Origin of the sequence: Rhodococcus sp. MS13 (genome assembly GCF_013277835.1) — a bacterium.
GTDB classification, from domain to species: domain Bacteria; phylum Actinomycetota; class Actinomycetes; order Mycobacteriales; family Mycobacteriaceae; genus Rhodococcus_F; species Rhodococcus_F erythropolis.
Window position 1 is genome coordinate 1 of the sequence record NZ_VBTL01000008.1, and the last position, 115,343, is coordinate 115,343.

Consider the following 115,343-nt stretch of genomic DNA (forward strand, 5'->3'; position numbering starts at 1 on the left):
GGCGAGGGTCGGCCAGCGCGACCTCGGACACCGTGGGGCCGTCGCCGAGAACAAGATTGATCACCCCGGGTGGGAGGCCGGCGGCTTCGAGTAGTTGCATCGTCAGGTACGCCGCGACGGCCTGCGTCGGTGACGGCTTCCAGATCACGGTGTTGCCCATCAGGGCAGGTGCGGTGGGGAGATTTCCGGCGATGGCGGTGAAATTGAAGGGGGTGATCGCGTAGACAAAACCTTCGAGTGGTCGATATTCGACGCGATTCCACACTCCCGGAGCGGAAACAGGTTGGTCGGCGAGTATCTGACGAGCGAACGCGACGTTGAAACGCCAGAAATCGATCAGTTCGCACGGGGCATCGATCTCGGCCTGATATGCGGTCTTCGACTGACCGAGCATTGTTGCGGCGGCGATGGTTTCGCGCCACGGGCCGGACAGTAGATCGGCGGCGCGGAGGAAGACCGCCGCGCGGTCGTCGAACGAGAGGTCGCGCCAGGCCGGGGCGGCGAGTGTAGCGGCGTCGATGGCATCACGAACATCCGAGTGCGTTGCGCCCGCAAACGATCCGATGACCGAGCTGTGACGGTGTGGTTGAACTACGTTCTCCCGCTTGCCCTCCGCAGTTCGGTGGACGCCCCCGATGACCTGTCGGATGTCGGTGGGTGTCTCGGCCAGTTCGGAAAGTTTGGTGCGTAGGCGTGATCGTTCCGGGCTTCCCGGCCCGTAATTGTTGACCGGTTCGTTGGCTGGGTGGGGGACATTGGTGACGGCGTCCATGACGATCCTTCGGCAGACTGATGGGTGGGGCAGTTGGGGTGGTGAATAGTCGATTAGGGAATGGGGAGGTGGTGATTCGATACCCTTGTTCTGCGTTACTGGCTGTAGGAACTGAGGAAGTTGCCGAGCCGCTCGAGGGCGGTCGCGAGGTCGTCGGTGTTCGGCAGGGTCACCAACCGAAAGTGATCGGGTTCGATCCAATTGAACGCGCGGCCGTGACTGACCAGAATCTTCTCCGATTCCAGTAGATCGAGAACGAACCTCTCGTCGTCGACGATGCCGAACTTGTCGACGTCGAGCTTCGGGAACAGATACAGTCCTCCCTCCGCTTGCCGGCAACTGATCCCGTCGATGCTGTTGAGCGTGCTGTGCGCGAGATCGCGCTGTGCTGTCAGTCGACCTTGCGGGAGCAGGAGGTCCTCGATGGACTGGCGTCCGCCGAGTGCGGTCTGGATCGCGTGCTGCGCCGGCACATTGGCACACATTCGCATGTTGGCCAGCAGTTTGATGCCTTCGATGAAACTCGACGCCCGCTCGAGTGGTCCGGTGATGGCCAGCCATCCGGCTCGGAACCCGCAGACGCGGTAGGCCTTGGACAGCCCCGAGTACGTCAGACACAAAACGTCTCGCCCGGTCATCGACGCAAGGTTGGTCATGGATCGGCCGTCGTAGACGATCTTCTCGTAAATTTCGTCGGCGAACAGAATCAGATCGTGTTTGCGCGCTAGATCCACGAAGCGTTGCAGCACCTCCGTTGAGTAGACGGCGCCCGTCGGATTGTTCGGATTGATGACGACAATCCCTCGGGTATTCGGCGTGATCCAGGATTCGAGATCGTCGAAGTCCGGTGCCCAGCCCTGGCTTTCGTCGGTGAGGTAGTGAAGGGGAGTGCCGCCGGCCAGCGACACCGAGGCCGTCCACACCGGAAAGTCCGGAGCAGGAATCAGGATCTCGTCCTCGGGATTACAGAGTGCTTGCATCGTCAGCGTGATCAGTTCGGAGACGCCGTTTCCGAGATAGATCTCGTCGACGGTGACGTCGGCGATGCCCCGAGTCTGGTAGTGCTGAACTATCGCAGTGCGCGCCGAATGCAAGCCACGGGAATCGGAATAGCCCTGTGAGGTAGGGAGATTACGCACCATCGCTGCAAGGATATCGTCCGGTGCATCGAACCCGAACGCCGCCGGATTGCCGACATTGAGCCGTAGGATCGTCTGGCCTTGACCCTCGAGTTCTTCGGTCCTGTCCAGGATCTTTCCGCGAAGGTCGTACTGAACCCCTTCTAGTTTCTGGGCCTGAACGATTGGTTTAGTCATATGAAACTTGTCTCGAGTCTCTTTCGAATCGACGTTTCCGCCATTATGTAATCAGTTTTACTTGAGAATGCTTGATGTGAGATCTCAATTTTCTATCCGCGCTGTAAAACGAATTGTTATTTTTCCTTCTCGTGGCACGTGCTGTGCTCAAATTATGTAGTCACGGCGAAACTGCATGCGGGCTTGAAAACGCTGCCCGTTGTGCAGCTCTCCGTTTTCGCGCCGCTTCGTATCTTTCCCGGTCTAGCTGTGAGCTAGGCCGCAGCGGTGACACGGCGACCGGCTGCCCTTCGCCATCAACGGCAATCATCGTGAAATAAGAGCTGTTGGTATGTCGATTGGCCCCAGTCTGAATTGTCTCTGTGTCTACGCGAATTCCAATTTCCATTGATGTCTTACCAGTGAAATTCACAGACGCCGAGAAGGTTACCAGCTCACCGACTTGAATCGCATCTCTAAAAAGCACTCGATCGACAGAAAGTGTTACAACGTAACTTCCAGCATACCGACTGGCGCAACTGTAAGCGACTTGATCCAACAACTTGAGTAAGCTTCCCCCGTGAACCTTTCCCGTAAAATTCGCCATATCGGGTGTCATGAGGACTGTCATCGAGAGAGTCGTTGGACGTTGTACGGGGGTTTCGGATGATTGAATGATCATTGTTCCTTGGCAATCTATATCTGCAGTCAGAGTTTCACATCGCGAAATCGTTAGTCTTCTGAAACTGTTCGATCGATTAATTCTCGGCGCAGTGTACTCGGAGCCAATATCGTCCACGTTGAGGGCTCGTAGTGTCGCTCTACCGTGTTGTCATCACGGATAACATCTAGAGAACCATCAGAATTTACGACTGCCTTACGGTTAGCTTCATACGCTAGGACTTGTAGCTTGGTTTGGACTGCAAATTTGGCCAAACGTTCTCTCCTTCTTATTTGTTAATAGTAAATAATCAGCTTACGGCAGTTCAGGCTAGTGAATGTTTCGATTTTACTGGGGAAATTTGAGTATCTTCCGTGTCGTCGAAATGCGAGGTCTATTCACTGCTTGAACTGCCGTAGACCAGTAGATGACGGTCGACGCTAGCGAGTGGTCGAGTCCAGGTCATGGTCGACAAGCACTGTCGGTGCACTTTCATCAACGAGCGCGTTCGGATTAAGGGACAGGTCCGGAACCGGCTTCCTGAATCCCTTCGTCAAGAAGGTCAACCAGATCACTCCTAGGATCAGCCAGCCGATTCCAATCAAGGTGGCGTCTTCACTGAGCTGTGTCAGCAAGTAAATGTCGATTGCTGCACCGAAGATGCCAATCAGAATGTAACTGATCGACATGAGCTTTTTCGCGTCTCTATTTTTGACGAAGTACGTGATCAAGCAGATGTTTACGGCAGTGAAAGCGAGGAAGGCGCCGAAGTTGATGAATGAAGACGCGATTTCAATTGACAGCGGAAGTGCGATTAACGATGTCGCCCCAGTCAAAAGAAGGTTGTACGTCGGCGTTTTGGTCTTCTTCCCGATATGTCCAAAGATTCGCTTCGGTAGCACGCCGTCGCGTCCCATGACGTACAACAGGCGCGCGGTAGCGGCCTGAATCGACACGCAGCCGGCGAAGGCTCCGACGACGAGCGCTACGTTCAGCAGGTCAGCGAAGTGCTTACCGCCGACCAATACAGACATGGTGTATCTCATGGACTCGGGATCTTCGAGCCCACTTCCAGCTTGCACCAACTCCATCACATACGAAACCGCGACGAAGAAAGCGCCGGCGATGAGGATCGAATAGATGATTGCGCGGGGTATGTTCTTCTGTGGATCCTTGGTCTCCTCGCTCAGTGTGCTGATTGCATCGAATCCTAGGAAGGCATATGCACCAACTGCAGCGGCCGCTGAAATTCCACCGATTGTAGAAGCTGAATTCCAAATCGGGTCGGTAAAGGACGCGGGTGAGTTATCCGATAGATAGATAACACAGTATGCGACCAAGACGAGTACAGCGAGGACCGAAACAACGAGCAATATTCGATTGACGCGGTCGGTCACGACGATTCCGACCATATTTACTGCAGTTGTTGCGGCTGCATTGATCAGAATCCAACCCCACAGTGGGATTCCGGGGAACTGTGCATGTAGGAATACTGATTGAATCAGCCATACGAGCATTGGTAAGAATAGATAGTCCAGTAGGATGACCCAACCGACCAGGAATCCTATTTTTGAGCTAAGCAGTTTTCGAGAATAGATGTACGCGGATCCGGCACTCGGGAACAAATGCGCCATCTTTGCGTAGCTGATGCCGGTGGCCAACATAGCGAGAGTTGACAGGAGAAGTGCTGTCGGTGCAGTTCCGTGACTGATCTCTGAAATGATGCCGAACATTGTCAACACGACAGCTGGAGCCATGTAAGAGAGCCCGAACGCTACGGCGGCTACGAGTGTGAGCTTACGAGCAAGCGCCGGTGATGAGTTAGACATCAAATTGTCCCTCTGGAGTAGTTGCCCGTGGTTTGGTTTTTGGAATCTTTTGCACGTGTCGTTTCCTGCCATCGCGTTGGTGTTATTTCTCCACCGTAAAATGGAAGTTTGATAGGAACGTCAGACTCGTTGAATTGATCCCACGGCCTCGTGACACCTGCGGTCCCATGCTTGCGGACATTCCCGACTTGGTCAAGATCAATAACATCGGTCAGAGTGATCTCCTCCGAGCTGATCGCTTGTATCCGGGTCCTTCCTTCAGGATCAACGAGCAAGCTTCTGCCCATTCCGGTTGGTGCAGCAGCGTTTACACTTGCGACAAAATTCTGATTGACGATAGCGTTTGCCTGAGCAATAACAACTTCTTGTGTACGATCATTTGTTCCAGTTTGAACAACATTTAGAACAAGCTCAGCGCCCATCCACGCCAAATGCCTGGAGACTTCAGGAAACCATGCGTCGTAGCAGACTGATAAACCTATGCGCCCGAACCCTTTCATTTCAAAAGTGACGAACTCCGATCCCGGTACGCATGTCTCAGTCGGACGAAACGGGAATACTTTTCGATACGATGCCGCTAATTTTCCCTCAGGAGAATAGACAACAGCTGTGTTGAAGAACGAACCAGTCGGCCCTTGCTCTACAACTGTTCCCGGCAGTAACCAAATTCCAAGATCCCCAGCAAGTTCGGCAAGCACTTTTCCGCGTTTCCCGTCTATGGGTTCAGCCATCGAAGATAGATATTCTTCGAGCGGCTCATCACCCATCTCGGATCGACCCTCGGGGCGAAGGTGATACTCGGGGTAAACGTGCAGCGCCGCATCATTATTCTTCACTTGACGTTCTAGCCTGTGAGTGAATTCGGATAGGCTTTGCGCATGAATCTGCTCTAATGCGATAGGCAGTAATCGTGTCATGTTTTTCCGTTCCTTGCTTTCCTTGCCGAGATGGACCAGCCATCCGAAAATGTGCGACTAGCGAGCTGTCGAATCGATCCGTGCTTCCTGATCTGTCCTTTCGCGTATTTTCTGCGCTTTGCAGTGCTGGCCGACCTCGTGGCACGTGAGCCTCAACCCTCACGCATGAGTCCCAACAGGTAGCTGTGTCCTCGGGGGTCCGGATGGTGATGATCGCATCGCTGGATTCGTCTGGGCTCGGCAGGAAACACTGTGGTGAAAGCCACTCTAGGATTCGATCGGCCCCGGCGGAATGCCTGTGCGCCAAGGAAATTCTGGATTCTGGTTTGCGGCTATTCTGGTCTGCACAAGCAGACCAGAACTCCATACGATGGGGCCATGATCAGAAACGCAAATCGAATTAACCGCATCCGCGAACGCTCGCAACACGAGCGCGAGTCGCTCTACGCGATACTCGATGCTGGCCACAAGGTAGGCACGCTGAGCACCATCGCGGACGGCAAGCCTTGGGTAGTTCCGATGCTGTACGCAAGAGACGGCGATCGCTTGCTACTTCACGGCTCTGTCGGATCCGGAGCACTACGCCTGGTCGAAGCCGGCGCGCCTGCCGCGCTCTCGGTAACTCATATGGACGGCTGGATCTTCGCTCACACGATGTTCAACATGAGCGCGAACTATCGGTCTGCCGTTGTTCACGGAACACTGGAGAACCTGAAGGGCGAAGCCGCCGCGGATGCATTGACGAAGATGGTGGAGGGCATGACGCCAGGACGTCCAGCCGAGATGCCTCCGCATACAAAGAAGCACCTGGTCGGGACACAAGCAATGGCACTACAGATCCACGACGGTCAATGGACTGCAAAAGTTCGGACAGGAGAACCTACTCAACCGGAGGATGGCGAGGACTACGACCCGAATATTTGGACTGGCGTTGTCCCGATCAAGGCAGTTTTCGGCGAACCCGTACCAGCTGCGCGACATTCAAGTGATGTGCAACTATCGCCGTCCATTAGGGCGCTAATCGAAGGTTATGATGTAAATGCATAGAATGGTTCAAAGAATGTTCTAAGATTCTTAGATTTGCGCGTTACCGCTCAACCTTTCACTTCGAACATGGAAACCCTCCGAGGCGGTGATAAAGTGGCACGATCGATGCGGCCCAACCTGCTGCAACTATATATAGCCCCGGGCGATGGAAGTATGTCGAGCCGGCTGTCGGCCGCACTTGTTGGCGCGTTAGTGGACGGCCAGCTCGACGATGGCGATGACCTACCCTCGTCGAGGGTATTTGCGCACGATTTGGGAATATCGCGGTCGGTAGTGGTTGCCGCATACCAAGAGCTCATCGCATCTGGGTTTTTTGTCTCTAAGTCGGGTGGATCAACAAGGGTGGAGCTTGGGGCCCGCAATGCAGCTCTGGCGGGAGCGCTATCATCGTCGCTCCACCCCACAGATCAGCGAACATCCTTGCCCGACGAACCCAGCGGGCCAGTTCTGAGGTTTGATCTTCTCCCCGGATATCCAGATACTTCGCTGATAAACCGGACGGACTGGAGCCGGGCTATCAGAACATCAGCTGGGGGAATAGAAGACTTCAGGCCATATTTTGGAACATCTGATCCCGAATTAGGATCCAGACACAATTGTTTTCCAGAATTGCAATCGATTTTGGCGGATCATATACGTCGACGACGCGGATTTTTAGCGGATCCCGAAGATATATATATATTCACCAGCGTAAATGCTAGTTTGAAAGTTCTACTCCCGGTTCTAGTTGAGTCGAACAATTCAATCGCTATTGAAGATCCTGGCTATGTGACCGCTCGAAACGCGATAACCGGCGCCGGATTTAACGTGCGTTCCATCGGGGTGGACGAGGGTGGGATGATGGTTTCTCACTTGCGCGGCAGTGACGCTGCCGTCTACGTGACCCCGGCCCACCAGTTCCCTATGGGATCGCGCATGTCAGTAGACCGCCGAGCGCAATTGTTGGAATGGGCAGAAAGGGAAGGTAGCTTAGTTTTTGAGGATGATTATGATGGAGAATTCAGGTATGGAGTACCTCCAATGCCTGCCTTGCGCGGAATGGGATCCGGGAGTCAGAGCGTCGTATATTTGGGAACCGCTTCCAAGGTTCTTGCAAGAGACTTGAGAATAGCATGGGCGGTAGTTCCGAAAAAATATCGTTCAAAGGTGCGGCAGAGGGTCGCAGAAGAGGGGGATTCTGTAAGCCCGATAGCAGCAAAAGTCTTATCTTCTTTCATTAGATCAGAAGCCTTAACCAGGCATATTGTATCAGCGCATCACACATATGCGGCACGGCGTCAGCGCTTCGCGGAAGCATGTCGCGAGTTATTGCCGGAAATGAAATTAGAAGGAATTGACGCGGGTTTGCATGTCGTTCTGTCGTCAGAGAAACTATTTGATGACGTGACGGTGGTCAAGCAACTGCAACAGCGTGGTTTAGCATGCATGCCACTCAGTGGCTACTATCTTGACAAGAGTGTGCGTATAAGAAATGGACTGGTTTGCGGTTATTCCAGGTTGCCAGAAACCCAGGCGTTGCATGCGGTGAAAACACTGAGGGATGTTCTGGATAGAAACGGTGTATAAGTAATCGATTTTAACTGGAATGGAATTGCGTCGATTCGACCAGTTAACTCACAAAGACGAGATTTGCGATCTTGAGATGCGCGCCCGATGGAGGTCAAGGCGCCCGGGAGTGAGTTCAAAGACAACGTCGTCACGCGAGATGGAATTGCACGAGGGAGCCCACGAGGGAGCCCACGAGGGAGCCATTGCAGCGGCTAGCGGAGAGTTTCGCGGACTGCAAAGGGGAAAAACGCAATTCCTAACGTGCTGCCTACAATGTCCGGACCAGTTCAATGCACTGAGTGTTCCTGATGTCGACCCTACCGGTGCCGGTCGGTGGCCGAAGATTGACGGCACGGATCCTGGCAATCCTCACCCGACAACCTCGTCGATTCTTTGCATCGCGCCTACCGTATGTTGCTGATCGCATCGTTGAAATCGTGTTCGTTCAGCGGGAAACGCAGTGGCGGAGTGCCTCGCGGATTCGATCGCCGCCGTCGGACAGTTTGTGTGCCAAGGAAATGCTGGATTCTGGTTTGTGGCTATTCTGGACTGCACGTGCAGACCAGAATTCCATACGATGGGAACATGACCAGACGGCAAATCCCGAACGAGCGGCCGGTTCAGGGATGGGTCTCACAGTTTCCGTCGACCGTATACAGCGGTTCCGACACGCTTGCACCACAGAGCCTTTCACCTGTGCGCAATCGCCCGCGAAATGTTCGAACAAGCGAGCGTGAACAGCAAGATTCATAGCCCGACAAGACCCCATGCCTCACAGTTTCCAACCCAACCGTGAACACCGGCGAGGCGAACAAAGAAAGCACCCCAACGTCAACGCTCCGACACGACGACAGCGTTCATCACCGCGCGGAGCGCCGAGTCGAGACGCTCGAAAAGGCAATGCAGGCAAAATAGCTGCCACCCGACCACATGAAAATACAGAAATCTGCTCCTCCGATTCGTACTTCAGCCCCGATGTCCAATCGCTGGTGCAACAGACCGCGTAGTCGCGGCAGTCTGAGGCAACGATATGACAACGGTAGACGCACAACCTGACCAACCCCGACCAATTAACCTGCAAGAGTTCGGCATAGCGCGCGTCGTGCCCGCAGCCTCCCACCTCGCACAACTGGACGTCCCGCGGGCGTCGACTTGCTGTGGTGACACACAGCACTTACACGGAGACCAGCACGATCGACACCAGCCGCCCGCGCACGACGTTCGTAGGAGTGACAACCCAAACCACCCATACGAAGACCGAACGGGATCAAGACGTGCAGTCTCGCCTAACCGCACCCCTATCTCATCGATGCATGCAGGTATGGCAACCCCGCGCATCGAGACCATCGGCGTACGAATGCCGCCAGAGTTGACGAATTTCATCGGACGCCGACGTGAGATTGAAGAGACGCGCCGACGTATGGGCACGTCGCGGCTGGTGACGGTAACAGGACCTGGAGGGGTAGGAAAGACTCGCCTCGCCTATCGTGTGGCTGAAAATGCTCGTCGCACTTTTCGCGATGGCATTCGTCTGATCGAGTTGGACGGTGTGTGCGGGTCCGGTACATCCGAGGATGGACTACAAAACACCAACGACGGCAGATCGATCGATCCCCACTTTGTTGCATGGCTGTCCGACTCAATTGGCGACCGAGAAATCCTCCTCATCCTTGACAATTGCGAGCAGTGCATCGACCCAATTTCGCAGGCGGCAATCGACTTGCTCAGAGCATGTCCGCGCCTTCGAATTCTCGCCACCAGTCGAGAACCCCTTGGACTCTCCGGTGAGGCGGTCATTCGCATCGCACCGATGACGGTCTCGTACTCAGATCAACTTTTGAATACATCCCGCGTGCGTAGCGACGATGCGATTACGCTATTCCTTGATCGTGCGAGGGTCAACGAATCCGAATTCCCAATCTCAGATGCCGACCAGAGCACTGTCGCACAAATCTGCCAGCGACTCGACGGGATTCCACTCCTGATCGAGCTTGCGGCAGCAAGGCTACGGGCAATGTCAATCGATCAGATCCTAGAACGATTAGACGACCGATTTCTCCTGCTGACCTTGGGTGCGCGGGGCTCACCCGGGCGCCAACAGACCCTGACACGCTGTATCAAGTGGAGTTATGACCTGTGCAATGACTTAGAGAAGGACTTGTGGGCTCGGCTTGCTGTATTCACAGAGTCGTTCACGCTCGAAGCGGCCGAAGCCGTGTGCTCCGAGAACACCCCAGCGCCCGCGTTTGTGGACATTCTGACTGGGCTGGTAGACAAGTCCATCGTCATGCGAGAGGTATCGGCTCACGGTGTCCGATACCGGATGCTCGGAACCATTCGTGAATACGGTCGTACTCGATCTCAAAATTTCGGCAACTTGAAAATCCTACAGAATCGGCACTTTGATTGGCTCTGCGCTCTGGCCGCGCAAGCAGAATCGAAATGGGTTGGCGCACAGCAGGAATTGTGGGTCGCAAGACTGTCTGCCGAAGAGTCGAACCTGCGGTTTGCACTGACGTTCGCGTTCACTGCCCAACATCGTCATCTGGAAGGCCTTCGCCTCGTAAATGCACTATCTCCATACTGGTTTGCCCGCGGCATGTTTGAGGAGGGCTTGCATTGGATTCCATTGGCAATGGCGACGAAAGACTCGACCGCATTGCAAGAGAGAGCAAGAGCCTTGTGCAACGCTTCCATGTTTCTCTCGTCGTCGGGAGTGCCACCCACAGAACCAGTTCTGCGGGAATTGCGGGAACTATCAGACCAAACCGACGATCCAACCACCCGTGGGTTCCTAAATCTCTCCAAGTGCTTTATTGCCCTCCACATGGGAGATCTGTCGGAATTGAGTGCTGAGTACTCCGTAGCATCTGAGCTGTCACTGAACGGATGTAGTCAGATACCGCAGGTCATCGCCGGTCATATGCTCGGCCTACTCGCAGGCCGCCTCGGTGATCTCGACACGGCGATTGCCCTTGCCGAATCTACTCGGACGATCGCTGAAGAGCTTGGTGACACGTACCTTCGCAGCTGCGCTTTGTGGGCGGAGGCGTTGCTTGCGATGAAGAACAACGACTTCGACAAGGCTACAAGGCTATTTCGGCACAGTCTTCAGCTCAGCCAGTGCATCGCGGATCCGCACGGCTACGCGTGGTCCATGGAAGGACTTGGATGGGTCGCTGCCCAAGAGCGTCGATACACTGCCGCCGCCTCTCTCCTGGGCGCTGCAAACGCTATGTGGGGTCGCGTAAAAGCTTGTCCTGCAACCATATTCGTGATCTCGCAGTATCACACCAGTTGCGAAACCGAGGTTCGTCGGTCTATGAGCTCCTGTGCCTTTGAGTCAGCATTTAGGAATGGACGCGATCTTAGTATGCGAGCATCTTTGGCAAAGGCACTCGGTGAAACGATGCCCAGCAGGGCGCCATCAGAGCCGAACAGTCTCACCAAGAGAGAACGCGAAGTAGCTGCGCTGGTCGCAGAAGGACTAACAAATAAGGCGATTGCTCGAAAGCTGGTAATTTCTCAACGCACAGCGCAGGGACATGTCGAACGAATTCTGGTCAAACTAGGATTCACCTCGCGCACTCAGATCGCGACGTGGACCGTAGAACAATCTCGGCACTCGGCGCAGTGACATGTCGAGTCCGGGACCTACCGGATGAGACTCAAGGGTGGAGCCCGCCCCCAACGAGGGCCGCCAAGCCGGCACGGTAATGACGAAGGACGGTCAGTGGGCCTACCGGTACAAGGACGGCGTAGAGCTGATCCTGATGAAGATGCCGGAGCGCCCTGCCCTCTACCTAGGAGTGCCGCAGAAAGGCCCGCACCGAACCCGGTGCCTTCTTAGTGTGTTATCCCCACTTGCTGTTCATGTTGTTCGCGAGCCATTCCGCGTCCGACTGGACCATCGATCCCCGCAGGCAGTAGCGGCCCGTGTTGTCCTCAACGAAGTGGGTGAAGCACTCGTTCTCGTATCCGCCGTGTTCTTCGGTGCGGGATATCACGACAAAGCGTGTGGGAGCGGCTGTTTCGGGCATGGTGATGCCTTTCTGAGAGTGGGTAGAGTCGCTCCCCTGTCACCATGTCGAGGTTGGGCGGTCAACCCCGTGGAGCGGAGCGTGGGTTGACGGGTCGGGTCCCCGACATGGTGTTCGGGGGCGACTTGTACGACGACTTTCTTGACCGCTCGGGGCTGCGTAGCGGCAACGGCGCCGGAGGCGGCGTTCAACTCTTGGGCGTGACCGACGTTGTACGTATTTGGTCGCTGTACCTTGAAACCTGTTTGATGCCCGACCTCAGTGCGTGGTTTCTACGGCGTGGTCCACCGCGAAAGAGGCCACTGCGGTTGGTAAGGGGCTCCAGTCCATCTAGTGGGTAGCGACACTAACCGCGCGAGTTCAGCAAAGTTACGCACCGAGGCCGGAAACTCCTGTGCGGCCGACGGGTAGGGAGGCACCCTGATCTGTACCGCAGCAGTCGAGCCTGGCTCGTCGAAAACTAGCTCGTTGCAATTGAACGCCAATTCCCGATTCACGAACTTCGTCTCAGCCGGTGTCAGGCTGGTTGGACCCCTGAGCTGTGCCTTCTGTCCGGCAAGCACAAGCAACCGCCGGGGACCTATGGGGAAAAGGATCAATGGCGCGCTGTGGAACGAAACAGGTAATTCCCGGGAGTGCCTTTTTGTGCCGATCAGCACAACAGGCTCGTCACTGGTAATCAATGGAGTCTTGGTGCTGGCAAGCCACCAGGATCTATCATTCTCCAAATGAGGAACGATCCGGTTCCTCCACACACCTATTGCGCTTTCGATCGCTTTCGGTTGAGCGCTGGTGCTTATCACACCCTGGTTGATCACGCTTTGCGCAATTTCGCGATGCCGGACGAGTGAATACGGGATGTTGTACAAAGTGCACACGGAGGGAAGAACATCGGGAATGTCCAGCACGTACTTTGCACCGTAGTGCTCGATCGCACGCCCGATATCAAGTTCGCTCTGCCGTGAGCGGATTGTTCGTTGGCTTTGCAGCCCCACATAGACGGCGAGATTCGAGAGGATGTTCGGATCCCTCACTCGACCGTCCTGCAGCCCGTCCAAGGCGCGCAGCCAGTGAGCTGCCTTGTCCTCGATTCTTCCCATATGCGTCTCGAACCACATGTTCGGGTTGAGGTCGGAATCGATGTCAGGGGCTTCTATTTCGTAGAAATTCTCCTCGAACGCGATGGCATCCGGATCAACGCATCCGCCAACATTCGTCTTGACATTTAAGTATTGAATCTCTGAGCTGCCTGCGATCGACCAACGTTTCAGATACATCTTGGGGACGTAATGGTGGCGAATCGTCGTCTGCGAATTTCGACGTGTTGCGTCCTTCGAGTGCTCGATCTCGGTGTCACTTGTCCAGCGATTTGCGGATGTCACAGTCCGAGAATACAAGCCGTTGCATTCTTGGAGTCGTTGTCGGCCGTAAACGTCCAGAGGTCGATAAGCCTCGCCGTGAGGGGTTTTATGCGGAAGCTATGCAAGCCGGTCACGGGTGGCGTCGCTGAGCTTTAATTTGTAGTGCTGGAATGAGGATCAGGTCGCCACGCCCTGACCGCGCTGCAGTGTCGCGCACGTACGTCTGGCCGTTCCCTGTAGACCCCTCGAGAGCAGTGGCAAGCATGTCTTTGAAGGCGGAACTTTCGTCGGGCGCAGACCCTTTGTACACCTCAGTCATGTTGTGCTCATTGTCGAACGTCGCTATCCAGGAAAACATGTGCTCCACATTTCCGAAGGGGTGAGCGCGACTGAACCAACCGGTTTCGCGCTCGTGCCTTCTTATTTAGAAGACGGGAATTGAACACAGAGTCACTTAGACAGAATCATGCGTGTTCCCGCCGCGCGAGATTCCAACCCGCCCCTGAAACGAGTGCTCCGCCTGCGGCCCCGAAAATGGGTCCACCAATGATCAGCCCCACTATGAATCGGTAAACCGAGACCTTGTCGATCCGTATCGATCGGAAGTCATTTGGCTGGTAACTGGCCGTATAGATCGTGAACGGTTGGGAGTAGTACCACCACAACACCGCAGCACCTATGAGTCCACACGTTAGGCCGAAACCGGCAAAGACCAGCACTGTCACGGCCACCGGCCGGGGTGGCGCTTTCACAACTTCTCTTCCAGAGTCACATACGCACGCTACCCAACGAGAATCTCAACCATCACCTCCTCATCCAAATCCGCTGAGCGCCCTCCTGCGGGTTTGGGTGTGCGTTTTGACCATCGTCATACCGGACGATCACAAACGCGCTTCTGTGTGAAATTGACGTGGGGAAATTCTCGCGATTTCGTCCGTTATATGTGTCCGTTGGATTTGTCCGTTATGGCATAGTTTCTAGCGGACAGTTTGTGTCCGGGACGTCTGAACGGCGAAAATCGGGAGTGCAATGAAGATCGGCTACGCGCGTGTGAGTACGACGGCTCAGGATTCGTCGATTCAGGTCGGGCTTCTTGCCAAGGAGGGTGTCGATCGCGACCGGGTGTATGTCGATCACGGAATCAGTGGCCGGCAGACTCGGCGACCCGGACTCGACAATGCGATCAACGCGGCCCGCGAAGGCGAGGTGTTCTGTGTGACGAAACTCGACCGGCTCTCTCGGTCAGCGGGGGATCTTCACGAGACGGTGAAGCGACTCGCTGCCAAAGGTGTGGCGTTGTCGATCGACGGGAAGATTTACGATCCGACCGATCCGATGGGCAAGATGTTCATCGGTGTCCTCGGGTTGATGGCCGAATTCGAGTCCGATCTGATCCGGAGTCGGACCAGGGATGCTGTTGCGGCGGCTGCGGCGGCCGGCAAGATGAAGGGCCGTCAGCACAAGCTCACCCCGGAAGAGCGCGCGTACCTGCTGCAAACGTACGAAACTGGGCAGTTCAAGATTGAAACACTGTGCAGGAAAACAGGTTTGAAGCGCTCAGCGCTGTACACGAACATCGAGTTGGCCCGCACCGAACGGGAAGCTGGAGCGCTCCCGGCACCCTGAAACTAGCCGGAAGTCAGTCCGTCACGTCAACGCTCGCAGATGTCGTCGCGTTCTCCGTGCCAAATAATTCGGAGAAAACGTGCCAAATAATTCCGAAAGTCACAGCGAAGCTTTCCCGAAATAGTGGAATAGACCGCCTCCCTGAACAAGACATGTTCGCGGCTACTCCGTGAGATCACCGCGCCTACGATGCTCCCGCTTGAACTGGTCGGTCGTGAGCTTGATTCGGTCGGGTCGCGTCACTCGTATCGGCTCGCCGGTCTCAGGATCAACCGGAATGTAGTCGCCGTACACCCCTGAGTCGTGCCCGGACGAGAACGCGCGATTCTCCCGTTCCGCTTTCTGGTGGGCAAGCAGTCTTTCGTTCCTGGCACGGCGCTCACGAATCATCTTGGACGTAGCCCACTTTTCGTAGCCGAAGGAAAAAATCAAGAAACCAACAACGAGACCGCCGAATACGAGGGCAACTATCCAGAAAAGGTGCACGGCAGAAAGTTCACAGGTAGCGGTAGCGCGTTGTCAAGCTGCTTGGACTGCAGTAGTTTTCGGATGTAAGAGGGCGCGTCTCGACGTGTCGCACTGAGGATCTCAATGCGGGAAACAAGGTCCGCTGTGTAGCGACGGATGTGCCAGCATTCGACAACCTGCGATCGCTTCCATGCGTGGCGAATTTGGATTCGCGCCGTTGCGAAGCACATGCCGCTTCAGCGCTTAGTCGCGAGGATCGGTAGTTAGAAGGGTAAAGATTACCGTGTGCGCGACAACTGAACTCCGCTGTGCCAGACAACGAACCCGGTGAGCGCTCCGACCGCAGCGCTGGCCAGTGGCCCGACAATGAGATACAGCGTCGGGCTCTCATCACTGCCAGGGCAGAGGGAGATCGTAGGCAAATTGACCGGATCCGTGATCTGCGATGTCAGAGGTGCGTACGAAGTACATTGAGTCGGTTGCCCGAGCCACCACAGCACGAAGCCAACGCAGATAAGACCACCAATCAAGAAGGTTGCAGCCCCCGCTGCGATCAACGTACGCATCTCAGCATCCTTCCATGGTCGCGCCCACGTTCAGTTCGGTGGATAGCGTCGTCACCATAGAATTGAAACGCCGGATTGAATTGAAACGCCGGATTTGACAGAGACCAGGAGAAGTTCAGTGACCATCGTTTCATCGGAGTGGCCTGACGGCGACGCCGTCGGCGAATTCACCTGGCGCATCAGCGTCTTCACGGCAGACAATCGTCCGGTGCCTCTGGCTGGGCGCTCGCAGACCCACGAGGCCGCCCTGCATGACATGGTCGTCAAAGCCCGGGCCTACTTGGCCCAAGAGCCGGGCCCGTTCATCGACCGCACCGCACTCCACGTGAACCGAAACTATGTCCAGGTCCAGGGCATCGTTGACCCGGAGCTCAGCGTCGACGATATCGTCGCTCGAATCACCGCCGCCTACGATGCCGAAGCCGCTGCCGATGCGGAACGTGAGCGCCGTCGACGCGAGATCGACGCCATTCCGAGACTGAGCCCGACGCCCGCAGGCTCGGTACGCGAGGCGTGGAACGACATCGAAGCTTGGCTGACAGTCAATACGGACTATTCGGCTGACAATCGTGTGCCGACACAGGAGTTGACGGGCACCGACGGTTGGCCGGACGAGCTCGTCGAGTTTCTGACGCTGTATTCCGGTGCGCCCTATCGACTGCTGCCGCTGAACGCATTGCTGACCGTCGAACAGATCCACGGTGCACGCCGATCGATGGTCAAGGTCTGGGCGGGCTTGGCAGCCGAAGATCCCGAGATGGTCGATGCGAATGCGTCAGCGCAACCCGCGGGAACACCTGCCTACTCCTTCATCGAGGAGTACATTCCGTTCGCTGGATTGGATGGATACTTCTGGTTCGTCGACACCCGCCCGGGTCCGATGTACGGGTGCGTTACCGAATACCGCCGGGACTCGAGCGACGAGGACGGACCGAAGTGGGTTTCTATCAGTGCCATGCTGACGGACCTCGCCGACACCCTGGCGGGTGAGACCGTCTTCGATCGCATGTGGCTGTCGTCTGTCACCGATGGCGAACTCGACTGGCGGATACGACGTTAGCTGCGGCCGCCGAAGACTGTTCGAGTGGTTTCCTGGAGTGGCAGGTGTCGTCGACGAGGAAGGCCCTCTTCCTATTTGCTGACGGTTTCGGTCACTCGTAGCGCGGTTGCAGAAGCCAGTGCCCGCGAGAACGGTGACCAGCTGACCGAATGCCCGACCTGCACCCGCTCATGCGGCTACCGGCGGTGGTGTGGACAGGCTGCGGATGTGCCGGTCGCGGTAACGATCGTTTTCGGCGAGCTAGCCCGTCATCTTAGGATCACCGCGTGAACTTGATGCTGTAGCCGGCCAGGCCATCGATCTTCACTCGGTACTCGACGCCTTCAAGCGTTGTCATGGTCCAGCCGTCCTTGACGCTTATCGACTCGCCCACAGGCATCCCCGCGACACCTGCGACCGCGAGCCCTTCGATGTCGCCGTCACTCACAAACTTGATGTCGGTTTCGCCCTGTTCAGCGTTGGTGGCCTGGCCGAAGATCGTACCCACTGCTAACTCCGGCGATGTGTTCTTGACGGTGACCGGGAAGTAGACGCTCACGGGCTCCAGAGGCCGGTCATACAGTGTGCTCGCGTCCTCACTCGGCGTGAACTCGACCGGTGCGCCCACGGTGATCGCCAGCTTCACCTCGCCCGACCGCACCGTGTCGCTGTAGATCGCGGTCTGGCCGAACTTGCATGGAATTCCGCCCAGTTTCCCGTCGCAGATCATCGGGTCGGCCGACGAGGAGGGTTCCGCTTCCCTTTCCGGAGCAGACTGCGGGGAGGACTGCTCGGCACTCGAGGCTGCCACGGTGTCTGTCGTGGACGCGTTGCTGTCGTCTTCCAATAGCACTCCGGCGGTGAGGATACCCGCCAGGATGACACTGGCGGCGCCAACTGCGGCCCATAATCGCCAAGGGGGCTTAGGCTTTGGCCGACGGAAGGTCATGGTGGTTCGCAGGCGGCCCTCCTGTTGGGTGACCAACTCCCAGCCTTGCTGCTGCTTGCTTGTGATCGTTTTCGACTCAGTGCCGCGGATCGCCTTTATCTCAGTGAACTCGTACCGTGTTTCCTCGCCGGTCATGTCTCTTTCCGTCCTTCGATAGCGGTAATTGCGGGTGAACCCGTAACCAAGGACGGGGAAATAAGGTGCACGATGCAGTGTGCACTATCCGGTGGCATCCATGGACGTCATCCAAAGGAAACTCGTTCGCGAACTGCCTCATCCGACCTTCTGGAATGAGGTAGGTCATTCGTCAGGACGGCCGATACGTGCCAGTGAAGCATCATCCCCGGTGTTGTCGAACTAGAAACAGGTCGCCACACAGTTGCCGATCCGAGGGGTTCCCTACAGATCGGGACCGTCGAGTGATCGTCGGTCTGGCAGGTGTGGCGACCTGCTTCTCGTCGTATCGTGATCCTGTCGGAATATCTCGGTGAGGTCTGGTAGATGCTCGATCTCCGCGAAGGTCAAGTAGATGGGTAGCCCAGGTAGGGGCTCTGTGAGGTGTACTCGCGTGTCGGTCAAGCGCAGATCCTCCAATGATGTCCTGGCAGTCAGTCTTTCAAGTAGAGACGGCTGGCTTCGTCAAGGACGCGCCTGTAGGCGGCGTCGGTTGCCTTGAGCGCGGTGTCAACGAGGTCGAGTTCGCGGAGTACGGCTTCGCAAGTCTCGGACCCTGTGGTGGCGTCGCCGAGGGTGTCTGCTTCGAGGGTTTCAGGGTCGCACAGCTTGTAATCGGCGGCGCTGGCGGCGACTCGGTGAAGCAGATCGTTGATTACTCCGAGCTGGCCGTGCAGTTGCAGATAGAGGTCGCTGGGTGCAATGCGGTCAGGCATGAAGTCTCCCTAAGTGTTTCGCTGTTTCCGGTGCTCAGGGGAAGAGTCTCTGGCTGCTAAGAACGACGAAGCACTTCGTGCCGAACCACCCCACTATGGGGTGAATGTCCGTTATCTTCCTCGATAGTGGTTGCAATCTCCTGGCTGCTTGGCGTCCCGTGCAGGGATGCTGTCACCACGAAAGGGTGCACATCTGTGAATGGACTCGACACACCTACTCGTTTGTCCCGGACCACCGCGGCCCTCGGTGTCGGAGCGCTCGCTGCCGCGATCACCTTCGGCAGTGCAGTTGGTACTGCATCAGCCGACACTCCGGTCGTCGACTTCGGCAGTATCTCTTTCGCGGTGACCAACGGTCCCGACAACACCATCTACGACATCAACGCAATCATCAATCTCCCACCCGGCACACTGCCGCCAGGGATGATGACCCCTCAGATCACGGCGCCCGCCGCGCCCCCTCAACCAGTCGGCAACCCGTTTGCGGGCACCGCATTGGACTTCGTTCTGAGCTTCATTCAGGCCTTGGCCAGATAGCCGACAACAAAAACGAGGCCACGAACTCTTATGAGTTCGTGGCCTCGTCTTGTGGTGGGCGAAGGGGGACTTGAACCCCCACGTCCCGAAGGACACTGGCACCTGAAGCCAGCGCGTCTGCCATTCCGCCACTCGCCCGAGCAACGCCGAAACATTATCACGACAAACTTTGAAAGTTCTATTCGTGCAGCTCAGGGCACGAATCGGTGAACACCGAGCACCCGAAAGCCCAGAACCGATACCATGCTGAAACAGCGGCCAGGTACTGCCGAAGCGACATTTGACAGTACCGTGGAACCTGTACAGCAGTTTGGACGACACGCGACAAGGCGGTGCCGGCGCTACTTGCCGAGCATTTTGCCGTCGTAGATGCGAGGCGAGAGGAGGGCCCGATGGGCATCGTGCAGCGTTTCGAACGAAAGCTCCAAGGAGCAGTCGGCGACGCATTCGCGCGGGTCTTCGGTGGTGGTGTTGTGCCGCAGGAAGTAGAGGCGGCGCTCCAGCAGGAGGCACGTGACCGCGTCGAGCACCTCGGCGGCGGAATCCTTCTCGCCCCCAACAACTACGTGATCACCATCAACAACTCCGATCACGAAGAGTTGGCAGCTGATCGCGAACTGACTACCAAAGCTTTCAGCCGACACCTGCAGGATTTCATCCGCGATCAGGGTTGGCAGACGTACGGCGACATCTCGGTCACCTTCGAGCCTTCGCCTACGCTCCACACCGGTCAGTTCCGCACCCGCGGAACCGTCGACCCGGATGGTGACGCCGAGCAGGCATCGCCGCCGTCGCATGTTCCGCAGGTTTCGTCGCGGCCTCCACAACGGCCGCCTCAGCGACCCGCACCGATTGTTCCCCCTGTTTCCAATCCAGTCCCGTCACAACCAGGAGCCGGCCCCATGACGCAGAACTCAGGCTACGAACCAAGCCGCGAACCGGCGGGTCGCCAGCCCGAACCGCAGCAGCCGGCACGGAACGGGTACTCCCACGACGACGGCGGTTACGCCGCTCCGCAGGGCCAGGAAGCGCCGTACCAGAACGGTTACGACCGCGGCGACGGTTACCGAACAGGCGACGACCAGCAGGGCTACAACCAGCAGCAGGGTGGCTACGACCAGCAGGCGTACCCGAATCAGCAGCAGCCGTACGAGCAGGCCGGTTACGACCAGCAGGGCTATGACCAGCAGGGCGCCAGCTACGACCAGCAGGGTTACCAGCAGCAGCCGTACGACCAGCAGGGCTACGGCCAGCAGGCGTACCAGGGTGGGTACGACCAGCAGGGCTACCAGCAGGGCGGCTACGACCAGCAGGGCTACCAGCAGCCGTACAACGGCCAGTCCTACGATCAGCCGGGCTACGACCAGCAGAGCTACCAGCAGGGCGGCTACGACCAGCAGGCGTACACACAGCAGCCGTACGAGCAGGCCGGCTACGAGCAGGGCGGCAACTTCGAGCAGACGCAGGCCTACCCGCAGCAGGGCTATGCCCAGCCGCAGGGCGGTTACGCACCGACGGCCCAGAGCCTGACGGCAACTCTGCAGCTCGAGGACGGCAGCGGACGGCATTTCCAGCTTCGCGACGGCAGCAATGTCATCGGCCGTGGCCAGGAAGCTCAGTTCCGCCTCCCGGACACCGGCGTCTCACGTCGCCACATCGACATCCGTTGGGACGGCCGCACCGCGATGCTGTCCGATTTGGGATCCACGAACGGCACCACCGTCAACGGCGCACCGGTCCAGGACTGGCAGCTGGCAGACGGCGACATCATTCGCGCAGGTCACTCGGAGATTCTGGTTCGCATTCTCTGAGCTGAGAAACGGACGCCAGGATTTTTCCGATAACAATCGAACACTCGGCGGTCCGTCGGCGCGCCGCCGTCACGCGGCTGTCAGTATCGTGATCTTCGGGGCCCAGAGCCCCCTATGATGCTGCCAGTCGACAATGCTCGAACCCCGCTGCGGCGGGGCTCGAGCCATAGAAGGAGGTGGACAGCCGTGCAGGGCCTGATTCTGCAACTCACACGGGCGGGCTTCCTGCTCCTACTGTGGCTGTTCGTCTGGGCAGTCCTCCGCACTCTCCGCTCCGACATCTATGCCGGCTCCGGGGTCAGGGTTCCGCCGCGGTACACCCGTGCCGGAAAGGTCCTGCCCTCGCTGGGCAAGGCGAAGGTGCCTCGGTACCTGGTGGTCACGCAGGGCGCCCTCGCCGGCACCCGCATCACCCTGGGTTCTCAACCAGTCATGATCGGCCGCGCCGACGATTCGACGCTCGTTCTCACCGACGATTACGCGTCGACGCGCCATGCGAGGCTCTCGCAGCGCGGCGCTGATTGGTACGTCGAGGATCTCGGTTCGACCAACGGCACCTATCTGGACCGCGCCAAGGTCACCACTGCGGTGCGCGTGCCGCTGGGCACTCCGGTTCGCGTCGGCAAGACGGTAATCGAGCTACGCCCGTGACCCTTGTTCTCCGCTACGCGGCGCGCAGCGACCGCGGTCTCGTGCGCTCCAACAACGAAGATTCCGTGTACGCCGGTGCCCGTCTGCTGGCCTTGGCCGACGGTATGGGCGGACACGCGGCCGGTGAGGTCGCGTCGCAACTGATGATTGCCGCTCTGGCGCATCTCGACGACGACGAGCCCGGCGAAGATCTGCTCGGCAAGCTCGAGGCAGCCACCCGCGAGGGCAACGATTCCATCGCCGATCACGTCGAGGAAGAACCCGAACTCGACGGCATGGGCACCACGCTCACCGCGATCCTCTTCTCCGGCAGCAAGCTCGGCCTCGTGCACATCGGCGACTCGCGCGCCTACCTGCTGCGTGACGACCACCTGACACAGATCACCCGCGACGACACGTTCGTTCAGTCGCTGGTCGACGAAGGCAGGATCACCGCCGAGCAAGCACACACTCACCCGCAGCGATCCCTGATCATGCGGGCGTTGACCGGCAACGAGATCGAGCCGACGCTCACCGTGCGCGAAGCCCGCGCCGGCGATCGCTACCTGCTCTGCTCCGACGGCCTCTCCGATGTGGTCAGCGACGAGACCATCGAGAACACGATGCGCGAAGGCTCGCAGGAGCAGTGCGCCGACCGTCTGATCGAATTGGCGCTGCGCAGCGGCGGTCCCGACAACGTCACCGTCGTCGTCGCCGATGTCATCGACCTCGATTACGGCCAGTCTCATCCCATCGTCGCGGGCGCCGCGTCGACGGAAGAGGAAGAGGACGCCCCTCCCCCCAACACCGCAGCCGGCCGCGCCGCTGCCATGCGTCCGCCGCGCGCGACGCCCAAGCGAGTTGTCTCCCAACCCGAACCGGAACCGAAGAAGAAGCGGAACCGGTTGTGGTGGGTGGTCCTCGCCGTGGTGCTGATCGCGCTGGTCGGCGTCGGCGCCGTGATCGGCCGCGCCGTCATCCGCAACAACTACTACGTCGGCGAAGACAACGGCCGCGTGACTGTGCTGCGCGGAATCCCCGGTTCGGTGCTCGGTTACTCGCTGCAAGACGCGGATCTGGTGGGTTGCGTCGGCGACGACGACGTCCTCACCCTCGTCTCCCCCGACGCGATTCCCAGCAACTGCGACATCCTCGAAGTGACGGATCTGCAGCCGTCGGCGCAGGAGCAGGTGCGCGCCGGGCTGCCGTCCGGCAAGCGTGAGGATGCGCAGAGCCAGATGATCCGTCTCATCGGCGGCGATCTGCTGCCTCGTTGTGAGCCGGTTCCGACAACGACGGCCACGCCCACTCCCCCGCCGGCACCGGAGACCACGCCGCCCCCCGCACCGCCCGGGGAGCCTGCTGCGCCGACGACGGCGGCACCCACGACTACGCCTACGCCGACCGACATTCCCGGTCAGACTTGCAGGACGGTCAACTGATGTCGTCCAACGCAGCTGCGGGGACGGCTTTTCCGAGTCCGCCCGGAGGTTTTGCCCCGGCGCCGGTCCAGTCGACCCGTCGAAACATGGAGCTACTGCTCCTGGGCTTTGCAGTCATCATCACGACGGTCTCGCTTCTGCTCGTCGAGGCGAGCCAGGAACAGAAGATCACTCTCGATCTGGCCAAGTACGCGCTTGCGTACACGGGCTTGTTCCTGATCGCGCACTTGGCAATTCGGCGGTATGCGCCGTACGCCGATCCGCTGCTGCTGCCGATCGTCGCCCTGCTCAACGGCCTCGGGTTGGTGCTCATCCACCGACTCGACCTCGCCGACGAGCAGACTGCGCTCTACAACGGCGTCGAGGCACCGTCACCGGATGCGAACCAGCAGGTCATGTGGACTGCACTGGCGATCACCGGTTTCGTGTTGCTGCTCGTGTTCTTGAAGGACTACCGCCTGATGGCGCGGTTCAGCTACACGCTCGGCCTCGCGGGCCTGGTGTTCCTGGCGATTCCTGCGATCCTGCCGGCGAAGTTCTCGAGCGTGAACGGCGCAAAAATCTGGATTCGCCTGCCCGGATTCAGCATTCAGCCAGGTGAGTTCGCGAAGATCCTGCTCATCATCTTCTTCGCGTCCGTGCTCGTCGCGAAGCGCGACCTGTTCACCTCGGCCGGTAAACACTTCCTGGGCATGGACTTTCCGCGTGCCCGCGACCTCGGCCCGATTCTGCTCGCCTGGATCGTCTCGGTGGGCGTGCTCGTCTTCGAAACCGACCTCGGTACGTCGCTGCTGCTCTTCAGCACCGTGCTGGTGATGCTCTACATCGCGACCGAACGTGTGGGCTGGCTGGTGATCGGCGGCGGACTGCTCGCCATCGGATTCTTCTTCGCCTACAAGATGTTCGGTCACGTGCGCGTGCGCGTCGACACCTGGCTCGATCCGCTCGGCGACTACGCCAACACTGGCTATCAGATCTCGCAATCGCTGTTCGGCCTGGCCACCGGTGGTATCGCCGGAACGGGTCTGGGCAGCGGCCGCCCCAACCAGGTGCCGTTCGCGAAGACGGACTTCATCATCGCGACCATCGGCGAAGAGCTCGGCCTGATCGGCCTGGCCGCTGTGCTGATGCTGTTCCTGCTTCTCATCGTGCGCGGCCTGCGTACGGCGTTGGCGGTGCGCGACAGCTTCGGCAAACTGCTCGCCGCCGGTCTGTCGTTCACCATCGCGATCCAGATCTTTGTCGTCGTCGGCGGCGTCACCAAGCTGATCCCGCTGACTGGTCTGACAACACCGTTCATGTCGTACGGCGGCTCGTCGCTGCTCGCGAATTATCTACTGCTGGCCATCCTCGTCCGGATCTCGGACGCGGCTCGTGCGCCGGTAGTGACGAAGAAGAAAGGTCCGCCCCCAATCGCTGACGCCAATACCGAGATGATGCCGCGCGTATGAACACTCCACTGCGCCGCGTCGCGATGGCCGTCATGGTGATGGTCGTCGCGCTCCTCGCCAACGCCACGTACGTACAGGTCATCAAAGCTGACGACCTGCGAGCCGACCCGCGCAACTCGCGGGTGCTGCTCGACGAGTACTCACGCCAGCGAGGTCAGATCTCGGCTTCCGGTCAGGTGCTTGCCGCCTCCCGCGCCACCGACGACCGGTACAAGTACCTGCGCGAGTATCCGAATCCGTACCCGTACGCACCGGTCACGGGCTTCTACTCGATGCAGTACGGCAGCGCCGGCCTCGAGCGCACCGAGGATCCGATTCTCAACGGCTCGGACAACCGGCTGTTCAGTCAGCGCTTCTTCGACCTGGTGTCCGGACGCGATCCGCGCGGCGGCAACGTCGTCACGACGCTCAATCCGGCCATGCAGCAGGTGGCGTACGACCAGCTGACCAGCAAGGGTTACACCGGTTCCGTCGTCGCCATCGAGCCGAGCACCGGACGCATCCTGACGATGGTCAGCACTCCGAGCTACGACCCGAACCTGCTTGCCAGCCACGACGGTGCCGAGACCACCAAGGCGTGGGACGAGCTCAATGCCGATCCCAACGATCCGCTGGTCAACCGCGCGATCTCGCAGACCTACCCACCCGGCTCGACGTTCAAGGTGCTCACCACGGCCGCAGCTCTTGGCAACGGTGCGACGCCGGACGACCAGCTGACCGCGGCTCCGCAGATCACGCTGCCCGGCACCAGCACGACCCTCGAGAACTACAACGGCAGCACCTGCGGCCCCAACCCGACGGCGTCGTTGCGCGACGCGTTTGCGCGCTCGTGCAACACGGCTTTCGTCGAACTGGGCATCAAGGACGGCGCGGACGCCATCAAGGACGAGGCCAGCGCTTTCGGCATCGGGCCCAACACTCCCGCGATCCCGCTGCCGGTTGCGGACAGCACCGTCGGCGACATCTCCGACGACGCGGCTCTCGGCCAGACCAGCATCGGCCAGCGCGACGTCGCGGTGACCCCGCTCGAGAACGCAGTGATCGCCGCGACCGTCGCCAACGGTGGTGTGCGGATGCAGCCCAACCTGATCTCCCAGTTGCAGGCACCGGATCTGACCGATCTCAGTACGCCGTCACCGGTGTCGATGGGTCAGGCGATCTCGCCGGCAGTGGCGGCAACGCTGACTGATCTGATGATCGGCTCGGAGAACTTCACAGGCGGCGACGGCAAGATCCCCGGGGTTCAGATCGCGTCCAAGACCGGTACCGCCGAGCACGGCGTGAACCCGCGGGAAACTCCGCCGCACGCCTGGTACATCGCTTTTGCACCGGCGCAGAATCCGACGGTCGCCGTGGCCGTCATCGTCGAGAACGGTGGTGACCGCGGACTTGCCGCTACCGGTGGCTCGGTTGCTGCGCCGATCGGTCGTGCAGTCATCGCAGCCGGAATCCAAGGGGGCTGAACCGTGGCGTTGAACAACGGCGCTTTGATCGCCGATCGTTACCGATTGATCCGTCTCATCGCCACCGGTGGGATGGGTCAGGTGTGGGAAGCCACCGACTCCCGGCTCAACCGTCGCGTCGCCGTCAAGGTACTCAAGTCCGAGTTCTCTTCCGATCCGGAGTTCTTGGAGCGCTTCCGCTTCGAGGCCCGCACCACCGCGCAGCTCAACCATCCCGGTATCGCCGGAATCTACGACTACGGGGAGACCCGCGACAGCTCGGGCGATTCCACGGCGTACCTGGTGATGGAACTCGTCAACGGTGAGCCGCTCAACGCCGTCCTGGCACGCGTCGGCCGCCTGGCGGTTCCGCATGCCCTCGACATGCTCGAGCAGACCGGCCGCGCCCTGCAGGTCGCACACGACGCCGGTGTCGTGCACCGCGACGTGAAGCCGGGCAACATCCTCATCACGCCGACGGGCCAGGTGAAGATCACGGACTTCGGCATCGCCAAGGCCGTCGAGAATTCTCCTGTCACGCGTACGGGAATGGTGATGGGCACCGCCCAGTACATCGCGCCCGAGCAGGCTCTCGGTCAGGACGCGACCGCGGCGAGCGACGTGTACTCGCTGGGAATCGTCGGATACGAAGCACTTTCGGGTCGACGCCCGTTCACCGGTGACGGCGCGCTGACCGTCGCGATGAAGCACGTGCAGGAAACCCCGGCGCCGATGCCGGCCGACCTGCCGGCGAACATCCGCGAGCTCATCGACATCACGTTGACCAAGGATCCGGCCGGCCGCTACGCCAGTGGCGGTGAGTTCGCCGACGCCGTTGCAGCCGTTCGGGCAGGGAGGCGTCCACCGCCGCCCGGTCTGCTCGCCACCGGTGCCGCGAGCGCGTTGCCGGCTACGGGTGCCACGCAGGTCATGCCGCCGACGTACGCGGGCCCGGTGACGGGCGCAGCTGTTGCGGACGACGCGGCAGCCGGCGGAATGACCAGTGGGCAGAAGGCCGTGGCATGGGCCGGCGGCGGATTGATCTTGTTGGCGTTGATCATCGGCGGAGTCTGGATCGCGACCGACGGTCCGAGCGACCCGACGCCGCCCGTCGTCACGTCCACGACGTTGCCGACCACCACGACGACCAAGCCCACCACCACGACGACTCGGCCGACGACGACGACCACCGAGCCGACAACAACGACGACTCGGCCGACGACAACCACGACCGAGCCGACAACCACCACGACAACTCCGACCACGACAACAACAACTCCGACGACCACAACCACCACCACGACGACAACGACGACCACAACGACCACTGAGCCGTTGGCGGATCCCGGAGACGCTGAAGAACCGCTAGGACAAGACCAATGACGACACCCCGCAATCTCTCCTCCCGCTACGAGCTGGGTGAGATTCTCGGCTTCGGCGGAATGTCCGAGGTTCACCTGGCGCGCGACCTCCGACTCAGCCGCGACGTCGCGATCAAGGTGCTGCGTGCAGACCTCGCGCGCGATCCCACGTTTTACTTGCGGTTCCGTCGTGAGGCGCAGAACGCTGCCGCGCTGAACCATCCGGCGATCGTGGCCGTCTACGACACCGGTGAAGCCGAGACCGACGCCGGACCGCTGCCGTACATCGTCATGGAGTACGTCGACGGCGACACGTTGCGTGACATCGTGCGCAGCACCGGGCCGATGACTCCGCGCAAGGCGATGGAAGTGATCGCGGACGTCTGTGCCGCTTTGGACTTCAGCCACCGCAACGGCATCGTGCACCGCGACGTCAAGCCCGCCAACATCATGATCAACCGTGCCGGCGCCGTGAAGGTGATGGACTTCGGTATCGCCCGTGCCATTTCCGACGCGTCGAGCCCGATGACGCAGACGGCCGCCGTGATCGGCACCGCTCAGTACCTCTCGCCGGAGCAGGCGCGAGGTGAGCAGGTGGACGCACGTTCGGACGTCTACTCGCTCGGTTGTGTGCTGTTCGAGATTCTGACGGGCGAGCCGCCGTTCAAGGGTGATTCACCGGTCGCCGTGGCGTACCAGCATGTTCGTGAGGATCCGCAGACGCCGTCGGAGATCAATCCCGACATTCCGCGCGAGCTGGATTCGATCATTCTCAAGGCGATGAGCAAGAACCCGGCCAACCGCTACCAGAGCGCCGGCGACATGCGCAGCGACTTGGTACGCGTTCTGGGCGGTCAGCGTCCGAGTGCGCCGATGGTGATGAACGACGAGGACCGCACCACCATCCTCGGCGCCGTCGGCTCCGACACCGGGAACTACCGCACTGCTCCCGATCCGGTCGAGCCGGTTCCTGCGAGGACAACTCGCGCCGCCGAGCCGCCTGCCAAGAAGAAGGGCGGACGCTACGCCCTGATGGGCATCGCGGCGCTTCTGGTGATCGGTCTGGTGACGTTCTTCCTGATCCGGGTGAACTCGCCGAAGGTCGAGATGGTGACCGTTCCGGGTGACCTGACCAACCAGCCCGCCGACGTCGCCGAGGCGACGCTGACCAACGCCGGATTCCAGGTGGAGCGTCAGCAGAAGACGGACAAGGTGATCGCCGCCGGAAACGTCATCACGACGCGTCCGGTTGCCGGGGTGCGCATCGAGAAGGGCAGCACCGTCACCATCGACGTGTCCACCGGCCCCGAGCAGGTCGCGATCCCGCGCCTGACCGGGCTGAGCCAGGACGACGCCGAGAAGAAGCTCAACTCCGTTGGACTCCGACTTGATCCGACAATCGGCAAGGCCGCGTCGACCATTGCCGAGGTCGACAAGATCGTCAATCAGGATCCTGCCGTCGGCGTGTCGGTTGTTCTCGATTCCGCGGTCTCGATCACCGTCGGCACCGGTCCGGAGCAGGTTCGTGTCCCGGATGTGACCGGTCAGCGTGAAGAGGTGGCGAGGCCCAACATCGAAGGTGCCGGGTTCGTCGTCCAGATCACGGAGATCGATTCGGGACTGCCGAAGGGACAGGTCGTTTCGACCGATCCGACCGGCGGCACGTCGGCCACCAAGGGTTCGACCGTGACGCTGCGAGTGTCCAACGGCAACCAGGTCGCGATGCCTGATCTGACCAACAAGACGGTGTCCGAGGCGTTGACCACGCTTCGCGCAGCCGGCTGGGCGGGAACTGCTTCGCAGCTGGTGCAGAACCAGAGCACGACGCTCACCCCGGAAATGGTGGGCAAGATCGTCTCGCAGACGCAGCCTCCGGGCTCGGAGATCTCCAAGGACGCAGTCATCACCGTCAGCGTCGGAGCGCTCGGAATCCCCGGCCGCTAGCAAAGTGAAAAAGTGCCTCCCGGAGATTTCCGGGAGGCACTTTTTTGTGGACAGGTGTCAGAGAATTGCGGGCAATGCGCCACCGAGCGCCGACGCGACCTCGGCCTCGAGGGCTGCGACGAGCCCTTCCGGGGGCGCCTCACCGCAGACTGCGAGCCAGTTCGCAAGCATCCGGTGCCCACCCTGAGTGAGTACGGACTCCGGGTGGAACTGGACGCCGTGAATCGGCAGTTCGCGGTGACGCATCGCCATCACGACGCCGCTCTCGGTGTGTGCGGTCACCTCGAGTTCCTCGGGAATGGTGTCCTCGAGAACCGTCAGCGAGTGGTAGCGGGTAGCGGTGAACGGATCGGGCAGCCCGGCCAGGACGCCGACGTCCTTGTGGTGAACCAGACTCGTCTTGCCGTGAAGCAGTTCGGGCGCGCGGTCGACGGTTCCGCCGAAAGCCGCACCGATCGCCTGGTGTCCGAGGCAGACGCCGAGCAGCGGGGTCTTGGTGTCTGCGCAGACCTTCACCAGATCCATCGTCGCTCCCGCGCGCTGCGGAGTTCCGGGGCCAGGGCTCAGCAGAATGCCGTCGAACTGCGCTACTGCACCCTCGAGGTCTGCCGTCAGTTGTGGATCGTCGTTGCGCCAGACCACGGCTTCGGTTCCGAGCTGGCCGAGGTACTGCACCAGGTTGAACACAAAGCTGTCGTAGTTGTCGACGACGAGAATCCTCATGAGAGCAGGGTAAACGCCCGTGCTATCCGCCGGTATAGGCGGGGACCGTGATCTGCGACGGTGTCGCCTGCGTGTACCCGAGGCCGAAGCGGGTCGCGTACTGCTTGTAGATCCGAATGCCCGGTTCGGCAGCGAGTGCCGCCTCGAGGCGCGCAACATCGCCGATCGCGCTCATCACGTACGGCGGGCTGTAGGTACGGCCGTGAAGAAGGAGGGTGTTTCCGATGCACCGCGGTGCCGACGTACTGATGATCCGTTGGTCCTGCATGCCCACCGCTTCGGCGCCGCCGGCCCACAGTGCGTTCAGCACGCTCTGGACGTCCTGCTGATGCACGACGAGGTCGTCCGGGGTGGCGTCGACCGGATACTTGCCGTCGGCGTTGCGCGGGGCGTCCGTCATGGTGACCACGACGCCGGGGCCGGTCATCTCCGTCAGTCCCGCGTCGGCGGAGATGTTCTTGATGTCACCGAGAGCGGCGGCCACGCCGGCGTCGGACCGAGCGGCGTCTTCCTGCAGCGAATCGAGCTGAGCGGCAAGTTCGTCCCGGTCGGCCGAAACTTTTTCGGCATTGGCCTGGGCGCTGCGGACCAGATCGGAGAGCCTGGTGCTTTCGGTGACCTGCAGCTGATTTTCCTCGGCGGATCTCTGCGCCGTAGCGACCATCAAACCGGCTACCAGGCAGACGGCAAGTACACCGATGTGCCAGACGGTTCGTGAAGATTCACCCGAAGACACGTGGCTCCTCCCGGATTGTGCAGGTCGGCCGGTGACCAACTGGACACAGCTACGTTAGCGTGTAGGTAACACATGCAGGTCACACCGTAGAGCGAGGACGCCATGCCCAAGTCGAAGGTCCGTAAGAAGAACGACTACACAGTCAACCCAGCAAACCGCACTCCGGTGAAGGTGAAGATGGGTCCGTCGAGCACGTTGTACGTCTCCGTGATGCTCGGATTCATGCTTCTCGGCCTGGCGTGGTTGATTGTGTACTACTTGGCCGCGGATTCGATCACGTGGATGAACGACTTGGGAAACTATAACTTCCTCGTCGGCTTCGGTTTCATGGTTGTGGGCCTTGTGATGACCATGAGATGGCGCTGACCAGCGATTATCTGATTCGGCTCGGATCGTGACCGTCTCTCAATTACATGGGTGTCATTCATCCCCATTGTGGATAACTCCTGTGGACAACCTAGGAAGTTATCCACATGCTCGAGGATGAATTTCATCCACAGCCTCGTGACAACGCCACCGAGGTCGTCTCGTGGGCCACTCCGATGGGTGTTGTCTACGCGATGTTCGGCGGCGGAATTGCCCTCGCGATCGCCTCGATAATCGCGCCCACGGAGCCTGCCGGACGCTTCCTGCTCGCCCTCGCGGTGATCGGGCTGTTCGTGATGGGCGGCCTCGCCCTGCGTCAGCGCCCCCGCCTGGCGGTGATCGAAGAGGCGGGAACAAAGTCGATCGCGGTGCAGCGACTGCGCGCCCGGCACACGTTCACCCGCGAACAGATCGACCGGGTCCGTCTCGTCCGCTACCCGCGTCTGGGTCGACGCGTCCCGATGCTCGAGATCGACATCGTCGACCGGCCCACCGACACGGAGAAGCTGTTGATCTTCGGACGCTGGGATCTCGGTACGACGCCGGAGGACGTCCTGGACGTGCTTACCGTCCACGGTTTGGTTCCGCCCGAGAAGTAGGCGCGGGTTACATGGCCAGTGCCGCGAGGTCCGGCTGCACGATGTCGAGTGCCTGCTGCGGCACCGCGACGGCGTCGCTCGACCATCCCCAGATCGAGTACAGCTCGCGGCCGGGGTCGGTGTACCCGTCGCGGCCGTGAAGCACCCGGTAGTTGTCGATGCAGATCATCTCGCCGGCTTCGGCACGGAACATCGGCCCGCTGTCTCGCACGTGAATCACGGCCTCACTCCATTGCTTCACCAGCGGCCACTGCGCTTCTTCCGATTCGCCGGCGATCGGCGCGAGGTACGGGTGGTACCGAACCTGGTTGCGTCCACTCGGCACCGTCCGGGCGATCGGCGCAAATGTGCTCTGCGGGAAGTTCGGTTCCGAATGGTCGATGTCTGTGCTCCAACAGAATTCGGCCAGCTCCGCTGTTGCGGGATCGAAGGCGAGCAATCGCGTCAGTTTGACCGCGTCGATGAGAAACGAGTCGCCGCCACTCGGGTACGCCGGGCGCTTGCACCACAGAAACAGGTAATCGGGAGCGTAATCGCCGAAAGCGAAGCCGTCGTTGTGGGCGGTCATCCGCTCGCCGGAGATACCGAACGAGCGCTTGCGGCCGCGTTCGTCCACCGGTTGGGTGTCGACGACAGCGGCTTCGGCATCCTGACTTTTGGCGCTCGCCTCGAACTGGCGGCCGACGCGAATGCACTTCTCACCGAGCAACTTCGACGCGAAAGCAATGGCATCTTCCTCGGTGTGCAGCCCACCGAAGACCGCGGCGCCGTCCAGAGCGATTGCCGCCCGGACGGCCTCGACCGTGTCCACGCGCCGCGGAACAACACTTGCCAGCGTCAAATCGGAAGAGAACATTCATCACTCCATACGTCGAGTTCGCCAAACGGTTCAACTCGAGCGTAGGAACTCGTCATTTCGACGGCGTAACTCCGGAAACCGATTCGGTTACGGAGCCAGTCTTTCAGATCACCCGGCCTTTCAAATCACCTTGCCCGGGTTCATGATTCCGTGAGGGTCGAGTGCGCCCTTGATTGCATGATGCATCGCGACGACGGCCGGTGACAGTTCCTGTGCCAGGCCACCCATCTTCAGTAGGCCGACGCCGTGTTCACCGGTGACGGTTCCGCCCAACTCGAGGGCGTTGTCGATGATCTCGGAAAAAGCTGCCTGAGCACGCCTCCGCGCCGCTTCGTCGTCGTGTGGCGTGATCAGCAGCGGATGCAGGTTGCCGTCACCCGCGTGCGCGATGTTCGCGATGTGCGTGTCGTGACGGGCCGAAATGGCCTCGATCCGTGCCAACATCTCCGGGACCGCTGCCTTGGGGACACAGATGTCCTCGGTGAGCACCGGGCCGAGCCGCTCGAGGGCGGGGTACGCCAGACGCCGGGCGGAGAACAGGGCGTCGGCTTCCTCCTGGTCGGTGGATCTGGCGCTCCAGGTTGCCCCGGACCGGTTGAAACAGGCCAACATTCGCTCGGCTTCGGCGTCACCGATCTCACCCGGTGTGTCGATGCGGCCGAGCAGGACCACCTCGGCGTCGGCCGAGAGGCCCATGTTCTTCCAGGCGTCGACGGCAAGCAGACACTGTCGATCGATCAGCTCGAGGGCAGACGGCGTGAGCCCGTCTGCGGCGACGGCCTCGACGGCCTTGCCCGCAGCAACGATGGAGTCGAAGTATCCGACGATGGTGCGCTCGGGATCGCGCTGAGGACGTAGCTTGACGGTCACCTCGGTGATCACCCCGAGAGTGCCTTCGGAGCCGACCATGAGCGCGGAGAGATCAAACCCAGCCACTCCCTTGGCAGTTCGACGCCCGAGCCGAACCAGCTCACCGGTTCCGGTAACCACCTGCATGCCCAGCACGTAGTCCTTGGTGACGCCGTACTTGACGCAACACAGGCCCCCGGCATTGGTCGCGACGTTGCCGCCGATCGTCGACCAGGGTGCGCTCGCCGGATCGGGCGGATACCAGAGGCCGTGCTCGGCGCACGCGTCGCGGAGGTGATCGTTGACCACTCCGGGTTCGACCACGGCCAAACGCTCGAGGGTGTTGATCTCCTTGATGGCGTTCATCGCGTCGAAGGCGATCACGACGCCGCCGGCGACTGCGTTGGCTCCACCCGACAGACCGGTGCCTGCGCCGCGCGTGACGACGGGCGCACCGTGGGCGATGCACGCCTGCACAACTGTCTGTACCTGCTCGGCTGTGCGCGGACGGACCACCGCTACGGGCATCTCGTAGGGAGCCCACTCGGCGTCGTCGTGGATGTAGCTCGCCATGATGTCGGGGTCGGTGATCAGTCGATCCGCATCGATCTGCGAGCCGAGCGCCTCGAGGAGTGTCATGCCTCCACGATAGTGACGGCGGCTACACCACCCCATGTAGATTTACTCCGAGAAACCGGAAACCGTATGGACATTCTCTCCATACTCATCGTTGGCCTGACAAGTTGGCCTGACAAGGGAGTGCGGATGCACGAGAACTGGCTACAGCTTCTCCTGGCCGAGGCATCCACCGAGGAACTGATCGAACACCGCGATCAGTTGGCCGCCGGGTCAGCCCCCGAGGCCGCTGCCGAAATCGAGCGAGAAGCCCGATCCGCACTCCAACTGCGTAGTCTCCTGGCTCAGCGCCGACAACGTGCCACCGAGCTGGGCGCACTCAACGACATCGCGTCGCTGCTGACCACGATGCACGATCACCACGCCCTTCTGCAGGAGATCGTGGACCAGGCCAAACGGCTACTCGGCGTAGATCTTTCGTACCTCGCACTGATCCACGACGACATCCTGATCATCGAAGTCACCAGCGGGGCGTACACCTCGCAACTGCTCGGCCTCACGGTTCCGTTCCGAGAAGGCCTCATCGGTCGTGTGGTCGAGAATTCTTCTCCTGCTTGGTCTCCCGACTACCGCAACGATCCCTCGTTTGCACACATCGGGCCCGCCGACGACGCAGCGCGAGCCGAGAACATGCGCGGCCTGTTGGCCGTGCCGCTGACATTGAACGGCAAGATCCTGGGTGCCCTGTGCGCGTGCAAACGTCAAGAGCGCCGATTCGGCAACGAGGAAGTTGCGTTGCTGTCCGCTCTCGCAGCTCATGCCTCGGTGGCGATCGAGAATGCCCGCTCTCTCGAACGCTATCGCGCGACGGTTGCAGAAGTGAATGCAGCGAACACCGAACTTGCCGAGCGCACAGCACTTCTCGAACAGACCCTGACCTGGGACCGATCGCTCACACAAGTTGTCCTGCGCGGCGGCGGTGTTCGCGAACTCGTGGAAGAAACCTCCGCGTCGACGGGTTCACCGGTGTTTTTCGTGACCGGAACGTCGGAGATCCCACCGGGACTGCAACGGGTGAGCGAGAGCGTCAACCGGGTCTTCGACATCTTTGCCGCTGACCGACGCGAGCAGGAGGTGACGCTGATCGTCGGTGAGCAGTTCCTGTTCGCTACCGAAGTACGCAGTGCCGGTGACCAACTCGGAATTCTGTTCCTGCTCTCGCGCCAGGAACCCACCGCCGCCATGAGATTGGCACTCGAAAGGTCAGCCCCGGCCATTGCGCTTGCGCTGGTGGGCGAACGGGCGGCCAGGGAAGCTACCCGTCGGGCACGCGATGCATTTCTGGTCGATCTGATCACCAGGCCAGCGCCGACGCCGGCCGAAGTCACCGGTCAGTTCCGCCTGGCCGGACTCAACCCCGACCGCTCGTACACCGTCGTGGTGGCCCGCCCGGCCGACGCCGTAGACCGTACGCGTCGCAGTATCGAGGAAATTGCATTCCCGTCAGGAACTGTTGTTGCCGAGCATGGTTCACGGGTCATCGCTTTGATTCCGGGAATGTCACCGGCAGAGGTTGCGGCGACGTGGGTGCAGCCGGCGGAGAACCCGACAGTGGGAATCGCCGATCCCGCGGTGGGAGCGGAAGGTCTGGCGCGAGCCTATGTCGAGGCACAGCACACCGTCGACGTCCTCGAGACTCTCGGTCGGGCCTCGCACGTGGAACCGGCAAGTTCACTCGGCATCTACCGAATTCTCCTCAGCCGCACCGGCCGCGAAGAACTCGAAGCGCTGACGCTGCGGTCCCTCGGTCCTCTCCTCGAGGAGGAGCAACGACGCGGCGTTCCACTTCTGGACACCCTCGCGTCGTACCTGTCGCACAATTGCAAACATTCTGCGACCGCCACCGCGCTCGCGATTCACGCCAACACTCTGTACCAACGCCTCGAATCGATCGACCGATTGATCGGTACGCAGTGGCGTCAGCCGGACCAGGCGCTCGATCTTGCGCTCCTGATCCGGCTTCGTGCCAGTGCGGGAAAACTAGGTCAGATCTGAGCGGTCTTGCTCGATCGCTTGGCCAGCGCCACCACAAGAATTGCGGCACAGAGCATCACGGCGCCCACCACCCACAGGCCTGCCTTGGCATTTCCGGTCACATCGGTGAGCCAGCCGGTGATGTACGGAGCACCGAAGCCCGACGCGTTGCCGATCGAGTTGATCATGGCGATGCCCGCGGCCGCACTGGCACCCGTCAGGAACGTGGTGGGCAGGTACCAGAAGACGGGGAGCGCACAGAGCACGCCGACGGCGGTGAGCGAGACCGCAATCATGACGGTGAACGGTGAATCCAGGTACAGCGCAATCGGAATGGATACTGCACCCAGGAGCGTCGGGGCTGCAACGTGCCACATCCGTTCACCGGTCTTGTCGGAATGGCGGCTCCACAGCACCATCGCGACAGCGCCGATCGCGTAGGGGACGGCCACGATCAGGCCTGTCTCGACGAGCGAGAAATCGGTGTTGAACGTCTGCTTGAATCCCGCGACGATGCTGGGCAGGAAGAAGCTCAAAGCGTAAAGGCCGTAGGTGATTCCGAAGTAGACCAGACCGAAACCGATGACGCGGGGATCGCGCAGGGTCTTGCCGGCGGACTGGTGACCGGCGTCGCCGAGTTCTTTCTCCTCGTCGGCCATGGACTTCATCAGCCAGGTGCGCTCCTCGAGGGTCAACCACTTCGCGTCGGCGGGACGGTCGGTGAGGTAGAACCAGACGACAAACGCCAAGATCACGGCGGGCAGACCCTCGATCAGGTACATCACGCGCCATCCGGCCAACCCGAACAGGCCGTCGCCGTACTGGATGATGGCAGCCGAGAGCGGGGCACCGAGCGCCGACGAGAGCGGAAGTGTCAGCAGGAACAAGCCCATCAGGCGTACGCGGTACTTCTTCGGGAACCAGAAGGTCAGGTAGAGAAGAACTCCGGGGAAAAAGCCTGCCTCGGCGATTCCCAGCAGAATGCGGAGGAAATAGAGGCTTCCCACGTTGGGCACGAATGCCAGCGCAGCGGCGAGGATGCCCCAGGTGAGCATGATGCGCGCGATCCACAGCCGGGCGCCGAAGCGGTGCAGGGCCAGGTTGCTCGGCACCTCGAACAACAGATAGCCGACGAAGAAGAGACCGGAGGCAAGGCCGAACATCGTCTCGGTCATCCCGAGGTCGGCGCTCATGGTGAGCTTCGCGAAGGCGATGTTCGTACGATCCAGATAGTTCACGAAATAGAGCAGGATCAGGAAGGGAATCAGCCGGCGCGCTACCTTCTTCACCACGCGAGATTCGATCTCGCTCGGCGCAACCCCACCGTCAGTGGTGGTGCTATCGGTGGAGGTCATGGCAGGGGTACTCCTCGGAAAAGGTCAGCGTTGCTATCTACGAAGTGACTCAAGCCACAGTAGAAGCACCACCGAGCCCAACCTATGTGGACAATCTCTACAGAAGCCGTCCCTGCATGTGCGTTTACTCCCGACGATCCGGCGAATGACCCGCACCAGTCTGACGAACGTCCCTGAACAGTCGAAGGCGACAAACCCGCCTGAGCTGGGGGTTTAGCGCTACGAGCACCGAGTCACTCGCTAGTGTTATCGGCGAAACAGCCAGAGCAAGTGCGGGCGCACCGCGTGACTTGAAGGACAGAATATGACGAAGATGGTTCGGACCACGATGACCCGCCGGTCCTCCACCGCAGTCGCTGCCACCATCGCGGCGGTCGCACTATTCGCCTCCGCCTGCGGCAGCGACTCCGACAAGACCGACTCCGACAAGAGCGCTGCCGGCGCCTCGTCCGCTACATCCTCGGCCACCGTCGGCGGGAAGACGCTCGACGCCAAATTCGAGACGAAGTGCGCAAAGGACGGCGGCACGACAGTTATGACACTGCTCGACGCGGAAAATGCCACCTACGGCATGTTGACCGTCACAGCCATCATCGATGAATCCGGCACGGTTCAGACTGCTGGAATCGCCGGAAGCGAGGGTGGATCGAACGGTCTGCCGTACACCGCCGGATTCGCACCGGGACTGCCCGGCGGATCCGCCAGTGCCAAGCAGGACGGCAATACCTTCGTGGTGACGGGCGAGGGAATCGGCGCCCGGGACAAGGGCAACCCGACGGCGACGTCGAGCTTCGAGATCACGTTCGCCTGCGAGTCCATCATCGGCGGCTGATCCATAGAACGGCTGGGCCCTAGGATTCTTGCTAGCTGATTCCCAGCTGTTCGCGCAGTTGGACGACGCGGAGCACGATGACTCCCAACGTCACCACGGTGACGGCACCAAAAGCGATCCAGCCGATCCGCACTGCTTTCACGCGGTTCTCACCGGCGCCCAACCACTGTGGGGCGTACAGGAATGCAGCGGCCGTTGCGGCACCTGCCACCAGACCTCCCGCGTGACCCCAGAACGAGATCCCGGGCAGCGAAATGCTGATGATCACATTGATCGCGATCACCGAGATGATCGGGACCGGGCTTCGACGCAAACGCAGTAGAAGGACGGCCTGTGCGCCCATGATGCCGAAGATTGCACCCGACGCTCCAGCGGTCCAGGACAGGGCCGTGAGCGAGGAGAACACCGGCTGGAACGCCATCACCGAGGCGGAACCGCCGAGGAGCGAAACCAGGTAGATGCCGATGTACCGGGAGCGGCCCATCACGATTTCGGTGTCGCGCCCCAGGATGTAGAGGGCGTACATGTTGACCGCGAGGTGCAAGATGCCGAAGTGCAAGAACCCGGAGCCGATGAGCCGGAACCAGTCACCGCTGGCGACCAGACCCGGATTGAGTGCCCAGTTCGCGAAGATCGACGAGCCGACCTGATTGTTCATGATGCTTCGCGACTGCGCGAAGGTGGCGAGGAACGCCAGGACGTTGAGCCCCATCAAGGTGTACGTCACGACCGGGACCGCGCGGGTGGGGCTCACGGTGTTTCCGGCGACGCCCCGAACGGGGCGGACATCGCGTTGGCCGGCAGCTACACAGTCAACACATTGGTATCCCACCGCCGCCTCGCGGAGGCAGTCCGGGCACGCCGGACGTCCACAACGATTGCAGGAAAGTGCGGTGGGTCGATCTGGATGGCGGACGCACCGCGGTTGGGGCGGGATGCCCTCACTCGCACCGCCGCCCCAACCGGGGTTCGTCATCTGCTTGTTTTACCTGTTCAGGAGATGGTGATGCTGTTGATCACGACGGGCTCGACCGGACGATCGCCACGATCGACGGCGGTGGAGGAGATAGCGTCGACAACCTTCTTGGAATCGTCGTCGAGAACCTCACCGAAGATGGTGTGGCGACGGTTCAGGTGCGGCGTCGGGCCGGTGGTGATGAAGAACTGCGAGCCGTTGGTTCCCGGGCCTGCGTTGGCCATGGCCAGCAGGTAGGAGCGGTCGAACTGCAGTTCCGGGTGGAACTCGTCACCGAACTTGTAGCCCGGGCCGCCGGTGCCGGTTCCGGTGGGGTCGCCACCCTGGATCATGAAGCCGTCGATGACGCGGTGGAAGATGGCACCGTCGTAGAACGGGCCGGTCTTGGTGCCGGCGGCGTTTGCGGTGGTGTACTCCTTCGAGCCGTCGGCGAGGCCGACGAAGTTCTCGACGGTCTTCGGCGCATGGTTGCCGAACAGAGCGATTTTGATGTCGCCGCGGTTCGTGTGCAGCGTTGCGGTTGCGGTCTGATGAGTTGAAGTCACACCACCATCGTGCCATTGCCGGCGTTCTCGCGGATGTCGCCCCGCAAAACTCTCCCTGTCCCCGCCTCACTGTTATGGCACAGTGAAGTCATGACACGAGTGACCGAGTCCCTCAGCACGCAGTTGCCCGACACCTTCGATCACGCGCGCGCCCGCGTCGAGGACACCTTCGACGAGACTGCCGCCTACCTCGAAGAGACAGCGGCTCGTATCAAGGAGTCCGAGGCAGCCGACAACGCTCGCCGTATCGCCGCGGTGGTCGCGACATCGGTCGCTCGCGGCGCCGGGCAGGTCGGGTTGTTCCTGGGTCGTCAGGGCAAGGTCCTCGCCAAGAAGGGCGTCGAGCGCGCAAAGGCTATCCCCACGAAGTCCGCGGAACGCACCGAGAAGCCTCGTGGCCGCAAGCGCGTCGCCGTGTTCGTCATCGCCGGTGTCGCGGTGATCGGTGGCGCGGTGTTCTTCAAGAGCCGCCGACGCGAGCATCCGCCGGTCGCTTCCGCACCCCCTCGGCTCGAAGAGAACTCGGCCGAGAAGACCGCTTAGTCGACACACGAAAAGCCCCGGAACAAATTGTGTTCCGGGGCTTTTCGATGTTCACGTTCAGCAGTTGGACGGCGCTGGGACGTTGTTGAAGCGATCGATCATGTACCCGACGGATTCCGGGGTACCCACCAGGTACGGCGTTGCATGATTGATTGCCATGCCCGGAATGATCGGGGGCAGTTCGTTGACGGAGAACTGCACCGCCGCGCCCTTGCCGCACCAGTCTCGCGCCAGTTGCTGTCCCTGACCGAACGGAACGATGTCATCGGAGCGGCCATGCTGAATGAGCACGGGCGACTCCGGCGTCAGCTTGCCGATCTTCTGCTCGTCGAGGATCGCCTGCGCCATGGGTAGACGCGCCAGAACTGCGGAGAGTGATTCACCGGAATTGGTGAAGCTCGACGACTGCTGGAAGCCGAACTGCAATCCACTTTCGGCGACGCACTGGTTCTTGGTGGCGGCCAACATCTGTCGGCCGCGATCGTTGATCTCGGCGTCGAGCAGCGGCTGAACCTCGGGGTACTGCGCAAGGATCCCGTTGAGCGCGTAGCCGATCACTCCGGTGAGGAACGTGCCGTCGACCTGCTGCAGCGTCGCCGCCAGATCGGCGGGCGGTGCACCTGCGTACGTGCCCTTGAGGTCAAGCTCGGGAGCATACGACGGCTTCAATTCCGTTGCGGCAGCGGCAGCTCCACCACCTTGCGAGTAACCCCACAGCCCGACGGGGCCGTCGGCGGGAATGCCCGTGTTCGGGAGCTGCTGAGCGGCACGCACCGAGTCCAGAACCGCGTGCGCTTCGGCTTCGCGGTTGACGTAGGTGTGATCGCCAGGAGTTCCGAGGCCCTCGTAATCGGTGACTACGACGGCAATGCCGTTGAGCAGCAACGTGTTCACCCAGATGGACTCGTAGCCGACCATGACGTCCGTCGGGAACTGGTACTCGATACCGGTGTTGAACAGTTTGGACGGAGCGCATTGATCGCCCTGCCCATGCGTTCCTACCGCTGCGGCAACCAGTGGACGCGCCCCCTGCCCGGTCCACGGGTTCGACGGTTCGAGGTAGGTCCCCGTCACGGCAACGGGAGCACCCTTGGCGTCCTCGCTTCGGTACATGATCTTGGTGGCGGTTGCCGGCCACGCACCGTTCGATCCGGGCACGCTCAGCAGCAGTGGTGACGGCTCACTCTTGATGAGATCTCCGTTGGCACCTGCCGGAAGCTCCGACGGCGGCGTGTAGAAATCCGCCGGGTCCGCCATTGCGGCAGGGGCCGTCACAGCACCCATGACCAGTGCCGCGACGGAAACCCCGGCCGCCCACCATGCTCTGCTCTTCACGTTTCGATCTCCCCACGCTCGCCTGCGCTGTGGCTTGGCACACAGCGAACGCAGAGTAACACATACCTCACGTAACACTTTTTCGTGAGGTTTTCGCCTTAACAGGCTGACTTACAACCGTTTACGACTACTTCGTGGGCTCCAGATTGGAGGTCAGCAGCGAACGAAGCTTGTCGGTATCAGCCGAGGTCCACGCCTCGGGGTGCAGGATCTTGGCCCACATGTCCGCTGCATCCTCGCCGTAATTGTGACCGTGCCCGGACGGGACGTCAGCCGAGAAGACCATGTCGAGGGTTACCTGCCAGAAGGTCACGAGAGGTACCCACGTCATTCCCGGATCCACGTCGCGACCCAGCGGTTCCTTGAGCCAATCCGGCTTGTTGAGCAGCAGGTCGAAGGACCACCATGTGATCGGGTCGCTGGCGTGCTGCCAGTACACGATGCGATCGTCGTCCCAGTCGGACTTCAGCTCCAGATCTTCCGGATCGCCGGCAAACCGAATTGCCTGGCCACCATCGATCACCGGCAGGATCTCCGGTGAGCCCGAGTCGCGGCTGTCCGTGATTTCCTGCCACTGAGCAGTGAAGTTGGGGGTTCCGACCCACAGCGCGCCGTCGACGCGCGTCATCATGTCCTGAGCGCCGGCAAATGCGGCCTGGCCACCGTAGGAGCCGAGGCTCTCACCGAAGACAACCAGTTCGGGTCGCGTCTCCACGGGCAGGTCGATCCACTTGGCGTACACCGCGTTGAACAGTGCGCGACCGGCAATCATCGGCGTCTCACGATCGGCGATGAAGGCCAACGGACTCGGAAGGAACGAGTACTGCATCGACGCGATCGCCGTGTCCCCGCCCTCGACGTACTCGAACGCCGACGCGACGTCCTCGTTCACCCAACCGCGGCCGGTGGTCGTGACAACTGCGAGGGTTCCGCGGTCGAATCCGCCGGTGCGCTCCAACTCGTCGACGACCCGCTGTGCGACACCGTTGATCGAGTCCGAGGATTCACGTCCGGCGTACACCCGGATCGGTTGCTTCGCTTCACGTCCGGTCAATGCGGTGATCTCGGCCGCGGTGGGACCGCTGCCCATGAAGGTGCGCCCCTCCTGGCCGAGCGAATCCCAGGCTTCGGCGGACATCGGTGAACCACTGCGCTCAGCGATCAAGGGTTGTTCGATGCCGTCCGGTGTTTCGTGATCCGCACCGGAGAAACTCCAGTTCGCGAAGGCAATCAACCCGTTGTACAGCGCACCGTTCACGATGAAGATGCCGAGGGCGAAGATGACGATCAAGCTGCCGACCTTCGCCGCTTCGAGGGGAACGAACCGAAGTGCGACGGCGGTGAGCTTGTTGGTGGTGAAACGAAGACCACGGCCCGCCTCGAGCAGGATGAACCAGATTCCGAGCGAAATGAGCAGCACCAGAAGGTAATTCGCCTGATTGGTGCGAGGAGCTTCGACAAGGTCACGCACGATCTGCTGCCACCACGAACCGAGGACCAAGAACGTCGGAACCAGAATGACGGCCGCGACCAACAGGATTCGCCAGCCGATCTTCTTGGTGCGATCCGACCACTGCGGTTCGACGCCGCACTTGCGGATCATCCAGGCAACCGTCACGCCGACGCCGTATCCCATCGCGAGCGAGATGCCCGTCGCAACGCCCTGCAAGTACCACGCGCGCGGCAACAGGGAAGGACTCATCGACCAGGTGAAGAAGACCAGAGCAAAGGCAAGCCCGACCGGGTGCAGCGTCTTGCAGTAGAGGCGCAGCCGTTCCCACACACGTTTCATGCCGGAATCGTATGCGCCCCGTGCCCGAATCAGGTCACGAAGCGCACACGCGTCCAGTCTGTTTACGGGGCGAAGCGCAAAATCGCGGCAACTGCGCCGCCGCCCGGAATGTCCTCGGCGCGAACAGCGAGGACCCGAGCACCCGTCAGGAGCGCACGACGAGCGATCTCGTCGACGACCCCGTATGTACTTCCGTTGGTCGACTCACCGGTCGTGAGAGCGCCCGTCTGGGGATCGAGACTTCCGGGCACAACGGAGTCGATGTCGATGAAAACGGTGTCGACCTGTCCGTACGTCGCGGCCGTTGCCACGTCGGCGACGTCGGTTTGAGTACGTCCCTGTTCGGTGCGCACATTGAAGGTGTCCCGCACCGCCGCCAACTGCTCGGCGTGGAAATCGTCGAGCGCCGGTCGCGAACCGTCCGCCACTTCCTGCGTCGACAAGGCTTCCGGATTTCCCTCGACGGTTTTGTCGACCAGGTGGCGGTACGAATTCACGGAGCGATACACCGACGCGATGGGTTCCGCGGCAGCCAGGATCAAGGGGACGTCGCGGCCGGCGAGGACACCACGGACCTCGTGATCGACTGCGCGGGCGTACTGATTGACGCGCAACTTTCGGCTGTCCGAACCCGAGAGCCGACCCGCCTCGGTGCGACTGTTGATCGACGACTTGCCAGCGTGATCGGCAGCGTTCTTCGGCATTCCCTGAACACGAACCTCGTCGGCCGGTTGATCGGCGGCGATCTCGATCAATCGCACCGAACCTTCGGCGAGAGCGAGAACAAACGCCGTCTGGGGGAAGGTCACCGAACGGAGCAGTGGCTTGAGATGAAACCGATCGCTGACCGTTTCGAGCGCCTGCAGACGGTTGGGGAGGCGGAAGGTCACCAGACGCTCCGGCGTCGCGTACGTGACCAATGAGCGCGACTGGAAGCGCCAGAAATCGTCGTCGTCGTCGAGCTCTGCGTATTCGGCCTCGAACAGCTTGCGCTCGGCCGGATCCTCCACCGATGCGAGTGCCGAGCGGACCTGGTCCTTGAAGGCGATGCGCGCTTTGTCATGATCCTGCGGCGCATCTTCAGTCGGAGTCACGATGGTGATGCAGGTGGGCCCTTCCACCTCCGCGAGTGCGGCAATTTCACCGTGGCTGGGAATGTCGTTGTGAAGCACTACGAACCTCCTGAAATTGGGTTCTCCTCACGCTACGCCCGGCTGGTTATGACCACTAGACTTTCCGGAGAATTCGGGACGAACGGTCCATAGTGGGCGCTGTTCTGGCCACCCCACTCCGAGCGAACGGCATGTTCATCGCCTTCAGTGCGCCGAAAGTGCCGTTCGCTCAAAAGGGGGAGGGCCACGAGTCGGGCACCGGCCGGCCAGACATCGGCACATCGGCATACAAAAACACCCTCCCGGATCCCGGGAGGGTGTTTTCTTACTGTGGAGCCTAGGAGATTCGAACTCCTGACATCTGCCTTGCAAAGGCAGCGCTCTACCAACTGAGCTAAGGCCCCGTTCGGTTTTCTGACCGGAGTCAGAGTACCTAGGTTCTATCCTGTTTCCAAATCGTGCCAAACCTTGTCTCCGCGCTGACTTTTGATCAGCTTGGTGACCCCGAGAGCTACCAGAATTCCGGCCCCGACAAGCAGGAAAACCTTCATTCCAGCAACCCTTCTTCGGCACATGGGAGTGGGCCTAGGAGGACTTGAACCTCCGACCTCTTCATTATCAGTAAAGCGCTCTAACCACCTGAGCTATAGGCCCCTGAACCGATTCCAAAGATTACCCCACCGGGCCGCTGACACCAAAACGGGCCCGGCGGAGCAATGTTTTCGCAGGTCAGTCGCGGTCGGCGAGAGTTACCTCGACGCCGCCAACCAGGTCGCTGCAGAGGTTGTAGATGAACGATCCGATCGTGACGAGTGCCGTGAAAAGCACCATGTTCGCGATACCGATCAGCGCGGCGTAGCCGAACACCTGGCCGGCCGTCACCAGACCGTCGGAGCCGCCGTCGGCAACGATGTCGGTGAACGCGTTGTTCAGGCGATCCCAGACGCCCATGCCGTCGAGAACGACGTAGAGCAGTCCGACGGCCACCATCCACACGAAGAACAGCGACACCGAGATCACGGACGTGATCTTGAGCGTGGACCACGGGTCGATACGACGGATCTGGACCGTTGCGCGCAGTGGCGCACCGTCCACGACCGAAGCCGATACGGCGTGAGTTTTCTCACCCTTCACCGCAGCAGGCAACGGATGCTTGGCCTCGGAGAGGTCAGGCATGTCCTTCGGCAGATCCTTGCGATCGATGTGCCGAGTCGGCCCGTCGATCGCGGCGGCTTTTGCTTTCGGATTAGCGACGGTGGGATTGGCGACCGTGGGATTGGCGACCGTGGCATTCGCAGCCTTGGGATTTGCGCCCGAGGGTGCAACAGCCTTGGCTGCCGCTGCGCCGGCGACGCCACCAGTAGCTGCGGCAGCTGCCGTTCCTGTCACGACAGGACGCGCCGACGGGTTGCCGGCAGGACGACCTGTCTGTGCACCGGCAGCAGGGCGACCCGCCTGCGGCTGTCCCTTCGGCGCACCACCCTGCGCTGGGTTTTTGGCCGGACCACCCTGTGCCGGACCACCCTGTGCCGGGCCTGCCGCTGCAGGACGCTGCGGACCCGCAGGCGGCTTACCCCCAGCAGGAGCTGCCTGTCGACCTGCAGGAGCACCAGCGCCGGCCGGGCGCGTGATGTTGGTCTGCGGCTGACTTTGCGGAGCCTGATTCTGCGGTGCCGGAGCCTTGCCCGGGTTCTGAACAGCGGGGTTCTGAGCACTCGGGTTCTGAGCAGGAGCCTTCGGCGCCTGAGATGGCTGACCCTGAGGCTGGCCTGACGGCTGGGGTCCCCGCTGCCACGGCGGTGCCTGGCTGCCACGAGCCTGATTGGCGACCGGTTGCGGCGGAGCCTGACCATCACCCTTCGCCGGAGTTACCGGCGCAGCCGGAGCCACAGAAGGAGCGGAAGGAGCCCGACCCTTGGCCGCACCCGCGGCGTCGGGAGCCGCAGCCGCCGGTTTCTGGACCGAATCCGACGGGCCGCGAGGCGGCTCCGGTGCCTTGGGCGCCGGAGCTGCCTCGGAAGCTTTGGGTCCGTCGTCCGCTGGAGCTGCAGGTTTCGAGGTCTGCGGCCCCGCCGGAGCAGTTGCCTGCTCCGGCTTCGGTGGCGTCGAACCTGAAGTGCTTTCACTCTTCTGGTCACTGCCCGGCTGGTTGGGAGTGCTCACTAGGACTCCTTAGCTCCATCGGCATTGTCTGCGTTGTCGGTGGTCTCTGCAGCGAGCTCTTCGGGCTCGTCGGCGTTGCGCGCAATCGCGAGCAGTGTGTCGCCTTCGCCGAGGTTCATCAGACGCACGCCCTTGGTCTGGCGTCCCGCCTTACGAACCTGCTTGGCAGCCGTCCTGATGACGCCGCCGCCCGAGGTGATCGCGTACAGCTCGTCGTCGTCGTCGACGATGAGCGCACCGACCAGAGTGCCACGTTTCTTGTCGTACTGAATCGTGAGCACGCCCTTGCCGCCGCGACCCTGCACCGGGTAATCCTCCATGCCGGTTCGCTTGGAGTAACCGCCCGAGGTGGCGACCAGGAGGAACGTTCCTTCACGAACGACGTTGAGCGAGAGCAGCTCGTCGTCACCGTTGAAACGCATGCCCTGGACACCGGACGTGGCGCGGCCCATCGGACGCAGTGCCTCGTCGGTGGCCGAGAAGCGGATCGACTGGCCCTGTGCCGAGACCAGGAGCAGGTCGTCTTCGGCCGAGCAGAGAACAGCGCCGACCAGTTCGTCTTCACCGCGCAGGTTGATGGCGACGATGCCACCGCTGCGGTTGGAGTCGAAGTCGGTGAGCTTGGACTTCTTGACCAGACCGTTGCGTGTGGCGAGCACCAGGTATGGCGCGTCTTCGTACGTCTTGATCTGGATGACGGACTGGATGCGCTCGTCCGGCTGGAAGGCCAGGAGGTTGGCAACGTGCTGACCGCGAGCGGTACGGCTCGCCTCGGGCAGCTCGTAAGCCTTCGCGCGGTAGACGCGGCCCTTCGTGGTGAAGAACAGCAGCCAGTCGTGCGTCGAGGTGACGAAGAAGTGCGAGACGATGTCGTCCTGCTTGAGGCCGGCACCCTGAACACCCTTGCCGCCGCGCTTCTGCGATCGGTAGAGATCGGTCTTGGTGCGCTTGGCGTAACCGGTCTCGGTGATCGTGACGACGACGTCTTCGCGGGCGATCAGATCCTCGTCGTTGACGTCTCCGTCGGCGGCGATGATGCGGGTACGACGGTCGTCGCCGTACTTGTCGACGATTTCCTTGAGCTCGTCACGAACGATCGCGCGCTGACGCTCCGGGCGAGCCAGAATGTCTTCGAGGTCCGCGATTTCGAGTTCGATCTCGGCCAACTCGTCGACGATCTTCTGACGCTCGAGGGCGGCCAGACGACGCAGCTGCATGCCGAGGATGGCGTCGGCCTGGATCTCGTCGACGTCGAGGAGTTCCATCAATCCGGCGCGAGCGATGTCGACGGTCTGCGACGCACGGATCAAGGCGATGACCTCGTCCAGAGCGTCGAGGGCCTTGACCAGACCGCGCAGGATGTGGGCGCGCTCCTGTGCCTTGCGAAGCAGGTACCTGGTACGACGAACGATGACCTCGAGCTGATGCGTCGTGTACAGACGGATCATCTGGTCGAGGCGCAGCGTGCGCGGCACTCCGTCGACGATGGAGAGCATGTTGCAGCCGAAGCTGGTCTGCAGCTGGGTGTGCTTGTAGAGGTTGTTCAGCACGACCTTGGCAACGGCGTCACGCTTGACGGTGACGACGATGCGCATGCCGACGCGGTCCGAGGACTCGTCGTGGATGTCGGAGATGCCACCGATCTTGGCGTCACGAACCTGCTCCGCGATGGAAGTGATCAGGTTGTCCGGGTTGACCTGGTAGGGCAGCTCGGTGATGACGATCGTGGTGCGGCCCTTGGCATCTTCCTCGATCTCGACGACGCCGCGCATACGGACGGAGCCACGGCCGGTGGTGTAGGCATCCTGGATGCCCTGTCCACCGACGATGAGCCCGTGCGTCGGGAAGTCGGGTCCCTTGATGCGCTCCATGACGGCCGCGAGGGTGGCTTCCTCGTCCGCCTCGAAGTTCTCGAGCGCCCAGTAGATGGCCTCGGCAACTTCACGCAGGTTGTGCGGCGGAATGTTGGTGGCCATACCGACGGCGATGCCGTTGGAACCGTTGATCAGAAGGTTCGGGATACGGCTGGGCAGAACCGTCGGTTCCTGCGTCTTACCGTCGTAGTTCGGGGTGAAATCGACTGTCTCGTGGTCGATTTCGCGCAGCATTTCCATCGCGAGCGGCGTGAGCCTGCACTCGGTGTAACGCATGGCGGCTGCGCCGTCGTTGCCGCGGGATCCGAAGTTTCCCTGACCGTCGACGAGCGGGTAACGCAGCGACCACGGCTGGGCCATACGGACCAACGTGTCGTAGATCGAGGAGTCGCCGTGGGGGTGGTAGTTGCCCATGGTCTCGGCGACCGGACGGGCAGACTTCACGTATCCGCGGTCCGGGCGATATCCGTTGTCGTACATCGCGTAGAGCACGCGGCGGTGCACCGGCTTGAGTCCGTCGCGGACATCCGGCAGAGCGCGACCGACGATGACGCTCATGGCGTAGTCGATGTAGCTGTTCTGCATTTCCTGCTGGATGTCGACCGGTTCGATCCGGTCGTGTTGCGGACCGTCCGGTGGCAACGTGGTGTCGGTCATGAGCTCACTTTCTTAAAAGAGGGGGCAAGCCCCTGTGCGCGGAAAAGGAGTCCGGGGACTCCGCAACCGCTCACAGGGCCGCAGGCCTACACGTCGAGGAAACGAACGTCCCGGGCATTGCGGGTGATGAAGCTGCGTCGTGCTTCGACGTCTTCGCCCATCAGCACGCTGAACAGCTCGTCGGCAGCAGCCGCATCGTCGAGCGTGACGAGACGCAGAACGCGCACCGTCGGGTCCATCGTGGTTTCCCACAGCTCCTTGGCGTTCATCTCGCCGAGGCCTTTGTAGCGCTGGATGCCGTCGTCCTTGTTGATCTTCTTGCCGGACTCGAGGCCTGCCTTGACCATCGCGTCGCGCTCGCGGTCGGAGTACGCGAATTCCGGCTGCGCACCCTTCTGCCACTTGAGCTTGTACAGCGGCGGCTGCGCGAGGTAGACCTTGCCGTGCTCGACGAGCGGCCGCATGAAGCGGAACAGCAGCGTGAGCAGCAGCGTTGCGATGTGCTGACCGTCGACGTCGGCGTCGGCCATGAGCACGATCTTGTGATAGCGCAACTTGGCGATGTCGAACTCGTCGTGGATGCCCGTGCCGAACGCGGTGATGATCGACTGGACTTCGGTGTTCTTGAGGACGCGATCGATACGCGCCTTCTCCACGTTGATGATCTTTCCGCGAAGCGGGAGGATCGCCTGGTACATCGAGTCTCGGCCGGACTTGGCCGAGCCGCCTGCGGAGTCGCCCTCCACGATGTAGATCTCGGACTTCTCCGGATCGTTGGAGCGGCAATCGGCGAGCTTGCCTGGCAGGCCACCGAGGTCGGTCGCACTCTTACGACGGACCAGCTCACGCGCCTTACGCGCGGCGACGCGGGCCTGCGCCGACGAAACAGCCTTGTTCACAATGGTTTTCGCGTCGGCGGGGTTCGCCTCGAACCAGTGCGCGAGGTGCTCGTTGCACGCCTTCTGTACGAAGGACTTGACCTCGGTGTTGCCGAGCTTGGTCTTGGTCTGACCCTCGAACTGGGGTTCACCGACCTTCACCGAGATGATGGCCGCGAGTCCTTCACGGATGTCGTCACCGGTGAGCTTGGGATCCTTGTCCTTGAGCAGCTTCTTTTCGAGCGCGTACTTGTTGACCGTTGCGGTCAGTGCGGCGCGGAAGCCCTCTTCGTGGGTACCACCCTCGTGGGTGTTGATCGTGTTGGCGAAGGTGTGCACGGACTCCGAGTAGCCGGAGTTCCACTGCATTGCGACCTCGAGCTCGTGGCCGGTGCCCTTGGCGGTGAATCCCACGACCGAGTTGTGGATCGGGGTCTTGCTCTTGTTGATGTGCCGAACGTAGTCCTCGAGTCCACCGGGGTAGTGGTAGATACGGGTCTTGGACTTACGCGGCGCTGCCTGAGCAGCTTCTTCGGCTTCTTCGGCAGCAGACTTGGGAGCCTCGGCTACCTCGGCGGCTTCGTCGTCGATGACCTCGGCGCGCTCGTCGGTCAGCGTGATGGTCAGGCCCTTGTTGAGGAAGGCCATTTCCTGCAGACGACGCGCAACGGTCTCGAAGTTGTAGCGGGTGGTCTCGAAGATCTCGGGATCAGCCCAGAAACTGACGGTGGTGCCGGTCTCCTTCGTCGGGTCGCCCTGTACGAGCTCTCCCGGCTTGGAATCGGTGTACGTCTGCTGCCACCGGTAGCCGTCGACCTTGATGTCGACGTCGAGCCGGGTGGAGAGCGCGTTGACCACCGAGATACCGACGCCGTGCAGACCACCTGAGACGGCGTAGGAGTCGGAGTCGAACTTGCCGCCGGCGTGCAGCTGGGTCAGCACGACCTCGACGGTGGGTACTCCGGAGGCGTGCATGCCGACCGGGATGCCACGGCCGTCGTCGATGACGCGGATTCCGCCGTCTTCGAGGAGGGTGACCTCGACCTTGGTGGCGTGTCCGGCCATCGCCTCGTCGACCGAGTTGTCGACGACCTCCCAAATGAGGTGGTGCAAGCCGCGTTCACCGGTGGAACCGATGTACATGCCTGGACGCTTACGTACCGCCTCGAGTCCTTCGAGGACGGTGATGGACGACGCGTTGTAGTCCTTGCTGGAAGTGCTTGTATCTGACTTCTGGGCAGCCACGGGTGGGTAGCTCTCCTTCTCCGTCAATACTCGAGCGCAGCCGTCAGCAAGCCCTTGCGGGTGTCGTCGGAGCGGGTTCGAGAATGTTGCCGCTAGTTACCGTTGACCATCTTACTGGTAAGCACCGACTAGAAGCGGCCAATGACACCCCTGGCTGCGCCGCAGACGAATTTTTACGATCCCCTGAAGGTGAAACGCTAGGAACTTTGCTTCTCCGAGCGACGCTCTCTCAGGCTCGCGATAAATGCCCGCGCATGTTCGGCAACCTCGCTCGGATGTGAAAACGGCGACCAGTGTCCCGCGGCAATTTCACGTCGCTGCAGGTCGGAGACCCATTTTTCGGTGTCTTCGTATCCCACCGGACGAACGGCTTTGTCGTACTTGTTCAGAATGAGCTGAACAGGCACGTCCGTGTACCGATCCCGCGGCTTGCCGAGAGACGGCCGGATGTTCGCGCGATAAAGCTTGAGTCCGTTCACCATGTCGTCGGCGATGGTGGGCGCGGTGTTGACCACACGGGGGTCCAGACCGTCGAAGAAGCCCAGAAATGCCGGCCAGTGCTTGGAGAACCACAGACGCAACGGGAGGGTGCACAGCCCGGGAATCTGGAACAGAACGGTGTAGGCCGACGCAATTCCCTGCGCCGCCGGGCCGAGGAAACGACGCTTGGACACGCTCGCCCGGATCCACTTGCCGAGATGATCGAGATTGGGGCCCGAGATGGACGAGAACGACGCGATCTTCTCTTCGGCACCCGGCTCGCAGACCGCTTCCCACGTTTCCACGGATCCCCAGTCATGTGCCAGGACGTGCACCGGCTTGCCCGGGCTGACCGCGTCGATGACGGCAAAAAGATCGCCGGCCAGTGCGCTCAGTTGGTAGTCCTGCACCCTCGAGGGGATCGTGCTCTCACCGGCCCCGCGGCTGTCGTAGCTGACGACGCGGAAGTCGTCTGCCAGCAAAGGCACGATGCGGTTCCACAATTCATGGGTGTCGGGCCAACCATGCACCAGGACGATGGTCTCGCCGTCTGCCTTGCCCTGCTCGAACACTGCCAGGCTGACGGAACCGTTGGTCACGCGACGCGCGGTCACGGCATGGACAGGAGAGTGCTTCGACATTGTCGAACCCTTCGGAGTCGGGAATATCTAGAGATCGAGAACGAGACGTCCACCGTCGGAACGGGATACGCAGATGAGCATCTCCGTTTCCTGTTCGGTGTCGGTCAGACGCCTTTCGCGGTGATCGGGCTTGCCCGCGAGCACCTTCACACGACAGGTTCCGCAGAAACCCTGCTGACACGAGTACCCGACACCGGGCAATGTCTTCTTGATGACGTCGAGCGCGGACTCGTCGGCGGGCACGGTGAGCACCTGACCCGAATTGACCAGCTGCACTTCGAATTCCTTGCCGTCGATCACCGGCGGAGCCCCGAACCGCTCGAAATGCAAAGCGGTGGAGGGTGTATCGCGGAATCCGCGGCGGACGGCGTCGAGCATCGGCGTCGGGCCGCAGCAGTACACGGCACCGCCGGCCGGCGCTCGTCCGAGAAGGTCTGCGGTGGTGGGTAATCCGAACTCGTCGTCCGGGCGCACGAAGACACGCTCGGGTTCCCAGCTCGCGATCTCGTCGAGGAACGGCATGGATTCACGAGAGCGGCCCGAGTACACGAAGTACCAATCCATTCCCAATTCTCTTGCCGCACGGACCATTGCGATGATCGGCGTGATACCGATGCCGCCGGCAACAAACAGCGCACTGCCTTCACCCACGAAGGGAAATCCGTTGCGAGGGCCGCGCACCGTGACGTGCTCACCCGGCTGGAGAGCGTGCATCTCGATGGAACCGCCACCGCCGTCGGGGATCCGACGAACCGCGACGCTGTATCCCGTGCGATCGGCAGGGTCGCCGCACAGCGAATACTGACGCCGCAGACCCGAAGGTAGATGGAAGTCCAGGTGCGAACCCGGATGCCACGGCGGAATCGGTGAACCGTCGGCGGATTCGAAACGCAGGCGAACGACGTTCTCGTCGGTCGCCACCACCTCACGCGTACTGACCACCATGTTCATGGCCGTGTCGGGGTTGTGGCCAGCGATCTCGGGGTTGTAGTCGTAGGCCGTCAACACCCGAAGGTACTTGTCCGCCAATACCTCCGTGATGCGCATGGCACGGTCGGGACGGTTCTTTCCGGACAAATCGGGTGGCGCCGGAAAACGCGGCAACCCGTCGTGCCCGGAGATGACGTCCTTGACCCTCGAGAGTGAAATCACCGTGCAGCCGCCTGAGCTGCGGGTGACGACGCCAGGTACTGCACCGCCTGGGCGGTCGAGCCCTCGTTACTGGGGTGATAGGACTTGCTGAAGTACGTCGACATCCGCTTGACCAGCTCGAACGACGTGGGAACTGTGCCACGCTTTCCGGCCGCGATGAAATCGGACAGGTGGGGCCGTCGACGGCTGGGAGCCTGAGCGGCAAGCTCGGGATCGTTGCGCATCAAGAACCGAGTTCCACGAATCCACAGCCACACGATTGCGGGCGTGACGAGGATCTGGGTACGGATCCGGCGGGTCTCACGCTTGTCGAAGTAGCGCATCACGTCGTACGCGACGGCGCGGTGTTCGACTTCTTCGGCGCCGTGCCAGCGAAGAAGATCAAGCATGGTCGGGTGCATGCCGGCTTTGTCGAGCCCCTTGGCGTTGAGCACCCAGTCGCCGAGGAAAGCAGTGATGTGTTCGATGGCCGCGATGATAGCCAGACGCTCCACCAGGTGATTCTCGGCGCGCAGTCCCGTCATCGGGCGCGGTCCGAGCAGTTTCGAGAATGCCCACTCCATCTGCTGGGTGTACGGCGTCGGATCCAGGCCGTTTTCCTTCAGATGGACGAGGACACCCGAGTGCGCGTTGGAGTGCATCGCCTCTTGGCCGATGAATCCGACGACGTCTTCACGGAGTTTCTCGTCCTCGATCAGAGGAAGAGCTTCCTTGAAGGTCTCGACAAACCACTCCTCACCGGCTGGGAGGAGGAGGTGAAGCACGTTGAGAACGTGTGTGCTGAACGGATCGCCCGGAATCCAGTGCATGGGCAGATCGGACCAGTCGAACTCGACATTGCGAGCCTGCAACAGGATGTGATCCGGCTCGGCGAACGACGAAGCGGGTGTCGATATCTTCTGCGACATCTAGCTACTCCTTCATGCCTGCCGATCGGGATGGAACGACAGCCTTGTGACACAGTTCACTCACTAGCGAGTTTTAACTGTAACACGAAGTAATAGGTAGAACCAGGTCCTGGTTGAGTTTTCCTCAGCCGTACGTATCGCGAGGTCCGCGGCCTTTCACATGCCTTTCGCCCTTGCGCCAGCTAGGCGCACTCGGACCGGTGATGCGCAGTGTCTTCACGACGCCGTCACCGACGGCAGCAGCGATCTTGGCCAGAATCTGGGACTGCATCATGCGCAACTGGGTAGCCCACGCCGTCGACTCGGCGGAGATGCTGAGAACACCTTCTTTCAGAGAGATCGGCTCGGCGTGCGCGGAGATGTCTTCTCCGACGACCTGCGGCCACCGACCGAGGACCGTGCCCTCGGACACCTTGGGGGACCACCCACGCGATTTGGAGATAGCGCTGGTGAGAGCACCGAACGGCTGAGGGTCCCGCGCATCCGGGCCGGGGCCGGACCAACCGCTGCGTCGACGCGGGCGGCCACTTCCGTATTTGGGCGACGAGCGCCCCTGCCCGACGGCCTTGCCGTTGGCTTTGGCTGTCGCGCGTGCCTCCTCGAGGGCACGGCGCGCCAGATCGATCCCCTTTAGCTCGGGCTCCGGGGCCGCGCTGCTGTCTTCAGTCATCGAACTCGACCTCCTGATCCGTCGAGCCTACGGGCACTATCCGGGATATCCGACCGTCTCCGGTATCGGAGGCTTCGACGCCGAACTTGGCCGCCTCGAGTTCGTCCGGTACGTCCTCGGGAACGGCGGCCGTGATCAGCACCTGTTCTGCGGTAGCCGCAACGGTGGCGAGCGCACGACGCCGACGACGGTCCAATTCCGCGAATACGTCGTCGAGCATCAGGACCGGGTCGCTGCCGTCCGCGCGCAACAGGGCAAAACCTGCCAGTCTCAGCGAAAGCGCGAACGACCACGATTCACCATGACTGGCAAAGCCTTTCGCCGGACTGTCGCCGAGAACCAGCTCCAGGTCGTCCCGATGCGGACCGACCAGACACACTCCGCGATCGATTTCCTTCGACCTCATCTGTGCCAACTCGAGATGGAATCTCTCCTCGAGGTATGCAACGTCGTCGATTCCGGAAATCCTTGCAGGATCGGTGAATTCGGGATCCAACGACGAACCCAGGCTGCTCTTGTATCGGATCGACGCCGGCCGGGACTCGGGTGCGATGGAACGATACGACTCCGCCAGGTGGGGCGCCAGATCATGGACCAACTCGAGGCGCCCGGCCAACAATTGTGCGCCGTGAGCGGCCAGATGCCCGTCCCACACCTCGAGGGTTGAGAGGACGTTGTCGGACTCGCCACCACGAGAACCGCGGCGCAAAGCCGCACCAGCAGTTTTGAGTAGGGCTGAGCGCTGACGCAGCACTTTGTCGTAATCCGCACGGACGGCAGCCATTCGGGGAATCCGCGACGTCAACAACTCGTCGAGATAGCGCCGACGATCACCAGGATCACCGCGAACCAACGACAGATCTTCCGGCGCGAACATCACCGACTGCAGAATTCCCAGTACTTCCCGCGGACGACGCGTCGGCGACTGATTTATCCTGGCGCGGTTGGACTTTCCCTCGATCAGTTCGACGTCGATGGTCAGTTCGCGCCCGTTGTTGACCACCGTTGCACCGGCAAAAGCACTGGCGGAACCGCTGCGGATCATCGGTGCATCCGTGGACACTCGATGAGAGGACAGCGTGGACAGATACCCCAGTGACTCGAGGACGTTGGTTTTACCGTGCCCGTTCGAACCGAGGAAGACAGTTGTTCCCGGCGTGAGGTCCAGCGTCAGCGAATCCCAGGATCGGAAGTCCCGCAGCGAAAATCTACGAACGAACACTTAGCTTCCAGAAGCCGAATTCTTGGGCGAAGCGCTCTTGACCGCGTGACCACCGAACTGATTACGCAAGGCCGACACCGCCTTCATGGCCGGTGAATCATCCTGTCGTGAAGCAAATCTCGCGAACAGAGCAGCGGAGATTACGGGAGCAGGGACAGCGTGCTTGATAGCTTCCTCTACCGTCCAGCGGCCCTCACCGGAATCCTCGGTATAGCCCGTGATCTGCGCAAGCTCCGGATCCTCCTCGAGGGCGTCGACAAGCAGATCGAGTAACCACGAACGTACGACGGTTCCCTTCGACCAAGCTCGGAGCACGCCCGGAACGTCCGCGATCAGGCTTTCCGCCTCGAGGAGCTCGTACCCCTCGGCATACGCCTGCATCAGGCCGTATTCGATGCCGTTGTGCACCATCTTCGCGTAATGACCAGCACCGACGGGGCCGGCGTGGACAAAGCCGTCTGCAGCGTCGCCGTCGGGGCGAAGGGCGTCGAAGATCGGCATTGCCTTTGCCACGTCGGGCTCGGATCCGCCAACCATCAGGCCGTAGCCGTTCTCACGGCCCCAGATGCCACCGGAGACACCGCAGTCGAGGAAACCGATCCCACGGGCGCCCAGAAGCTCGGCATGGACAGCATCGTCGGTGTAGCGCGAGTTCCCACCGTCGATGACCAGATCGCCGCCCTCGAGGGCATCCGCCAGCTCGGCAATGGTGCTCTGGGTGATTTCACCGGCCGGAACCATCACCCAGACGACTCGAGGTCCCTCGAGGGAAGCAGCGAGTTCGGCAAGTGACCCGACATCGGTGACTTCCGGTCGAGGGTCGTATCCGATCACCTCGAGGCCATGCGCGCGCAAGCGCTCACGCATGTTGAAACCCATCTTGCCGAGACCTACGAGTCCGATCTTCATACTGTTCTCCCTGGTCAGGCGCGAACTGAAGTGCGGGGTACCACTCAGCCCGGGAGGCGAACCGGCATCAGCAGGTACGTGTACTCGCTCGAGGGCGCAGCGAAGTTACCGGACTCGTCTGCCGTGGGCTCTTCCTCGGCCGCGGGGCGAAGAACAGCCGGACGGCTGGGAGTGGTGAAGCCGAACAGAACGTTTTCGCTGTGAAGCGAGTTCAACCCGTCGATCAGGTAACCGGGGTTGAACGCAATGGTGAGTGCTTCGCCCTGGAACGACGCGTTGAGTGTCTCTTCTGCGCGGCCGGCGTCGTCGCCACCCGCAGAGAGGAGCAGACCGTCAGCGGAGAACTGCATGCGAACCTGTGCGCCACGCTCGGCGACGAGTGCTACACGCTTGATGGCCTCGATGAGAGGCGTGACCTCGACCGTTGCCATCGCGGTGTGCTGAGCAGGCAGCAACTGACGGAACTTCGGGAACTCGGCGTCGAGGAGGCGCGTCGTGGTGCGGCGTCCGTCGTTGACGATGCCGAGGAGTCCGTCGTTTCCGATGGTCGTACCGGAACCGAGAGCCAACTCGACCGGCGAATTTGCATTGCCGGCAAGCGTTTTCGCGGACTCGGACAGAGTCTTGGCAGGGATGAGAACAGCAGCCTGGACGTCAGGGTTTGCCGGAGTCCACTCGAGTTCACGAACGGCGAGACGGAAGCGGTCGGTAGCGGCGAGGACGATCGAATTCTGTTCGATCTCGACACGGATACCTGTGAGCATCGGAAGGGTGTCGTCCTTGCCGGCTGCTACGGCTACCTGGCTGATGGCTTCGGAGAACAGGTCGACGGGAATGGACCCGGACTGCTGCGGAAGCGTCGGAAGCTGGGGGTAGTCCTCGACCGGCATCGTGGGCAGGGAGAACTTGGCGCTTCCGCAGGAGATGAGCACGCGAGTGCCCTCGAGGGTCACATCGACCGGCTTGTTGGGAAGCGACTTGGTGATATCGGCAAGGAGGCGTCCGGAGACGAGTGCCTGACCTGCAGTCGTGACATCTGCCGAGACGCGGACCTGCGCAGATACCTCGTAGTCGAACCCGGAAACGGTGAGGCCGGCTTCGGTTGCGTCGAGAAGAACTCCGCCGAGAACCGGCACAGGCGGCCTCGAGGGCAGGCTACGAGCAACCCACGCTACTGAATCAGCGAACTCTTCCCGGGAAACGCGAAACTTCAGGCTTCCAAGCTCCATCGCCGGGTTATTCCTCTCGGTAGGCATGTTCGTCTGCTGCGGATCTGCATCAGCTCACTTGAAGTCTGACACAGACCAAGCGATGCCCACCGTATGCCCTCGAGGGCGCAAGTGGAAAGCCGAAGCCGGGACGAGCGCAGCCTGAGGCGAGGTTCTCAACAGGAGTTGTCCCCAGAACTATTTTCAAAGAGCTTTTCCTAGGAAATTCTCAGTAGTAGTAATAAGTCCTGTGCAATCTGTGGAGCAACGGTTGTCGACGCTGGTAGGTCCCCTCGAGGGCCTGTGCACTTCTCGAGGACAGACTCGAGGACCAATCGACCCCCTCTGTGCACTCTCTGAAAGTTTTCGGATTCCTCCTCGAGAACTCCACAGACTTTCGGAGTTATCAACACAGTTATCCACAGATGTGAATACTTTTCACAAGAAACGAAGAGTTTGTTCTCATCGGCGTGTCCGACTCCGGCGTGTCGTCCCTCGAGGTGGACAACCGCCCCTCGAGGGGACCGCACGTGTAACCCTTCGAATACACCGATGCCGCTCGAGGGAAACCTCTGCCTCGAGCGGCATCGATCGAAATAAGTGCAGGTCAACGCTTGGAGCGCTGCTTGATCCTTGCGGTCAACTCCTGAACCTGGTCGTACACCTTGCGGCGTTCCGTCATTTCCTTACGGATCTTCTTGTCGGCGTACATGACCGTCGTGTGGTCACGGCCGAACGTCTGACCGATCTTCGGCAATGACAAATCAGTGAGCTCACGGCACAAATACATCGAGATCTGGCGGGCCTGAGCGAGTGGCCGGGCCTTACCCGGCCCACACAGGTCGTCGATCGACATGTTGAAGTATTCGGCCGTCACCGCCATGATCGTCGCCGCGTTGATCTCGAGGCTCGACGAATCGGGCATCAGATCGCGCAGGACCACCTCGGCCAACGTCAGATCCAACGGCTGGCGGTTGAGCGAGGCAAAAGCGGTGACGCGGATCAACGCGCCCTCGAGTTCACGAATGTTGCGCTCGATACGGCTGGCGATCAACTCGAGGACATCGTGCGGGACCTCGAGGCGATCCATCCTCGCCTTCTTGCTCAGAATCGCGATACGCGTCTCGAGCTCAGGCGGCTGAACGTCGGTGATCAGGCCCCATTCGAAGCGCGTCCGCAGACGCTCCTCGAGGGTTGCCAACTGCTTGGGCGGACGGTCCGAGGAGACGACGATCTGCTTGTTCGCGTTGTGCAAGGTGTTGAAGGTATGGAAGAACTCCTCCTGGATACCTTCCTTGCCTTCGATGAACTGGATGTCGTCGACCAGCAGGACGTCCGTTTCCCGGTATCGACGTTTGAACGCAACCTTGCGGTCGTCACGAAGACTGTTGATGAAGTCGTTGGTGAATTCTTCGGTCGAGACGTACTTGACCCGCATGCCGGGGAACAGTCGCTGTGCGTAGTGGCCGGCGGCGTGAAGAAGGTGCGTCTTGCCCAGGCCCGAAGCTCCCCAGATGAACAAGGGGTTGTACGCACGCGCCGGCGCCTCCGCGATCGCGACGGCAGCGGCATGAGCGAATCGGTTGGACGATCCGATCACAAAAGTGTCGAAGGTGTACTTCGCGTTGAGACTGTTCGCGCCGGACCCAGAAGCAGAAGGAGTAGCGGGCGGCTTCGTGAAGTACGACGGCCACGATTCGTGAACGCTCGCGAGTGCTTCGCGGTCGTCGTCGACTTCCTCGGTCTCGGCAGTCTCGGAGTCCGAAGGTTCTCCGTCGCCTTCGGTGAATCTGCGCCGACGGTATGCGCCCGATGAGTTGACCGACTCGAACTGACGGCTGCCCGTGCGCTCCTCGACCGGTTCGGCGGGTGCGTCGGCATCGTCTTCGAGTGCGATGCGGACACCGAGTCCCTCGACCTGGCCGCCGAGGTGGCGTCCGAGTGCCTGCAGGATCGGCTCGCGTAGATCGCGCTCGATCGTCTCTTGAGCAAATGGCGATGGAACCGAGAGGAGTGCAAAACCCTGAGCAAGTGTGAGAGGCCTCACCAGACGGACAAATGCCTTCTGCTTGCTGCTCAAAGCCGGAAGATTACTTCCGGGGTCATCACTCGTGAGTTCTGCAACCACGTCGACCCAGACCCGTGCGAGCGCGTTGGGATCGTCGTTCACGTGGTTCCTTCCCGTGTTTCGCCGACAGTGGGTGTGCTGCAGCTGCCGAGCGTATGGCTGCGGCGTCGAATGATTCGGTGGATTACCACCCGGGGTGAGAACCCCGTAACAGGCTACGAATATGCCACCTGGGCTGTGTTTCCACACAATTATCCACAGATGTGGACAAACCTGCACTGAGTCGGTTTTTTCGTCAACCAAATTCGTCAAAGTGATCGAGAAATTGATCTACCTGCAACTTTGTCGGAACTCGAGGCGTTCGCCACTTGGTGTCGGGGATGCGTCAACACTCACAGCCCTGTGGATGAATGTGGAAACTCGGGATTCGGGGTCGCGTCCGGCGCTCGTGCCCGTATGTGCTGATGAGGCCTTGTCGGGAGCATGCGCCGGTGGAACTGTCCGGGTTGCCTTCAGGTCACCTGCAGTCCGTAGCGGAACTGTTGCCAAGGTCACACTTGCCGCCTCGCTCGAGGTCACGGCCGTATGCACACCGCGAATGGAATCTGCGGAATGATGGAAGTATCGGCGTGTCGTCGCGGTTGCCGCGAGAGGGCTCCGAATCGGGCTGGTTTGACCTTGGCAACGGTGGTAAGTAACCTCGAACGGTCACCCGCTGGTGGTGATCGCTTCGTGCTGGCTACATATGTCAGGTCGGATCGGTCTTCCAAGCCACAACGAGTGAAGTTGATTGTTCTGTACCTGTTGGATCCAAAGGCGCCGTAAGGCGTCGATCACTGAATGACGCCGGGAGGCGTCAATGAACTTCGAGGAGTGTTGACCGTGGCCAAGGGCAAGCGGACGTTCCAGCCGAATAATCGCCGCCGCGCGCGTGTTCACGGCTTCCGTCTTCGTATGCGTACCCGTGCGGGTCGTGCAATCGTTTCGGCGCGTCGCCGTAAGGGCCGCGATTCCCTCACCGCCTGATCTGATTTCGAGTTCAGGAGCTCGGGGTGTTGCCTGAGCCGTCTCGGTTGCGTCGCCACGCGGATTTCTCCGTGGCGGTGCGACGCGGGCGTCGTATGGGAAGACGCGACCTTGTCGTGCACGCGTTCGATCGCGAGCAAGTAGAGGCGCTGGTAGTAACAAATCACGGTCCCCGTTTCGGGCTGATCGTGAGCAAGGCTGTCGGGCCGGCGGTGATTCGACATCGAGTCGCACGCCGGCTTCGTCATATCTGTGCAGATTTCGTCGGGCAGGTTTCGCCGGAGACGGACGTGGTCATCCGCGCACTTCCGGGCGCAGCTACCGCCAGTTCAGCCGAACTGGCCAAGCAGTTGCGTGGGGGCCTGACCAAAATGAACCTATTGGTGTCGGTAAGTGAAGAGCCATGAGTACTCCGCTCTCTGAGCAGATCGAGACTCCCAGAGCCTCCCGTGTCATCACGGTGTTGAAGGCTGTGCGTCGCGCTCCCGCCACTGTTCTCATCTTCTGTATCGAGTTGTACCGGACGTATGTGTCGCCCTTGAGGATGCCGACCTGCCGGTTCACCCCCACCTGCAGTGAATACGCGGTCGAAGCGCTGCGCACTCACGGGGCGATCAAAGGCCTTTTCTTGACTGTGGTGCGGTTGGCGAAGTGTGCCCCCTGGCATTCTGGAGGGTGGGACCCTGTCCCTGCCCGTCGTGACCGTGATGCGGGTAGCCGCCATAGCTGTCCGGAAGCACGCGCAGCGTGTCACAGTCCGACGGACGAACAGAGGAGTACTTAGAGCCGTGCTCAATTTCATTTACTATCCGGTATCCGCAATTCTGTGGGTCTGGCACAAGGTCTTCGGGTTCATTCTCGGCCCGGACAACGGAATAGCCTGGGCGCTCTCCGTGGTGTTCCTGGTGTTCACCTTGCGTGCGGTTCTGTACAAGCCGTTCGTGAAGCAGGTCCGCACGACCCGCCAGATGCAGGAACTGCAGCCGCAGATCAAGGCATTGCAGAAGAAGTATTCGGGCGACCGTCAGCGTCAGGCCGTCGAGATGCAGAAGCTCCAGAAGGAGCACGGATTCAACCCGATCATGGGCTGTCTCCCGGTCTTGGCTCAGGCTCCGGTGTTCATCGGTCTGTTCCACGTCCTGCGCTCGTTCAACCGCACCGGCACCGGCATGGGCCAGCTGGGCATGAGCGCCGAGGACAACCTCAACACCCCGAACTACGTCTTCTCGGCCACTGACGTCCAGTCGTTCCTGGATGCTCGTCTGTTCGGCGCGCCCATCTCGGCCGCGATCACGACGCCGGTTGCGCAGCTTCAGGCTTATGTCACCGAGAACGTTCCCGAGCTTCCGTCACGCCTGAACATCATTCTCGTGGCCGCTCCGTTGATGATCATTGCCAGCATCGCGACCCACTTCAACTCACGCGCTTCGGTTGCCCGTCAGAGCGAAGCAGCTGCCGCGAACCCGCAGTCCGCGATCATGAACAAGCTCGCGCTGTACGTCTTCCCGCTCGGCGTTCTGGTCGGTGGACCGTTCCTTCCGATCGCGATCCTCCTGTACTGGGTGTCGAACAACATCTGGACCTACGGTCAGCAGCACCTCGTCTTCCGCAAGATCGATGCCGAAGAAGAAGCGAAGAAGCAGGAAGCGATCACTCGCCGCAACGACAATGCGCCTAAGCCCGGTGCCCGTCCCGATCCCGGTAAGAAGAAGGGATCCCCGGCTGCGCTGAAGACCGCGGATTCAGCCGACGACGACGGTGACGCCCCGGAAGTTTCGCTCAAGAAGCCTCAGCCGAAGCCCTCGGGTTCCAGTGGTGGTTCGACGTCGAAACCGAAACAGAACCGGCCACAGAGCAACCGCGGCAACTCCCCCAAGCGCAATAAACGGCGCTGATCCAGGAAAGAGAACGACCAATGTCCAGTGAAGCTGACATCGTTGTGGATGGAGAGAACGCAGACGTGAGCACCGAGACCACTGCGCCGGTTACCGATGTGGATGTAGACATCGACGATTCCGATGACGATTTGATCGAAGAGGGCGAGATCGCCGGCGACTACCTCGAGCAGTTGCTCGACGTGCTCGATTTCGACGGAGACATCGACCTTGACGTCGAGGGCGATCGGGCGATCGTCAGCATCGACGGCGGCGACGACCTGACCAAGCTTGTGGGACGTAAGGGTGAGGTTCTGGATGCTCTCCAGGAGCTGACTCGTCTGGCTGTTCAGCAGTCGACCGGAGAGCGCAGCCGCTTGATGCTCGACATCGCCGGCTGGCGGGCGGGCCGCCGCGAGGCGCTCAGTGCTCTCGGTGCGGAAGCCGCACAGCGTGTTCTCGAGACCGGCGAACGCGAAGAGCTTGCTCCGATGACGCCGTTCGAACGCAAGATCGTGCACGACGCCGTCGCCAAGGTCGCCGGTGTTTCCAGCGAGAGCGAAGGCGCTGAGCCGTCTCGCCGAGTGGTTGTCCTCAAGGACTGACACTCCCCCCTGATCGAATGCGGGCCCCGGATTTTCCGGGGCCCGCATTCGTGTACGAGAGGTGTTTCACGTGAAACCGAATCCGGCGGCACGGTGAAGGTCCGGTGCCTATCGTTGTCGACATGTCCTATCTCTATTTCGGAACCTGTCGTCAATGAAGCGTCGTGAAGGGAAGCAATGGTGCTGATACGACCCGCGACTCGGGCCGAGTTGGAAGAGCCCGTGGGGTTCGCGATGAACGATCCGGTCGGGTTCGTCGACGCTGACTCGCTCCGGGAAGAGGTGGCGGCCGGACGGCTTCGTCCGGAATGGAGTTGGTTCGCCGTTGACGGCTCCAGTATCGTCGCGCGTGCCCTGTGGTGGGGGCGTGAGGACAGCGAGCGTCCGCTCGCCCTTGATTTCCTGCACGTGCTGGCTGACGTGCCGGATCGTGCTGCGCTTGCCGCCGAACTCATGTCGCGGGCGCACACCGAGTTCCACGCGAAGCCTGAGTATGTGCTGGTCGTGCCGACCGCCGGGCATGACGCGGATTCCACCGTCGCAGACGCCGTGTCCTGGCGTCGCGAGGCGGCCCAGGCGGCCGGACTGACCGAGATGATCGAGCGGCTGCGTTTCGAGTGGACGCCTGCGGCCGGTGTGCCCGCCCCCTCCGAGCGTCTGATGTTCCGTCCCGCCTCGGATGATGAGTTCCTCGCGGTGTTCCAGCGGGTCGCTGTCGGCAGCCTGGACGTCGCCACGCAACGAGGCATTGCGGCCACAGACATTGTCAGCCAGGCCCGGGACGATCTCGAGTTCTACCGGTCGTGCCCTGGCGAACGATCGTGGTGGCGGCTGGCGGAGACCATGGACGGGACGCTGGTCGGCTTCGCGATCCCGTCCGCGACGCCCTACCATCGCAACGTCGGATACCTCGGAGTAGTGCCCGAGCTGCGCGGGTGCCGCTACGTGGACGACATCCTCTGCGAGATCACCCGCGTTCACGCAGCCGATGGCGCCAATCGCATCACCGCGACCACGGACGTACCCAACACGCCCATGGCCGCCGCGTTCAAGCGGGCGAACTACCAGGTGACCGAGGTGAGGATGGTGTTCGAGGCCCCGGCGGGCTGAGCCGGGCGTCAACCGGAGGTTCGTCGCCGAATCGCGCCGGCGTGGGCCTTTCTGTCCAGCTTGTCCGACGGTGTATGGGTGACGCGGAGACCGCTGAGTACCAGGGATAGGGGTGGCCAGGTTCCAACTCGGCCCACATACCCTGCTGCAACGGTGTCGTACGAATATGGGTAGAGACCGAGACTTCGATCCGAACATCTCTCGGAGGCGGGCGGCGATCTTGAGTGCTTTGAGCGGGATGCTCGTGTGCGGCCTGAGTTGTTGGCCCGTGGTCTTCGAACCGCAGCAGAGAATGGAAGTCCAGTCTTTCCCGCCCGGGCGGTGAGGAGTATTGGCTCTGCTGGTTGTTGCCGCTGGGAGTAGTCGCCGTCGTATTCATTCCACTTGCACTGGCATGGGGATCCGGGAGAGCAGTCATGCTCAGCTTCATCATTGCCTTATTGGGTGTCGGCGGCGCACCGTGCACGTTCGGATATTCGATCGACAACACGGCGTACTACATGTGAGCCCCTCCCCTCCCCCAGCCGGAATAGTCAGCCCTTCGTTTCACGTGAAACAGGATCGATGATTGTTGCCCCGAGCTCTCGATCTCCATCCCAGATTGGTAGTGGACGCCTATTGGATGGCGATCACGAGTTCAATGGCTTCTGGTGTGCCGTCGTCAGCGAGTACTCCAACCTGGCGGATGCTGCCGTGAACTAACTCCAGTCCGTCATCGTTTGCTTGCTCGATCATCGCGATCTGTGCGGCTTCTGCGCCTAGATCGCCGAGATCGGAATCGTCGTCGGATGTTTCGAGTGTCACAAACAGTTCGTCGCGCGCTGGGAGTGTGCCAGATTCGACGATCGTTCCGGAGATGCCAACTGGCTCGGCGGGGATCTGGGTAGTCGGCCAGCAGAACAGAACTTCGACGACCTCAGCTTCTGCAGTTTGGCGCAGTGTTGTCCACCAGGGGCCGGAGATCGTGTGGCCGGCTTCTGTCAGGGCCATTCGCAGGGTCGCCAGGGGCGACTCAACCTGCTCGAGTTCGAGGTTACGGATTTCGTGTTGCAGTCCAACCCAGTGTTGAGCCGGCATGGAACGACGGCGCACGGTGTAGTCGAGTTCAAGTGAGTCGATCAACGCGGACCCTTGCGCCGCGTCAGCATCTTGTCGTGCGCGTTCGTCAGCGACATGTGCTCGGTGCCGTTCGATGAAGGAATTTATGTAGTGCGGGTTGCTCAATGCTTCTGCGACAGTGTCGAGCGCGAGGCCGATGTTGCGGAGTGCCGTGTGGGTTTGAGTAGATCGATGGCGTCGTAGTGGTGGAGTGCTTTCACTGTGAGTCCAGAGGCGAGGGCGAACTCTCCGATGCGCATCATGTGGTGCCAAGCTCCTTGGATTGATTTCGGTTTCTGGTGCCAAGTCTCCGGTCTCCCGCAACAGGAGAGTCAAGTCGAAGGTTGGGTAGCTCGTGGCAATCGGCGGCGAGACACCGAAACTGTCCGAAGCCGGCCCTTTTCTGAAACTCGCTTTTCGTCGATAATTACCCCTTTTTGGCCATGAATTCCATCCATGTAACTACCCATGGCAGTTTCGTCACTGTGATGATATTGATAATCGACCTCCTATCTGCGTTCGATCGCCCGGCTATGTTTCACGTGAAACGCATCAGAATTGGAAGATTTGTCAGCGCGATGTTTCACGTGGAACGTGAACCCCTCCCCTCCCCCACTTGAATTTTGGGCGGAATACTTCCCAAAGAATGAACGAGTCGGCAGACTCACAGCGAGTCGGTGTGCAGAAGCGAACACATGTCGGCTCCAGAGCGGATAATGATTTCGGTCTTGATTGTTGATTTCGCGGTTTACGCGGGAGGATGTTTCACGTGGAACAGAATGGTGCGGCGTCGGTTGACTGGGACGAACAAGAGACTGCGCGCGCAGTGTTCGGTGACAGATATGAGATCGCGGAACGGTACTACCAATCCCTTGCAACGGATGGTGTCGAGCGCGGGCTCATTGGTCCCCGTGAGGTTCCCCGACTGTGGGAGCGTCACCTTCTCAATTGCGCAGTGATCGGTGAACTGATCGCCGAAGGTGAGTCGGTTGTGGACGTAGGAAGCGGTGCCGGCCTACCCGGAATCCCTCTCGCGATCGCCCGCCCGGACTTGAAGGTGACTCTCGTCGAACCGTTGCTTCGACGCTCGGTGTACCTCGCGGAGTTCATCGAGTCCAACGGATTGGACGTATTGGTTGTCCGAGGGCGAGCCGAGGAATCGGGTGTTGTGAAGGAAGCGGGCGGCGCGGATGTAGTCACCTCGCGAGCTGTGGCGCCTCTCGAGAAGCTCGCACGTTGGTCCCTCCCACTCATTCACGAGCACGGCCGGATGTTGGCACTCAAGGGTTCGAGCGCCGCCGAGGAGATCGAGCGAGACCGTACGGCGCTCACCAAATTGGGCGCAGGTAAGTTGGAAATACTCGAATGTGGAGCCAAGATTCTCCGCACCCCCACCGTGGTGGTGAAGGCCGAACGTCTCCCGAAGCGTCGCCAGCGTTGATGATTTACACGCATGCAATCGAGAGCAATGTACAGATGATGAGAGCACCTAGTGATCGATTCCCAATCGAAGGAGCAGTCAATGTCGGGTCGATCTGAATCCGCCGTTTCACGTGAAACACCGAAGCAGCACACGAGCGCGGGTGCGGATCAGATCGTCAACGACGACGACAATTTCACCGCCCCCTACGCGGCGATCTCCTCGGAGGAGACTCCCATCGGGGCGGCCGCGCATCGAGCGAGCCAGGTGCTTCACCCCCATTCGGTGACGCTGCCGAAGCCGGCGTTCCGCCGCGTGATCACCATCGCGAACCAGAAGGGCGGCGTCGGTAAGACGACGACCACGGTGAACCTTGCGTCGGCGCTCGCTCTTCAAGGGCTCACTGTCCTCGTGGTCGATTTGGACCCTCAGGGCAACGCCAGCACGGCTCTGGGCGTCGTCCATACCTCGGGCACCCCCTCCAGTTACGAGTTGCTCATAGGCGAAGTGAAGGCCCCGGAGGCGATCCAGACCAGCCCGCACAGTGAGCGCCTTCTCTGCATCCCGGCAACGATCGATCTGGCGGGCGCCGAGATCGAATTGGTCTCCATGGTTGCCCGCGAGAATCGACTCAAAGGCGCGCTCAACGACAAGGTGCTCGCAGAGCTCGACGTCGACTTCGTCCTCATCGATTGCCCGCCCTCGCTAGGGCTGCTGACCGTCAACGCGATGGTTGCTGCCAAGGAAGTCCTGATCCCGATCCAGTGCGAGTACTACGCCCTCGAGGGGGTCGGTCAGTTGCTCCGCAACATCGAACTCGTCCAGGCTCATCTGAACCCGGATCTGCATGTCTCCACCGTCCTTCTGACGATGTACGACGGACGGACCAAGCTCGCCGACCAGGTCGCCGAAGAAGTACGCAAACACTTCGGTGAGGCCGTCCTGCGCGCTGTGATTCCGCGCAGCGTGAAGGTGTCCGAGGCTCCCGGATACGGAATGACAGTTCTCGATTACGACCCGGGTTCACGTGGCGCCATGAGTTACCTCGACGCCGGACGAGAACTTGCCGCCCGCTCTGCCACCACGACGACCCAGGAGCAGTGAGATGAGTCAAGCACGCAAAGGTGGATTGGGCCGCGGCTTGGCTGCTCTCATCCCCACTGGGCCGGCCACGGCACCGGGTCTGGGTTCGGCTGCAGCGGACGTCGTAATCGGCGTCGACAAGCGCAACCCCTCCCCTCCCCCACCGACGAAGGCGGCTCCGAAAACACCGAAAGCCACCAAGGCGACGGCGGCGAAGGCTCCGGTGGAAGCTGAGCCGGAGACCGAACTCGAGCCGACCGGCGCGGTCTATCTAGAGATCGAACCGAGCCTGATCGAGACGAACCCGAAGCAGCCCCGCAGCGTTTTCGACGAGGAAGCGCTCGCGGAATTGGTTCACTCGATCCGCGAATTCGGCTTGATGCAGCCGATCGTGGTCCGTCGTCACGGTGACAAGTACCAACTTGTCATGGGTGAGCGTCGCTGGCGTGCGAGCCAGGAAGCCGGCCTGGAGAAGATTCCGGCGATCATTCGTGAAACCGATGACGACTCGATGTTGCGCGACGCGCTCCTCGAGAACATCCATCGAGTGCAGTTGAACCCCCTCGAGGAGGCAGCGGCGTATCAGCAGTTGCTCGAGGAGTTCGAAGTAACCCACGAAGAATTGGCCAATCGGATCGGACGTTCGCGTCCCGTCGTGACCAACATGATTCGTCTGCTGAAGCTGCCGGTGGCGGTTCAGCGCCGCGTTGCGGCTGGAGTACTCTCGGCCGGCCATGCTCGCGCACTGCTGTCCCTCGAGGCGGGTGCCGACGCTCAGGAAGTCATGGCAGCACGCATCGTCGCCGAAGGAATGTCGGTTCGCGCGACGGAGGAAGCCGTCACTCTTGCCAACCGGGCGGACAATGAGATCGCTCCCCCGCAGAAGCGCAAGCCCATCGTGATGCCGGGTCTGCAGGATGTGGCTGAGCGGTTGTCGGACTCGTTCGACACTCGGGTGACTGTCAGTCTGGGCAAGCGGAAGGGAAAGATTGTGGTCGAATTCGGCTCGGTCGACGACCTACAACGCATCGTCGGAATGATGGAAGCGCAGAAATCGACGTAGTGAACTCGGATGCCCGTTTGGTGACGTAATGACGATGACCGGGCACACCACCTATTTTCGTCACTGTGACGAAAATAGGTGGTCCGAGCTTCTCGAAATCTTGAACCGGGACGAAAGATGTTGAACAGCAATACATTAGAGCGATCAACTCTCGCGCCACTGCCGACTCGGTACAGCTGGCCTATCCTGGAGAAGAAAAAAGCGGCGGGCGAACATCAAAACCGCTTCGGGGACCTACGGAGAGTGAGTTAGTCAGTGTCGACTCACGTCATCACCTCTCTCACGCTCGACAGCCTCGATCAACTTTCCGCCCATGCGCGTCGATGCGTGTTCTGGGAGATGGACCCGGGCGCGCTTCACGATGCCCGAGGATTCTGCGATCAGGAATTCGAGAAGGAAGCCTGGCTGTCGATGGTCATGCTCGAGTGGGGTTCGTGCGGACAGGTCGCCGTCCGCGACGGAAAGCCGCTTGGAAGTGCGTTGTACGCCCCTCCCCGCATGATCCCGCGCGCGCAACTGTTTCCGACCAGCCCGGTCAGCTCGGACGCAGTGCTTCTGACAAGCCTTCGCCTCGAGCCCTCGGGCATAGAGGAAGAACTAGGGCCAAGCCTGCTGGCCGCTGTCGTGACAGATCTGGTTCGACGCGGAGTTCGTGCGCTCGAGGCATTCGGTATCCGTAGCGACGACTTGGGACCTGCTTCCGACGTGGCCAGCGCAACGGCCGCTCTGGAATGTTCACCCGCAGAATGCATGATCAGTGCCGAGTTCCTCGAGGATTACGGTTTCGAGGTCGTGGCACCGCACCATCGCTATCCGCGGCTTCGTCTCGAACTCAATCGAGATCACGAATGGAAAGTCGACGTCGAAGAAGCCCTCGACCGTCTACTGAAGGCCGCAGCTCTCGAAATGGTGGAGATCAGCGAGCTCGCCAGAGTGTGAGCAGGTGCCGACCGCAGGACCTACGAAATGCGGTCGGCTACCGAAAGTTCTTCTGCGAGAAGCTCGGCGAAGGTGAAGGTGCCGGTCGGCTGATCGTCTTGACCCAGCAGGTACAGCCGTTTGACCGAGATCAAGATGGCTTCGGCGATGGTGTCACGCATCCGCGGATTCGTCAGTACCGCAACGTCGGACGCGTTGGACAGGTAGCCGAGATCGATCTGCACCGTCGGCATGTTGGTGAGGCGCAACAACTCCCACGTCCGACCGTGAGTTCTGCAGTCCCGCAACGGAGTTCGCGCAACGATCTCGCGCTGAACGAAACCGGTCAACACCTGCCCGATCATCGAGACCGAACCGTGCGAATTTCCGAAGTGGAAGCTCGCGACGCCGTTTGCCGAAGGGCTCGAGTTGCTGTCGCAACGCAGGGAGATCATCAGATCCGCGTCGAACGCATTGGATGTCAGTGCGCGCTCGGCCTCGGTGGGATCGGCGTTGTGCGGGCGGGAGAGGAAAGTTTCCATCCCGGTTGCGGCCATCCGCCCCTCGAGTCGCATGGCCAGATCCCAGAGGATGTCAGCTTCGGAGATGCCGTTGACGATGTTGCCCGTCGACGGGCCGCCGAGGCCGGGATCGATGACGATGCGCTTACCGCCCAGCTGCGGGCCCTTGCGCCGCACCAGTTCCTCTTCGCTGATCGCATGTGGGGAACCACCGGTGACGCGGGTTCCCAGAAGTTCCAGCGAACGGAGTGTCTGCGGTCCGCAGATACCGTCGGCTGCAATCCCGATTTCGCGCTGGAAAGACGAGAGAGACTCGTGGGTCTGTGGACCGAAGAAACCGTCGACCCGGCCTGCGTAGAAGCCCAGATCTTGCAGTTTTGCCTGCAGCGCTGCGACGTCGTCGCCGTACAGCGGCGCGGACAACTGGTAGATCAACGTACGGGCACCCAGGCGGTACGAGGCCTCACGAAGTGACCGATAGGTCGCAGGGCCCACAATGCCGTCGACAAGAAGCCCACGCTGCTGCTGGAAGGCACGAACGGCGCTGTCGAGTTGATGATCGAAGATGGCGTCGGGTGCAACCCAGTGGGCACCGTCGGCGCTTTCACGTCGAATGCCGGAAGTTCCGTGATGGAGGTATCCCAGCTTCGTCAATGTGCCCCGAATCTCGGCGACGGCCGGGCCGTGATCGCCGTGTCGGAGTCTGTGCATGCGTGAAAGCCTCTCGGATCGGTTAACGAATTCGATCGATGTGCCTGGTCGTAGACCCGATCAGGCACATCGATCGATTATCTCAGAAATTCTGTGGATTGCGAGAATCCACGATGCTCACCCAGCCGTCAGAGAACGTCTGCGAGGTCCTTGAGCAGCGCGGCCTTGCCCTTGGCGCCGACGATCGTCTTGATCGGCTTGCCGTCCTTGAACAGGATCATCGTCGGGATCGACATGACCTGGAAATCGCGCGCGGCCGCGGGGTTGGCATCGATGTCGAGCTTGGCGACGGTCAGCTTCTCGCTGTTCTCGCCGGCGATCTCCTCGAGGACCGGGGCGACCATCTTGCACGGGCCGCACCAGGTTGCCCAGAAATCGACCAGAACGGGCTTGTCGCTGCCCAGGACGTCCTGCTTGAAGGAATCGTCGGTGATGGTGACGGTATTCGACACTGTTACTCCTCGAGGGTTGGGTACGACAGCTTGGTGAATCAGGGAGCGCCGACGACGTCGACCGTGTGGCCGGCTGCGTCGAGCGTGTTGGCGGTGATGTCGCCGCGGTCGGCCAGCCAGCGTTCGGCGTCGATTGCTGCGGAGCATCCGGTGCCGGCAGCGGTGATCGCCTGACGGTACGTGTGATCGACCAGGTCACCGGCAGCGAAGACGCCGTCGACGGAGGTCGCGGTGGAACCGGGAGCGACGCGCACGTATCCGGCGTCGTCGAGATCGACCTGGCCCTTGACGAGCTCACTGCGCGGGTCGTGGCCGATGGCGACGAACATGCCGGTGATCTCGAGTGTGGAGGTCTCGCCGGTGACGGTGTCGCGCACGACGAGGCCGGTGACGCTGTTCTCACCGAGCACCTCGACGGGCTCGGCATTGGTCAGGAAGCGGATCTTCTCGTTGGCCTTGGCGCGCTCGAGCATGATCCGTGAGGCGCGGAACTCCTCGCGGCGGTGCACCAGGGTGACCGAGCGAGCGAAGCGGGTGAGGAAGGTTGCTTCTTCCATCGCGGAGTCGCCGCCGCCGACCACGACGATGTCCTGGTCACGGAAGAAGAAGCCGTCGCAGGTGGCGCAGGCGCTGACGCCGCGGCCGAGGAGGCGTTCTTCACCGGGAATGCCCAGGTAGCGGGCTGCTGCGCCCATGGCGAGGATGATCGCGTGCGCGGCGTAGGTTTCGCCGTTCGCGACGACGGTCTTGATCGGGCCGCTGAGGTCGATCTCTTCGACGTCCTCGGTGCGGATGTCGGTGTCGAAGCGCAGTGCCTGCTCGCGCATCTGTTCCATCAGATCGGGGCCCATGATTCCTTCGCGGAATCCGGGGAAGTTCTCGACCTCGGTGGTGGTCATGAGGGCGCCACCGAACTGGGTTCCCTCGAAGAGCAGGGGCTGGAGCTCAGCGCGCGCGGTGTAGACACCAGCGGTGTAGCCGGCCGGTCCGGAACCGACAATGATGACGTCATGGACCGCGGGCGTGGTTTCCAGCTGGGTGGTCATGCGAGCCTTCCAATAGTGAGTGCAGACCCTCCGCTTCTTGGAGAGCCGTACCGATCAACACCAGGATAAGGGGTGTTGTTCCCGCACTCCGCTGGAAAGTGGCTCACAGCCGGCAGCTCACAGCGCGGGACTCACTGGGCGGGGCGCGGTGCCTCCCGAACCACCAGCGCGTCCCGAACCACACAGCGCGTGCCGGTGTAGATGGTGGGCATGCACTTGTTGCAGTGGATACACAGACCCTCGTCGACGCTCTCGGCCTGAAATTTGTTGACCAGTTGTGGGTCCCTGAGCAGTGCGCGCGCCATGGCGACGAACTCGAATCCTTCATCCAGTGCGTGCTCGATGGTGTCGACGCGGTTGATGCCGCCGAGCAGGATCAGTGGCATCCTCAGCGCCTGTCGGAACTGGCGGGCGAAGGGCAGGAAGAAACCCTCCTCGAACGGGTACGTCGGAAAGATTTTGGGACCGTAGAACTTCAGCCCGTACCCGACGAGTTTGGGTTGGGAGGCGACAAACTCAGCCAGTGGGACCTCGCCGCGGAAGAAGTACATTCCGTTGAGAAGTGAACTGCCACCGGTCAATTGCATCGCGTCCAGGTGGCCGTCGGCTTCGAGGATCTGGGCGATCGGCAGGCTCTGGTCGAGCCACAGACCTTTCGGCACCCCATCGGACATGTTGAATTTCGCGGTGACCGCCACGCTGGATCCAGCGGCCACTCGCACCGCTTCGATGACTCGACGTGGATACTCGGCGCGCTTGGCGACGCTGCCACCGTATCGGTCGTGGCGCTTGTTCAGATTGGGGCTCATGAACGAGCTGAGTAGATAGTTGTGACCGAGATGGACCTCGATGGCGTCGAATCCTGCGTCCACTGCGACGCGGGCGGTCCGTTCGAAGTCGGAGACGACACCGTCGAGTTCGGCGAGCGTCGCGCCTTTGACGAGGCCCATTGCGGGCGGACTCAGCCGGGTCGACGGCGCGAGGGTCTTCGTCTTGTTGGAAAGCGTGTTGGCAACCAGTCCCGCGTGGCCGATCTGCGCCGCGGCAAGCGCGCCTTCGGCGTGGACTGCGTCGGTCAGTCTGCGCAGTCCCGGCAGTGCGCGCTCGTCCATGACAAGGGTGTCGCGGTGGACTCGTCCACCTGGTGAGACGGCGCAGTAGGCGACGGTGGTCATCGCGGCCCCGCCCCGGGCGACTTCAGCGTGGAAGTTGATCAGATCGTCCGAGACCGCTCCCCGGGGCATGACGCCCTCGAACGTTGCAGCTTTGACGATGCGGTTGCGCAAGGTCAGAGGGCCGAGACGTGCGGGTTCGAATATCGACGGTGTGGGCGCTGTGGTCATTTTCAACTTCCTGCGGCGGCCTGATCTTTACGATGCCAGTGGACTCGTAACTACGACGATATAGCGCCTACTCCCAATCTGTCCGACAATTCGACACGATGAACGCCACAGGATCAGGTCGCCCACGAGACCCACGCATCGACGACACAGTCCTCGAGGTCACCCGAGCGATGCTCCTCGAGGTCGGATGGGAGCAACTCAGCCTCCGGGCGATCGCGGCACGGGCAGGGGTCAGCCGAGCCTCGATGTCACGACGATGGCCGTCGAAGGCACATCTAGTTCTCGGATCGATCCTGGGGGCGACACCTGACCTGACACCGTTCGAGGGCACCGATCGCGACGGCTGGATCCGATGGGTGGTGGAGGGAAGTGCTCAGCTCTTCTCGCGGCCCGAGGTTCGTGCTGCGTCGCCGGGACTGCTGGCTGCGCTGCGCGACCATGACGATTTACGCAACGAATTGTGGCGCGGTTTCAGTGGGCCGAGCACGCAACTCTTCCTTCAAAATGCTGACGATCCCGAATCGGCACTGCTCGATGCCAAGGCCGTGCTGGTATTGGCGGCCGGAGCAGCGATGTTTTCAAGTCTGATAGCGGTCGAGGACGATACGGATGCGTTGCGCGGGAGAATCCTCGAGCTCCTGCTACCCGCAGCAACACCGCGCTGACCGTCGACGTCAGCCGATGTTCTTGACCGACAACGTATTCGGATTCCCGTCGCTGCAGTTGATCCCAACGGTGAGTGCAGTGATCTGACGCGGCTGCGATCCCGTCAAGAGTAGGACTATCGCCGGTGCACCGTCGATGCGAACCTCACCCGAGCCGAGCACCGGCCTGCCCTCGTCGATGCCATTGGCGCTCAGGCAGCCGGCAAGCTTGAACGGATCATCCAGCGGTCCAAGGTTTTTGGATCCGATGAGTGAAAGCAGAGACGCCGAATCCGGATCGTCGACAGCAGATGTCACCGGTATGCTTGGTTGAGCGACAACGCTTTCGGCAGGTTCGGAATCTCGGGTTCCGATCACAACGATCACGAAGGCCACCAACACTGCTGCTGCGGCACCGAGCAGCCACGCTTGTGGGCGTCGCCGGAACGGCACGACGGTTGTCTCTGCTGACAGCTCGTCCTGACCGGACTGTAAATCCAGTGCCGAATTGATTCGCTCGGCAAGCGAATTCGGAATCCGTTCATGAGAGGCCTCGCGCGAGTTCAGTGTCGCGAGTGATGCTGTGACGCTGTCGAGAGTAGTGACAAATGCCTGGGCGTCGGCGTCTGCGTGTACCAGCGGCCACAGAGCTGCACTGGTTTCGGGATCGAGAACCCCGGCGTGAAGATCCGCCAAGAGGTCCTCCGAAAACGGAGGCGACGGAACGCGAACAGACGGATCTGTCATGAACCCTCCCTCGGCAGTCGGTGTGGACGCTTACAAGATAGGACGCGGCCGGTTCACGAATGGTTCCCGCCTTCGCGAAAGTCCTCCAACTGGGCGGCGAGGCGCTTGCGCGCGCGGGCGCAGCGACTCTTCACGGTCCCTACGGGCACGCCCAACCTCTCGGCGGCCTCGGCCACCGGATACCCCTCGACATCGACGGCGACGACGGCAGCGCGCTGCTCAGGGGGCAGCGATGCCAGCGCTTGTTCGACGGTCAGGCTCATGTCCACTCCCGCCGCGTAATCGCGGTGATCACGGGGTTCCTCCGCATTCTCGGAAGACAGAGAGAACGCGGCCCGCGATTTGTTGCGTCGGATCCGGTCAAGGCACGCATTGACCACGATGGTGTGGAGCCAACTACGCACCGCCGCATCGCCGCGGAACTTCGCCGCCTTGCGGTGCGCGGAGAGCAGACCCTCCTGGAGTGCGTCTGCCGCGTCCTCGTCCGAGTAACTCGTACGCCGGGCAACGTGCCACAGATGATCCTGATGCCGGACCAGTAGTTCACGGAACGCGTGTCGATCGCCCGCGACATGAGCGGTCAACAATTCGAAATCCGTCGGCTCGAGATTTTTGTTCTCGAAACTTCTGGATTCGAAATTTCCGGCTCCGCCCCCGGTGCCCCCCCGATAACTGTGCACGGGCGGATATTAGCCCAGTCGGTAGGTTTCAGAACGGGCGATCCGTCAGCTCGCGTCGTGCGCGCGCTTGGGCCAAGGGCGATCACTTTGCAGCAGTGAATGCAATCTCCGAGATGGATGTCTGGTTTTGTCCGGATTCGGTGCTGAGCTGCGTAATCCAAACCAGGACATACTGACCCGAGCCGTCCGACGAGAGCGGAATGTCGGTCACACCGTTCTTCAGTACACCGGATCCGATTTCCTTGGTCTGATCCAGCGAAGTATTCGCAGAAGGGGCAGAACGGATTTCAACGACGGTTCCGGGCGAATCGGACGTGATCGCAATGTTTTTCAGGTTGGCCGCATCGGCGAGCGTCACCATCAGGCCGACGCCGTTCTTCAGGGACGGGAAGGGCTGGAAGTACGAGTCCGACGACCATGCGGTGGCCGGATTGCCGTCGATGGCGTTCTTCGCCGTTGCCGGCTGATCCGGCGTGCCCTGGGGCGAGAACACCGTTACGGCCGAGGCGGCTACCGGCACGGTTGCGGCCGCCGGTGCGGGGGCAGGTGAATTGTTCTCGGGCGCAGTAGCTTCGGTGGTCAAGCCGAAACTCTGCTCGCTGAGCGGGGTGTCGTTACTGCCGCCCGAGAGGAAGCTCGCTACCCACACCACAAGGAGAATCAGGACGATCACGGTGAAGACACCGAGCGCCGTCAGTGCCGCGAGCATCCGCGTCGACTTCTTCTTCTCGGCCTCGATGGCTTCGGGGTCGTTCAGTGCGTGACCCGACGCTCCCTGTTCGCGGTGGCCGAGACGAAGTGCCGGAATCATTTCCGTCTTGTCGTTGACGACGGACGCCTGATCGAGAATGTGCTGCACGGTGGCAGCAGTGCGGATTCCACTCTCCGACTGCAACGCTCGAACTGCCACGGCCGAGATGTCGAACGGAACCTCCGGACGGACGACCCGAGGTTCGACGATGTTGCCGTCGGCGCCGCGGCCGGCGGGAAGCAAACCACCGACGGGACCGGCGGACGGTTCGGCGAGCGGCCAGCGCGCCGTGATGAGCGAGTACAGCATGGCGCCGAGACCGCGGACGTCGCTGGTGGAATCGGCGTCGGCAAGCGTCGCCGGGAACGCCAGTACGGCGTCACCGTTGATGCTGATGCGAACGCGGTCCGGGTGATCGATGGACAACGCGCCGCCGGTGCGGTGGGCAGCTTCGGCAGCGGCCGCGAGGGCACGGATGGCGCGGGCTGCACCGATCGGTGACGGCGTGGTCTCGGCCATCTCACGCAGCGAGCGACCGGGAGTCCATTCGGCGACGACGATGCCACCCGAACTTCCGCGGACGACGTCGAGGACGCGAGCCAGTCCGGGCGAGTTGATTCGTCCCAGGCGCAGTGTGCGCGAGAGAACCGCCTGCGGTCCGGACTGGCTGTCGTCGTCACCGCGCTGATCGGCGTCGACGAACGTCAGGGCTACTTCACGGTCGAGCTTGACGTCGAGAGCTTCCCAGAACTGCAGTCCGCGGGTTCCGCCGTGCGGCGCGAGCAGACGGTAGCGTCCGCCGGCGACAGATGCGCCCGGGATGAGCTTGGGTCCACGGGGCATCGGTCGCTGGGCCGGTCGTGATGCGGATCCGGCGGCAGGTGTGCGAGGCGCAGCGGGCGGCGGTGTCTGAGCTGCAGCCGTCTTCTGAGGTTCGGGTGCCTTCTTGTCCGAAGCAGGCGTCTTCGACGCGGGTGTCTTCGACACGGGAGCTGAAGGTGTCTTCGACACAGGTGCCGAAGGTGTCTTCGACACACTGACCGGAGGCACCGGCGGTGCGGCCTTCTGCACCGGCGGCTGTGGCTTCTGGCCCTGCTGTGGCTTCTGGACCGGCCGCTGCGCGGGCTGCTGTGGCCTCTGACCCTGCTGTGGCTTCTGGCCGGCAGATGCGGAGGAACTCGTGGATGCAGGTGTGCCCGACGATGCCGTTGACTTCTGTTCGGACGCTTTCACGGCAGAAGTCCCGGCACTCTTGTTGCCGGAAACGTTGTCGTCGCTCACCCTCGCTCCTTCTCCATCGATAGCCCGTCCCCGAATACGCGCGGGTTGCGATCCTGTACGCCCATGACCAGGGTACGGGAGCGCACCCGGTCGTTCTTGCTCGTTTGATTCCGTTCTGATTGCAGGAATCAGCTCGGTGACGTCGTCGTCGGTGTTGTTACGTGTGTCCGGTTCGGCGCGACCTGTCAGTGAACGAATCTTGCGGGAGACCGCAACCGTTACCGACAGAACTTCCGGAACCTTCTTGAAGTAGAGAATCGTGAAGGTGATCGCGAGCATCAGGATGCCGCCGACGGCGACGCGAACCATCGAGCCGGGTCCGCCGAAACGCTCGGTGAGTTGATCGAATCCGAGGACGCGGTCGACCGCGAGCATGGTCAGCGAACCGGCCAGCGAGGCGAGTACGACGGACCAGACTGTCTTGCCCACGTTGGCCATCTGCAGGTTTCCGAGGCTGCGGTGCAGGAGGTATCCGCCGATGACGGCGCCGGTGATGTATCCGAGACCGTTGGCCGCACCGAGCAGGATCACGACCTGATCGCTGTTGGAGGCGAAGACCGGAGCGAGCGCCGAGAATGCAATTTTCACTGCAGTGATGCCGAGAACGATCCACGTCGGCGTCCAGGCTTGTTCGCGGGCGTAGAACACACGAAGTTGGATCAGGACCAGCGCGTACGGAATCAACGTGAATGCCGACCAGCTCACGGCAGTACCGAGACGTTCGGCCTGTTCGGGTCCGAAGCGGCCGTAACCGTAGAGCGCTTCACCGACCTGCGGACCCATGAAGGTCAGGAACATGATGATCGGAACCAGCGTGATCATGGTCAGACGTGTCGCGACCGACAGATCGTCCACGACGGCCGGGGTGTCGTCGGCCGCAGCGTTGCGGCTCAAGCGCGGCATGATCGCGGTCAGAACCGTCACTCCGAGCACGCCGTACGGGAGCTGCAGGAGCAACCAGGCCTGGCTGTAGATGGCAGGGCCGGCTTCGTCGGCATGTGAGGAAATCTTGGTCGCGAAGATCATGCCCATCTGGCTGATCAGGACGTACAAGACGATGGCGACGGCCATGCCGCCGAACTGGCGCAGGCGATCGTCGAGACCCCACAGCGGCTTGAGCGAGATCTTCTCGCGGCGAAGCGCGGGGATCAGGCTGGCTGCCTGCACGATGACGCCGATGGTGATTCCGATACCGAGGGTGAGCAGCTTTGCGTCGCCCATCGAAACCGGATCAAGCGAGATCTCGCCCGGAGTCAGGCGGTAGATCACGAGCACCACGAGGACGACGACGTTGTTGAGTACAGGAGCCCAGGCTCCGGGCTTGAAGATCTGCCTGGTGTTCAGAAACGCCGTGAACAGTGCCGACAGCCCGTAGAACAGGATCGCCGGCAGAAGTAGATACGACAGCGCCGTGGTCAGGTCGGTGCTGACCTTGCCGTCTTCGGACAGGAAGACGTATTTGGTGAGTACGGGCGCTGCCAGGGTCGCGAGCAGCGCGGCCATGCCCAGTAGGACGAGCGACGCCGTGAAGAGGCGTCGGACAAACGCTTCGCCGTGATCGGCGTCCTCCCGCTCGGCGCGGACCAGCACTGGGACGACGATCGCGGTCAGAACGGCGCCCAAGACGAGCTCCGCGATCATGTTCGGGATCTGGCTGGCCACGGTGAACGAACTGGCGATGGCCGGGCCGAGGACCATCAGGATCATCAACTGCTTGGCGAACCCCGTGATGCGGCTCGTCAGCGTCGCGATCGCGATGGAACCCGTCGCCGCGAGGAGGCGGGAGTTCGTCTCCTTACGATCACCGACCAGGGCGTGCGCGTCGGTATCGAACTCGTCCGACTTGGTCGCCTGCCGATCGGCGAATTCCATCTCGGCTTCGCGGTACCTGGGATAGTCGCGGATCACCGGGATGGTCATGGTGGGTGCGTCGTCGAAACGTGCGTCCGGGTTGACCGGCTGAATCGGGTAGCCGCGCTCCCACGGTGGCATCCGAGGATGCGAACGGGTCGTGGCACTCTTGCGGGTGATCGCCGAGCGGCGACCCTCCTCGGGTGGATTCCCGGTCATGAGCGTTCGTACCCTTCATCTGCTGGGTCCGGCTGACCCTTGAATCGATGCCACAGCCGTCGCCCTGCCAGGAACAGCAGCAACCCTCCCGCTGTCGCCGTCACGGCGGCCAGGGGACGACCGTACGCATTCGACCGTACGGTCACGCTGGTCGGCGTACCCAATTGGCGGCCATCTGTCGTGGTCAGCGAGAAGTTGACTTCCAGCTTGCGAGAATCGTTCATTTCCGCGGGCACAGTCAACTGTCGGCTACCTCGCGGCGGCAGCTGTTTGGGACCGATGTCACTGATCTGCATCTCGGGTGGGGCTTCCACACGCAGGTCGACGTTGATGGCGATGGGCAGCTCGTTGCGCGCCACCAGCAGGAGCGGGCTCTGCCCCGACGCGAGGGTGTAGACGCCGCCCGGCGACACCACACTGACGGCCCGGTACATCCCGTCGACGGCTTCGGTGACGTTGTCGGCGCGGATGGTCGCAGCTCGCTCCGCCCGATTGACCGATGCGGAGTCGACGTTGCGGCGATCCGCCAAGGTCATCGAGCGAAGTAGATCTTCGCGGAGCGGTGCCGTGAATCCCCGGGGGGTGAGCGAAGCCGCCGGATCGTCCACGAGCGAAGCTTCGAGCCCGTCGATACGCGGAAGTTGGGTGGTTGCGGTCTCGACGACGGACGTCTGCGGACCGTCCTGGGTGGCTCGGTCCGGGTAGTCGAGCGTGGCGGCATCAGTGGCCCCCGGTTGTCTGCCGAGTAGTGCGGGCAGGGCCTGAGGTGAGGCGAGACCGGAACGAATGAGGGTCGCGAGCATCGAGAGCACGGCGGTGGCGTCGTTGGTGTCCGCGGTCCACAGTTGCGGCGGCGCGAAGATCTGATTGCGCGGCAGAGAAGTCGGCGTCAGCGCGGCCCAGGCCATCGCTCCCAGCGCGTCCTGGCGCCGGGCGCTGCGCGATTCGATGTCGATGGTCGGCGCGGTGTCGTCGGGGATGTACGACGGGACCTGCGGCTCCGAGCCGGTGGCGGCCAAGGCTGCGGCTGCCGAGGTGTCGAACGCAAGCGCGTCGAGTGAGCCGGTTATCCGCGACGACAGTTGCGGGGCTGCCGAGTCGACGGAGGTGTCAGCCACCATCGCTGTGGTGGGATTCACGCTCAGCACCTCTGCGGTGGCCGAGTCGAGGACACCCGAATCCGGCCAGACGAAATCTCGCAGTGACGTCACGCCGAGGATGTTGTCGACGATGTCTGCCGGGCGTGCGAGCGCGGTAGCCGTCAACTCCGGATTGGCCACCGAGGTGACTGCGGCGAGATCGGCCTGGGCGAACGGAACCGCCGTAGTGCACATCGAGGAGGCGAGGGTCTTCACCCGGCCGAGCCATTGGTTGGCGGCGTCGCTGCCACGGCCTTCGTGCGACGGTCCGGTGGGATCTGACGAGTTGTCGGCCACGAGGTATCCGCGAGTCATGTTCTCGACGGTGATCAGAAGGTCGGGGTCGATTGCCAGGCAGAGCGCATCCGTGACGCGGCGATCGGTATCGCTCTCGGGCTTGGTGGCGTTCTCCACCGCATCGACCAACGCGTCCAGGCGCCCGCCGTCGGAAAGTTCGGTGGCAAGTTCGTCGTCGATCAGGCGCACGGGCTCGTTGACCGCGCCCGGGATTCCGCCGACGAGTCGTGGCGCGTCGGCCAGCGGCCACATGAGCGTGACGCCGATCGGGGCGGACGTGTCGGGGGGAACGACGGCCGTCGCCGACGAACTGGGTGTTCCGGATGTGGCGTTCGATTCGGCCGCGGCCGGCACACCGAGCACTGGGAGCAGGAAGCGTGCGTCGTCGAGTCGGGCGGCCCCGCCGTATTCGGGGGTGCCGTTCACGTTGACGAGCATCGGGTAGACGCCCGGTTCGGTGATGTCGAGAGACAACCCGGTTGTGCTCCGGAGCGGCAAGGTGAGTGTGAACTGCTTGGACTGGCCGGTGTCGAGGGTGGTGGCAACGGTGTCGAATTCGCCGACCGTGTCGAAAACAGCCTGGTCGAAATCGAGTGCTGCGCGCACGTCGGAACTGGAGTCGATCGCGGGAGCGCGTTGCAGCCTCACTCCGACGTCCTCGACGGGACGGTCACCGACGTTCTTCACCGTGCCCTTGACCACGACGTTGCGGTCGCTGGTTGTCGTCACGGTGGTCGGTGCGGTGGAGTCGATGGTCAGCTGCAGAAATTTGGCATCGTTGGTGTTTCGCGCCGGGGCGCGCTCACTGGGCTGGCTGGACGGAGCGGCCCAGGAGACGGCCGTCGTCGCGGGCCCGAAACCGACAGCGGCCATCACCAAAGCGGCCACACCGGCCCGCCGCAGAGCCATTCTCATCCGGCGTCCGGTTCCTTCGGGTGCTGTACTCGCGGGATTTCAGGTCGGTGCATTTCAGGTCGCGGCATTTCGGCGATCATCTGCGATGCAAGTTCGGCCAGCTTGCGCTCGTCGGCGTATGCGAGTCGCTTGTGCAGTTCCGTCAGCGGCACCCAGGCGACTTCGGTGACCTCGATGTCCTCGTCGGAGAGTTCACCGCCGAGAAAGCGGAGGAGATAGTGGTGCACGGTCTTGTGGACGCGTCGACCTTCGGTCACGAACCAGTAGTCGATGCTGCCCAGCGGTGCCAGGACGGTTCCCTGGATACCGGTTTCTTCTTCGACCTCACGCATTGCGGTCTGTTCGGCCGTCTCACCCTGCTCGATATGGCCCTTGGGTAGCGACCAGAGCAGGCGTCCGCGGCGGTCGGTTCGGCCGATCAGTGCAGCGCAGAGGCGTTCGGGAGGTCCGCCCCAGCCGTCGACGACCAAGCCGCCCGCAGAAGTTTCACGGACGGTTCGCATCAAAGGTTTATCGGGGTTGCCGACGGCAGGTCGACGCCGCGGGTTGCGGCGACTCCTGTTTGTTCGTTCGGCACCAGACACCTCATCGATACTAGTTGGCCTTGCAGCGTTGCCCGGTAACCCGCGCAAAGCGGTCTATCGCGTTCGTATGCGCGTTCTGCTATTTGCGCACCTTAAGTAAGCTCCTTTCACGTGACTGTCCCTACCTCCGACGCTGATCGCCGCCTACGACTGCTTGCCGACGCCACTGCAACGCTCGGCACGTTGTCCGACGTGTTGAACCCGCTCGGTGAGCGTTTTGCCGAGGCCGGTCACGAGCTGTTCCTGGTGGGTGGCAGTGTTCGCGACGCGATCCTGGGCCGCTTCAGTGGCGATCTGGACTTCACGACGGACGCCAGGCCGGAGAAGGTTCAGGCTCTGCTCAAGGGCTGGGTGGACAAGCAGTGGGACACCGGCATCGAGTTCGGGACCATCAGCGCCATCAAACACGGCCAGGAGATCGAGATCACGACCTTCCGGGCCGACGCTTACGACCGTGTCTCACGTAATCCGATAGTCGAGTACGGAACGACGTTGGCCGACGACCTGGTGCGCCGCGATTTCACCGTCAACGCGATGGCGATGAAGATCGGCGCGGACGGTTCCTACACGTTTGTCGATCCGCTGAACGGCATGGCCGCCCTGCTGGCCGGGGAACTCGATACGCCGTCGGCGCCGGAGAACTCGTTCAACGACGATCCGCTGCGGATGCTGCGCGCAGCCAGGTTCGTCTCGCAGCTTGGTTTCACGTTGAACAATCGCGTTTTCGAGGCCATCAAGGAGATGGCGTCGCAGATCGAGCGGATCACCGCCGAGCGTGTGCAGGTGGAGCTGAACAAAATGATGCTGGGCATGTACCCGGTGGACGGCATCAACATGATGGTCGACTCCGGACTGGCTGCATACGTGCTGCCCGAGGTTCCGCAGATGAAGCTCGAGATCGACGAGCATCACCAACACAAGGACGTCTACCAGCACTCCCTCACCGTGCTCCAGCAGGCGATCGATCTCGAAGAAGGCGATCCCGACCTCGTATTGCGTTGGGCTGCACTGCTTCACGACATCGGCAAGCCGGACACCAAGCGCAACGAACCGGGCGGCGGCGTCAGCTTCCACCACCACGAGGTGGTTGGCGCCAAGCTGGTGCGCAAGCGCATGCGTGCCTTGAAGTTCTCGAAGCAGATGGTCGACGACGTTTCGCAGCTCGTGTTCCTGCACTTGCGTTTTCACGGCTACGGCAAGGGACAGTGGACCGATTCGGCAGTGCGGCGGTACGTCACCGACGCGGGCGAGCTGCTCCCCCGGCTGCACAAGCTCGTCCGGGCCGACTGCACCACGCGTAACAAGCGCCGCGCCGCGCAGTTGCAGGCCACGTACGACGACATCGAAGAGCGGATTGCGCGCATCGCCGAGCAGGAAGACCTCGCTCGCGTGCGTCCGGACCTCGACGGCAACGCCATCATGGAACTGCTCAACATCCCGGCCGGCCCGCAGGTGGGCAAGGCATGGACGTTCCTCAAGGAACTACGTCTGGATCGCGGCCCGCTCGAACGTGACGAGGCCGAAGCCGAACTGCTGAAGTGGTGGGCTACCCAGCAGGGTTAGTTTCTCGTTTCTTGCGGTTGATCAGCACCGCTGACAATCCGGCGGCATAGACACCCGCGCCGGCAAGGGCCAGGCCGACGCTCTTGCCGTCGGGTGCGATCACCGTCGACGCTGCCGCGATCGCACCGATGAACGCGACGTTGAACACGGTGTCCTGCAAGGCGAATACCTGGCCACGACGGTCGTCGTCGATGTCGATCTGCATGGCCGCGTCGCCGCTGAGTTTCACGGACTGCCCGGCGATGCCGAGCAGGAAGGCGGCGATCAGCAGCGATCCCTGCGTCAGGGTGGTCACGAAGACGAGCTGGACGGCCACCGCGCACACCAGGGCGTACGTGATCGTCCGTGAGCGACCGATCCGCGGAATGAGGAACGGTGTGATCAATGCCGCGATCAGCATTCCGATGGCCGTTGCACCGACGGCGACGCCGAATCCTGCCATCCCTCCAGGTAATTGGGAGCCGTTCGAGGTGTCGCGTAGGACCAGCACCATGATGAGGGTGTTGATGCCGAAGCAGATGCGGTGCGCTCCGATCCCGATCATTGCCGTGGTGACGCCAGGCGCCTCCCAGACAGCGGTTGCCCCGGTGCGCAGTCCGGCCGTTACCGAACGGACGGCGCTGGCACGAATCACTTCGTCGGCCACTGGACCAAGTGAGCGGGCGGTGAACCTGGCCGCGGCGAGGGCTGCGATCACCGATCCCAGTGCTGCGATGGCCACGGCGGCGCCTGACGCTCGATCCCCCGCGCCGATCACGCCGATGATCGCCACCGCTGCCGAAGCACCAAGAGCGGCTACCACCGAACCAGCCGTTGTGAGAACGGAATTGGTTGCCACCAGCCACGATTGTCGGACGACCTTCGGCAGGGCTGCGGATACGCCTGCCCCGACAAAGCGGCTGACCCCGATCGCAGCAAGCGCACACGTCAACAACAGAGTGTCACCGCCGCCGGCGACCAGCAGCACCGCGGTGGTCAGGATGAAGAGCCCGCGGAGCACGCTCGCCCACAGGAGCACCAGGCGGCGGTCCCAACGATCCAGCAGAGCGCCGGCAAAGGGGCCGATCACCGAATAGGGAAGGAGCAGTACGGCAAAGCCGGCCGCTATCGCCACCGGATCGGTTTCACGTTCCGGGTTGAAGAGGATTGCGCCGCCGAGCGCGGCCTGGAACATTCCGTCGCCGAACTGGCTGGAAAAGCGGACGAGCGCCAGCCTTCCCAGGCCGGGTGATTCACGCAGGGTGTGCAGTACGCGCTGCCAGGCCTCGCGGCGGTTCGAGGCTCGGTTCATAAGCGGAAACTGTAGTGGGTGGGTCAGGCGCCGATCTTGACGGTGGCCCGCTCGAGGATCGGCGCGATGTCGATCCCCCTCGGCAGGGTTCCGAACACGCTCCCCCAGCTATTTCCGAGCCGACTCGCGCAGAATGCGTCGGCCACCGCGGGGTGCCCGTAGCGGAGCAGCAGCGAGGCTTGCAGTGCGAGTGCCATGTCACCGACGATCTTTCGCGCCCGGTATTCGATGTCGTCGAAATCGCCGAATGCCACCTCGAGATCCCGCACGGTCTGATCGAAGCGGGCGTCCACGCCACTCGCTTGTTTCAGTTCGTCGAAGAACACCTGCAGCGTTTCGGGTTGCTTCGCCATCGCCCGCAGAGTGTCGAGCGCCGCGACGTTGCCCGACCCTTCCCACACCGAGAGCAGCGGAGCCTCGCGATAGAGGCGCGGCATCCGGGATTCCTCCACGTATCCGTTTCCGCCCAGACACTCGAGTGCTTCGGCAGCGTGGATCGGTCCGCGCTTGCAGACGAAGTACTTGCTCACGGCCAATGAAATGCGTCGTAGGGCGCTCGCGTGGGCATCGCCCGACGTTGCGCGGTCGGTCAGAGCGGCCAGCCACATCGCGACGGTAGTGGACGCTTCCGATTCCACCGCCAGATCTGCGAGAACATTGCGCATCAAAGGTTGGTCGATCAGGTTGGCGCCGAACGCACTTCGATGATTCGCATGGTGAACTGCCTGCAGCGTGCCGACGCGCATGCCGGTGGCCGTGCCGATCGTGCAGTCCAACCTGGTCATGTTGACCATCTCGATGATGGTGCGCACGCCCCGGCCTTCCTCGCCCACCATCCACGCGAGAGCGTCGTGGTACTCGACCTCGCTGCTCGCGTTGGAATGATTTCCCAACTTGTCCTTCAGACGCTGCAGGTACATGTTGTTGAGCGAGCCGTCCGGCAGGACCCGAGGAAGGAAGAAGCACGACAGACCGCCCGGCGCCTGGGCGAGGACGAGGAACACGTCCGACATCGGTGCGGAGGTGAACCACTTGTGGCCTGTCAGGAGATAGCTACCGTCGGATTGTGGCACTGCCCTTGTGGTTCCGGCACGCACGTCCGAACCGCCCTGTTTTTCCGTCATCGACATACCGGCGATCAATCCGGGTTTGGTGAGGGGAGCTTTCAGCGCCGAATCGTAGTGCCGGGTGGTCAGGAGGGGTTCGTACTGCGCCGCCAGGTCCGCGTTGTGCCGCAGCGCTGGGATCACGGCGTACGTCATGGAGATGGGGCAGCCGTGGCCGGCGTCGGTTTGACCCCACACGGCCATCTTCGCGGCGCGGACGAGGTGTGCGTGTGGATTCGGGTCAGCCCACGGAGCGCCGTGCAGCCCCAATTCCACTGCGGTGCTCATGAGTTGGTGATAGGCGGGGTCGTAGCGGACCTCGTCGATGCGGTTGCCGTAGCGGTCGTGGGTTCTCAGGACAGGTGGGTGCTCCTCGGCCAGGTCGCCCCACTCCTGAGCTTGCGCGCTGCCGGCGCGGACCCCGACGCGATGAACCTCTTTGGCTGCGTCCGAAGCTCCCTCGCGGTGTAGTGCCTCGAGGATCGGCGCGTATTCGGCTGCGTCGTAATCGATCAGGGGCGGTACCTGATTGGTGACTTCATGCGTGGGTGTCATCGAAACTCCCTAACGATCGAAGGGTGAAGGCGAGGATGGCATCGATCGCAGCGGGATCCGTGGTGCCGCCGCGCAGCGGAAGGATCAGGGCCTCGCCGATTGCCCCGACGATGCACGCTGCCGTCAGAGTGGCGTCCTGCGAAGGTATCTCACCGGTGTCGACTGCCGAGCGAATTGCGGTGGCCAGGCAATCGCGGAACGATTCGCGAAACATGAGTCGCTGTTCGTCGACGAGTGGATCCACCGGCTCCACCAGCAGGGCATAGGCGAGAACCGGTGCACGCATGGCACGTTCGGCGAAGGTTCGAACCGACGCCGATACCGCGGAGCGGTGGTTGCCTTCCAGACTTCGGGCATTGTCTCCGGCGTCCCGGGCCGCGGATACCTCACGGCTGCAGACTGATTGGAACACCTCGGCGAACAATTCACCCTTGCCGTCGAAATGTCGATACAGCGTCCCGGTGCCGACGCCGGCGTTCTTGGCCACCGCGGCGATGGAACAGCCCGCATAACCGTGGGTTGCCACTGCCGTCGTGGCCGCGTCGAGCAGTCGGGCGCGTTGGGCGTCCAGTCTTTCTTGTACTGCCGGAGTGCGGCGATAGGCCATGTGAAGAAGTGAACACCCGTTCCGTTCTTGCGTCAAGAGTTGACTGGCGCAGAACGGCGACGCGGCTACTGGTGCATCGTTGAACTTTTACACGCAAACTCCGTGGGTGAGCATTTCGATCAGCCCGTCGGCCGCCTTTCGAAACGGTTCTTCGGATTGGGCAGCACGAGCGAGGACGTAAGCACCTTGCCGCACTGCGAGAATGGTGGCGGCGAGAGCTTCGATGTTCGCATCGGGACGGATTTCACCGTTGCTGCGCCCGTCTTCGAGTGTGGACGCAATGTTCTGTTGAATCCACACGAACATGGTCTGGATCGGTGCTCGCAACTCGTCGTTGGATGCGACCTCAGTGTCTTGGACCAATCTCCCGAGCCGACACCCTCGGAGGACGTGTTCGTCGATCGTGAGGAAGGCGGCGATCTTGTCGACGGTCGTCTGGCCGGAGCTGAGTCGCTCGTTGATTTGCGTTTGCAGTTCGCGCCCCATGAGATGTTCGGCGGCGACCGCCAGGTCCGCTTTCCCTTGGAAGTGGTGGTACATGCTGCCTTGCCCGACGTCAGCCATTTCCTGTACGGCGCGTGGGCTGGTTCCGGAGTAGCCACGCTCCCACAACAGTTCTTGCATGCTTGCGATCAGCCGTTCCGCGCTACCCATAAAGACATTGTACCTATGGGTATGTACAGTCTCTGTGAAAGCTGTTGTACTTGCAGGTACAGAAATTCCGGAGACGGGGGCCTCCTATGGGTACGAGCAACATCTCTGCTGACAGCTCGGTCGGCGACTCAGTGTCTGACGAAACGAAAAATGCTGCACCAGTGAGTGATTCAAGTGTTCAGGCGCTGGCACTGACTGCGGTTTGTCTTGGATTCTTCATGATCCTGTTGGACGGTAGCGCTCTCAACATCGCGTTACCGGCAATCGAACGCGACATCGGTGGCTCCATTGCCGCGTTGCAATGGTTGGTGAACATCTACACGATTCCTCTGGCCAGCCTGTTGCTCACAGCGGGAGTTCTGGCGGACCGAGTCGGTTCCCGCAGTGTCTTCCTGTGGTCGTTGGGCGGCTTCACGGCGGCTTCTCTGTTGTGCGCCATAAGCCCGAACCTGGTTGTGCTGGCGGCATTTCGTTGCCTGCAGGGTATCGCTGCTGCCGGGCTTCTTCCAACGACACTGGCGATCATTGCACGCACCTATCCGGATCCGATCGCGCGTGCCAAGGCAATCACGATTTGGGGAGCAACGGGCGGAATCGCATTGGTCGCAGGACCGATCGGAGGAGGCTTGCTCACCGAGTTCATCGGTTGGCGCTCGATCTTCTTCGTCAATGTTCCCATCGGCGTTCTAGCCCTCTGGCTGTGCTGGCGGCATGTCCGTGAAACCGCGACGCGCGATGCGGAATCCTATGACGTTCCCGGGCAGGTCCTCGGCATCGCCGGACTTGCCCTCCTGGTAGCCGGTTTGATCGAAGGCGGCTCCCGCGGGTGGGGTGATCCGTTGGCACTGGCGTTGCTACTTGGATGTGTGCCAGCGCTCGTCGGGTTCTTCGTCGTCGAGGGCCGGACCCGGCATCCGGTTCTGCCGCTGTCGATCTTCCGTAAGCCGGCGTTCTCTGCATCCATAGCGAACGGATTCGCCTTCCAATTCGGGGCCTACGGCATGCAATTCATTGTCGCGATATTCATCCAGTCCTACTGGGGCTCTTCAGCGCTGCGGACAGGACTGTTCTTTCTGCCGTTCGCGGTGTTGTGGACGTTCGGAACGCTGGTTCTCAATCGCGTGTGGGCAGGTCGCGGTATGTGCTGGCTCCTGACTGTCGGTGCTTCCACTGCTGCGATCGGCGCGCTCCTGTGCACCGCGATCGGGGACAGCGATACCTGGCCTGTGGTGATGGCGGGGACCGCCCTCGTCGGTCTCGGGTGTGGTGTGTTCGGCCCCAGCTGCAATGGAGCGGCCATGGCAGTGATCGACAAATCGTTCGCCGGACTTGCCTCGGGGGTACTGAATACCTCCCGTCAAACGGGCATGGCGATCGGCGTCGCGGCCCTGGGCATCGCTCTGAGTGCGTCGAACTCCGTTGGTGGGGCACGCATCGGGATGATCTTCGTTGCAGCGTGTTTCGTGGCCATCGTCGCTCTCAGTCGACGCTATCTCACGCAGATCTGAGTGATGCCCGGCCCACCGCCAGATTCAGGCAGCAGCGGTGCGAGCCTGTTCCGCGCGCCACCACACGACGGTCTCTTCGGCGGCCTGATCGAGCGGCGTCGGCGAGAGTCCGAGCAGCACTTCGCTGGCACTCGAGTCCATGACAAACGGCTTGGTGAACTGGTAGTTCATCTCCGCGAGTTCGCGGCTGTCGGTGTTGATCTTGCCGACGGCGTCGAGCACCCAGGCGGGCAGGACACCCACCTTGGCGGGGGTCGCCCCGGCGGCTCGGGCGAAGGCCTCGGCGATTTTGCGCTGAGTGAGCGCGGGGCCGGTGGGTGCGTGGATGACGGAGTTCCAGAGTTCGGGGTTGTGTGCTGCTGCGATCATCGCCGCCGCGAGATCGGGGATGTAGGTGAAGGAGTGCGGCTGGTCGGCGGAACCGATGACACGAATCTTCTTACCTGCCATGACCTTCGGAACCATGCGCTCGCCGGCGTGGGCGGTGCGGACGCGGGGGCCGAAGAAGTCCGAGGCCACGACGCTGACGGTGGGTGTTGCGGAGGCCTCGCGAGCGCGCAGCAGCGCGGTGCGCACTCCGCGCTTGCCGCCGGTGGCGTTGCGTGGATCGGATTCGGTCATCAGGGTGTCGGAGTTGTAGGCGTAGAGGCTTTCGGGGAAGACCACGACGGCTCCGATGGATGCGGCTGCGTCGAGCACAACCTTCTCGGCCGCCGGGAGTTCCCGCTCCCAATCGGCTGCGTTGTAGGCGGCGTGGATGCAGTGGTAGATGGCCGTGGCGCCCTCGCTGACCGAGCGCAGGGCCTCGGAATCCGAGACGTCGACGCGTCGGCGGTCGATCAGAGGGTGCTCGGGCCCGCTGCCGGACCTGGTCAGGAGCCGGACGTTGATTCCCTGCTCGGCGAGCTGTAGCGCGACGGCGGATCCGACGGGTCCTGCTCCGGTGACGATTTCGAGGTTCGACATGGTGTGCTCCTTCTCGTTTCGGGTGAACTGAGAGCACTGCTCTCGTTTTCAAGAATGCACCCGCGCCTCATTGCTGTCAAGAGCGGTGCTCTCTTTTGTTGATAGTGCTCTCGGTCATGGGGCAGGATGGACTCATGGTTGGGACTCCCCGAGAGCGGGCGCGCGAACAGACGCTGCAGGACATCACCCGGATCGGGCGCGAGCATCTTGCTGCCGTCGGCGCCGCCGCGTTGTCATTGAGGGCCGTCGCGCGTGATCTGGGAGTCGTGTCCTCAGCGGTGTACCGCTACGTCGCCAGTCGCGACGAACTGCTGACCTTGCTGGTGGTGGACGGGTACACGGAACTGGGCGCGGAAGTGGACTCCGCCGTGAATGCCGTTGCAGCAGAAGATTTTCGCGGACAGTTCATTGCTCTCGGGCGTGCCGTCCGGAGTTGGGCGATCCGGGAGCCGGCTCGATACGGATTGCTGTTCGGCAGCCCCGTCCCCGGTTACGACGCTCCGGGCGAGCAGACCACCGGCCCTGGCACCCTCGTCGTGACCCGGCTGATCGGGATCATCGACGCCGCCCATCGCGCGGGTGCACTCACGGTGCGAGAGGGCCCGGACCTGAGTGACACGCTGGCAACGGACCTCGAGGGAGTGCGGAAAGAACTGGGCACCGAACTGCCGCCGGATGCCGCGGTGCGCGCAACTCTCGTCTGGGTATCGCTGTTCGGTTCGGTGAACTTCGAGGTGTTCGGGCAGTACGGAAGCGATACCTTCACCGATGCGAGTGAGATTTTCGAGCGGCATCTGGCACTACTTGCCGATGTGGCGGGTCTGACCTGAACACGCCTGTGTCTCGTTCCCCCGCACGCAGTTGTCGGTGAGATGATGTCTTTGTGGCGCACGCAGAAGAACCCGAGGATCGAATGGCCTGGATAGAACCGGAGGTTCGTCCGGGCAGTTTGTTGGTGTCGTCGACCGACCTCACGGAACCTGCATTTCGCCGCACCGTCATCTACATGATCGAGCACAACGACGCCGGGAGCCTGGGCGTCATCGTCAATCGGCCGAGTGAGACGGCCGTGCAGAACGTGTTGCCGCAGTGGTCGCCGCTGACCGCGCATCCTTCGGCCCTGTACATCGGTGGACCCGTCAAGCGTGACTCGGCGCTCTGCCTGGGTATCGCTCGCAACGGTGCACGAATCGACGGCGTCGCCGGCCTGCGGCGGGTGGACGGCAAAGTTGTCATGGTGGATCTGGACTCGGACCCGGAGGTCATCGCTCCTCTGGTCGAAGGGATCCGCATTTTTGCCGGTTACTCGGGTTGGACTCTGGGGCAGCTGGATTCGGAACTCGAGCGTGAAGACTGGATGGTGATCAGCTCACTGCCGTCCGATGTGCTGACGCCGCCCCGAGTCGATGTCTGGGCACGGGTGCTACGACGCCAACCGCTCCCCGTGGCAATGCTGGCCAGCCATCCCATCGAGGTTGAACGGAACTGAGAGGTCGAACGAACTGATCTGTCGGAGGTCGATGATATTCCTGTGTCATCGTTTTCGAGAGAGGTGGCAGTAATGATCGCTGAGCGTCAGATCCAGTGCGCGGATTGTGTTTCGGATGTCGATCACTGCCACGATTCTTTGCTGCGACATGCGGACGGATCACTCGAATGCACCGGCGTGAACTGCGTCGACCTGGCATCGAGTCGCCATGCGTTGTCCATCGATTGTGCTGAACTGCAGGGCGGTTGTGGCTGCGTCGACGCGACCCGAGGCGAGTTGCTCGCTAGCTGACGCTCACCGGATCCCGATTCGCGAAGCGTTGCGCCATCGCAGCACAGACGATCAGTTGGATCTGATGGAAGATCATCAGCGGCAACACGATCAGGCCGACGGGCTGGCCCGCGAACAGTACAGCCGCCATCGGTAGGCCCGTTGCCAAGGACTTCTTCGAGCCGCAGAAGATGATGACGATCTGATCGGGAAGATCGAACCCGAGCTTGCGCCCCGCGAGAGTGGTCACGCCGAGAACCAGCGCGAGAATCAGGCAGCACACGATTGTGAGGATCACGATCTGCCAGATCGTGATGGTGCTCCAGATTCCCTCTTTCATGCTTTCGCTGAAGGCGGCGAAGACAACGAGGAGGATCGATCCGCGATCGACGTACTTGGTGGGTTCGGCGTACTTCTGCAGCCATCCGATCACCAGCGGGCGGATCAGCTGACCGACGATGAACGGGATCAGCAACTGCACGACGATGTCGAGGATCGACGAGAAGTCGACTGTCGCCTGGCCTGTGGTGTTCATCAGCAGAACCACCAGAAGCGGTGTGATGAAGACGCCGATCAGGTTGGAGAACGACGCACTGACGATCGCGCCCGCGACGTTCCCCTTGGCGATCGAGGTGAACGCGATCGAAGACTGAACCGTCGACGGAACCAGGCACATGTAGAGGATGCCGGTGTAGAGCTCGTCGCTGATCAGCGTCGGCGACAGGAATCGCAGTGCTAGGCCGATCAGTGGGAACAGCACGAACGTCGCGGCGAGGACGACGGTGTGCAGTCGCCAGTGCTTGACGCCCTTCCAGGCTTCCTGCGGCGAGAGTCGCGCGCCGTAGAGCAGGAACAAGAAGCCGATGGCGATCTTGGTGGCCCAGTTCAGAATGCTCTCCGCGGTACCCGATACCGGGAACACACTTCCGAGCACGCCGGCGATGATGATGCCGAGGATGAACCCGTCGATGTAGAACCTACTGAGAAACTTCACCTGGCTAAGGATAACGGCGAGCTTCAGCGGGCTCTCGAGCCCCACGAAGGTTGAAGCCCATCACCGCCAGGCACAGCAGCGTCCCGATGATCGACAGCTCGATGATGGCCGTCTGCATTCCCTGGATCGTGATGGCGATACCCGCGATGATCGACGGGATCGCCAGTCCCGCGTAGCTGACGGTGAAGAACGCGGCCAGAACTCCGCCGTGGCTCTCGCGGGCGTGGGTCCGGGCGGCGGCGTTGACGCGCTTCATGCCGCCGGCAAACGCCAGACCGTGCCCGGCGCCGACCACGACGGTGATGACGCCAAGCAGTGCCAGGCTCGGGACGAGGTCGACCACGAGGAGGCCGATCATTCCCAGAGCGAGGATTCCCAGACCGACGGTGACGGACGTGCGCGGGTCCATGCGGCTTCCGCCGAGTTGCGCGACCACCGAGCAGATCATCACCAGTGCGGCTGCCCCGCCGCCGAGCAGAAGGTTGTCGATGTTCAGCAGGCTGGTCATCCACGACGGGACCACCGACTGGAAGAGCCCGACTGCGCCCCACGACAGCGCGACGGCGAGCGAGCTGAGCCAGAAAGTCTCGCGAATAGTGGCGGGAACATGTGGCATTTGGAAGAACCGCTTCGGGCGTGTGACGTCCCCGATCCGCGGAAGTAGCAGCAACACGATCAGTGCCGGGATGAACGCGACGAGGAAGATCAGATACGGCAACCGCAGCGGTTGTGGAAGGTACTGGGCGATTGCACCGGACACGAGTGGTCCGAGCGCACCGCCCAACGCGCCCGTCACCGTCGATACGAGCGCTGCTCGTCGGTGATCGAACATCGGTTCCTGCTCCACCAATGCGGCGCTGCCCGCCGCACTGGCCGCGCCCACCGCGATTCCCTGGGCAATCCGGCCGACGAACAACCACACCGTCGCGTCGGCAAATGCCAGAACGAGCGTGCCGACGACGCTCAGTGCGAGTGCGGCCAGAAGCACGGTCCGGCGGCCGAGGGCGTCGGACAGCGGTCCGAAGAACAGCAACGCCGGAACGAGGCCGGCGACGTAGACGCCGTAGATGAGCGTCTGGATGGTGGGCGTGAATCCGAACTCGGTCCGGTACAGCCCGTAGACGGAGGTGGGCATGTTCGCGCCCAAGAGGATCACGGTGAGGACGTAGCCCACGCCGTAGAAGTGTCGATTGGTGCGGCGTGTGCGTTCTTCGGTGGCGACAGCTGTGGCGGACGTGGGAAGCCCCTCCTGAAGACAGAGTTCGAAAATACATGGGTCGTCCTACGTATCGTAGGTGAGTGGAATGATCGCCGCGAATGCTGTGAGGATGAGTAGATGACCGTTGTTCGCAAGGAGTCCGCGTACGAGCAATCCCTCGACTGGATGCGCACGCAGATCTCCGACGGCGTCTGGACAGTGGGCAATCGTGTTCCGACCGAGCCGGAGCTGATGAGTGTTCTCGGCGTCGGCCGGAACACCGTGCGCGAAGCGATCAAGACATTGACCTCGACGGGAGTTCTCGAGATCCGTCGCGGATCAGGGACCTTCGTGCGCGCTCGGACCGACATCGGCGGACTTCTCGGCAAACACGCGTCCGTCGACGAGATGAAATACGTCTTCGAAGTGCGTCGTGCGCTCGAGATGGAAGCGGTCCGGTTGGCGTGTGAGCGTCGCAGCGACGACGACGTTCGGATACTTCGTGAGCTGGCCGCCAAGCGTGACGTGCCGGCCGAGAACTTCGTCGACGTCGATCTTGCGTTTCACATTGCCGTCGTCGATGCCGCTCACAATCCGGTTCTGACCGATCTGTTTGCCGGAATCCTCGAAACGGTCCGCGCCACCTACGAGGTGACCGAAGGCGTTCATCCGCCGTCGCTGACGTCCTCGCATCATCAGGGAGTTGCCGAAGCCATTGCCGAACGCGATGTCACCAAAGCCAGGGCGGCGGCATGCGGGTATCTCGAGAAGACTCAGGAAGCGATCGGTTCAGGTTCGGCGGTTACCGAGTCCGGGCGTCGGCCAATCGGTTGAGGGACCCGGCGATGTCTTCGGCCTTCGGTGTCGTGATCGTGAGGCGGTCGCCACCGGCCAACGTGACGACCACCGCTGGCCCGGTGCGGGTGACGACGCCGTAGTTACGACGACCCTTGGTCTTGAGTCCCCAGCCGCCGAAGTCCGCGAACGGTTTGATCTCCGCGACGTCGGCTCCGACAACTTCGTCGATGCCGTAGGTCATCGCAGCCATCCCCATGTTGATCACCCGAATTTCCCGTTCGTCGACGATCACCCGGAAGCGAACCAGGCTGACGACGAGCAGTCCGAGTGCACCGAAGATGAACAGCGGCCAGAGTGACCGCATCGCCAACGCCATGATGACCCCGGGCGCCAGAGTGATCGCAGTGAGGATCACCGAGCCTTTGGTGCTGAATCCGACGTCGTCGGAGATAGGTAGAGGGCAGCTGCTTCGCGGCAACCCGGCCGAGGGTTCGATCGTGGCAAGAGTGCGGACGCGGTAGTCGCGCAGGAATGAGGCACCGATCCAACCCAGCACCGCGCCGACTGCAAAGCCGACACCGATAGACCACAGCGGGAGTGACGACGTGGACGGATCGGTGACATCGAGTTGGGTGTAGAGCAAAGCGAAGTTCACTGTCGTGATGAGCCCGACCATGCTCAGCCCGACAACCAACATGAAGCGACGCATCATCAACATCGCGGGAGCAAGAGCAGCAATCGCGCTGAGACCGCCACCGAAGAGCAGTGTCAAAAGTGCAATGGTCCACGCGTTGGAAGACGGGGTGGAGAAACCATCCGGCGAGGTGGTGGTCCAGTGAGTCGCGATCTGTTCCGGGAGGCGAGGCTCCCACATTTTTGTCAGGACGAAGCCGAAGACCGCACACAACAGCGGAACCACTAGTCCGAATACGACCCCGGCCGGGTCGACCACGCGATGTTTCACGTGAATCAATGAGCCGGCTGGCAAGCATCCTTGAGCGCGCAGGCACCGCAGGAAGCGGTACCGCAAGCGGCAGCGTTCGCCTTGGCCTCGGGGGTCTCCGCCACCGGCTCGTCTGCGGCAGGCTCGGAGTGGCCGCCGCAGTTGCAGTCGTTACCGCATCCGCTCTGTTGTGGGAGTGCGGCGGCTGCGCGGGTGCCGATGCCTCCACCGAAACCGGCAGTGAGGACGGCGACGACGACGGCGATGATCGCGACCGCGACGCCGAAGACTCCGCCGATGGTCAGTGCTGCGACTCCGCCGATGACCAACATTCCAGCGGCCGCGAGCATGGTCGGACCGGCCACCTTGTTGGCGAGGGCGAACGACTCCTCGCTCCGCAGGGAATCCTCGGTGCGGACACCGGCCCAGCGGTTGCGCGGGAGTTTGCCGATCAGACCGGCGACACCAACTCCACCGACGGCGACAGCGAGCACGAATAGCACCACAGCGACAACGATCACCCATACAGGATAGGCGCGAGTGGAGTTGATGGTATGCCCGGGTCGCACAGGCTCTACCCTGGTTATCGGTATTTCCGTCAGCCAAGTAGATAGCGACCACAGTGACCGAGTCTCCGCAGTCCCCCGATTCACCAGCCGACGCAACTCCGCAGCACCGCTACACCGCGGAGCTCGCCGGCCAGATCGAGCAGCACTGGCAGGACCGCTGGAGTGAGGAAGGCACGTTCAACGCGCCTAATCCGGTCGGTCCGCTCTCCTCGCCCGACGGTGTTCCCGCCGACAAGCTCTTTGTTCAGGACATGTTCCCGTACCCCTCGGGTTCGGGCCTGCACGTCGGTCACCCGCTCGGATACATCGCTACGGACGTCTTCGCGCGCTTCCATCGCATGCAGGGGCGCAATGTCCTGCACACCCTCGGCTACGACGCCTTCGGTCTCCCGGCCGAGCAGTACGCCGTGCAGACGGGTACCCACCCGCGGACGACCACCGAGTCCAACATCGCCAACATGAAGCGCCAGCTGCGACGCCTGGGTCTGGGGCACGACGAGCGTCGTAGCCTCGCGACGACGGACGTCGACTTCTACCACTGGACGCAGTGGATCTTCCTGCAGATCCACGGCGCGTGGTACGACAAGGCGGCCGGCAAGGCCCGTCGTATCTCCGAGCTGGAAGCCGAGTTCGATTCCGGTGAGCGCGCTCTGGAAGACGGACGCGAGTGGGCGTCGCTGACAGTCGCCGAGAAGGCAAAGGTCGTCGACTCGTACCGCCTTGTCTACCAGTCGGATTCGATGGTCAACTGGTGCCCCGGTTTGGGTACCGTGCTGGCCAACGAGGAAGTCACCGCCGACGGTCGTAGTGACCGCGGAAACTTCCCCGTGTTCCGTAAGCACCTCCAGCAGTGGATGATGCGCATCACCGCGTACTCCGATCGCCTGGTCGACGATCTCGAGTACCTGGATTGGCCGGACAAGGTCAAGGCCATGCAGCGCAACTGGATCGGACGCTCCTATGGCGCCGAAGTTACCTTTGCCGCAGGCCAGTACGGCGTCGATGTGTTCACGACGCGCCCCGACACGCTGTTCGGCGCCACCTATGTGACGCTGGCTCCTGAGCATGACTTGGTGGACAAGCTCGTCGCGGACGAGTGGCCCGAAGGTGTCGACGCACGCTGGACTGGCGGTGCCACGACGCCGGCGGAAGCTGTTGCTGCATACCGTAAGTCGATTGCCGCCAAGACCGACTTGGAGCGTCAGGAAAACAAGGAGAAGACGGGCGTCTTCCTCGGTTCCTACGCCGTCAATCCGGTCAACGGCCACAAGGTCCCGATCTTCATCGCCGACTACGTGCTGACGGGCTACGGCACCGGCGCGATCATGGCAGTTCCGGGACACGATCACCGTGACTGGGAGTTCGCGAACGCGTTCGGACTGGAAATTCTCGAAGTTATTGCCGGTGGCGATGTTTCGGAGGCTGCGTACTCCGGTGACGGCCCGCTGGTGAACTCCGACTACCTCGACGGCCTGGACGTGGCCGAGGCCAAGGCGACCGTCATCAGCCGCCTCGAGGAGAGCGGGCAGGGCAAGGGCACCATCCAGTACAAGCTGCGCGACTGGCTCTTCGCGCGTCAGCGTTACTGGGGCGAGCCTTTCCCGATTGTCTACGACGCGGACGGCAACGCACACGCCCTGCCGGATTCGGCTCTGCCCGTAGTGCTTCCGGAGGTCGAGGACTACGCACCGGTGTCCTTCGATCCGGACGACGCCAACTCCGAGCCCTCTCCCCCGCTGAACAAGGCGACCGACTGGGTCAACGTCGAGCTCGATCTCGGCGACGGTCTGCAGACCTACCACCGCGACACCAACGTCATGCCGCAGTGGGCAGGTAGCTCGTGGTACCAGCTGCGCTACATCGACCCCACCAACCAGGACGCCTTCTGCGACCCGCAGAACGAGGCGTACTGGACGGGTCCGCGTCCGGAACTGCACGGCCCCAACGATCCCGGTGGAGTCGACCTGTACGTCGGCGGCGTCGAGCATGCGGTGCTGCACCTGCTGTACTCGCGCTTCTGGCACAAGGTTCTGTTCGACCTGGGCTACGTGTCCTCGAGCGAGCCGTACCGTCGCCTGTACAACCAGGGCTACATCCAGGCATTCGCGTACACCGATGCCCGCGGTGTCTACGTGCCCGCGGAAGAGGTCGTCGAGCATGACGGCAAGTTCTTCTTCGAGGGCGCCGAGGTCAACCGCGAGTACGGCAAGATGGGCAAGAGCCTCAAGAATGCCGTTGCGCCGGACGAGATCTGCGCCGAGTTCGGTGCAGACACCTTGCGTGTGTACGAGATGTCGATGGGTCCGCTGGACACCTCGCGTCCGTGGGCGACCAAGGACGTCGTCGGTGCTGCGCGATTCCTGCAGCGAGTGTGGCGCGTCGTCATCGACGAGGAGACCGGCAAGCCCCGTGTCACCGACGAAGCTCCTGGTGAGGAGACGCTGCGTGCGCTCAACAAGGCGATTTCCGGTGTCATCGAGGATTACACCGCGCTGCGCGACAACACGGCCGCTGCGAAGCTGATCGAGTACAACAACCACCTCACCAAGGCGTTCCCGGGTGGCGCGCCCCGTGCTGCCGTCGAGCCGTTGGTGTTGATGCTCGCTCCCTTGGCGCCGCACCTCGCGGAAGAGCTGTGGTCACGTCTTGGCCACACGGAATCTCTTGCGCACGGCCCCTTCCCCGCTGTCGAGGAGAAGTGGCTCGTCGAGGACACCGTCGAGTACCCGATCCAGGTCAACGGCAAGGTTCGTAGCCGCATCAGCGTGCCGGCGGATGCCGATCGCAAGGCTGTCGAGGAGATCGCCCTGGCCGACGAGAAGATCGTCGCTCTGCTCGAGGGCAACGCACCGCGCAAGGTGATCGTTGTGCCGGGCAAGATGGTGAACATAGTTCTGTAGGCGCTTCGCGCACGTGCGCCGTTTTGGTAGTTACCGCTACCGAAACGGCGCACAGTCGTATCTGGTAGATGACCCCAGATTGATTGCGAGATATATTGTCCAGCAGAAAAGTTACATTCAGTCGGTAACAGAAATGGATCAAGTGTGCTCAATGCTGCGAGGGTCTTCCGCATCGATGGTCAGAACGCCCTCCCATTCGGCCAGTCCACGCTAAAGCGACACAATCTGGTGGAGTCCGATTTAGAGCGCTGGGTAGTCGCCAACCCCGACGTTCTCGGCACAGGCGTGCAGATAGTGGCGACTCAATATGACAAGTGGGCATTACCGTCGGGCGATCGCGAAAAGTCCCGCCTCGATGTGTTGGCCCTTGACCCATCTGGCCAACTGATCGTCGTAGAGTTAAAGCGCGGCTCCGACAGCAAGATACATCTGCAGGCACTGACGTACGCCGCAATGGTTGCATCATTCACCATGGATACACTGGCCGAAGCGCATGCGGACTGGTGCAATCAGCAGAAACTTGACGATACGCTGACGATTACCAGCGCTGAAGCCCTGAACAGGTTGCGTTCGGTGGTGGCTGGAGAAGGAGAATGGACTCCTGATCTCCTCACGCGCCCCAAAATCGTACTCATCGCCGAGAGTTTCCACCCGCAGGTTTACACGACCGTCAAATGGCTTACAGAACTTGCCCCGACAGCACTCGACATCGAAATCCACACGGCCACGCTCTTCGCGATCGGTGATTCGGAATCCGAAGTGTCACAGCAGTTGTGCCTTACATTTCACTGCCAGTTCCCAGCTGAGGGAATTGAGACCAGAATCCTTACGGCGGGGATCCCGCAAGAAGCCGTGGACCAGGTAACGATGGAAATCGTTGAGCGTAGACGCAACAAGAAATCGGTCCACATCATTCAGCAATACGGGCTCATCGAACCTGGCGAACTTCTCACTATTGATTTAGGCACATCAGTCAATTCTGCCGTTCGTGCGGATGTCGAACGATGGATTTCGGAAGACAAGAACCGTGGGCGTGCCGAATGGGTTGGCGGCACAACCAAAGTACTGCGTTGGTGTGCAGAACCGGGCGGTACATCGTGGTCTCTTACGGGCCTTGGAAAGCACATCATCGAACAGGCAACGCAATCGAAGCCACATGTCCTTTCGGGGCCGGGCGTGTGGCTGCGAGGCGGCCGGACTCTTTACGACATTGCAAGCAACTTCCAGGAAACGGATGAGGACAGCTGAGTTCAAAATGTGATCGGCGCGGTTCGCGTGGAGCATCCTGTACGTAGAGCTGATATCTTGAGTCGCGTACAGGGGTTCGACAGCATTGGTGGGGGCATGGATGTCTGAGCTCTGTACCATTGCTGTTCGGTCACGTGCGCAGAATTTCAATTCCATTCTTTTGTAAATCGATCAGATCGGTATCCCGGCTTCCGGCGACATCCCTATATCGAATACCGCATCGCAATGATCGACGTCACCGGAAGGATCTCGATGCCTACGCGTTGTGCGGCTGTGATATTGGGGGTGCTGATTGCGCTGGCAGGATGCGCGAAGGAATCTGACGTAGAAGGTGAAGCCATGGTTCGCGGCGTATCAGTGAACAGAAATTTGACCGAATCTCTTGCGCGTCAGTCTGTTATCCGATACTTGACCGATACTTTGGCTCAGACTCCGAGCGATGCCGCGTTATCCCGTCAGCATCCTCAAGCTCCCAGCGGATTGTTTGGCAATGGAACTGTTCTGCCATGCATCGACGACGATACAGTCGGAAACCGGCCGCTGAACGTCATCGTCAAGTACTGGGTGGTCGGTATTCCACCGGGCAAGTCCGCTGAATACTTCGACACCATCCTCCGGGTGTGGCAAGACTTCGGATGGAAGAAGTTGGCGGCCGAAGGTGGGCTGAAATCGGCGACCGCGCGCACATCCGACGGCTATGCGTTCGATCTCTCTGCGAATACCAATGGCGACCTGATTGTCAGTGCCTCGTCTCCGTGTTTCCCAGCCGGTGCGCTCGGCGGCGAACCCTTCCCTCTCGGCATCGTCAACCCGAACCGGTGAACGGTAGGAATTCCCCACGTTCAAGTTCGAACCGAGAATCGTTGCCGTTGCTCATAATCCAAGGGCGGTTTCGAGTTCGTGACGCCAATCAGTCGTTGTCCTGATTGTCCCGCTCCGCGGAACATTCTGTAGCGCGCGTTCGACGCGAGGGCTGTGATGCAGGTAACACGTTGCCGAGAGTGGTAGCTGTCGTTCCACTGCACTTCCCCGCAAGGCCCCGGCCGACGGTATTCGGCAGGGGGTCAATCGAATTCGCAGGTGTCCCGAAAGGATTCTTCAGCCATGGCGTCTCATGTCCACAGCGACGGTTCGTCTCCCAGTCTGCCCGAATCGACGTCGATACCGGAGAGGTGGACTCCGCGACTGGTGTTCTCGCTGGCGTCGATCGTTCTTCTTCTCGAAATGCTCGCGGTGAGCTACATGATGATTTCCACGGCGCTGCCCGCCATCTCGGTGCATTATCAAACAACGCAGGGCGCTTGGCTGCTCACGTCGTTCCTGCTGCTGGGGGCGGTCGCGTCTCCGCTGCTCGGCAAGCTCGCAGATATGTACGGCAAACGAAAAGTCCTGCTCTTTGCGGTCGCCGGCGCAGCGGTCGGTTCCTTCATTTCGGCGATTGCGCCGAGCTATGCAGTCTTGATTCTGGGCCGGTCCCTGACTGGTCTGCTCGTTCCCTGCCTCTTCCTGAGCTACTCCCTCATTCGAGATGTCTTTCCGCCGAAAACCGTTGCGCTGGCTGTCAGTATTGCAACCTCCGGCATGGGCCTGATCGCTATTCCGGCGCCGTTCCTCACCGGTTGGTTGATCGACAACCACGGGTTCCGGAGCATCTTCTGGTTCTTCGTCATCGGTTTGGTTTTGCTCAGCGGCATGATCTTCGCTTCGACGGCGGAATCAGCTGTACGACTGCGTTCTTCGCTGGACCTCATCGGTGCGGTACTACTCGGATCGGGCATCGCCGGAATTCTGATCGGCGTCAGCTTCGGACCGACCTGGGGCTGGAAGAACGGCTCGACACTGGCCTATCTGATCGGCGGCGTCGCACTGCTGGTGGCGTGGGTTGCCTCTGCCCGAGCCATCCGTGAGCCCTTGATCGACCTGCGCTACTTCGGCAAGCGTTCGGTGATGCTCACCGCCGTCGGTGCCGGGTTCTGCTACGGCGCGTCGGGAGTCTTCACGATTTTGCTGCCGATGATGGTGATGACGCCAGCAGTTCTCGGCCTGGGATACGGATTCGGCGTCACGGCAGAAGGATTCGCGATCTTCCAGGCGCCGCTTGGTGGCATGGTGGTGGTCGGCGGCTTGATCGTAGGTTTCCTCGTGGGCCGCAACATCCGACCGCGTCTGCTGATGATTATCGGAATGATCCTCATGGCAGTCGGATTCACATTGACGGCCACCATTCACGACAACAAGCCGCTGCTCATCATCTTTGCCGGAATCTTCGGTGTCGGAATGGGTATGGGCTACGCATCTATCCCGAACCTGCTCATCGAGGCAGTGCCGCCGCAGTTGCAGGCAACCACGGCGAGCATGGTCGCGGTCTTCCAGAGCATCTTCCCCGCAGTGCTTCCCGTCATCGCCTTCACGGTCTTGAACTCGCACATCGCGATGGCGATGGAGGGCGCTGTGTTCTACACCGACGAGGGCATGCGTATCGCGTTCCTGATCGGTGCTGCTGCAGCAGTTCTCGGTGCGATCGCAGCCGTATTCCTGCCGCGAAACATCGTCCAGATCGGCGCAGAGGACGGCGCGGCGCAGGAGACGTCCCTGCTGCCGGCTCACTGAGTGGACATGCTGCGCGTGTAGATCCGGGCTGACAGGATTGGGTGTACTGACGAAAGGACTCCCATGACATTCGCGGATCTGGACGGCGATGAACTGTGGAGTTATCTGCAGGAGCGTTCAGGATTGCCCGGCCCGCGCGCGAACCTCGCGCTCATGCTCGAGTTCGCGCGCGGCGCCGATGACGACGACATCCTGCAGGCGGTGGAGTCCGAAGACGAATACATCCGCTGCTGTGGGATCGTCGGGCTCGGATTCATTCTCGTTCGTTCGCGCGACGAGGCTGTTCTGGACAGTCTGACGGAGGCGACCACCAGTGCTTCGTGGCGTGCACGTGAAGCTGCCGCGATGGCCGTTCAAGCGATAGGCGACACGGATCCGGAATTGTTCCGGGCGATCATCGAGCAGTGGGCGCGCTCCACCCATCCATTGACGCTGCGCGCAGCGGCTGCCGGGATCTGCGAGCCACGGTTGCTGAAGGACAGGACCAACGCTGCGCTGGCCGTCCAGGTGTGCCGAGACGCTACCGAGTGGATCGTCTCGCAACCAGCTGATGCCCGTCGTGACGCCGACACACGTACTCTCCGGCAGGCGCTCGGATACTGCTGGAGCGTCGCGGTCGCGGCTGATCCGGAGAATGCCCTGCCGGCATTCGTCTCCCTGGAGGCGTCGGACGACGCCGATGTCGTCTGGATCGTCCGGGAGAACCGGAAGAAGGCTCGCTTGCGCAAGGTGCTCGAAACCTGACCCGTGGACCAGAGACGTAGGTTATCCTCAGAATTAGAACCTGTTCTAACTACGAGGGGTAGACCATGGCACCGTCCGCAGAGGTAATCCGCAAGACCGTCGACGCCTACATCGAGACAGTTGCCACGGGCACTGCCGCCCAGGTTGTGGCCCTGTATGCCGAGGGTGCAACGGTTGAAGACCCGGTTGGTACCGATGTTCGCACCACCCGCGAGTCCATTCTCGAGTTCTACTCCGTGATCGAGAATTTCGACCAGGAAGCTCACCTTCAGACCCTCCGCATCGCCGGAAACGAAGCGGCATTTCACTTCTCGCTGATCACCAAGCTCGGCGAGCAGACCCTGACCATCGCACCCATCGACGTCATGACCTTCGACGACGACGGAAAGATCCTGTCGATGCGTGCATTCTGGAACCAGGAAGACATGATCACCGCCTGACATGACGGTCAAGACGATCGATGTCGACGGATTCCGTTGGCAGATTGACGATTCCGGTTCTGGGGCAGCTGTGGTTATGTGTCACGGCTTTCCCGGCCTCGGGTACAGCTACCGGCATCAGTCGGCAGCGTTGACGGAAGCGGGTTTTCGGGCGATCGCACTCGACATGCCCGGTTACGGCGGCACTACCCGCCCCGAAGCGGTCGAGGACTACACCAACGATGCCGTCGCGAACCGGCTGATCGACCTACTCGACGCTCTCGGAATCGACAAAGCGGTGTTCGTCGGCCACGATTTCGGCGCGCCCGTCGCATGGACGACCGCTCTGCGCCATCCCGATCGTGTTGCGGGGCTTGTCTCGTTGGCGGTCCCCTATGCGCCCGACAGGTTCCCCGCAAAACCCTCGACCATCTACGCCGCGATGGCGCGCAAGCATTTTCTGCACATTCACTATTTCCAAGAACCGGGTGCCGCGGAGCGCGAACTCGACGCCCGTCCACGTGAGTTTCTTCAGCGGCTTTTCCATGCCCTCTCCGGGGCTTACCGGTACCTCGACGTCTGGAAGAACCCGTCCGAAGGAAACGGCTACCTCGACGTACTGCCCGAGGCGCCTGCATTGCCGTGGTCGTGGCTCACCGAGGACGATCTGGATGTTTATGTAAAGGCCTTTACTGCAACATGTTTCACAGGCGGCTTGAACTGGTACCGAGCGTACGACGCCAATTGGGAACGCAGTGCGGATCTGGACGGCGCGAACGTCAACGTCCCGACGCTCTTCGTGGCGGGCGCCGAGGATCCGGTCGTAGCGATGAGCGGCCCCAAGGCATTGGACCGCATGAAGGACACCGTCCCCGACCTGCGGGGTGTGCACCTTCTCGGCGGCGCGGGGCACTTCGTACAGCAGGAACGTGCTACCGAGGTCAATGAACTTTTGATCTCTTTCCTTCGGTCGCTCTAGGCGAAATCGGGCCGAAGGTCTAGCGTTGCGCAGATGCGCACCAGGATCTTCGATCGCGGTATTCGGGTAGGTATCACCGGTGCTCTTGTTGCCGGTTCGCTTCTGGCTCTGGGTGTGTCCGGTGCCGCGGCCGCGCCGCCCTGCCCTGGATCGTCCCCCGCAATCCTCAGCGCCCAGATTCCGGGCGCAGCCCTCGAGGGTGTCACCGTGGACGGGCAGGGTCGCCTGTACACGACAGACCTGGTGAGTGGTCGAATCTTCCGCGTCGACGCGCCTGGTCAGGCCGCAGTTCCGATCGCGACGGTTCCCGGCGGTGCGGGCGCACTCGCGTGGAGCCCGGACGGTTCACTGCTGGTGGGAACCGGAGCAAACGCCGGCGTGCTGATCGGCGATCTGACGCGTGCTGCGTCGGTCGCGCGGGTGGACGTGAACTCGGGTGCCGTGACGCCGATCGCCGGTGGTCTGAGCGCTGCAAACGGCCTCGCCGTCGCGCACGACGGAACGATCTATGCCACCAACGATTTCGGTTCGTTGATCGGTAAGGTCAGTCCAGGCGGTGCCGTCGACCCGGCGTGGGCGACCTTCCCGAGTGCAAACGGCGCAGCCCTGAGCGCCGATAATCGCTGGCTCTACGTCTCGCGCACGTTCGCAAACCCGGGTGTCAGCCGCATCTCCGTCGACAATCCAGGGTATTCGGAATCGTTGGTCGATCTCGGCGGTCTCGAAACCTTCTCTGCTCCAGATGGTTTGACCCTGGACTCGCGAGATCGCGCAATCGTTCCCACGGACATCAGTGGTGAGGTGTGGCGGATCGACGGACCCGGCCAGTACTGCTCGCTCACCAGCGGACTGCAGGCGTCGAGTGTGCTGACCTACGGGCGTGGCACTTCCGGATTCGCGGCCGGGCATCTCTACCGCGCTGGGTTCGACGGAAAGATCTTCGAGATTCCGACTGGCTTCGACGCGGGCGCCCAGGCCGCGACACCGTAACGCGACACCTTCACTCGTCTTACCCACTACTGATGCCGGGACTGCCGGAATCGTCCATACTGGTCTGCATGGCGGAAACGAGTGAGATCGACGAGGCCGAAGTGGCCCTTCCCGCGATACCGCAGCCGTTGCTGACCCCGCTCACCGAAGCTGCGATCTTCCTGGTTTTCACCATCGACGAGGGTGGTGAGCAGGCAGTTCACGACGTTCTGGCGGATATTTCCGGGCTGCAACGCTCGATCGGATTCCGGGTTCCCGCCGGTGGCTTGGCCGCCGTCGTCGGCATCGGTTCGGATGCGTGGGACCGTCTGTTCGAGGGTCCACGGCCGGCAGAATTGCATCCTTTTGTCGAGTTGACCGGTGACAAACACCACGCTCCCCGCACACCGGGCGATCTGTTGTTCCACATCCGGGCCCGTCAGATGGACCTGTGCTTCGAGTTCGCCACGGTTGTGACCAACAGGTTGGCCGGCGCCGCGTCGGTGATCGACGAGGTCCACGGGTTCAAGTACTTCGAACAACGCGACCTCATGGGTTTTGTCGACGGCACCGAGAACCCGTCCGGGCAGGCCGCCTACGTTGCGGTCACCGTCGGTGACGAGGATCCGGACTTCGCAGGCAGCAGTTACGTCATCGTCCAGAAGTACCTCCACGACATGTCGGAGTGGAACTCACTGCCCGTCGAGGAGCAGGAGAACGTCATCGGACGCTCCAAGCTCGAAGACCTCGAGATGGACGACGACACCAAACCGGCCAACTCGCACACCGCCCTCACCGTCATCGAAGACGAATCCGGTGAGCAGATCCAGATCCTGCGCGACAACATGCCGTTCGGCCACGTCGGCTCCGCTGAGATGGGTACCTATTTCATCGGTTACTCGGCGTCGCCGACGGTCACCGAGCAGATGCTCACCAACATGTTCATCGGGAATCCCGTCGGCAACTACGACCGCATTCTCGATTTCTCGACCGCCGTCACCGGAATCAATTTCTTCGTTCCGACGGCGGACTTTCTCGACGATCCCCCGGACGCGCCGACCAGGCTCGTTCCCGAAGCGACGTTCACAGCGCCCATCTCTGACGGTTCTCTCGGAATCGGCAGCCTCAAAAGGAGTGCCCAGCAATGACAAACCTGCACCGCGACCTAGCACCCATTTCGGCAGCAGCCTGGGCCGAGATCGAAGAAGAGGCGAGCCGTACCTTCAAGCGCCACGTCGCCGGTCGTCGTGTGGTGGACGTGGAGGGCCCGTCGGGTGACGATCTTGCGGCCATCCCGCTCGGACATCAGGTGCCGATCAATCCCTTGGCCGACGGCGTCATCGCACATGCTCGTCAGTCCCAGCCGGTCATCGAACTGCGGGTCCCGTTCACCGTCAGCCGTCAGGCCATCGACGACGTCGAACGCGGCGCCAAGGACTCCGACTGGCAGCCGGTCAAGGATGCCGCCAAGCAGATCGCGTTCGCCGAGGACCGCGCCATCTTCGAGGGATACCCCGCAGCCAGCATTACCGGCGTGCGGGCGAGCGGTTCCAACCCGGAATTGAAGCTCCCCATCGACGCCAAGGACTACCCGGAAGCCATCAGCCAGGCGATCACGTCGCTGCGCCTGGCCGGTGTCAACGGACCGTACTCATTGCTCCTGAACGCTGACGCGTTCACCGCGATCAACGAGACCTCCGATCACGGCTACCCCATCCGCGAGCACCTGCGACGCGTTCTCGACGGCGAGATCATCTGGGCCCCGGCCATCGACGGCGCTTTCCTGCTGTCGACGCGTGGTGGTGACTACGAACTGCATCTGGGCCAGGACCTGTCCATCGGTTACCTCTCGCACGATGCGAACTCCGTCGAGCTGTACTTCCAGGAATCGATGACGTTCCTCATGTACACCAGCGAAGCCGTTGTCTCACTTGCGTAAGAGTCTTCGAAACCTCTGATGCCAGGGCGAGCGAGGCAGTTCGCCGATGTCCTGGAGGTGGGCGACAAAAGCCTGGGCGTCCGCGTGCGAAGACGTCTTCGGCCGTCCGTCGGCCCACGCTGTGAACAACCGAAGATAGCGATCGCCGAGAGTGTGGCGCACGACCGGAAGGTGGTGCGCCACTTCTCCTGCGCGCTTTCGGAGCAGTGCCGTCGAGACAACGGCAGCATCGTCTTTGTCGAAGCCTTCGGGTAGTTCGCCACCCGCCACCAGTGCGCGAATAAGCGCTTCTTGACGCTCACCGAGCGTGCTCATGTGCGTGACCAATCGGTGCCCGCGGTGATGCGATCCAGACCCGCTGCGTCGGCGATGGCATCGAGCTCGTCGAGCAATTCCAGTGCCGGCGGATAGTTTCCGTCGCGCTCGAGCATGATCGCGGGATGGTGACCGGCGGCGGTGAACTGCGCAAGGAGTTCCAGCACGGCTTCGGGCACAGGATCGGTATGCGTGTCGTGGTATTTGCCGTCGCTGATGCTGCCACCGGCGATGTGGCAGTATGCGATTCGCTCGAGTGGTAGCCGGCTCAGCTCGGCCCAGGGATCACGCCCTCGGTTGAGGGCATTGGCATAGACGTTCGCGATGTCGAGAACCAGCAGAGCCCCGGTGCGGTCGACGATCTCCGAGAGAAACTCCCCTTCGGTCAACTCGTCGTCGGGCCAGTCGAAAAGGGCGGCAACGTTTTCGACGGCAAACGGCACCGGTAGACCGTCCTGAGTCCGGGTGATGTTGCGTACCAAGGCGTCGACGGCTTCGTAGGTGCGTGGTAGTGGGAGCAGGTGCCCGGCCTCGATGCCGCCCGCCCGCACGAATGCGATGTGCTCGCTCGCCAAGGGGGCGTCCAGTAGCTGGGCTGCATGCGCAAGGTGATCGATCCGTGCCTGATCTACCGCCTCGGCCCCGCCAAGGGAGAGCGAGATTCCGTGCGGGACCACCGGAACTCCCAGCGAACCGAGGTGCGGCGGTATCTCGGTTCCGATGGATTCGGCAATGACTTCGCAGAATGCCAGGCCGTCTAGCTGCGCGATGATTCCGGATACCTCGGGACGCCAACCGATTCCCAGGCCGTACAGGGTCATTCGAGTCACCTCCCGTGTGCAACTGCTAACGGCGACTATAGACGGATCAGCCGGGCAACCAGTTGGGTCCCGGACCGTTGCCTTCTTCGAAGATCAGCCACGTTTTGGTCGAGAGAACCCCGTCGAGTCCCTGGAGTTCTTCGAGAACGGTGTGGCGTAGTTCCTGGTTGTCCGGGGCTCGAACCAGCACCAGAACGTCGAAGTCGCCGCCGAGGAGGGAGAAGTGCTCGACAAACGGCAGTGCCTTCAACGACGCAGCCAGACCTCGCCACGAGTGCTGCCTGATCGAGAGCGCCACGTACGCCGAGGAGCCGAGTCCGGCCTTCTCATGGGCGATCCGCGTCGTGAATCCGGTGATGATTCCGGCGTCCTCGAGCCTTTCGATGCGGACGTAGGCGTGAGCGCGAGATATGTGCGCCTTCTCGGCCAGTGCACGCATGGAGATGCGACTGTCTGCGACCAGTTCGGCGATGATGCGGCGGTCGATCGCATCGAGAGCGTGCGGTTCGGTGGCCATCTGTCCATTCCTGCTTCGGTAGTCGAGTCGGTTGATGGACATATTGCTGCCCGAATCCTCATGATAGGCCGTTTGTCTTGAATCTTCGACGCCTTCTGCCATTACGTCGCCGAAGTGCGAATACTGATGGACACAACGTCTTCTGGAGGTAGAAGTGACTCTTGTCGAGCCCTTGGGGGAACTGCGGTATCAAAAGTTCCTGCCGGCCGATTCCGCGGTGCAGTACCTCGACCCTGCTGGAGAACTGACGCGCAGCGAGGCCCGCTACGCAAAACCGAGCGACGATCGCCTGATCGAGATGTATCGAAAGATGTTCCTGGGCAGACGCTTCGACCAGCAGGCGACGGCGCTGACCAAACAGGGGCGCTTGGCCGTGTATCCGTCCTCGCGAGGGCAGGAGGCATGCCAGATCGCGGCAGCGATGAGTCTGGAGCCGAGTGACTGGCTCTTCCCCACCTATCGGGATTCGATGGCGTTGGCTGCTCGGGGTGTCGATCCGGTGCAGATTCTGAGCATGCTTGCCGGCGACTGGCACTGCGGGTACGACCCGGTAGCGCTGCGCAGTGCGCCGCAGTGCACCCCGCTGGCAACGCAATTGCTGCATGCAGCGGGGGTGGCCTACGGGGAGTCCCGACGGGGCCTGAACACCGTCGCGCTGGCGCTCTGCGGCGACGGGGCCACCAGTGAGGGTGATTTCCACGAAGCGCTGAACTTCGCCGCCGTCTTCAAGGCACCGGTCGTCTTTCTGGTGCAGAACAACGGATTTGCGATCAGCGTGCCGTTGTCACGTCAAAGCGCAGCACCGACGTTGGCGCACAAGGGCGTCGGCTACGGGATCGGCAGCGAGCAGGTCGACGGCAACGATCCTGTTGCGATGATGGCCGTCATGGACGAGGCGGCGCGCTTCGTCCGCAGCGGAAACGGACCGGTGATCGTCGAGGCACACACCTATCGCATCGACGCACACACCAATGCCGACGACGCCTCCCGCTACCGCGACAGCGCCGAGGTGGAAAGCTGGCTCGGGCGAGATCCGTTGCCGCGTCTCGAAAAGTATCTGCGCGCACACGATCTGATCGACGACGCGTTCGTGGAATCACTGACCGCAGAGGCAGAAGCCGAGGCCGCCACACTTCGCGCCGGCATGAACGTCGACCGCCCGCACGATCCGCTCGATCTGTTCCGGTACGTCTTCGCCGAGCAGACACCGCAATTGCGTGAGCAACAAGCCCAACTCGAAACCGAACTTGCTGCCGAAGCCGCTGACACAGGGGGACACTGACCATGCCCATGCTCACGATGGCTCAGGCCCTCAACACCGCGCTACGGGACTCTCTGGCTGCGGACGACAACGTTGTCGTCTTCGGTGAGGACGTCGGCACCCTGGGCGGCGTTTTCCGCGTCACCGACGGCCTCACCCGCGACTTCGGCGACGACCGATGCTTCGACACTCCCCTCGCCGAGTCCGGCATCATCGGATTCGCAATCGGCATGGCCATGGCTGGTTTTCGTCCGGTCGTGGAAATGCAGTTCGACGCGTTTGCCTATCCGGCATTCGAGCAGATCGCCTCCCACGTCGCAAAGATCCGCAACCGTACCAAGGGTGCACTGTCGATTCCGATAGTCATCCGTGTTCCTTTTGCCGGCGGTATCGGCGGGGTGGAGCATCACTGTGATTCCAGCGAGGGCTACTACGCACACACGCCCGGCCTGAAGGTCGTGGCGCCGTCCACGGTGGAAGATGCGTACTCACTGCTACGTTCGGCGATCGAGGACCCCGACCCGGTGATCTTCCTCGAACCCAAGAAGCTGTACTTCTCGCGAGCCGATGTCGAACTGACCGCACGTGAGCCGATCGGGCGCGCCGTCGTCCGGCGCCCCGGTCGTGACGCGACGCTCGTTGCCTACGGTCCGTCCGTGGAGGTTGCACTGAAGTCCGCCGAGGCTGCTGCGGCCGAGGGCCGCGACATCGAGGTGATCGACATCCGGTCGATAGTGCCGTTCGACGACGAGACGGTCACCGCGTCGGTGCGAAAGACCGGACGCTGCATCGTCATCCAGGAAGCGCAGGGCTTTGCCGGTGTTGGTGCGGAAATTGCTGCTCGCGTGCAGGAGCGATGCTTCCACCATCTCCACGCTCCGGTGCTCAGGGTCAGCGGATTCGACATCCCCTACCCCGCGCCGAAGCTCGAGCGTCACCACCTGCCCAGCGTCGACCGTGTCCTGGACGCCGTCGACCGTCTGCAGTGGAACGACGCCCCGGACACCCGTTGGGCGGTGACGGCATGAGCAATCAGGTATTCATGCTCCCCGACCTGGGTGAAGGTCTGGCCGAGGCCGATATTGCGGAGTGGCACGTCAAGGTCGGCGACGTGGTCACCATCGATCAGATCGTCGTCGAGGTCGAGACTGCGAAAGCTGCTGTGGACGTGCCTATCCCGTTCGCCGGGACCGTCGTCGAATTACATGGCAAGGACGGCGACACCTTGAAGGTGGGCACGCCGTTGATCACTGTGAGTGGTGGCGGCAGTGTCGACGCGGTCGTTTCGGCCAACCACGAGCGTTACCGTGAAGAGGAACGCGCGGGTTCGGGCAACGTCCTGATCGGCTACGGCACCAGTGAGGATGCACCGAGACGCCGACGTCGGACTCCTTCGTCGGTACGCGTGATCTCACCAATCGTTCGTAAGCTGGCTGTCGACAACGATATCGACCTCTCCTCGCTCTCCGGATCCGGTGCCGGCGGGGTGATAACGCGCGCTGACGTCGAGGCCGGGTCGAACACCGGCCCGGAGACGGAAACGTCGCACGTGAGCGACCAACGCATCCCGATCAAGGGGCTTCGCAAGGTGGTGGCCGACAAGCTGTCCACCAGCCGCCGTGAGATCCCTGACGCGACAACCTGGGTCGACGTCGACGCCACCGAACTGTTGGCGGCGCGAGCCGAGATCAACAAGTCACTGCCCGATTCCGACAAGATCAGCCTGATGGCGCTCCTGGCTCGGCTGACCATCGCGGCGTTGGCGCAGTACCCCGAACTGAACTCGTCGGTCGATACTG

The 115,343-nt window shown here is 61.8% G+C and carries 100 protein-coding genes and 3 tRNA genes (1 of these 103 running past the window's edge); 47 read left to right on the forward strand and 56 right to left on the reverse strand.

Annotated elements, in window-relative coordinates:
* The 5 genes from FEZ59_RS16525 to FEZ59_RS16545 all read right to left on the reverse strand — a co-directional run.
* A partial coding sequence (locus FEZ59_RS16525; protein ID WP_172932894.1) for an aldehyde dehydrogenase family protein occupies positions 1 to 772 on the reverse strand: 772 nt, incomplete at its 3' end.
* Between the two features lie 95 nt (positions 773 to 867).
* The gene (locus FEZ59_RS16530; RefSeq protein WP_172932895.1) at positions 868 to 2,088 is read right to left on the reverse strand and encodes a pyridoxal phosphate-dependent aminotransferase; all 1,221 of its coding nucleotides are present in this window, start codon (positions 2,086 to 2,088) and stop codon (positions 868 to 870) included.
* A gap of 160 nt (positions 2,089 to 2,248) precedes the next feature.
* Entirely contained in the window at positions 2,249 to 2,749 is a 501-nt protein-coding gene (locus FEZ59_RS16535; RefSeq protein ID WP_172932896.1) for an acyl-CoA thioesterase, read from the reverse strand.
* Positions 2,750 to 3,168: 419 nt separating this feature from the next.
* Positions 3,169 to 4,557, reverse strand: a complete 1,389-nt coding sequence (locus FEZ59_RS16540) for an APC family permease (protein WP_172932897.1) — start codon at positions 4,555 to 4,557, stop codon at positions 3,169 to 3,171.
* Positions 4,557 to 5,474, reverse strand: a complete 918-nt coding sequence (locus tag FEZ59_RS16545) for a carbon-nitrogen hydrolase family protein (RefSeq protein ID WP_172932898.1) — start codon at positions 5,472 to 5,474, stop codon at positions 4,557 to 4,559. The genes FEZ59_RS16540 and FEZ59_RS16545 overlap by 1 nt, the downstream gene beginning before the upstream one ends.
* A 378-nt stretch (positions 5,475 to 5,852) precedes the next feature.
* Here FEZ59_RS16545 and FEZ59_RS16550 point away from each other — a divergent pair, with 378 nt between their 5' ends.
* The 3 genes from FEZ59_RS16550 (at position 5,853) to FEZ59_RS16560 (ending at position 11,706) form a co-directional block, all read left to right on the forward strand.
* On the forward strand, positions 5,853 to 6,521 hold the full coding sequence (locus FEZ59_RS16550) for a pyridoxamine 5'-phosphate oxidase family protein (protein ID WP_172932899.1): 669 nt from the start codon (positions 5,853 to 5,855) through the stop codon (positions 6,519 to 6,521).
* A 66-nt stretch (positions 6,522 to 6,587) separates the two neighbouring features.
* Complete coding sequence (locus tag FEZ59_RS16555) at positions 6,588 to 8,087, forward strand: PLP-dependent aminotransferase family protein (RefSeq protein WP_172932900.1); 1,500 nt, start codon at positions 6,588 to 6,590, stop codon at positions 8,085 to 8,087.
* Positions 8,088 to 9,390: 1,303 nt separating this feature from the next.
* Positions 9,391 to 11,706: a LuxR C-terminal-related transcriptional regulator gene (locus FEZ59_RS16560; RefSeq protein ID WP_172932901.1), complete on the forward strand. Its 2,316-nt coding sequence runs from the start codon at positions 9,391 to 9,393 to the stop codon at positions 11,704 to 11,706.
* A 217-nt stretch (positions 11,707 to 11,923) separates the two neighbouring features.
* Here FEZ59_RS16560 and FEZ59_RS16565 read toward each other — a convergent pair whose 3' ends face one another.
* On the reverse strand, positions 11,924 to 12,109 hold the full coding sequence (locus tag FEZ59_RS16565) for a hypothetical protein (protein WP_172932902.1): 186 nt from the start codon (positions 12,107 to 12,109) through the stop codon (positions 11,924 to 11,926).
* A 272-nt stretch (positions 12,110 to 12,381) separates the two neighbouring features.
* A complete protein-coding gene (locus tag FEZ59_RS16570; RefSeq protein WP_172932903.1) occupies positions 12,382 to 13,491 on the reverse strand; it encodes a DUF4238 domain-containing protein in 1,110 nt (369 codons plus the stop codon).
* A 1,008-nt stretch (positions 13,492 to 14,499) separates the two neighbouring features.
* Between FEZ59_RS16570 and FEZ59_RS16575 the strand changes: the two genes are divergently transcribed.
* Together FEZ59_RS16575 and FEZ59_RS16580 are read left to right on the forward strand one after the other, a co-directional pair.
* Positions 14,500 to 15,096, forward strand: coding sequence for a recombinase family protein (locus FEZ59_RS16575; protein WP_172932904.1), 597 nt, complete (start codon positions 14,500 to 14,502; stop codon positions 15,094 to 15,096).
* Between the two features lie 1,152 nt (positions 15,097 to 16,248).
* Positions 16,249 to 17,190: an SMI1/KNR4 family protein gene (locus tag FEZ59_RS16580; RefSeq protein WP_172932905.1), complete on the forward strand. Its 942-nt coding sequence runs from the start codon at positions 16,249 to 16,251 to the stop codon at positions 17,188 to 17,190.
* A gap of 259 nt (positions 17,191 to 17,449) precedes the next feature.
* Here FEZ59_RS16580 and FEZ59_RS16585 read toward each other — a convergent pair whose 3' ends face one another.
* Together FEZ59_RS16585 and FEZ59_RS16590 are read right to left on the reverse strand one after the other, a co-directional pair.
* The gene (locus FEZ59_RS16585; protein ID WP_172932906.1) at positions 17,450 to 18,253 is read right to left on the reverse strand and encodes a hypothetical protein; all 804 of its coding nucleotides are present in this window, start codon (positions 18,251 to 18,253) and stop codon (positions 17,450 to 17,452) included.
* Positions 18,254 to 18,726: 473 nt separating this feature from the next.
* A complete protein-coding gene (locus tag FEZ59_RS16590) occupies positions 18,727 to 19,008 on the reverse strand; it encodes a hypothetical protein (RefSeq protein WP_172932907.1) in 282 nt (93 codons plus the stop codon).
* Between the two features lie 195 nt (positions 19,009 to 19,203).
* Here FEZ59_RS16590 and FEZ59_RS16595 point away from each other — a divergent pair, with 195 nt between their 5' ends.
* Positions 19,204 to 19,545 (forward strand): hypothetical protein, encoded by a 342-nt coding sequence (locus FEZ59_RS16595; protein WP_172932908.1) that lies wholly within the window; start codon positions 19,204 to 19,206, stop codon positions 19,543 to 19,545.
* Between the two features lie 52 nt (positions 19,546 to 19,597).
* On the opposite strand, the gene FEZ59_RS16600 is transcribed toward FEZ59_RS16595, so the two are convergent.
* Positions 19,598 to 19,683, reverse strand: a tRNA-Leu gene (locus FEZ59_RS16600).
* Between the two features lie 254 nt (positions 19,684 to 19,937).
* Between FEZ59_RS16600 and FEZ59_RS16605 the strand changes: the two genes are divergently transcribed.
* From FEZ59_RS16605 to pknB, 7 genes are all read left to right on the forward strand, one after another.
* Positions 19,938 to 21,356: a DUF3662 and FHA domain-containing protein gene (locus tag FEZ59_RS16605; protein ID WP_172932909.1), complete on the forward strand. Its 1,419-nt coding sequence runs from the start codon at positions 19,938 to 19,940 to the stop codon at positions 21,354 to 21,356.
* Positions 21,357 to 21,542: 186 nt separating this feature from the next.
* The gene (locus tag FEZ59_RS16610; protein WP_003943418.1) at positions 21,543 to 22,007 is read left to right on the forward strand and encodes an FHA domain-containing protein; all 465 of its coding nucleotides are present in this window, start codon (positions 21,543 to 21,545) and stop codon (positions 22,005 to 22,007) included.
* Positions 22,004 to 23,428: a protein phosphatase 2C domain-containing protein gene (locus tag FEZ59_RS16615; RefSeq protein WP_172932910.1), complete on the forward strand. Its 1,425-nt coding sequence runs from the start codon at positions 22,004 to 22,006 to the stop codon at positions 23,426 to 23,428. The genes FEZ59_RS16610 and FEZ59_RS16615 overlap by 4 nt, the downstream gene beginning before the upstream one ends.
* Positions 23,428 to 24,879 (forward strand): FtsW/RodA/SpoVE family cell cycle protein, encoded by a 1,452-nt coding sequence (locus tag FEZ59_RS16620; protein ID WP_007735775.1) that lies wholly within the window; start codon positions 23,428 to 23,430, stop codon positions 24,877 to 24,879. The genes FEZ59_RS16615 and FEZ59_RS16620 overlap by 1 nt, the downstream gene beginning before the upstream one ends.
* Positions 24,876 to 26,342 (forward strand): penicillin-binding protein 2, encoded by a 1,467-nt coding sequence (locus FEZ59_RS16625; RefSeq protein WP_007735774.1) that lies wholly within the window; start codon positions 24,876 to 24,878, stop codon positions 26,340 to 26,342. The genes FEZ59_RS16620 and FEZ59_RS16625 overlap by 4 nt, the downstream gene beginning before the upstream one ends.
* Before the next feature lie 3 nt (positions 26,343 to 26,345).
* Positions 26,346 to 27,704, forward strand: coding sequence for a protein kinase (locus FEZ59_RS16630; RefSeq protein ID WP_020905625.1), 1,359 nt, complete (start codon positions 26,346 to 26,348; stop codon positions 27,702 to 27,704).
* Positions 27,701 to 29,626, forward strand: coding sequence for a Stk1 family PASTA domain-containing Ser/Thr kinase (gene pknB, locus FEZ59_RS16635; protein ID WP_019746231.1), 1,926 nt, complete (start codon positions 27,701 to 27,703; stop codon positions 29,624 to 29,626). The genes FEZ59_RS16630 and pknB overlap by 4 nt, the downstream gene beginning before the upstream one ends.
* Positions 29,627 to 29,683: 57 nt before the next feature.
* Here the strand turns inward: pknB and FEZ59_RS16640 are convergent, their stop codons facing one another.
* Both FEZ59_RS16640 and FEZ59_RS16645 read right to left on the reverse strand, forming a co-directional pair.
* Positions 29,684 to 30,349 carry an aminodeoxychorismate/anthranilate synthase component II gene (locus tag FEZ59_RS16640; RefSeq protein ID WP_003942537.1) on the reverse strand — a complete coding sequence of 222 codons (666 nt, stop codon included), beginning with the start codon at positions 30,347 to 30,349 and terminating at the stop codon, positions 29,684 to 29,686.
* 22 nt (positions 30,350 to 30,371) lie between these two features.
* Complete coding sequence (locus FEZ59_RS16645) at positions 30,372 to 31,013, reverse strand: DUF881 domain-containing protein (RefSeq protein ID WP_230091228.1); 642 nt, start codon at positions 31,011 to 31,013, stop codon at positions 30,372 to 30,374.
* Positions 31,014 to 31,187: 174 nt separating this feature from the next.
* On the opposite strand from FEZ59_RS16645, the gene crgA reads away from it, so the two are divergent.
* Both crgA and FEZ59_RS16655 read left to right on the forward strand, forming a co-directional pair.
* Positions 31,188 to 31,451: a cell division protein CrgA gene (gene crgA / locus FEZ59_RS16650; protein WP_019746229.1), complete on the forward strand. Its 264-nt coding sequence runs from the start codon at positions 31,188 to 31,190 to the stop codon at positions 31,449 to 31,451.
* 107 nt (positions 31,452 to 31,558) lie between these two features.
* On the forward strand, positions 31,559 to 32,050 hold the full coding sequence (locus FEZ59_RS16655; protein WP_047890118.1) for a PH domain-containing protein: 492 nt from the start codon (positions 31,559 to 31,561) through the stop codon (positions 32,048 to 32,050).
* 7 nt (positions 32,051 to 32,057) lie between these two features.
* On the opposite strand, the gene FEZ59_RS16660 is transcribed toward FEZ59_RS16655, so the two are convergent.
* Both FEZ59_RS16660 and FEZ59_RS16665 read right to left on the reverse strand, forming a co-directional pair.
* Complete coding sequence (locus tag FEZ59_RS16660; protein ID WP_021332620.1) at positions 32,058 to 32,906, reverse strand: TauD/TfdA family dioxygenase; 849 nt, start codon at positions 32,904 to 32,906, stop codon at positions 32,058 to 32,060.
* Between the two features lie 123 nt (positions 32,907 to 33,029).
* Positions 33,030 to 34,397, reverse strand: a complete 1,368-nt coding sequence (locus FEZ59_RS16665) for an FAD-linked oxidase C-terminal domain-containing protein (RefSeq protein ID WP_041814395.1) — start codon at positions 34,395 to 34,397, stop codon at positions 33,030 to 33,032.
* A gap of 126 nt (positions 34,398 to 34,523) precedes the next feature.
* On the opposite strand from FEZ59_RS16665, the gene FEZ59_RS16670 reads away from it, so the two are divergent.
* Positions 34,524 to 36,389 carry a GAF domain-containing protein gene (locus FEZ59_RS16670; RefSeq protein ID WP_172932911.1) on the forward strand — a complete coding sequence of 622 codons (1,866 nt, stop codon included), beginning with the start codon at positions 34,524 to 34,526 and terminating at the stop codon, positions 36,387 to 36,389.
* Here the strand turns inward: FEZ59_RS16670 and FEZ59_RS16675 are convergent.
* Positions 36,380 to 37,723 (reverse strand): MFS transporter, encoded by a 1,344-nt coding sequence (locus FEZ59_RS16675; protein WP_021332618.1) that lies wholly within the window; start codon positions 37,721 to 37,723, stop codon positions 36,380 to 36,382. The genes FEZ59_RS16670 and FEZ59_RS16675 overlap by 10 nt on opposite strands.
* Before the next feature lie 304 nt (positions 37,724 to 38,027).
* Between FEZ59_RS16675 and FEZ59_RS16680 the strand changes: the two genes are divergently transcribed.
* Positions 38,028 to 38,555, forward strand: coding sequence for a lipoprotein LpqH (locus FEZ59_RS16680; protein ID WP_029256821.1), 528 nt, complete (start codon positions 38,028 to 38,030; stop codon positions 38,553 to 38,555).
* A gap of 31 nt (positions 38,556 to 38,586) precedes the next feature.
* On the opposite strand, the gene FEZ59_RS16685 is transcribed toward FEZ59_RS16680, so the two are convergent.
* Both FEZ59_RS16685 and FEZ59_RS16690 read right to left on the reverse strand, forming a co-directional pair.
* Positions 38,587 to 39,531 (reverse strand): rhomboid family intramembrane serine protease, encoded by a 945-nt coding sequence (locus tag FEZ59_RS16685; protein WP_065351693.1) that lies wholly within the window; start codon positions 39,529 to 39,531, stop codon positions 38,587 to 38,589.
* Positions 39,532 to 39,548: 17 nt separating this feature from the next.
* On the reverse strand, positions 39,549 to 40,076 hold the full coding sequence (locus tag FEZ59_RS16690; protein ID WP_007729190.1) for a peptidylprolyl isomerase: 528 nt from the start codon (positions 40,074 to 40,076) through the stop codon (positions 39,549 to 39,551).
* Positions 40,077 to 40,166: 90 nt separating this feature from the next.
* Here FEZ59_RS16690 and FEZ59_RS16695 point away from each other — a divergent pair, with 90 nt between their 5' ends.
* Positions 40,167 to 40,619 (forward strand): hypothetical protein, encoded by a 453-nt coding sequence (locus FEZ59_RS16695; RefSeq protein ID WP_019746221.1) that lies wholly within the window; start codon positions 40,167 to 40,169, stop codon positions 40,617 to 40,619.
* 57 nt (positions 40,620 to 40,676) lie between these two features.
* On the opposite strand, the gene FEZ59_RS16700 is transcribed toward FEZ59_RS16695, so the two are convergent.
* The 16 genes from FEZ59_RS16700 to dnaA form a co-directional block, all read right to left on the reverse strand.
* Positions 40,677 to 41,954 (reverse strand): lipase family protein, encoded by a 1,278-nt coding sequence (locus FEZ59_RS16700; RefSeq protein ID WP_029256819.1) that lies wholly within the window; start codon positions 41,952 to 41,954, stop codon positions 40,677 to 40,679.
* A gap of 127 nt (positions 41,955 to 42,081) precedes the next feature.
* The gene (locus FEZ59_RS16705; RefSeq protein WP_019746219.1) at positions 42,082 to 43,746 is read right to left on the reverse strand and encodes an alpha/beta-hydrolase family protein; all 1,665 of its coding nucleotides are present in this window, start codon (positions 43,744 to 43,746) and stop codon (positions 42,082 to 42,084) included.
* A 62-nt stretch (positions 43,747 to 43,808) separates the two neighbouring features.
* Positions 43,809 to 44,918: a hypothetical protein gene (locus FEZ59_RS30045; protein ID WP_003942559.1), complete on the reverse strand. Its 1,110-nt coding sequence runs from the start codon at positions 44,916 to 44,918 to the stop codon at positions 43,809 to 43,811.
* Positions 44,919 to 45,189: 271 nt separating this feature from the next.
* Positions 45,190 to 45,262: transfer RNA gene (locus FEZ59_RS16715), tRNA-Ala, on the reverse strand.
* Positions 45,263 to 45,438: 176 nt separating this feature from the next.
* Positions 45,439 to 45,512: transfer RNA gene (locus tag FEZ59_RS16720), tRNA-Ile, on the reverse strand.
* A gap of 75 nt (positions 45,513 to 45,587) precedes the next feature.
* Positions 45,588 to 47,021: a DUF3566 domain-containing protein gene (locus tag FEZ59_RS16725; RefSeq protein WP_172932912.1), complete on the reverse strand. Its 1,434-nt coding sequence runs from the start codon at positions 47,019 to 47,021 to the stop codon at positions 45,588 to 45,590.
* Positions 47,021 to 49,552 (reverse strand): DNA gyrase subunit A, encoded by a 2,532-nt coding sequence (gyrA, locus tag FEZ59_RS16730; RefSeq protein ID WP_003942463.1) that lies wholly within the window; start codon positions 49,550 to 49,552, stop codon positions 47,021 to 47,023. Before gyrA ends, FEZ59_RS16725 begins: the two co-directional genes overlap by 1 nt.
* Positions 49,553 to 49,638: 86 nt before the next feature.
* Positions 49,639 to 51,675, reverse strand: coding sequence for a DNA topoisomerase (ATP-hydrolyzing) subunit B (gyrB, locus tag FEZ59_RS16735; protein WP_003942515.1), 2,037 nt, complete (start codon positions 51,673 to 51,675; stop codon positions 49,639 to 49,641).
* A 197-nt stretch (positions 51,676 to 51,872) separates the two neighbouring features.
* Positions 51,873 to 52,796: an alpha/beta fold hydrolase gene (locus tag FEZ59_RS16740; RefSeq protein ID WP_020967979.1), complete on the reverse strand. Its 924-nt coding sequence runs from the start codon at positions 52,794 to 52,796 to the stop codon at positions 51,873 to 51,875.
* Positions 52,797 to 52,823: 27 nt separating this feature from the next.
* On the reverse strand, positions 52,824 to 53,945 hold the full coding sequence (locus FEZ59_RS16745) for a 2Fe-2S iron-sulfur cluster-binding protein (RefSeq protein ID WP_172932949.1): 1,122 nt from the start codon (positions 53,943 to 53,945) through the stop codon (positions 52,824 to 52,826).
* Complete coding sequence (locus FEZ59_RS16750; RefSeq protein WP_007729174.1) at positions 53,945 to 54,856, reverse strand: metal-dependent hydrolase; 912 nt, start codon at positions 54,854 to 54,856, stop codon at positions 53,945 to 53,947. Before FEZ59_RS16750 ends, FEZ59_RS16745 begins: the two co-directional genes overlap by 1 nt.
* Positions 54,857 to 54,980: 124 nt before the next feature.
* Positions 54,981 to 55,526 carry a DUF721 family protein gene (locus FEZ59_RS16755; RefSeq protein WP_003942471.1) on the reverse strand — a complete coding sequence of 182 codons (546 nt, stop codon included), beginning with the start codon at positions 55,524 to 55,526 and terminating at the stop codon, positions 54,981 to 54,983.
* Positions 55,519 to 56,748, reverse strand: a complete 1,230-nt coding sequence (gene recF / locus FEZ59_RS16760) for a DNA replication/repair protein RecF (RefSeq protein WP_020905610.1) — start codon at positions 56,746 to 56,748, stop codon at positions 55,519 to 55,521. The genes FEZ59_RS16755 and recF overlap by 8 nt, the downstream gene beginning before the upstream one ends.
* A complete protein-coding gene (gnd, locus tag FEZ59_RS16765) occupies positions 56,749 to 57,657 on the reverse strand; it encodes a phosphogluconate dehydrogenase (NAD(+)-dependent, decarboxylating) (RefSeq protein ID WP_019746211.1) in 909 nt (302 codons plus the stop codon).
* Between the two features lie 44 nt (positions 57,658 to 57,701).
* Positions 57,702 to 58,886, reverse strand: coding sequence for a DNA polymerase III subunit beta (dnaN, locus tag FEZ59_RS16770; protein WP_007729165.1), 1,185 nt, complete (start codon positions 58,884 to 58,886; stop codon positions 57,702 to 57,704).
* Between the two features lie 586 nt (positions 58,887 to 59,472).
* A complete protein-coding gene (gene dnaA / locus FEZ59_RS16775) occupies positions 59,473 to 61,035 on the reverse strand; it encodes a chromosomal replication initiator protein DnaA (protein WP_003942491.1) in 1,563 nt (520 codons plus the stop codon).
* 780 nt (positions 61,036 to 61,815) lie between these two features.
* Between dnaA and rpmH the strand changes: the two genes are divergently transcribed.
* The 6 genes from rpmH (at position 61,816) to FEZ59_RS16805 (ending at position 65,548) form a co-directional block, all read left to right on the forward strand.
* Positions 61,816 to 61,959 (forward strand): 50S ribosomal protein L34, encoded by a 144-nt coding sequence (rpmH, locus tag FEZ59_RS16780; RefSeq protein ID WP_003942540.1) that lies wholly within the window; start codon positions 61,816 to 61,818, stop codon positions 61,957 to 61,959.
* Between the two features lie 26 nt (positions 61,960 to 61,985).
* Positions 61,986 to 62,366, forward strand: coding sequence for a ribonuclease P protein component (rnpA, locus tag FEZ59_RS16785; RefSeq protein ID WP_019746209.1), 381 nt, complete (start codon positions 61,986 to 61,988; stop codon positions 62,364 to 62,366).
* Complete coding sequence (gene yidD, locus FEZ59_RS16790; RefSeq protein ID WP_007729147.1) at positions 62,363 to 62,743, forward strand: membrane protein insertion efficiency factor YidD; 381 nt, start codon at positions 62,363 to 62,365, stop codon at positions 62,741 to 62,743. The genes rnpA and yidD overlap by 4 nt, the downstream gene beginning before the upstream one ends.
* 4 nt (positions 62,744 to 62,747) lie before the next feature.
* Positions 62,748 to 63,854, forward strand: a complete 1,107-nt coding sequence (gene yidC / locus FEZ59_RS16795) for a membrane protein insertase YidC (protein ID WP_019746208.1) — start codon at positions 62,748 to 62,750, stop codon at positions 63,852 to 63,854.
* A 20-nt stretch (positions 63,855 to 63,874) separates the two neighbouring features.
* A complete protein-coding gene (locus tag FEZ59_RS16800) occupies positions 63,875 to 64,438 on the forward strand; it encodes a protein jag (protein ID WP_003942504.1) in 564 nt (187 codons plus the stop codon).
* Between the two features lie 177 nt (positions 64,439 to 64,615).
* Positions 64,616 to 65,548 (forward strand): GNAT family N-acetyltransferase, encoded by a 933-nt coding sequence (locus FEZ59_RS16805; RefSeq protein WP_172932913.1) that lies wholly within the window; start codon positions 64,616 to 64,618, stop codon positions 65,546 to 65,548.
* A 615-nt stretch (positions 65,549 to 66,163) separates the two neighbouring features.
* On the opposite strand, the gene FEZ59_RS16810 is transcribed toward FEZ59_RS16805, so the two are convergent.
* Together FEZ59_RS16810 and FEZ59_RS16815 are read right to left on the reverse strand one after the other, a co-directional pair.
* Positions 66,164 to 66,670 (reverse strand): hypothetical protein, encoded by a 507-nt coding sequence (locus tag FEZ59_RS16810; RefSeq protein WP_172932914.1) that lies wholly within the window; start codon positions 66,668 to 66,670, stop codon positions 66,164 to 66,166.
* Positions 66,671 to 66,768: 98 nt separating this feature from the next.
* The gene (locus FEZ59_RS16815; RefSeq protein WP_198931675.1) at positions 66,769 to 66,909 is read right to left on the reverse strand and encodes a MerR family DNA-binding transcriptional regulator; all 141 of its coding nucleotides are present in this window, start codon (positions 66,907 to 66,909) and stop codon (positions 66,769 to 66,771) included.
* Positions 66,910 to 67,406: 497 nt separating this feature from the next.
* Here FEZ59_RS16815 and rsmG point away from each other — a divergent pair, with 497 nt between their 5' ends.
* The 4 genes from rsmG (at position 67,407) to FEZ59_RS16835 (ending at position 71,151) form a co-directional block, all read left to right on the forward strand.
* Entirely contained in the window at positions 67,407 to 68,087 is a 681-nt protein-coding gene (gene rsmG / locus FEZ59_RS16820; RefSeq protein ID WP_019746204.1) for a 16S rRNA (guanine(527)-N(7))-methyltransferase RsmG, read from the forward strand.
* 81 nt (positions 68,088 to 68,168) lie between these two features.
* Entirely contained in the window at positions 68,169 to 69,170 is a 1,002-nt protein-coding gene (locus FEZ59_RS16825) for a ParA family protein (protein WP_003942510.1), read from the forward strand.
* A gap of 1 nt (position 69,171) precedes the next feature.
* Entirely contained in the window at positions 69,172 to 70,212 is a 1,041-nt protein-coding gene (locus tag FEZ59_RS16830) for a ParB/RepB/Spo0J family partition protein (RefSeq protein WP_019746202.1), read from the forward strand.
* Positions 70,213 to 70,467: 255 nt separating this feature from the next.
* Positions 70,468 to 71,151, forward strand: a complete 684-nt coding sequence (locus tag FEZ59_RS16835) for a hypothetical protein (RefSeq protein ID WP_007729135.1) — start codon at positions 70,468 to 70,470, stop codon at positions 71,149 to 71,151.
* A 20-nt stretch (positions 71,152 to 71,171) separates the two neighbouring features.
* Here FEZ59_RS16835 and FEZ59_RS16840 read toward each other — a convergent pair whose 3' ends face one another.
* The 4 genes from FEZ59_RS16840 to nox form a co-directional block, all read right to left on the reverse strand.
* Positions 71,172 to 72,362, reverse strand: a complete 1,191-nt coding sequence (locus FEZ59_RS16840; protein ID WP_020909860.1) for an N-acetylmuramoyl-L-alanine amidase — start codon at positions 72,360 to 72,362, stop codon at positions 71,172 to 71,174.
* A 128-nt stretch (positions 72,363 to 72,490) separates the two neighbouring features.
* A complete protein-coding gene (gene trxA / locus FEZ59_RS16845; protein WP_003942530.1) occupies positions 72,491 to 72,814 on the reverse strand; it encodes a thioredoxin in 324 nt (107 codons plus the stop codon).
* A 38-nt stretch (positions 72,815 to 72,852) separates the two neighbouring features.
* Positions 72,853 to 73,860: a thioredoxin-disulfide reductase gene (trxB, locus tag FEZ59_RS16850; protein ID WP_019746199.1), complete on the reverse strand. Its 1,008-nt coding sequence runs from the start codon at positions 73,858 to 73,860 to the stop codon at positions 72,853 to 72,855.
* A 131-nt stretch (positions 73,861 to 73,991) separates the two neighbouring features.
* Entirely contained in the window at positions 73,992 to 75,203 is a 1,212-nt protein-coding gene (nox, locus tag FEZ59_RS16855) for a 4,4'-dithiodibutanoate disulfide reductase (RefSeq protein WP_172932915.1), read from the reverse strand.
* Between the two features lie 98 nt (positions 75,204 to 75,301).
* Here nox and FEZ59_RS16860 point away from each other — a divergent pair, with 98 nt between their 5' ends.
* On the forward strand, positions 75,302 to 75,868 hold the full coding sequence (locus tag FEZ59_RS16860) for a TetR/AcrR family transcriptional regulator (RefSeq protein ID WP_020971485.1): 567 nt from the start codon (positions 75,302 to 75,304) through the stop codon (positions 75,866 to 75,868).
* Positions 75,869 to 75,877: 9 nt separating this feature from the next.
* On the opposite strand, the gene FEZ59_RS16865 is transcribed toward FEZ59_RS16860, so the two are convergent.
* The 5 genes from FEZ59_RS16865 to FEZ59_RS16885 all read right to left on the reverse strand — a co-directional run bounded on the left by FEZ59_RS16865 (position 75,878) and on the right by FEZ59_RS16885 (position 84,311).
* Complete coding sequence (locus tag FEZ59_RS16865; protein WP_172932916.1) at positions 75,878 to 76,594, reverse strand: hypothetical protein; 717 nt, start codon at positions 76,592 to 76,594, stop codon at positions 75,878 to 75,880.
* Between the two features lie 53 nt (positions 76,595 to 76,647).
* Complete coding sequence (sigM, locus tag FEZ59_RS16870; RefSeq protein WP_019746195.1) at positions 76,648 to 77,274, reverse strand: RNA polymerase sigma factor SigM; 627 nt, start codon at positions 77,272 to 77,274, stop codon at positions 76,648 to 76,650.
* A gap of 82 nt (positions 77,275 to 77,356) precedes the next feature.
* Entirely contained in the window at positions 77,357 to 81,376 is a 4,020-nt protein-coding gene (locus FEZ59_RS16875) for a murein biosynthesis integral membrane protein MurJ (RefSeq protein ID WP_172932917.1), read from the reverse strand.
* Positions 81,373 to 83,727 carry a DUF6049 family protein gene (locus tag FEZ59_RS16880; RefSeq protein ID WP_172932918.1) on the reverse strand — a complete coding sequence of 785 codons (2,355 nt, stop codon included), beginning with the start codon at positions 83,725 to 83,727 and terminating at the stop codon, positions 81,373 to 81,375. Before FEZ59_RS16880 ends, FEZ59_RS16875 begins: the two co-directional genes overlap by 4 nt.
* Positions 83,724 to 84,311 (reverse strand): NUDIX hydrolase, encoded by a 588-nt coding sequence (locus tag FEZ59_RS16885; protein WP_019746192.1) that lies wholly within the window; start codon positions 84,309 to 84,311, stop codon positions 83,724 to 83,726. The genes FEZ59_RS16880 and FEZ59_RS16885 overlap by 4 nt, the downstream gene beginning before the upstream one ends.
* Positions 84,312 to 84,422: 111 nt before the next feature.
* On the opposite strand from FEZ59_RS16885, the gene FEZ59_RS16890 reads away from it, so the two are divergent.
* A complete protein-coding gene (locus FEZ59_RS16890) occupies positions 84,423 to 85,874 on the forward strand; it encodes a CCA tRNA nucleotidyltransferase (protein WP_172932919.1) in 1,452 nt (483 codons plus the stop codon).
* Here FEZ59_RS16890 and FEZ59_RS16895 read toward each other — a convergent pair.
* From FEZ59_RS16895 to FEZ59_RS16910, 4 genes are all read right to left on the reverse strand, one after another.
* The gene (locus tag FEZ59_RS16895) at positions 85,858 to 87,165 is read right to left on the reverse strand and encodes an MFS transporter (protein ID WP_020909852.1); all 1,308 of its coding nucleotides are present in this window, start codon (positions 87,163 to 87,165) and stop codon (positions 85,858 to 85,860) included. The two genes, FEZ59_RS16890 and FEZ59_RS16895, sit on opposite strands and share 17 nt — an antisense overlap.
* 23 nt (positions 87,166 to 87,188) lie before the next feature.
* Complete coding sequence (locus FEZ59_RS16900; protein WP_172932920.1) at positions 87,189 to 88,826, reverse strand: acyl-CoA dehydrogenase family protein; 1,638 nt, start codon at positions 88,824 to 88,826, stop codon at positions 87,189 to 87,191.
* Positions 88,810 to 89,433: a TetR/AcrR family transcriptional regulator gene (locus tag FEZ59_RS16905; protein ID WP_020909850.1), complete on the reverse strand. Its 624-nt coding sequence runs from the start codon at positions 89,431 to 89,433 to the stop codon at positions 88,810 to 88,812. Before FEZ59_RS16905 ends, FEZ59_RS16900 begins: the two co-directional genes overlap by 17 nt.
* 87 nt (positions 89,434 to 89,520) lie before the next feature.
* Positions 89,521 to 90,087 carry a TetR/AcrR family transcriptional regulator gene (locus FEZ59_RS16910; RefSeq protein WP_020909849.1) on the reverse strand — a complete coding sequence of 189 codons (567 nt, stop codon included), beginning with the start codon at positions 90,085 to 90,087 and terminating at the stop codon, positions 89,521 to 89,523.
* A gap of 161 nt (positions 90,088 to 90,248) precedes the next feature.
* On the opposite strand from FEZ59_RS16910, the gene FEZ59_RS16915 reads away from it, so the two are divergent.
* Positions 90,249 to 91,595 carry an MFS transporter gene (locus FEZ59_RS16915; protein WP_346343234.1) on the forward strand — a complete coding sequence of 449 codons (1,347 nt, stop codon included), beginning with the start codon at positions 90,249 to 90,251 and terminating at the stop codon, positions 91,593 to 91,595.
* A gap of 24 nt (positions 91,596 to 91,619) precedes the next feature.
* On the opposite strand, the gene FEZ59_RS16920 is transcribed toward FEZ59_RS16915, so the two are convergent.
* Positions 91,620 to 92,561 (reverse strand): NAD-dependent epimerase/dehydratase family protein, encoded by a 942-nt coding sequence (locus tag FEZ59_RS16920; RefSeq protein ID WP_092765158.1) that lies wholly within the window; start codon positions 92,559 to 92,561, stop codon positions 91,620 to 91,622.
* A gap of 134 nt (positions 92,562 to 92,695) precedes the next feature.
* Here FEZ59_RS16920 and FEZ59_RS16925 point away from each other — a divergent pair, with 134 nt between their 5' ends.
* Together FEZ59_RS16925 and FEZ59_RS16930 are read left to right on the forward strand one after the other, a co-directional pair.
* Positions 92,696 to 93,391, forward strand: a complete 696-nt coding sequence (locus FEZ59_RS16925) for a TetR/AcrR family transcriptional regulator (RefSeq protein WP_042953485.1) — start codon at positions 92,696 to 92,698, stop codon at positions 93,389 to 93,391.
* A gap of 53 nt (positions 93,392 to 93,444) precedes the next feature.
* Positions 93,445 to 94,050, forward strand: coding sequence for a YqgE/AlgH family protein (locus tag FEZ59_RS16930; RefSeq protein ID WP_020909845.1), 606 nt, complete (start codon positions 93,445 to 93,447; stop codon positions 94,048 to 94,050).
* 283 nt (positions 94,051 to 94,333) lie between these two features.
* Here FEZ59_RS16930 and FEZ59_RS16935 read toward each other — a convergent pair whose 3' ends face one another.
* Entirely contained in the window at positions 94,334 to 95,314 is a 981-nt protein-coding gene (locus FEZ59_RS16935) for a bile acid:sodium symporter family protein (protein ID WP_172932922.1), read from the reverse strand.
* Positions 95,315 to 95,318: 4 nt separating this feature from the next.
* Positions 95,319 to 96,488 (reverse strand): MFS transporter, encoded by a 1,170-nt coding sequence (locus FEZ59_RS16940; RefSeq protein WP_172932923.1) that lies wholly within the window; start codon positions 96,486 to 96,488, stop codon positions 95,319 to 95,321.
* A gap of 162 nt (positions 96,489 to 96,650) precedes the next feature.
* On the opposite strand from FEZ59_RS16940, the gene FEZ59_RS16945 reads away from it, so the two are divergent.
* Positions 96,651 to 97,346 (forward strand): FadR/GntR family transcriptional regulator, encoded by a 696-nt coding sequence (locus FEZ59_RS16945; RefSeq protein ID WP_172932924.1) that lies wholly within the window; start codon positions 96,651 to 96,653, stop codon positions 97,344 to 97,346.
* On the opposite strand, the gene FEZ59_RS16950 is transcribed toward FEZ59_RS16945, so the two are convergent.
* A complete protein-coding gene (locus FEZ59_RS16950; RefSeq protein WP_346343235.1) occupies positions 97,315 to 98,274 on the reverse strand; it encodes a DUF1648 domain-containing protein in 960 nt (319 codons plus the stop codon). The two genes, FEZ59_RS16945 and FEZ59_RS16950, sit on opposite strands and share 32 nt — an antisense overlap.
* A gap of 5 nt (positions 98,275 to 98,279) precedes the next feature.
* Positions 98,280 to 98,774, reverse strand: coding sequence for an SdpI family protein (locus FEZ59_RS16955; RefSeq protein WP_024487923.1), 495 nt, complete (start codon positions 98,772 to 98,774; stop codon positions 98,280 to 98,282).
* A gap of 101 nt (positions 98,775 to 98,875) precedes the next feature.
* Here FEZ59_RS16955 and leuS point away from each other — a divergent pair, with 101 nt between their 5' ends.
* The 10 genes from leuS to FEZ59_RS17005 all read left to right on the forward strand — a co-directional run bounded on the left by leuS (position 98,876) and on the right by FEZ59_RS17005 (position 110,630).
* Positions 98,876 to 101,722 carry a leucine--tRNA ligase gene (gene leuS, locus FEZ59_RS16960; protein WP_172932925.1) on the forward strand — a complete coding sequence of 949 codons (2,847 nt, stop codon included), beginning with the start codon at positions 98,876 to 98,878 and terminating at the stop codon, positions 101,720 to 101,722.
* Between the two features lie 144 nt (positions 101,723 to 101,866).
* Positions 101,867 to 102,970: a DNA-binding protein gene (locus FEZ59_RS16965; RefSeq protein ID WP_172932926.1), complete on the forward strand. Its 1,104-nt coding sequence runs from the start codon at positions 101,867 to 101,869 to the stop codon at positions 102,968 to 102,970.
* Between the two features lie 225 nt (positions 102,971 to 103,195).
* Entirely contained in the window at positions 103,196 to 103,792 is a 597-nt protein-coding gene (locus tag FEZ59_RS16970) for a hypothetical protein (protein WP_172932927.1), read from the forward strand.
* 282 nt (positions 103,793 to 104,074) lie between these two features.
* A complete protein-coding gene (locus FEZ59_RS16975; RefSeq protein ID WP_242459836.1) occupies positions 104,075 to 105,580 on the forward strand; it encodes an MFS transporter in 1,506 nt (501 codons plus the stop codon).
* Between the two features lie 63 nt (positions 105,581 to 105,643).
* On the forward strand, positions 105,644 to 106,324 hold the full coding sequence (locus FEZ59_RS16980; RefSeq protein WP_046379705.1) for a HEAT repeat domain-containing protein: 681 nt from the start codon (positions 105,644 to 105,646) through the stop codon (positions 106,322 to 106,324).
* 65 nt (positions 106,325 to 106,389) lie between these two features.
* The gene (locus FEZ59_RS16985; RefSeq protein ID WP_003942502.1) at positions 106,390 to 106,764 is read left to right on the forward strand and encodes a nuclear transport factor 2 family protein; all 375 of its coding nucleotides are present in this window, start codon (positions 106,390 to 106,392) and stop codon (positions 106,762 to 106,764) included.
* 1 nt (position 106,765) lies between these two features.
* Positions 106,766 to 107,722 (forward strand): alpha/beta hydrolase, encoded by a 957-nt coding sequence (locus tag FEZ59_RS16990; protein WP_092765148.1) that lies wholly within the window; start codon positions 106,766 to 106,768, stop codon positions 107,720 to 107,722.
* Positions 107,723 to 107,755: 33 nt separating this feature from the next.
* Entirely contained in the window at positions 107,756 to 108,712 is a 957-nt protein-coding gene (locus FEZ59_RS16995) for an SMP-30/gluconolactonase/LRE family protein (RefSeq protein WP_069146755.1), read from the forward strand.
* A 68-nt stretch (positions 108,713 to 108,780) separates the two neighbouring features.
* Positions 108,781 to 109,839 carry a Dyp-type peroxidase gene (locus FEZ59_RS17000; protein WP_044480584.1) on the forward strand — a complete coding sequence of 353 codons (1,059 nt, stop codon included), beginning with the start codon at positions 108,781 to 108,783 and terminating at the stop codon, positions 109,837 to 109,839.
* Positions 109,836 to 110,630, forward strand: coding sequence for a family 1 encapsulin nanocompartment shell protein (locus FEZ59_RS17005; protein ID WP_020909834.1), 795 nt, complete (start codon positions 109,836 to 109,838; stop codon positions 110,628 to 110,630). Before FEZ59_RS17000 ends, FEZ59_RS17005 begins: the two co-directional genes overlap by 4 nt.
* On the opposite strand, the gene FEZ59_RS17010 is transcribed toward FEZ59_RS17005, so the two are convergent.
* The 3 genes from FEZ59_RS17010 to FEZ59_RS17020 are packed head-to-tail and all read right to left on the reverse strand — an operon-like array spanning position 110,619 to position 112,283.
* Complete coding sequence (locus FEZ59_RS17010) at positions 110,619 to 110,945, reverse strand: hypothetical protein (RefSeq protein ID WP_019746170.1); 327 nt, start codon at positions 110,943 to 110,945, stop codon at positions 110,619 to 110,621. The genes FEZ59_RS17005 and FEZ59_RS17010 overlap by 12 nt on opposite strands.
* A complete protein-coding gene (locus FEZ59_RS17015) occupies positions 110,942 to 111,766 on the reverse strand; it encodes a DUF692 domain-containing protein (RefSeq protein WP_020909832.1) in 825 nt (274 codons plus the stop codon). Before FEZ59_RS17015 ends, FEZ59_RS17010 begins: the two co-directional genes overlap by 4 nt.
* A gap of 46 nt (positions 111,767 to 111,812) precedes the next feature.
* Complete coding sequence (locus FEZ59_RS17020; protein ID WP_020971454.1) at positions 111,813 to 112,283, reverse strand: Lrp/AsnC family transcriptional regulator; 471 nt, start codon at positions 112,281 to 112,283, stop codon at positions 111,813 to 111,815.
* Between the two features lie 154 nt (positions 112,284 to 112,437).
* Here FEZ59_RS17020 and pdhA point away from each other — a divergent pair, with 154 nt between their 5' ends.
* The 3 genes in view from pdhA to FEZ59_RS17035 are tightly spaced (at most 2 nt apart) and all read left to right on the forward strand, a layout consistent with a single transcriptional unit that may run on beyond the window.
* Positions 112,438 to 113,565 carry a pyruvate dehydrogenase (acetyl-transferring) E1 component subunit alpha gene (gene pdhA / locus FEZ59_RS17025; RefSeq protein ID WP_020971453.1) on the forward strand — a complete coding sequence of 376 codons (1,128 nt, stop codon included), beginning with the start codon at positions 112,438 to 112,440 and terminating at the stop codon, positions 113,563 to 113,565.
* 2 nt (positions 113,566 to 113,567) lie between these two features.
* Positions 113,568 to 114,572 (forward strand): alpha-ketoacid dehydrogenase subunit beta, encoded by a 1,005-nt coding sequence (locus tag FEZ59_RS17030; RefSeq protein WP_046379701.1) that lies wholly within the window; start codon positions 113,568 to 113,570, stop codon positions 114,570 to 114,572.
* Positions 114,569 to 115,343 carry the 5' portion of a dihydrolipoamide acetyltransferase family protein gene (locus FEZ59_RS17035; protein ID WP_172932928.1) on the forward strand. 449 nt of this gene lie beyond the right edge of the window, so 775 of the gene's 1,224 nt are visible here — the first part of the coding sequence; the start codon lies at positions 114,569 to 114,571; its stop codon lies beyond the right edge, outside the window. Before FEZ59_RS17030 ends, FEZ59_RS17035 begins: the two co-directional genes overlap by 4 nt.

Bases quoted from the DNA above. Each gene is read 5' to 3' on its own strand.
- FEZ59_RS16530 (WP_172932895.1), bottom strand. From the start codon at position 2,088: ATGACTAAACCAATCGTTCAGGCCCAGAAACTAGAAGGGGTTCAGTAC.
- FEZ59_RS16535 (WP_172932896.1), bottom strand. From the start codon at position 2,749: ATGATCATTCAATCATCCGAAACCCCCGTACAACGTCCAACGACTCTC.
- FEZ59_RS16540 (WP_172932897.1), bottom strand. From the start codon at position 4,557: ATGTCTAACTCATCACCGGCGCTTGCTCGTAAGCTCACACTCGTAGCC.
- FEZ59_RS16545 (WP_172932898.1), bottom strand. From the start codon at position 5,474: ATGACACGATTACTGCCTATCGCATTAGAGCAGATTCATGCGCAAAGC.
- FEZ59_RS16550 (WP_172932899.1), top strand. From the start codon at position 5,853: ATGATCAGAAACGCAAATCGAATTAACCGCATCCGCGAACGCTCGCAA.
- FEZ59_RS16555 (WP_172932900.1), top strand. From the start codon at position 6,588: ATGGAAACCCTCCGAGGCGGTGATAAAGTGGCACGATCGATGCGGCCC.
- FEZ59_RS16560 (WP_172932901.1), top strand. From the start codon at position 9,391: ATGGCAACCCCGCGCATCGAGACCATCGGCGTACGAATGCCGCCAGAG.
- FEZ59_RS16565 (WP_172932902.1), bottom strand. From the start codon at position 12,109: ATGCCCGAAACAGCCGCTCCCACACGCTTTGTCGTGATATCCCGCACC.
- FEZ59_RS16575 (WP_172932904.1), top strand. From the start codon at position 14,500: ATGAAGATCGGCTACGCGCGTGTGAGTACGACGGCTCAGGATTCGTCG.
- FEZ59_RS16585 (WP_172932906.1), bottom strand. From the start codon at position 18,253: ATGACCGGCGAGGAAACACGGTACGAGTTCACTGAGATAAAGGCGATC.
- FEZ59_RS16590 (WP_172932907.1), bottom strand. From the start codon at position 19,008: ATGCCTGACCGCATTGCACCCAGCGACCTCTATCTGCAACTGCACGGC.
- FEZ59_RS16605 (WP_172932909.1), top strand. From the start codon at position 19,938: ATGGGCATCGTGCAGCGTTTCGAACGAAAGCTCCAAGGAGCAGTCGGC.
- FEZ59_RS16620 (WP_007735775.1), top strand. From the start codon at position 23,428: ATGTCGTCCAACGCAGCTGCGGGGACGGCTTTTCCGAGTCCGCCCGGA.
- FEZ59_RS16625 (WP_007735774.1), top strand. From the start codon at position 24,876: ATGAACACTCCACTGCGCCGCGTCGCGATGGCCGTCATGGTGATGGTC.
- pknB (WP_019746231.1), top strand. From the start codon at position 27,701: ATGACGACACCCCGCAATCTCTCCTCCCGCTACGAGCTGGGTGAGATT.
- FEZ59_RS16640 (WP_003942537.1), bottom strand. From the start codon at position 30,349: ATGAGGATTCTCGTCGTCGACAACTACGACAGCTTTGTGTTCAACCTG.
- FEZ59_RS16645 (WP_230091228.1), bottom strand. From the start codon at position 31,013: ATGGTCGCTACGGCGCAGAGATCCGCCGAGGAAAATCAGCTGCAGGTC.
- crgA (WP_019746229.1), top strand. From the start codon at position 31,188: ATGCCCAAGTCGAAGGTCCGTAAGAAGAACGACTACACAGTCAACCCA.
- FEZ59_RS16655 (WP_047890118.1), top strand. From the start codon at position 31,559: ATGCTCGAGGATGAATTTCATCCACAGCCTCGTGACAACGCCACCGAG.
- FEZ59_RS16660 (WP_021332620.1), bottom strand. From the start codon at position 32,906: ATGTTCTCTTCCGATTTGACGCTGGCAAGTGTTGTTCCGCGGCGCGTG.
- FEZ59_RS16665 (WP_041814395.1), bottom strand. From the start codon at position 34,397: ATGACACTCCTCGAGGCGCTCGGCTCGCAGATCGATGCGGATCGACTG.
- FEZ59_RS16670 (WP_172932911.1), top strand. From the start codon at position 34,524: ATGCACGAGAACTGGCTACAGCTTCTCCTGGCCGAGGCATCCACCGAG.
- FEZ59_RS16675 (WP_021332618.1), bottom strand. From the start codon at position 37,723: ATGACCTCCACCGATAGCACCACCACTGACGGTGGGGTTGCGCCGAGC.
- FEZ59_RS16680 (WP_029256821.1), top strand. From the start codon at position 38,028: ATGACGAAGATGGTTCGGACCACGATGACCCGCCGGTCCTCCACCGCA.
- FEZ59_RS16685 (WP_065351693.1), bottom strand. From the start codon at position 39,531: ATGACGAACCCCGGTTGGGGCGGCGGTGCGAGTGAGGGCATCCCGCCC.
- FEZ59_RS16695 (WP_019746221.1), top strand. From the start codon at position 40,167: ATGACACGAGTGACCGAGTCCCTCAGCACGCAGTTGCCCGACACCTTC.
- FEZ59_RS16705 (WP_019746219.1), bottom strand. From the start codon at position 43,746: ATGAAACGTGTGTGGGAACGGCTGCGCCTCTACTGCAAGACGCTGCAC.
- gyrA (WP_003942463.1), bottom strand. From the start codon at position 49,552: ATGACCGACACCACGTTGCCACCGGACGGTCCGCAACACGACCGGATC.
- FEZ59_RS16740 (WP_020967979.1), bottom strand. From the start codon at position 52,796: ATGTCGAAGCACTCTCCTGTCCATGCCGTGACCGCGCGTCGCGTGACC.
- FEZ59_RS16750 (WP_007729174.1), bottom strand. From the start codon at position 54,856: ATGTCGCAGAAGATATCGACACCCGCTTCGTCGTTCGCCGAGCCGGAT.
- FEZ59_RS16755 (WP_003942471.1), bottom strand. From the start codon at position 55,526: ATGACTGAAGACAGCAGCGCGGCCCCGGAGCCCGAGCTAAAGGGGATC.
- gnd (WP_019746211.1), bottom strand. From the start codon at position 57,657: ATGAAGATCGGACTCGTAGGTCTCGGCAAGATGGGTTTCAACATGCGT.
- dnaN (WP_007729165.1), bottom strand. From the start codon at position 58,886: ATGGAGCTTGGAAGCCTGAAGTTTCGCGTTTCCCGGGAAGAGTTCGCT.
- yidD (WP_007729147.1), top strand. From the start codon at position 62,363: ATGAGTACTCCGCTCTCTGAGCAGATCGAGACTCCCAGAGCCTCCCGT.
- FEZ59_RS16800 (WP_003942504.1), top strand. From the start codon at position 63,875: ATGTCCAGTGAAGCTGACATCGTTGTGGATGGAGAGAACGCAGACGTG.
- FEZ59_RS16805 (WP_172932913.1), top strand. From the start codon at position 64,616: ATGGTGCTGATACGACCCGCGACTCGGGCCGAGTTGGAAGAGCCCGTG.
- FEZ59_RS16815 (WP_198931675.1), bottom strand. From the start codon at position 66,909: ATGATGCGCATCGGAGAGTTCGCCCTCGCCTCTGGACTCACAGTGAAA.
- rsmG (WP_019746204.1), top strand. From the start codon at position 67,407: ATGTTTCACGTGGAACAGAATGGTGCGGCGTCGGTTGACTGGGACGAA.
- FEZ59_RS16825 (WP_003942510.1), top strand. From the start codon at position 68,169: ATGTCGGGTCGATCTGAATCCGCCGTTTCACGTGAAACACCGAAGCAG.
- FEZ59_RS16830 (WP_019746202.1), top strand. From the start codon at position 69,172: ATGAGTCAAGCACGCAAAGGTGGATTGGGCCGCGGCTTGGCTGCTCTC.
- FEZ59_RS16840 (WP_020909860.1), bottom strand. From the start codon at position 72,362: ATGCACAGACTCCGACACGGCGATCACGGCCCGGCCGTCGCCGAGATT.
- trxB (WP_019746199.1), bottom strand. From the start codon at position 73,860: ATGACCACCCAGCTGGAAACCACGCCCGCGGTCCATGACGTCATCATT.
- nox (WP_172932915.1), bottom strand. From the start codon at position 75,203: ATGACCACAGCGCCCACACCGTCGATATTCGAACCCGCACGTCTCGGC.
- FEZ59_RS16860 (WP_020971485.1), top strand. From the start codon at position 75,302: ATGAACGCCACAGGATCAGGTCGCCCACGAGACCCACGCATCGACGAC.
- FEZ59_RS16865 (WP_172932916.1), bottom strand. From the start codon at position 76,594: ATGACAGATCCGTCTGTTCGCGTTCCGTCGCCTCCGTTTTCGGAGGAC.
- FEZ59_RS16875 (WP_172932917.1), bottom strand. From the start codon at position 81,376: ATGACCGGGAATCCACCCGAGGAGGGTCGCCGCTCGGCGATCACCCGC.
- FEZ59_RS16880 (WP_172932918.1), bottom strand. From the start codon at position 83,727: ATGAGAATGGCTCTGCGGCGGGCCGGTGTGGCCGCTTTGGTGATGGCC.
- FEZ59_RS16895 (WP_020909852.1), bottom strand. From the start codon at position 87,165: ATGAACCGAGCCTCGAACCGCCGCGAGGCCTGGCAGCGCGTACTGCAC.
- FEZ59_RS16900 (WP_172932920.1), bottom strand. From the start codon at position 88,826: ATGACACCCACGCATGAAGTCACCAATCAGGTACCGCCCCTGATCGAT.
- FEZ59_RS16905 (WP_020909850.1), bottom strand. From the start codon at position 89,433: ATGGCCTATCGCCGCACTCCGGCAGTACAAGAAAGACTGGACGCCCAA.
- FEZ59_RS16910 (WP_020909849.1), bottom strand. From the start codon at position 90,087: ATGGGTAGCGCGGAACGGCTGATCGCAAGCATGCAAGAACTGTTGTGG.
- FEZ59_RS16920 (WP_092765158.1), bottom strand. From the start codon at position 92,561: ATGTCGAACCTCGAAATCGTCACCGGAGCAGGACCCGTCGGATCCGCC.
- FEZ59_RS16925 (WP_042953485.1), top strand. From the start codon at position 92,696: ATGGTTGGGACTCCCCGAGAGCGGGCGCGCGAACAGACGCTGCAGGAC.
- FEZ59_RS16945 (WP_172932924.1), top strand. From the start codon at position 96,651: ATGACCGTTGTTCGCAAGGAGTCCGCGTACGAGCAATCCCTCGACTGG.
- FEZ59_RS16970 (WP_172932927.1), top strand. From the start codon at position 103,196: ATGATCGACGTCACCGGAAGGATCTCGATGCCTACGCGTTGTGCGGCT.
- FEZ59_RS16975 (WP_242459836.1), top strand. From the start codon at position 104,075: ATGGCGTCTCATGTCCACAGCGACGGTTCGTCTCCCAGTCTGCCCGAA.
- FEZ59_RS16980 (WP_046379705.1), top strand. From the start codon at position 105,644: ATGACATTCGCGGATCTGGACGGCGATGAACTGTGGAGTTATCTGCAG.
- FEZ59_RS16985 (WP_003942502.1), top strand. From the start codon at position 106,390: ATGGCACCGTCCGCAGAGGTAATCCGCAAGACCGTCGACGCCTACATC.
- FEZ59_RS16990 (WP_092765148.1), top strand. From the start codon at position 106,766: ATGACGGTCAAGACGATCGATGTCGACGGATTCCGTTGGCAGATTGAC.
- FEZ59_RS16995 (WP_069146755.1), top strand. From the start codon at position 107,756: ATGCGCACCAGGATCTTCGATCGCGGTATTCGGGTAGGTATCACCGGT.
- FEZ59_RS17000 (WP_044480584.1), top strand. From the start codon at position 108,781: ATGGCGGAAACGAGTGAGATCGACGAGGCCGAAGTGGCCCTTCCCGCG.
- FEZ59_RS17005 (WP_020909834.1), top strand. From the start codon at position 109,836: ATGACAAACCTGCACCGCGACCTAGCACCCATTTCGGCAGCAGCCTGG.
- FEZ59_RS17010 (WP_019746170.1), bottom strand. From the start codon at position 110,945: ATGAGCACGCTCGGTGAGCGTCAAGAAGCGCTTATTCGCGCACTGGTG.
- FEZ59_RS17015 (WP_020909832.1), bottom strand. From the start codon at position 111,766: ATGACCCTGTACGGCCTGGGAATCGGTTGGCGTCCCGAGGTATCCGGA.
- FEZ59_RS17020 (WP_020971454.1), bottom strand. From the start codon at position 112,283: ATGGCCACCGAACCGCACGCTCTCGATGCGATCGACCGCCGCATCATC.
- FEZ59_RS17030 (WP_046379701.1), top strand. From the start codon at position 113,568: ATGCCCATGCTCACGATGGCTCAGGCCCTCAACACCGCGCTACGGGAC.